Source organism: Kineococcus sp. GCM10028916, from assembly GCF_042674865.1.
Classification (GTDB): Bacteria; Actinomycetota; Actinomycetes; order Actinomycetales; family Kineococcaceae; genus Kineococcus.
The window spans coordinates 168,261-265,042 of record NZ_JBHTFM010000020.1; the positions used below are offsets into that span (position 1 = coordinate 168,261).

Sequence of the window (96,782 nt, forward strand, 5' to 3'; positions counted from 1 at the left end):
GACGTGGCTGCGTCCCCAGTAGCGACGACGGGCCTCGGCGGAACCCGTGAACTCCTGGTAGGTCATCGGCGTGTGCCGGGTCAGCGACCCGTTGGGGCCGCGGTAGTCGGGGATCCCGGAGCCGGTGGACATCCCGGCCCCCTCGAGGACGAGGACCCGCCCGTCGGCGAGCAGGTCGGCGAGCGGGGCGAGGTCGGTCACGCGACCATGCTGCCGCGCGTGTCCTCAGCGCGCAGGGTGAGGGTCGCCAGCAGCGCCGCGGCGACGACCAGCGCCACCACCACCCCGACCACGACGCCCCAGCCGCCGTCGGCGAACGCGAACCCGCCGAGCCAGCCGACGACGCTCGACCCGGCGTAGTAGGCGAAGGTGTAGAGCGCGGAGGCCTGGGCCCGGAACCGCGGGCGGGCACGCGCCCCGACCCAGCCGCTGGCGACGGCGTGCGCGGCGAAGAACCCGGCCGTGAGCAGCACCAGCCCCGCGACGACCACGACGATCGAGCTCGACAGCGTCAGCAGCGCCCCGAGCACGAACACGGCGGCAGAGCCGACGAGGACGCGCAACCGGCCCCGCCCCGCGAGGCGACCGGCGAGCGAGGAACTGGCCGTGCCGGCCAGGTAGACGACGAACAACAACCCGACGACGGCCTGGGACAGCGAGAACGGCGGTTCCAGCAGGCGGAAGCCGAGGTAGTTGTAGACCGTGACGAACGCCCCCATCAGCAGCAGGGCCTGGGCGTAGAGGACGAGCAGTCCCCGGTCGGAGAGCGCACCCCGCACCCGGACGGCCAGCGAGGGACCGGCCACGCGGGCGGTGCGCACGAAACCCCGCGAGCGCGGGACGACGAGGCAGAACAGGACCGTCGCGGCGACCCCGACGAACGCGACGGCGGCCACGCCCCACCGCCACCCGAGCACGTCGGCGACGCTGGAGGAGACGATCCGGCCGGTCAGCCCGCCGACGGAGTTCCCCGAGACGTAGGCCCCCGCGGCGAGCGCGACCTCACGGGCGTGGACCTCCTCGGCCAGGTAGGCCATGGCCACGGCGGGCAGTCCCCCGAGCGCGGCCCCCTGCAGCGCGCGCAGCACCAGCAGCGGAGCGAGACCGCCGGCCAGCGGGACGGCGAGCCCGAACAGGGTCGCGGCCACGATCGAGACGACCATGGCCGGCACCCGCCCGAGCCGGTCGGCGACGGCGCTCCAGCCGAGCACCGAGACCGCGAGCGCCCCCGTCGCGACGGAGACGCCGAGGGCGGAGCGGGACGCGTCGAGGTGGAGCCCGGTGGCCAGGGCGGGGAGGACGGCCTGCACGGAGTAGAGCTGGGCGAAGGTGGCGACCCCCGCGGCGAAGAGGGCGACGACGACGCGGCGGTACCCGGGGGTCCCGCGTTCGTGACCGGCCCACGGTTGCGTGTCGGGGCGGGTGCGGTCGTCGAGGCTCACCCCTCGACGGTAGGAACACGGCACCGATGCGTCCAATGCATGAAGCGGTGCGGACTCATGCACACTTCATGGGTGAAGGACGCACTCCACGAGCTGGTGGGCCCGCTGCAGGTGCTGGTGGCCGTCGCCGAGCACGAGCACGTCACCCGCGCCGCGCACGCCCTGGGCCTGCAGCAGCCGACCGTCAGCCGGACCCTCGCGCGGGTCCAGGACGCGGTCGGGGTCCCGCTCCTCGTGCCGGACGGGCGCGGGGTCCGCCTCACCGCCGCAGGTCGTGCACTGGCCGACGTGGCGGCGCGGGCGCTCGCCGACCTCGACCGCGGGATCCGGGCCGTCCGCGACGACGACTCCCCCACCACGGGCCGGATCGCGCTCGGCTTCCTGCACACCCTGGGGGCGGCCGCGGTCCCGGCGCTGGTGCGGGCGTTCCGCCAGGACCACCCCGGCGTCCGCTTCCAGCTGCACCAGGGTGCGGCGGGCGCGGTGCTCGACCAGCTCACGGTCGGCGAGGTCGACCTGGTGCTGACGTCACCGGTGCCGCGGCGACCCGGGTTGGCCTGCGCGGCCCTGGTGGACCAGCCGTTGGTCCTCGCGGTGCCGGGGGACCACCCGCTCGGGGTGCCCGGGCCGATCGCGCTGACCGCCGTGGCCGACGAGGAGTTCGTGCTCTTCGAACCGGGCTACGGCCTGCGCGAGACGGTGGAGGCGATGTTCGCGCAGGCCGGGATCGTGCCCCGGATCGCGTTCGAGGGCCAGGACGCGCACACCCTCCGGGGTCTGGTCGCCGCGGGACTGGGCGTCGCGGTGGTCCCGGCCGCCCACCCGGGAACCTCCGAGGCCTTCGTCGGGGTGGTGGAACGACCGCTGCAGGGACCGTCGTCGACCCGGACGCTGGGTCTGGTGTGGCGCGACGAACCCCTGCCGCGGGTGACGGCGGCGTTCCGCGACAGCGTGCTCGCGCGGCCGCACCTGCTCCTGCCCTAGCGGTCCCGACCCTCCCGGCGTCGGGACTGCGCGATGGTGATGACGCCCCCGCCGGCGGCACCGAAGGCGCCCCAGGCCCACAGGTCCTGTCCGCGGGCGAGCAGGACCAGCCCGACGACGACGAGGACCAGCAGCACGAGGTACTGGCCGAGGCGACGGCGGAAGCGTCGGTCCTGGTTCACGGGGATCTCCTGGCTGGGGAAGCGGTCCGACCGGGTGGTCGTGCTGCCAGTGTCCCAGCCGCGACGGGCCCGCTCAGCGACCGCCGCTGACGTCGATGGTCGTCCCGGTCACGTAGCTCGCGGCGTCGGAGAGCAACCAGACGACGGCCTCGGCGACCTCGCCCGGTTCCCCTCCCCGGCCGAGGGGGACGTTCTTCTGCAGCCGTTCGACGCGGCCGGGTTCGCCGGAACCGGCGTGGATGTCGGTGCGGATCAGTCCGGGCCGCACCCCGACGACGCGGATCCCGTCCTCGGCGACCTCCTGGGCGAGGCCGACGGTCAGGGTGTCGACGGCGCCCTTGGAGGCGGCGTAGTCGACGTACTCCCCGGCGCTGCCGAGGACCGCCGCGCGGGAGGAGACGTTGACGATGGTGCCGCCGCCGGTTCTGCTCATGCGTCGCACGGCCTCGCGGGCGCAGAGGAAGGCACCGACGACGTTAACCTCGAGCACCCGCCGGATCCGGTCCACGTCCATGTCGACGACCCGCGACTGCCGGCCGGTGATGCCGGCGTTGTTGACCAGACCGACGACGGGGCCGAGTTCCTCGGCCCGGTTGAACAGCCGCCGCACGTCGGACTCGATCGACACGTCGGCCTGCACCGCGAGGCTCTCGGTCCCGAGGTCGGCGGCGGAGGCGGCGATGACGTCCGCGGCCTCTCGGTGCGTGGAGTAGCTGAAGCACGTCCGGATCCCGCGGGCGGCGAGCGCCTGCACGACCGCCGCACCGATCCCGCGACTACCGCCTGTGACCACCACGGTTCCGTTCACGGACGCACCGTAGTGGGAACACCGCCGGTGTGGCGATCTTGTGAGGGTCAGGGAGCGAAGACCTCCGCCGTCCACAGGTGCAGCAGGGCGTAGCCCCGCCACGGCCGCCACGGCTCCGCCCGCGCCACGGCCGCCTTCGCGCTCATCCCGCCGAGCGCCCGCCGGAGCACGAGGTCACCGGAGAGGAAGGCGTCGGAGTCGCCGAAGACGCGCAGCGCGACGTAGTCCGCCGTCCACGGCCCGATGCCGGGCAGGGCGAGGAGTTCGGCGTGGGCCGCCGCCGCCCGGACCGGGTCGTGGGCCGCGGCCTCGAGGTCGAGACCGTCCGCGATCGCCGTCGCGAGGGCGTGCAGGGTGCGGGCCCGGGCGCCGGTGATCCCGGTGACGGCCTGGATCCCCTCGGCACCGGCCGCGGCCAGCGCCTGCGGTCCGGGGAAGGCGACCAGGGTGTCCACCGGTGTCCCGTACGCCGCGACGAGGCGCCCGGCGAACGTGCAGGCCGCGGCGAGGGAGACCTGCTGGCCGAGGACGGTGAGCACGGCCGTCTCGGCGCCGACGACGGCGCGCGGGAACCGCAGCCCGGGGCGGGCCGCGACGAGGGGCGCGAGGAGCGGGTCCGCGCCCAGCCACGCCTCGGCGCTGACGTGGTCCGCGTCGAGGTCCAGCCAGCGGCGGACGAGGGGGATCACCTCGTCGACGACGTCACCCGGAGCGTCCAGGACGACCGTCGCGCACCGCGGCGACGTGCCGAGGTCGATCCGGACCTCCACCGGACCGCGACGGGTCGGGACCACCCGTTCGTGCACCCCGTCGAGGTGCCGCTCGGCCCCGGGGACGACGTGGGCGCGCAGGAACCGGCGCAGCGGATCGGCCGCCAGGCCGCCGGGGACCTCCAGGAGCCGCTGGACGACCGCAGGTCTCACGTCGGTTCCGGGGTGAACACGGGCGGGTCGGCGGGGGCCAGGTCGGGGTCGTCGTCGCGGAACGTCCGGATCCGCCCGACCGGGGTGTGCGGGCCCTCGAACCGGACGGTCACCCGGCCCGCGCCGGAACCCTGCACCCAGCCGGCGCCGAACCCGGTGTGCGTCACGTCCTGCCCAGGGCGCCACCCCGTCGCGGCGGGCGGGCCGTAGGGGTGCGCCGAACCGCCCTCCGCGACGCCCTCCGCGACGCCCTCCGCGACGCCCTCCGGCTCGTCCTCGTCGGGCAGGGTTTCCGGGTCCTCCTCGATCTCGGCGAGCAGGTCGATCTGGCTGTACTCGGAGAGCCCCGAGACCCCCACGCCCAGCAGGCGCACCCCGTCGGCGACGTCGATCGCGTCGAGGAGTTCGGTGGCGTGGTGGCTGATCTCCTTCGCGGAACTGCTCGCGTGCGGCAGGGTCCGGGAGCGGTTCAGGGTGCTGAAGTCGTAGCGGCGGACCTTGATCGTGATGGTCCGCCCCGACACCCCCGACGTCGCCAGCCGGGCCGCGACCCGGTCGGCCATCCGCCGGATCCGCTCGTCGAGGTCCGCCCGGTCGGTGAGGTCGACCGCGAACGTCTCCTCCGCCGAGACCGACTTCGCCTCGCGTTCGGAGACCACGGGCCGAGGGTCGATGCCGCGGGCGAAGGCGAGCAACCCGCTGCCGTGCGCCTTCCCCAGCATCCGGACCAGTTCCCCCTCGTCCGCGGCGGCGAGGTCCCCGATGGTCTTCAACCCCGACCGGATCAGCCGGTCCCCCGTCACCGCACCGACGCCGGGGATCTTCCGCACGCTCATCGGCGCCAGCAGCGCCTCCTGCTCGGCCGGCGGCACGACGACGAGGGCGTCGGGTTTGCGCAGGTCCGAGGCGATCTTGGCCACGAGCTTGCTGGCCCCCACCCCGACCGAGACGGTCAGGCCGGTGCGGTGGCGGACGTCGGCCCGGAAACGTTCCGCGATGTCGGTGACCGCGGCGACGTCGAGGCCCTCGTGGACGGCCGAGAGGTCGACGAACGCCTCGTCGAAGGACAACGGCTCGACGAGCGGGGACAGCGCGTGCGCGAGCTCCATGACCTGGTGCGAGACCGTCCTGTACGCCTCGAAGCGACCCGCGAGGTAGGCGGCGTTCGGGCAGAGCCGCCGTGCGCGCGCCGTCGGCATCGCCGACCCGATCCCGAAGACCCGGGCCTCGTAGCTGGCCGTGGCCACGACACCGCGGCCACCGGTGCCACCCACGACGACGGGCTTGCCGCGCAGCGAGGGCTTGTCGCGCTGCTCGACGGCGGCGAAGAACGCGTCGAGGTCGAGGTGCATGACGCCGGGCCGGGTCGGGTCGGGACGGCCACCCCGCAGCGGTACCCGCTCCCCCACCTCCGCACTCACCCCCCGAGTCTGCCTCCTGGTTCCGACACCGCCCTCCGGAACGGCCGGGGAGGACCGTAGGCTCCGACGGTGCTGGACCTGTCGACGCCGCAGTTGATCCCCCTCTACCTGGCGGCCCTGGTGATCGGGATCTCGAAGACCTCCATCGGGGGTGCGGGCACCATCGCGGTGGCGATCTTCGCCGCGGTCCTCCCGGCGAAGGAGTCGACCGGGATCATCCTGCCGCTGCTGATCCTCGGCGACGTGTTCGCCATCTCGATCTACCGCCGGCACGCCGACTGGGGGTTGCTGGTCCGCCTCTTCCCCTACGTCGCGCTCGGCGTCGTCGCCGGGGCGGGTTTCGTCCGCGTGGTCGACGACACGGTCATGCGCCGTTCGATCGGCGTGCTGCTGATCCTCCTTGTCGCGATCCACCTGCTGCGCCAGCACCGGTTGCGCAAGCAGGAGGCGGTCGTGCCGATGACCGTCCGCGGCCGCCGGCTCACGTCCCTGGGTTTCGGTTTCCTCGCGGGGTTCACCACGATGGTCGCCAACGCCGGCGGTCCACCGATGTCGATCTACCTGTTCACCATGGGGCTCGGTGTGATGTCGTTCCTCGGCACCGGCGCCTGGTTCTTCTTCATCGTGAACTGCTTCAAGGTGCCGTTCAGCATCGGCCTGGGCCTGCTCAGCCTGGACTCGTTGCAGCTCGACCTCCGCCTCGCGCCCGCCGTGGTGGTGGGGACGCTGATCGGCTGGTGGATCGCGAAGCGGCTGGACCAGAAGAAGTTCGAGAGCTGGGTGCTCGGCGCCTCGGTCGTCTCGGGTCTCAACCTGTTGCGCTGAGCTCACGATGTGACGCGTGACTGCGGCAGTTGCCCACGCTTCGTGATGGACACCCCGGCCCAGGTCGGGTGAGTTTCGGTGCACCGGCGGGATTGACGAGCACACGGTGCAGGTCGCGAAACCCTCGTCGGACTCGGGCGGAGGTTCAACGGGTGAGCGATCGCACCTCCTTCCGCCACGGGCATAGCACCCACCTCACCCCCGCGGCGATCTCGCACCGGTGTGACGGGAGCGGTCCGGTACGAGATCGCGGAGGGGATGGTCGCCGAGGCCGGGGGCGGTCGTCAGTGCTCGCCCGCCGGGCCGGTGGGCAGCGCGGCGCCCCGGGCGAGGGTGAGGGTGGTGGACCGGCCCGCGAGGTACGGCAGCAGGACGACGCGTCCGCCCCAGCTCCGCACCAGCGGCGCCTCGAGCAGTTCCGCCCCGCCGTAGTCACCGCCCTTGGCCCACACGTCGGGCTGCAGCGCGGCGAGGGCCTCCCTGGGGTCGTCCTCGTCGAAGACCACCACGGCGTCGACGCAGTCCAGCGCCGCGATGACCCGGGCACGGTCGACCTGGTCGTTGACCGGGCGCCCGGGGCCCTTGAGTCGCCGCACGGAGGCGTCGGAGTTCAGCAGGACGACGAGGGTGTCGCCGAGCCGCCGGGCCGCCTCCAGGCAGGCGACGTGCCCGGCGTGCAGGACGTCGAAGCACCCGCCGGTGGCCACGACGGTCCCGCCCGCGGCCCTCACCCGCGCGACGGCGTCCGCCGACCCACCCGCCACGGGCGCCGGGTCGGCGGGGGGCTGGTGCTGGGCGGCCCGCCAGCCGGCGGCGCCCCCTGCCGCGACCCACGCCGAGGCGTCCTGGACCGCCGTGACCACGGCCTCCGACGGCAACCGCCCCGCGGCCAGCGACAGGGCCGCCGAGGCCGCGAACCGGTCGCCGGCGCCACAGGGATCACCGACGGCGACGACGGGCGCGGGGACGAACATCGCCTCGGTGCCCGGCGCCGCGAGCCACGCACCCTGCGCACCCGTGGTGACGACGACGCCCTGCACACCCCACCGGGTGGCGAGGTGCTCGGCCAGCCCGTCGGGCGCGGTCGGGGCGGGCGACCCGGCTGCGGCCTTCGCCTCGGAGAGGTTCGGGGAGACGAGCGCGCAGCCCGGGACGGGGTTGCCGCCGCGGGGGTGCGGGTCCCAGACCACCGGCACCCGGCGGGCGGCCTCGGTGAGGGCCGCGCGGACGGCGGGGTCGTGGGTCGTGCCGGCGCCGTAGTCGCTGACCAGCACGACGTCCGCGGTCGCGAGCACGGCGGCCAGGGCGCCGGCGTCGACCGCCTCGGGGGTACCCGGACCGCCCTCGTCGAGGCGGACGAGGGACTGCCCCGCGACCCGCACACGGGTCTTGGTGCGGGTTCCACCGCGGTGACCGAGCCCGACGACGGTGACGGGGTGCGCTGCGTCCTCCAGACCGGCTCGCAGGCGTCGGCCGGCGTCGTCGTCGGACAGCGGGGTCACCAGCGTCGTGGTGGTCCCGGCGACGCCGGCGCCCCCCGCGGCCACGAGCAGGGCCGTCAACCCGGCCCCGCCGGGGCTCTCCTGACGGTCGGTGAGGTCGACGACGGGGACGGGGGCGTCGGGGGCGATGCGGTCGCTGTGGCCCAGGAGGTCGACGTCGAGCACGCTGTCGCCGACGACGACCACGTGCCGGGTTCCCGAACCCCGGGCCTTTTCGTGCCGGACCCCCTCGTGCCGAAGCGAGGAGACGGCCGCCTCGACGGTGCGGGCCGCGGACGAGGCGTTCGAGGACGGGGCCGGGCTCGACACGGCGGTGCCGGAGGTGGGGAGCGCGAGGGCCGTCTCCCCCCGCAGGTGCGCGTCCACGGCGGCGCACAGCGCGTGCAGGGCGATGAGGTGACCCTCCTGGACGGCCGAGGTGGACGAGCCCTCGACCCCGACGAACACCGTCTCGTCGGCCACCTCGGACAGCGCGCTGCGACCGGGGCCGGTCATGGCCAGGACGAGCAGTCCGCACCGGCGTCCCCGCTCGGCGGCGGCGACGACGTTGGCGCTCCTGCCGGAGGTCGACAGCAGCACCAGGACGTCACCGGGGCGGCCGTGGGCCTCGACCTGGCGGGCGAAGACCTCCTCGCCGCCGTAGTCGTTGCCGATGGCGGTGGTGCTGGAGGTGTCGGCGTGCAGGGCGATCGCCGACAGCGGTCGCCGCTCGCCCTCGAAGCGGCCCACGAGTTCGGCGGTGAGGTGCTGGGCTTCGGCGGCGCTGCCGCCGTTGCCGGCGGCGAGCAGGCGGCCGCCGCGGGCGTAGACGTCGACGAGCCGCGCCGCCCAGCCGTCGAGGACCTCACCCTGGGCGACGAGGCTGGTCATGGCCTCGGCGACCTGCGGTCGGTGCCGGGCGAGCCACTGCACCGCGGGACGGTCCTGCGTCGGGTCGGTCATCGGTGCTCCTGGGTGCTCGAGGAAGGGGGCTGCTGCTCGTGCGCTCGTCTCACAGCGCCTGCTCCGCACCGGGCCGGACGTCGCCCTGCGGGGGCAGCGGTGCCGACGGCGGAGGAACGGGGACCTTGCCGGTGGCCAGGGCCTCGACGGCGTCGAGCACCTCCTGGGGGGCGACGTCGAGGCACGGGTGCCCGGCGACGGGACAGACCTGTGCCCGGGTGAGGCGGCAGGGGGCGGAGAGGTCACCGAGCACGACCACGGGGACCCCGAACGGCACCCAGCGCTCCACCGGCATCACGGCGGAGAACCAGCTCGCGACGGGAGTCCCGACGGCGGCGGCGAGGTGCGCGGGGCCGGTGTTGCCGACGAGGACGACGGCGGCGGCCTCCAGGAGCGTCGCGAGCTGCCCGAACGAGGTCCGCCCGGCGGCGTCGACGACCCGGGGGCGTCCGGCGCTGACCCGGGCGGCGAGGTCCACCTCGCCGGGCCCACCGGTGACCACGACCCGCCAGCCCGCGGCGTCCAGGGCCGCCACGGCGGCGGCGGCGACCGCCGGGTCGGGGGCCCGGGCCGGCACGGACGCGCCGGGGTGGACGACGACGACGCGGCCGGCGGCGAGGTCGTCACCGAGTTCGGCGAGCAGGTCCGCCGGCAGCTCCGGCAGCGGGTGCCGCAGCGCCATCCGGGGGTCGGCGGGGATGGCCCGCCCGGAGGTGACGACCAGGCCCAGGCTCGCGACGACCTCGTGCTCCCCGCCGGTCCCGTCGGGGTTGCCGGGACGGCGGTGCCGGACGTCGAGGAGGCTGCCCGGGTAGTCGTCGGTGGCCGCGACCACCCGGGGGACCCCCGCGAGGCGGGCGATCAGGGCCATCGGCATCGCGCTCTGGTGGTACGAGGTGAAGACGACCACCTCGTCGTAGCGCCCGGCCCGGACGGTCTCGACGAGCGCGAGCAGCGGCTCGGCGTCCGGGGCGGGCGGGTGGTAACCGGACCACGGGACGTCGGCGACGAGGACCTCGTCCACCCCCGGCAGCAGCCGGGCCGCGCCCGCTCCGGGGGGCGCGGCGAGCAGGTCGACGCGCGAGGCCTCGACCCCGTCCGGTCCGTACCGCAGGGCGGCGATCGCCGGCCCCGTCATCAGCACGTCGCCGTCGCTGTCGAGCCGCGTGGCGAGGATCCGCGGGCCGGTCACCCGGCGGCCAGCGGGTTCGCGAGCACGGGGTTCGCGAGCACGGGGTTGAGCAGGAGGTCGAGCGCGGCGGTGAGGTCGGCGGCCTGCGGGCCCGGGACCAGCACGGACCGGGCCCCGGCGGCCTCGGCGGCCTCGGCGTCGGTGGGCGAGTCACCGACGACGGCGACCTCGTCGGGCCGCAGGCCGAGCGCGGCGGCGGCGTCCAGGACGAGACCGGGCGCGGGTTTGCGGCAACGGCAGGCGTCGGTGGGGGTGTGCGGGCAGGTGCGGACGACGTCGACCCCGCCGATCTGGCGCACCACCTCTGCGGTGACGGCGTCGGCCTGTTCGCGGGTGATGAACCCGCGGCCGACCCCGGACTGGTTGGTGACGATTCCGGTGCGCAGTCCCGTTGAACGCAGCCGGGCGAAGACCTCGACCGCCCCGTCGACGAGGCGGACCTGCTGGGGATCACCGTTGTACGGGACGTCGTGGACGACGGTCCCGTCTCGGTCGAAGAGGACGGCGCGCAGACCGGCCCTGCCGTCGGGGTTCATCACATGGAGTTTGTAGTCGAGAGGAGCGACGAATGCACGGCGGGCGGGCAGGGTGGAGTGAGACGTGTGCCACCTTCGGCGTCCTCGCCGAGCCGCTCCGGCCCGCGGGGGGTTAGGTTCCCCGAGCCACCCGGGCCGATCGTCCGCCCGGTCGAAGTCCGCACACGTCAGGAGTCGTCGATGAACGTCCCCTTGGCTCTCTACCCCCGTCGCAGCACTTCAACCGACGACGGGACGGAAATCTGGAACTGGGCCCGCAACGCCACCATCGCGCCGTCGACGGCCGTCGTGTCGCCGACCACCGAGGCCGAACTCCGCGAGGCGATCACCTCGAGCGCGGGCCGGTTGAGGTTGACCGGGTCCCGGATGTCCGCCGGCCGGATGCTGGAACTCGCCGCGAGCGGCGACCGGCTCATCGACACCAGCGGCCTGCGCGGCCTGCTGGGCACCGACGAGGACAGCGCCACGTTCGCCGGCGGGACGTCGCTGCAGGAGATCTACGGCGTGCTGACGTCGATGGGCCGGATGCTGCCCTCCTCCCCCGGCGTCATCGCCTCCCAGACCCTGGCGGGCGCCCTGGCGACGGGGACGCACGGGCAGGGCCTGCGCCAGTCGTCCATCGGTGACGCGGTGCTGAGCGTGCGGATGGTGCTCGCCGACGGCTCCGTCGCCGAGTTCGACCGCGACCACCCCTCGTTCCCCGCCGTCCAGCTCGGCCTCGGGGTCCTCGGCGCGGTCAGCGCGGTCACGCTGCGCACCGTTCCGTCGCTCGTCTACACCTGCGTCAAGGACGCGGTCAGCGCCGACGGCCTGGAGACGCAGCTGCTGACGTGGAACCGCGACCACGCCATGAGCAAGGCGTGGTGGTTCCCGGACGAGAACCTCGTCCACGTGTGGACGGCGCAGGAGGCCGACGAGGAGGAGCTGCGCGAGTACCACGCGGGCGGTGGGCGCCTCATCGAGCGCGAGACGACCAGCGACGCCATGAACCGGACGATCGACGCGGCCCTGTCGACCATGCGCGGCGACACCGGCCTGGCCGACGCCGACAGCAAGCCGTACCGCACGGTGAACCGCTTCAAGGACTTCTCCGACGTGACCGGTGACGTGTACCAGGTGTTCTGCCGGGGCATCGCGACCCCGCAGATCAACGTGGAGATCGGTGTTCCGCTGCACCGTGCCGGTGAGGTCATCGCCGTTCTGAAGGAGTGGCACGCGCGGACCCGTCCGCACATGCACTACCCGATCATCCTGCGCTGCACCGGACCCTCGACCGCGTGGCTCAGCCCGTCGCAGGGGCAGGAGACGGTGTACTTCGGTTTCGTCGTCTACTACGCCGAGGACGGAACCCTGTCCGAGGGGGGCATGGACTTCCTCCGCGCGGTGGAGGAGGTGCTGGCCACCGAGGGTGGGCGTCCGCACTGGGGCAAGTACTTCGAGCAGCCGCTCTACGACTGGCGTTCGCTGTACCCACGGTGGGACGACTTCCGCCAGGTGCGCGACGAGCTCGACCCGAAGCACCGCTTCGCCAACGCGTTCGCCGACGGCCTGCTCGACTGACCTGCGCTCGACCCGGGTCCGACCGAGGGCTCCTCGACCACGTCCCGACCAGGACCGACCGATCCAGCACCACACAGATCCCGCACCACACAGATCCAGCACCGAACAGGGAGTGCATCGATGAAGGCGTGGGCCACGCTGCTGACGCAGCCGGAGTACCTGGTGGGCGTGCAGGTCCTGCACGCCTCGTTGCGACGTTCGGGAACCCGGTACCCGCTCGTGGTGATGGTGACCCCGAACATCGACGACCCCAGTCGGCAACGACTCGTCGACGACGGTTGCCTCGTCCGTGAACTCCCGCCGTTGCGGCCCGACAGCCGCCTCGAGGCGCGCTACGCCAACGCCCGGTTCGCGGAGGTGTGGACGAAGCTCGGCGCCTGGGACCTGGTCGAGTTCGAGCGCCTCGTCGTGCTGGACGCCGACATGCTCGTCGTGGCCGGCATGGACGAACTCTTCGACCTCGACCTCCCCGACGGCGGGGTCGCCGCCTGCCACGCCTGCCGGTGCAACCCCAACCGGATCGCCAGCTACCCCGCGTCGTGGACCCCGCAGAACTGCTTCTACACGCACTGCCGCGGCATCGACCACACCGAGGAACCCGACGAGGTCGACAACTACTTCAACGGCGGGTTCCTCGTCATCGAACCCGACCACGAGGCGTTCACGTCGATGCTGACCCGCCTCAGCGGGCTGACGGACCTCACGCAGTACCAGTTCGCCGAGCAGGACTTCCTCAACGAGTTCTTCGCCGGCCGTTGGCGCCCCATGCCCTACGTCTACAACGCCCTCAAGACCCTCCCCCACCAGCACCCCACGCTGTGGAACCTCGACGAGGTGAAGAACATCCACTACATCATCGACAAGCCGTGGGAGGGCCGGACGGAACCCGGCAGCCGCTACCACGAGCTGCACGAGATGTGGTGGACGGTGGCCGAGCAGGACGTGCTGGTCAGCCCACCGAAACCCTGACCCGAGCCGGGCTCCTCGCCCGAGGAGGAGACCGGGATCGCCGCGGGTTGGTGGTCGGTGGGTCGGGGGCAGGTGCGCAGGTAGTTTGTCCGGGTGACACGACTGGCGGCGCGCGACGTCGGGACCTGGCGGCTGGTGGCGCAACGGGTCGTCCCGGTGCTCGCGTCGGCGACCGCCGTGGTCGAGCACCTGGCCGCCGTCCAGGCCCAGGACCTGCGCGGCGCCGCGACCGCCGTCGCGATTCGGACGCCGGCCAGGACCACGGCCGACCTGGCGCGGGCGCTGGACGCGGGCGAGGTCGTGCGGTCCTGGCCGATGCGCGGCACCCTGCACCTGATCGCCGCGGCGGACCTGTTCTGGGTCCTCGAGCTGTGCGCGGCTCGGACGGTCACCGCGACGAGACGTCGTCGCGCGGACCTGGGGATCGCCGACGCCGACCTCGAGACCGCGCACCGCGTGGCCGCGGAGTTCCTGGCGGGAACGGGCCGGTCCACCCGGGCCGACCTCCTCACCGAGTTCGCACAGCACGGCCAGGCGACGACGGGCGGTCGCGGCTACCACCTGCTCCTCCACCTCTGCCTGCTCGGCGTCCTCTGCCAGGGACCGCTGGCCGGTCGTGAACAGACGTTCGTGCTCGCCGGGGACTGGGTGCGGGCTCGGCGGACGCCGGAGGACCCGCTGGCGGAGTGGACGCGTCGCTACCTGCGTTCCCACGGGCCCGCGACCCCGGCGGACCTGGCCGCCTGGACGGGACTGCCGCTCGGCACCGCCCGGCGGGGTTTCGCCGCCGTCCACGACGAGTTCGAGGCGGTCCTGGTCGACGACGTCGAGCACCTCGTCCACCCCGAGGTCCCGGAACTGCTCACCACCCACCGCCGGGCCGTGCGCGACCTGCACCTGCTGCCCGGGTTCGACGAGTTCCTGCTCGGCTACGCCGACCGCTCGCACGTCCTGGCCCCCCGGCACGCCGAGCGGGTGACCCCCGGCGGGAACGGGATCTTCCGCGGGACGGTGGTCGTGGCGGGGAACGTCGTCGGGACCTTCACCCGGGCCGGGACGGAGCTCGACGTGGAACTGTTCGCCGAGCTCGCCGCGTCCCCCGCGAAGGTCCTGGCCCGACGTCGCGCGAGGTTCCCGTCGGGCCGGCTGGACTCCGCCACGCCCTGACGACGCGCGAGGAAGCGGTGAGCGGGGCAGCTTCCGCCCCGCTCACCGCTTCCGGTGGCTGTCCGCTCCAGAGGTGCTCACCCGCCCGAGCGCCACCCGGACCGGTCGGTCCAGGTGGATCCAGTCACATCGGGTGACTGGTGGCCACGGGCTACTACATCGGCACCTTCCACTGATTTCTGAGCCGTCTTCGGAACCGGGTGCCGCAGTCGTCCTGGACGGCGGTACCTCGTTTCGGGGACGCGGTTCCCTAGGAGCGGGGCAGGGTGAAGGTCCCGACCAGGTCGTTCAGTTCGACCGCGGCGCGCGAGACCTCACCCGCCGTGGTGGCGGTGTGCGAGGCCCCCGACGTGGTCTGGTCGGAGGCGGCCGCGATCCCGGAGATGTTGCGGGAGATCTCCTGGGTGCCGGAGGACACCTCGGTGACGTTGCGGACCATCTCCGAGGTGGTGGCCGACTGCTCCTCCACCGCCGCCGCGATCGTGGACTGCAACCCGTCGATGCGGGCGATGACCTCGGTGATCTCGCTGATCGCCGCGGCCGCCGCGGCCGCGTCGGACTGGGTGGAACCCACCTTGGCCACGATCTCCTCCGTCGCCCGGGCCGTCTGCTGCGCGAGTTCCTTGACCTCGCCGGCGACGACGGCGAAACCCTTGCCCATCTCCCCCGCGCGAGCCGCTTCGATCGTCGCGTTCAGGGCCAGCAGGTTCGTCTGCTCGGCGATGGAGGTGATGAGCTTCACGACCTCCCCGATCTCGCGGGAGGAGGCGGAGAGGCGGTCCAGGGTGTCCCCGGCCGCCCCCGCCGCCGCGACCGCGGACGCCGCGGTCATGGAGGCTTCGGCGGTCGAGGTCGCGATCTCGCGGATGGCGGCGGACATCTCGTCCCCGGCGGCGGCGACGGTCCCGATGTTGGCCGAGATCTCCTCGGTGGCGGCGGAGACGACCTGGGCCTGGCTGGAGGACTCCTCGGCCCCGGAGGAGAGCTGGGTGGCGACGCTGGTGAGCTCCTCGCTGGAGGCGGCCAGCGTGGTGGCGTTGCCGGCGATGCGGCGCACGGTGTCGGTGAGACGGTCCATGGTCGCGTCGAGGGCGCTGGCGAGCTGACCGACCTCGTCGCGGGTGGTGATGCCGACGCGCTGGTCGAGGCGACCGGTGGCCAGGCCCTGCACCACGCTCAGGGTGGCGGCCAGGGGGCGGGCGATGCTGCGGGCCACGACGACGGCCACCACGACGGCCACCACGAGGGCGGCGGCGCCGATGGTCAGCAGGAGGGTGACGGCGCCGTGGTAGTCCGAGGAGCCCTTCGTGGCCATGTCCTTGGCGGCCTGCTTCTCCAGGCCGCTGACCTTGTCGAGCTGAGCGAACGCCTCCTTGGTGATGGGGGTGGTCGTGCTCGCGCGGTAGGTGATGAAGGAGGCGACGTCACCGGCCTTGGCGTAGGTGATCAGCTGCTGGCGCGCGTCCCGGTACTTGGCCACGAGGGCCTCGATCTGGGCCCGCTCGGTGGCGGGGGCAGCCGGCGAGGACGCCAGGTAGGCCTTCCACGCCTCGTCGTAGACGGCGTCGTCCGCGGTGAGCTGCTGCAACTGCTTGTCGACGTCGGCGGGGTTCTGGGCCAGGGCGGCGTTGGCGAGGTCCTGGCGCAGCGTCGCGTAGGAGAACTTGACCGTGGCGATGGTGTCGACCGAGGCGATGCCGCTGCTCGACATCGTGGCGAGGTTGGCCTGGGAGGTGCCTAGGCGGGAGATGCCGAGGGCGACCACGGCAGCGAGGAGGAGGCAGACGACGCCGAACCCGGCGAAGAGCTTGGGGGCGACTCTCAGGTCGCGCAGGTGGGTGAGCACTCTCACCCCATCGACGGTTTTGTAGAAACTCTTGACCTGTGGTGTAGAAGTCCGGCGACCCCGCTCGGGCGATCGTCGTCAGCTCACGACCGCGGGAGCTCACGACCCGCGGCACGAGGCGCCCGTGGGCTCGCGTCGGCGCGCAGGACGTCGATCAGCGCCGCTTCCGGTCGCGGCGGGCTGTAGAGGTAGCCCTGGACGGTGTCGCACCCGTAGCGACGCAGCAGGTCGGCCTGCTGGGGAGTCTCCACTCCCTCGGCGACCACGGTCAGGCCCAGCGCCGCGCCGATGCTCAGGACCGCGCGCACGACCGCGTCGCAGCTGGGGTCACGGCCCAGTCCGGCGACGAAGGTCAGGTCGACCTTCAGGACGTCGACCGGCAGTTCGGTCAGGCGCGCCAGGCTGGAGTACCCGGTCCCGAGGTCGTCGATGGCGATGCGCACCCCCTCGGCACGCAGGGCCTGCAGGTCCTTGAGCAGGGAGTGGGTGATCGTGGGCATGGTGGTCTCGGTGAGTTCCAGGACCAGGCGGTGGGCCGGCAGGCCGTGGCGGGTCAGCGCGTTGCGGACGTCGGAGCTGAAGGTGGCCGCTTCCAGCTGACGACCGGAGACGTTGACGTGCACCGCGGGTGCGGCGGGGCCCAGGAGCTCGTTCCAGGCGGCGGCCATCCGGCAGGACTCCTCCAGCACCCGCTGGCCCAGGGTCAGCATCAGCGGGCTGGCTTCGGCGACGTCGAGGAACTCCGCGGGGGAGAGCAGACCGCGGGTGGGGTGCCGCCAGCGCAGCAGGGTCTCCACCGCCACCGGGTAGCCGGTGGCGAGGTCGAGGACCGGCTGACCGTGCAGGACGAACTCGTCACGCTCCAGCCCGGAACGCAGCTGGGGCAGCAGACGAGCGGCCCGACTGCCGGCGGCCTCGGCGTCCTCGCGGTGGGTGTAGGCGCGGTTCTTGCCGGCGCGCTTGGCCTCGTACATGGCGGTGTCGGCGAGGGCCAGGGCCTGCTCCGCCGCGCTCCACGCCTCGTTGACGCTGCTGCCCGTCCCCGCGGTTCCGATGCGCGTTCCGGTGCCGGTGAGGGTGGCCAGGTGGGTGCCGATGCTGACCCCGACGGTGAAGGTGCCGGCGGTGACGGTGACCGGTTCGCGCAGGGAGGCCAGCAGCCGCTGGGCGACGACGTCCAGGTCGGCGACCTCGCTGATGTCGGCGCAGACGACGGCGAACTCGTCCCCGCCCAGGCGGGCGAGGGTGTCACCGGGACGCAGGCAGTCGGTGAAGCGCTCGGCGACGACGCGCAGGAGGTCGTCACCGGCGGCGTGCCCGGCGGAGTCGTTGACGGCCTTGAACCCGTCGAGGTCGCAGAAGAAGACACCGACCCCCATCCGGCGGCGCCCGGCCGCGGCCAGGGCGTGCTCGAGGCGGTCGTGCAGCAGGGTGCGGTTGGGCAACCCGGTCAGCCCGTCGTGCAGCGCCTGGTGGCGCAGCTCCTGCTCGGCGGCCTTGCGGGCGGTGACGTCCTCGATGAGACACAGCAGCTGCGGTTCGGCGTCGGCGGCTCGACCCGGGCCGTCGGTCGACTGGACGCTCATGGCGGTGGTGCTCATGGCGGTGGCGGTGAGCAGTCCCCAGCGGGTGCTCCCGTCGGCGTGGCGGTAGCGCTGTTCCACCTGCCCGTGGGTGAGCTCACCCAGGAGGAAGGGGGCGAAGCCCAGCAGGCTCTCCTCACGCTCCTCCGGGTGGACCAGGTCGTGGACATCGCGGGTCAGCAGCTGCGCGGCGCTCAGGCCGGTGAAGTCGCTCAGGGTGGCGTTGACCTGCAGGATGCGCCCGGCGTCGGTCTCGCCGAGGCCGACGATCACCATGCCGATGGGCGCGGTGTCGAACGCGAGCCGGAAGCGCTGCTCGGACTCCGCCAGACGCCGGCGGTCGGTGCGCTGAGCGGTGATGTCCTCGACGTGGGTGACGAAGTAGAGGGGCTCGTCGTCGATCCCGCGGATCAGGGAGATGTCCACCGCTCCCCACACCGTGGACCCGTCGGCGCGCACGTAGCGCTTCTCGAAGTGCGCGCTGGGGATGACGCCGTCGCGGACCTGCTGCAGCCACCGCCGGGAGACGGCCAGGTCCTCGGGGTGGGTGACGTCGGCGGAGGTCAGGTGCTGCAACTCCTTGGCGGAGTAGCCGAGCATCGTGCAGGCCGCGGGGTTGGCGCTGAGCAGGTAGCCCGCCTCCTCCCCGGTCAGAGCGGTGATCAGCACCCCGGTGGGGGCGTGGGTGAAGGCCAGGCTGAAGCGCTGCTCCGCCTCGCGCAGCGCCGCTTCCGCCCGACGGCGCTCGGAGACGTCGCGCGCGGCGACGGAGGCGCCGACGACCGTGCCGCCGGCGTCGAGCACGGGGGAGACGGTGATGGAGACGTCGAGGGTGTGGCCCTCGCGGTGGTGCCCGACCGCGTCGGCGGGGGCGGTGGAACCGACGCGCTGACCCGCGGCGACCTGAGCGAGCCAGCCCGCCAGCCGGGTCACGTCGGCGGGGGCGGCGATGGGGTGCAGGTCGCCGCCGATCACCTGCTCGGCGGTGTAGCCGTAGAGGGCTTCCGCGGCGGCGTTCCAGGACGTGATGCGCCCGCTCAGGTCCAGGGAGACGATCGCGTCGCGGGCGCCGGCGACGATCCCGGCCAGGGAACGGGTTTCCTGCTCCAGGCGGCGTCGTTCGGTCACGTCGCGCAGCGCGGCGTACATGCGGCGCTGACCTCCGACCTCGATCGGGGTCAGGGTGAGCTCCACGATCAGCGCAGCGCCGTCGCGGCGGTGGGCGGGCACCTCCACGCTGGCCCCCAGGGTCTGGGTCCCGGTGCGCAGGAAGCGCTCGAACCCGGCGTGGTGGGCCGCAGCCATCGCCGGCGGCAGGATCGTCTCCGCCAGGGTCCGCCCGAGGGCTTCGTGGGCCGGCCAGCCGAACAGGGTCTCCGCGGCGGCGTTCCAGGAGGTGATCCGCTGGTCCTCGTCCACGGCGAGAAAGGCGTCGCTGGTCGCGGCCAGGACCAGGCGCAGTTCGGCGTCGCGGGCGGCGAGGTGCTGGATCTGGGCGGCGTGCCGACGTGCGTCCACCGCCTGCTGACGTGCCTCCTCGGCGTAGCCCTCGGCGAGGCGGGCCTGGCGGCGGCGCTCGAAGAGAGCCACCACGACCTCCCCCAGCCCCGCCAACGCCTCCAGCTGCGCCGGGGTGAGTTCCCCGGGCTGGTCGTCGAAGACGCAGAGGGTGCCCAGGGGGTGGCCGGTGGGGGTGATCAGGGGGGCGGCGGCGTAGTGGCGGATCCAGGACAGGCGCCCGTCGACGTGGGGGTTGGCGCGGTAGCGCTCGTCGAGACGGGCGTCGGGCAGGTGCACGACCTCACCGGCCAGGAAGTGCTGCGCGCACATCGAGGCCTCGCGCGGGGCGTCGGCGGCCTCGAACCCGACCGTGGTGAGCTGGTGCTGGCGGTGGTCGTCGATGAGGTTGAGGGTGGCGTTGGGCAGCCCGGTCACCATCGCCGCGGCGCGCACGACGTGGTCGAGCTCGACGTCGGAGGGAGCGTCCAGGACGTCGTAGCCGAACAGTGCGGCCAGGCGCTGGGCCTCACCCGCGTGCCCGCCCGGTCGAGGCGGACCGGCCGGACTCGTCGGGGGCGTCACCGCGCCGGTATCGGCAGGAACGTGCCCCACCTTGAGGCCTGGTGCCGGCCCTCTCGCACCGGGGAGCAGGTCCCGGATCCGGTGCCGACGCCGGAACCACGGGTGCCCGTGTGCTCGGGGTCACCGGCCGTCGATCGAACGCCGCGGTTCCGGACGCCGTTCCGAACAGCATGAGAACCCTTCGCACAGCACTGTTCACCACGGGTGCCGCGATCGCTGTGCTGATCTCAGGGTGCAGCTCCACCGACGCACCGGCGGCTCAGCCGTCCTCCACCACCACGTCCTCGACGCCCACCGCCGACCAGCCGGACCGGGCCGACCGGGCGACGGAGGACACCGACCTGGCCGTCGTGAAGCAGATCTTCGCGACCGCCCCGCCCGGTCTGCAGCCCGGTCAGCAGGCCGTCATCGCCCGGACGGCCGCCGACGGCGACCTGGTGGCGGTCCACTGGCACGAGACCGCCGACCCGGCACAGTCCTGGACCGGGCGCGCGCACATCGACCTCTACCGTCTCGCCGGCGGGAAGGTCACCTCCCACTGGGCCCTGGCCCAGGACGTTCCCGCGGCCGGGGCCAGCGGCCACACCATGTTCGACGACGCCTACCCGGCGACGGGCGCGCCGCCCGGCGAGGAGGGCGAGGAGACGCAGCGCGCGTTCGTCGTCGGCGCCTACGACACGCTGTTCCGCGACCAGGACCCCAGCGTCCTCGACCGCTCCTTCGACCCGGGCTACCTCCAGCACAACCCGCTGGTGCCCGACGGGACCGCGTCTCTCCGGCAGTTCTTCGCCGGCGCCGCCTTCCCCCCGCAGGAATCGGCGGTGTCCCTCTCGGACGGCGATCTCGTCTGGACCTTCTCCCGGCCCGTGGGGTCGCCGAACCCGCAGGACATCGCCGCGGGTGACGTGTTCCGGGTCGCCGACGGGAAGATCGTCGAGCACTGGGACGTCGTGCCCACGGCCGCCGTCGCGCCGACGACCGACTGAGGCTGCGACACCGAGGCGGTAGCGGGCCGTCGTCAGCTGCGGCCGAGCACCTCCGCCGTCAGGACGTTCCCGCCGAGACCCCAGCCGCCGTCGGCGACCTCCTCGACGAGGACGAGGGTGGTCGCGCGGGCGCGTTCGCCGTACACGTCGGCGTAGGCGTCGGTGACGGCGTCGATGAGCTTCTTCTTCGACTCCGGGGTGAGGGTCTCGGCGGGGACCTTGAGGTTGGCGAAGGGCATGGTGTTCTCCTGGTTCTTCGTGGTGAGGGTCTTCAGAGGGGGATGTGGGGGGACGTCAGACGATCCCGCCGTTGGCGCGCACGACCTGGCCGTTCACCCACCGCCCCGGTCCGGCGAGGAAGGCCACGACCTCGGCGATGTCCGCCGGCTGCCCCAGGCGCTCCAACGGGGGTTGCGCGGCCATCCGCGCGACGGTGGCGTCGTCCTTGCCGTCGAGGAACAGTTCGGTCGCCGTCGGGCCGGGTGCGACCGCGTTGACGGTGATGTCCCGCCCGCGCAGTTCCCGCGCGAGGATCATGGTCATCCCCTCGACGGCGCTCTTGCTGGCGACGTAGGCGCCGTAGGTGGGCAGCTGCAGACCGACGACGGAGGTCGAGAGGCCGATGATCGCGCCCCCGTCGCGGACGCGGCGGGCGGCCTCGCGGGCGACGACGAAACTGCCCCGGACGTTGGTGCGGTGCAGGGCGTCGAGGTCGTCGAGGTCGAGGTCGGCGATGGTGGACAGCGACAACCGTCCGGCCGAGTTCACGACGACGTCGATCCCGCCGAACGTCTCCTGCGCGGTGTCGAACATCGCCGCGACGGCGTGCTCGTCGGCGACGTCGGCCTGGGCCGCGACGGCCTTCCCGCCGGCCGCGGTGATCTCCTCGACGACCTGGGCCGCGGCCCGCGCGGAACCCGCGTAGCCGACGACGACGGCCTGCCCGCGGGCGGCGAGGGTGGTGGCGATGCCGCGGCCGATGCCGCGGGATCCCCCGGTGACGATGGCCACGCGCTGGTCGGTCATCTCGACAACCTCCTCATAGCGTCGATACGCCTTGTACGTATCGTCGGTACGCCGACCGTAGCACGCGCACTGGAGCATCGCTACCCTTGTCGCATACCATCGATACATGAGCAGCGAAGCCCGCGCGGCGATCCTGGAGGCGGCCGAGCGCCTCCTCGTGGCCTCCGAGGACCACGACATCGCCACCCGTGCCGTGTGCGAGGCCGCGGGCGTGACCCAGCCGGTCCTCTACCGCCAGTTCGGCGACAAGAAGGGACTGCTGGACGCCCTCGCCGACACCGGTTTCGAGCGCTACGCGGCCCGCAAGGCGGAGCTCCCGGAATCGGCCGACCCGGTGGCCGACCTGCGCCTGGGGTGGGACGACCACATGGACTGGGCCTCGGCCAACCCGGCGCTCTACCAGTTGATGTTCGTCCCGCGTCCCCGCTCCCGGTCGGTCGCGCGCCGACGGGTCTTCGACCTCCTCACGAAGGCCCTCACCCGCGTCGCGGCCACCGGTGGGCTCCGCGCGGAACCGCGCGACGCCGCCCAGGTGGTCCTCTCGGCCAACGTGGGAGCCGCCCTGAACCGGATCGCCCAACCGGAACTGTTCGACGCGGAGCTCTCGCACCGGATGCGCGACACCGTGTTCGCGTCGTTGCTGGAGGAACCCGCGGCCGCCGGCGAGGGGGGCACCTCGGCCGCCGCCCGGCAACTGCGCGCCGCCCTCGAGGTCACGCCGACGGAGGCACTGGAACCCGAGGAGAGCGCCCTGCTGCGACGCTGGCTGGAACGTCTCGGCCGACGGTGACCGGGGGCGAGGTGACCTGGGAACGATCGCAGCGGCCCCTGTCGCGCACCACGCCGCCCGCGTAGGGTTCCGGCATGGAGTACCGACACCTCGGACGCACAGGGCTGCGCGTCTCGCCGCTGTGCCTCGGAACGATGAACTTCGGCCCACGCACGAGCGAGGCCGACAGTCACACCGTCATGGACGCCGCGCACGAGCACGGCATCAACTTCTTCGACAGCGCCAACGGCTACGGCAGCCACAAGGGAGAGACGGAGGAGATCGTCGGGCGCTGGTTCGCCCAGGGCGGCGGACGCCGCGAGAAGACCGTCCTCGCCACCAAGTTGTACGGCGACATGACCGACTGGCCCAACGACGGCAAGCTCTCCGCCTACAACATCCGCCAGGCCTGCGACGCCTCGCTGAAGCGGCTGCAGACCGACCACATCGACCTCTACCAGATGCACCACGTCGACCGCGCGACGCCGTGGGAGGAGATCTGGGAGGGCATGAGCGTCCTGCGCCAGCAGGGCAAGATCCTCTACGCGGGTTCCTCGAACTTCGCGGGCTGGCACCTCGCCGCCGCGCAGGCCAGCGCCGCCGAGCGCAAGGTCGTCGGCCTGGTCAGCGAGCAGTCGCTCTACAACCTCATGTCGCGCTGGGTGGAACTCGAGGTGCTGCCCGCCGCGGAGCACTACGGCCTCGGCGTCATCCCCTGGTCGCCGCTCGCCGGCGGCCTGCTGGGCGGGGTCCTCGCCAAGCAGGCGAAGGGCGACGAAGGCCGGGGCACCTCGAACACCGAGGGCATCGAGAAGAACCGCGCGACGCTCGAGGCGTACGAGGGGTTCTGCCGCGAACTGGGTGAGGACCCGGCGGACGTCGGGATCGCCTGGCTGTTGACGCGGCCCGCGGTGACCGCCCCCATCATCGGGCCCCGCACGGTCGAGCAACTCACGAAGTCCCTGCGCAGCATCGACCTCGTCCTCGACGAGAAGGCGCTCGCGCGCCTCGACGAGCTGTTCCCGGCGCCGTTCCCGAACGGCAGCAAGCCCGCGCCGGAGGCCTACGCCTGGTGAGGAACGGGACCGGCCGGGGGGGTCACTCCCCCGGCCGGTCCCGACCGGACCAGGAAGGGTCCGGGAGCCGGGAGAGCCCGGTCACGACGTCGTCGCGGGTCCCGGCCAGCGACACCCGGATCCACCCCTCACCCTGGGAACCGAACGCCGGCCCGGGCGCGACGGCCACCTTGTGCTCCACCAGGAACCGTTCGCACCAGGTCGAGACGTCGCCGCCGCTGGCGTGCGCGACCTCGATCCAGAGGTAGAACGCCCCCGCCGGACGCTGGAACCGGATCCCCTTGCGCGAGAGCAGGTCGCACGCGGCCTCGAGGTTCCCGCGGTAGTGCTCGCGGGCGTCGGCGACGACCTGCTGGTCCCCCTCCAGCGCCGCGAGCGCGGCGAACTGGGCGGGCGCGTTGACGCAGCTGACCGTCGCCTCCTGCGCGGTGCGCAGCAACGCGTCCCACTGCGGCGGCGCCACCAGCCAGCCCACCCGGGCCCCGGTGAGGGCGTAGGTCTTGGAGAACGAGAACACGCTGAGCACGCGTCCGTCGGTGTCCAGCGACGCGGTGCTGACGTGCGGGGTTCCGTAGGTGAACTGCTCGTACACCTCGTCGCTGATCACCCACAGGTCGTGCTCCGCGGCGACGTCGAGCAGCTGCCGCAGGACTTCCGCCTCGTAGACGGTGCCCAACGGGTTCGACGGGGAGTTCACCAGCAGCACCCGGGTGCGTGGGGTGATCGCCGCCCGCAACGACGCCAGGTCCGGGCGGAAACCCCGTGCGGGGTCGAGGCGGTAGGGCACCGGGACCGCGCCGACGTGGCGCGCCGTCATGGCGAAGTTCACGTACCCGGGGTCGGGGACCAGGACCTCCTCCCCCGCGTCCAGCGTCAGCGACATCGCCTGGTGCAGGGCCTGCATCCCGCCGGCCGTGACCCACACCTGGTCGGGCGTGACGTCGAGGTCGTTGTCCCGCTTCAGCTTCGCCGCGATCGCCGTTCGCAACGGGGCGACCCCGCCGTTGGGCGTGTAGTTCGTGACGTCCTGCTCCCACGCCCGGGCCCCGGCGGCGAGGACGTGCGGGGCGACGGGGAGGTCGGGTTCCCCGACGTTGAGGAAGACGACGTCGTCGATCCCCTGCGCCAGGTCGTAGATCCGGCGGATCGCGGAGGCGGGGATGCGGAGGGCGTGCGGGGCGACGGAGGGCACGCCCCGATGCTCCCACGCGGACTCCTCCCGGACGGGGCGGCGTCGCTCACCGGACCGGGGCCGGGGTCCCGGTGGTCCCGGCGGCGAGGACCTCGAGGTAGTGCGCGTTGTGCATCAACCCCAGGACGTTGCCGAACGGGTCCACGACGGAGGCCCCGGTGAAACCCTCCCCGAACTCGCGGGCGGGCTGGAACACCGTGGCCCCGAGCTCCAGGGTGCGGACGATCGCCGCGTCGAGGTCGTCGACCTGCCAGTAGAGGACGACGCCACCGGGCCGGTCGGTGGCCGGCACCCCGCCGAGCTGCCCGGCGAACTCCCCGTTGAGGATGCCCAGCTCGTGCTGGTAGTCGCCGATGCGGAACTCGGCGTACCAGGGCTGGTCGAAGTACGGCGCGACGCCCAGCAGTTCGGTGTACCAGCGCTTGGCACCCTCGAAGTCGTTCGCCAGCAGCGCCACGGTCGACATCCCTCGCAACATCGGGTCCTCCATCGGTTCGGGTGGTTCGTGGTCTCCACCCTGGCGCCTGAAGTGCTCACCTCCTGAGCACTTTCCAGGGCAGACTCCTGAGGTGCGCGCAGACCGGCTCGTGGCCGTCCTCCTGCTCCTGCAGTCGCGGGGGCGGGTGACGGCCGCGGAGGTGGCCGCCGAGCTCCGGACCTCGCTGGCCACCGCCCGCCGCGACCTCGAGGCGCTGTCCACCGCGGGGATCCCGGTCTACCCGCAGCCCGGGCGGGGTGGCGGTTGGTCGCTGGTCGGCGGCGCCCGCACCGACCTCTCGGGCCTCACCGGCGACGAGGCCCGCGCCCTCTTCCTCACCGTCGGACCGACCGCGACCGACCCGGCCGCAAAGGCGGCGCTGCGCAAGCTCGTCCGCGCGTTGCCCGCGACCTTCCGCGCCGCCGCCGAGGCCGCCGGTGAGGCGGTCGTCGTCGACCCGGCCCGCTGGGGAGCCGCCGAACGCACCCGCCCCGCCCTGGTGGAACGGTTGCAGCGGCACGTGGTCGCCCGCACCCGGGTCCGCCTCACCTACACGAACCGGCGCGGCACGAGCGAACGACTCCTCGAGCCGCTCGGCCTCGTCGACAAGGACGACGTCTGGTACCTGGTGGCCGACGGCGGGTCGGGTCGGCGGACGTTCCGGGTGGACCGGATCAGGGGTGTCGAGGCCACCGGGGAACGCTTCGAGCACCCCACCGACTTCGACCTCGCCCGCGAGTGGCAGCGCGTCGTCGACGAGGTCGAGCGGCGCCGGGCGCTGAGCGCCGCCACCGTCGTGGTGCCGAACCGGTTCCTCCCCGTGCTGCGCGAACAGTTCGGCCGGCACTGCACCGACGAGGAGGACCTGGGGGACGGACGCACCCGGTGCCGGCTCGCGGCACCCACCCCGCTGGACCTGGCCCGTCACCTCGCCGGCTGGGGATCCGGCCTCGACGTGGAGGGTCCGGGGTCGGTGCGCCGGGAGCTGGGGCGGATCGGGCGGGAGTTGTCCGAGCGCTACCGGCACGACGCCTGAGGGGAACCGCAGACCCCGGGTCAGCCGGGTGCGCGCACCGTCGGCGGATCAGTGAGGCGTGCGATCCGTCGGGCGCACCCGTCGCTCCCCGGCCCGGACGGCTACCGGGAGCCTGTTCTGCGGGGGCGGAACGGGGCAGGAGTACGCGTCCGAGAACGCACAGGGCGGTAGGAAGGCACGGTTGAGGTCGAGTTCGAAGGAGACCGGAACCGGGCCGGGGGTGACGTCGAGCACGAGGAAGCGCCCCGGCCGGTACGACTCCGTCCCGGTCGTGGCGTCGGCGAAGACGAGCACGGGGGTGGTCCCGTCCAGGAAGACGGTGAGTCGGTGCCGCATCCCGTCCAGGTCGAGGTCGACCGTGCCCGGAACGCGCTTCCGGTGACCGTCGTCGACGACGCGGGTGAAACCCCAGGGGACCTCGTCGACCGCGGGGGCGGGAGTGAAGACGGCAGGCAGCACCCAGCGCTCGTCGAAGTCCCAGCGCTCGATGCCACCGAAGGCCGCCAGGGCCGGCGCCGACTCGTCGTAGACGCGCAGTTCCACGTCCCGGCCGTCGAGCGAGAACGCCTCGAACCACCAGCGCTCCCGGTGGATCCGGCGCGCCTGCTGCCCGCTGCCGGCCAGCCGCACGGACGTCCCGTCGGCCGTCGTCCACACCAGCGCTCCGTCCCCCGCGTTCCGCACGGTGACACCGGGCGTCTGGTCCACCGGGACGGGTTCCGCACCTACCGGGAGGAACGTCACGAGGGCCAGGTTCCCCGGTACCCCGGTGACGTCGCGATCCCGCTCCTCGCACCAGTCCTGCCACGCGTCAGCTCCCACAGCGGTGAGTCTCCCGGCCCGCAGCGGAGGGGGCGAGACGTTGGGGCTGTGCACTTCGCCCAGGTGGAACCGCTCCGGTGTGCAGGGAGCCTACTGACAGTCGGGAGCACGCCCCCTAGCGTTCGGCGCACCCCGACCGCCGACCGAGGAGTTCACGATGGCCACTGCTTCCGCCGTCGACGACCACGCCCTGGGGCGTGTGCCCGACACCGCCCGGTACTCGTGGTGGTCCGTCGCCGTGCAGCGCTTCGGACAGATGTCGGCGCTGAGTCAGTTCCTGCTGGGCGCCACCCTGGGTTTCGGCATGACGTTCTGGAACGCGTTCCTGGCCTTCACCCTCGGCGCCGTGATCCTCGAGGTCGTCGCCGTCTTCGTGGGAATCATCGGGGCGCGCGAGGGGATGTCGACCTCGATGGTGGCGCGCTGGCTCGGTTTCGGCCGCGGTGGCTCCGCCCTCATCGGGCTCGCCATCGGCATCAGCCTGATCGGCTGGTTCGGCATCCAGTCCGCCGTCTCGGCCCAGGGTCTCGCCGCGACGTTGGGCGTCCTGCCGGCGTGGGGCTGGTCGCTGCTGTTCGGTCTCGTCGTCACCGCGATCTGCGTCGCCGGTTTCGACAAGATGGCCTGGACCGCCTACGTCACCGTCCCCCTGTTCCTGGTCCTCGTCGGCTGGGCGATCATCGGTGAACTCCTCAGCCACGACGTCGGCACCCTGATCTCGCAGGCCGCCCCCGGACCGCAGATCAGCGTCGCGGCGGGTACGACCATCGTCGCCGGCGGTTTCATCGTGGGTGCCGTCGTGACCCCCGACATGACGCGGTTCAACCGCAGCACCGCGGACGTCGTCAAGCAGACCCTCGTCGGTGTGACCCTGGGTGAGTACGTCATCGGGATGGCCGGGGTCCTGCTCGCCCACGCCGTCGGCAGCGACCAGATCACGACCATCCTGACGTCCTCCGTCGGCTGGGTCGGCGTCCTCATCGTCGTCCTCGGCACCGTGAAGATCAACGACTGGAACCTCTACTCCTCGGGTCTGGGCGTCGTGAACTTCATCGGGACGCTGACCGGGAGGCCCGTCAACCGCGCGCTCACCACGGCCGTCCTCGGGGTCGTCGGATCGCTGCTCGCGGCCGGCGGCATCCTCGGTCGCCTCACCGACTTCCTGACGATCCTCGGCGTCGTCTTCCCGCCCATCGCGGGGATCATGGTCGCGGAGTACTTCGTCGTGAAGCGCTGGCGGGGGGTCCTCGAGTCCTCCCGCGCCGACGGTGGTGCGGTGCCGTCCACGTCGCCGACCTGGGTCCCGGCCACCCTCGCCGTGTGGCTGGTCGCCTCGTTGGTCGGACACTTCGTCACCGTCGGCCTGGGCAGCGTGAACTCGCTCGTCGTCGGTTTCGTCCTCTACGTCGTCGCCGGGAAGACCGGGTTGCTGCGCGAGGTCGGCAGCAGCCGCACCACCGACGGCGAGTCGACCGCCGCCGTCGAGAACACCCACGCCACGGCCTGATCCGAAGATCCACCAGAGAGGCAGTTCCATGCGCATCGGCATCGACGTCGGCGGCACGAACACCGACGCGGTCCTGCTCGGCGACGCGGGCGAGGTCCTCGCCGCCGTGAAGACGGCCACCACCTCCGACGTCTCCGGCGGCATCGTCGCGGCTCTCGCGGCGCTGCAGGGGAAGCACGCCTTCGACCCGATCGGCGTCCGGGCGGTGATGATCGGCACGACGCACTTCATCAACGCCCTCGTCGAAGCCCGGCGACTGGCCCCCACCGCCGCCCTGCGGCTCGGACTACCGGCGACGGCCTCGCTGCCGCCGATGGTCGACTGGCCGGAACGGCTCGTCGAGGCCGTCCACGGTCGCGCCTACCTCGCCCACGGCGGGCACGAGTTCGACGGCCGGAAGATCTCCGACCTCGACGAGGACGAACTGCGTCGGCACGCCGCCGACATGGCCGCCCACGGGGTGCGCAGCCTCGCGATCACCTCGGTGTTCTCCCCCGTCAGCGCCGAGTTCGAACTCCGCGCCGCCGAGGTCATCGCCGCGGAACTCCCGGAGATGGCGATCTCGCTCTCGCACGAGATCGGCCGCATCGGCCTGCTCGAACGGGAGAACGCGACCGTGGTCAACGCCGCCCTGCGCGAGCTCGCGGCCGGGATCGTCGACGGCCTGACGGCGTCCGTCCTCGGCGCGGGCATCCTCGCCCCGATCTACCTCAGCCAGAACGACGGCACGCTCATGGACGTCGAGCACGCCCGCCGCTACCCCGTCTCGACGTTCGCCTCCGGGCCGACGAACTCGATGCGCGGGGCCGCGGTCCTCAGCGGGGTCGGGAACTGCGCCGTGATCGACGTCGGGGGCACGACGTCCGACGTCGGCGTGCTCACCCGGGGTTTCCCGCGGGAGGCCACCACCGAGGTGAGCGTGGCCGGCATCCGGACGAACTTCCGGATGCCCGACGTCCTCTCCATCGGGATCGGCGGCGGCAGCCTGGTCACCGGCACCGCGGACTCCGCCGCGGTCGGGCCACGGTCCGTCGGGTACCGGCTGACCGAGGAGGCGCTCGTCTTCGGCGGGTCCACCCTCACCGCGACCGACATCGCCGTGGCCGCCGGGCGCGCCGACATCGGCGACGCGTCTCTCGTGGCGCACCTCGACCGTTCCCTCGTGCGGGCCGCGCTCGAGCGCATCGCGGCCGACGTGGCCGACGCGGTGGACCGGATGCGCACGTCGTCCGCTCCCCTGCCCGTCGTGGCGGTGGGAGGCGGTTCCGTCCTGCTCCCCGATGTGCTGGCCGGCAGCGGTGAGGTCCTGCGACCGGAGAACTTCGCGGTCGCGAACGCCATCGGCGCCGCGATCGCCCAGGTGGGCGGTGAGGTGGACCGCGTGTTCACGATCGAACCCGGCCGTCGCCACGAGGTCCTCGACGCCGCCCGCGCCGAGGCCGTCGAACGGGCCGTGGCCGCCGGGGCCACCCCGAACTCCGTCGAGGTGCTGGAGGTCGACGAGGTGCCGTTGCCGTACCTGCCCGGCGGGGCCACCCGCATCCGGGTCAAGGCCGTCGGCGACCTGCAGCTGCACGGGGCGCGGACTGGAGCGCCGGAGGTGGCCGGTGTCTGATCCGACGGGGGGACACCGGTTGCAGCGGCTGAGGATCGAGGACCTGGCCGACGTCGCGCGCGGCGCCGCCGTCCTCGGGACCGGTGGCGGCGGTGATCCGCACATCGGGGAACTGCTGGCCCGGTCCGCCGTGCGCAGGCACGGCCCGGTCGAACTCACCGCCCTGGCGGAACTGCCCGACGACGCGGTGGTGCTGCCGGTCGCGATGATGGGCGCACCGACGGTCATGGTCGAGAAGCTCCCCTCCACCGAGCAGGTGGGCCGGGCCGTCGAGGTCCTCACCCGCCACCTCGGACTGCACGTCACCCACATCGCCTGCGACGAGGCCGGTGGCGTGAACTCGCTGATCCCCGTCGTCGCCGCGGCGGAACTCGGTCTCCCCCTGGTCGACGCCGACGGCATGGGCCGGGCGTTCCCGGAACTCCAGATGACCCTGCCGACGCTCTACGGGATCAAGGGGAGCCCGATGTCCATCGTGGACGAGAAGGGCAACGCCGGGATCTTCGAGACGATCGACAACACCTGGGCCGAACGCCTGGCCCGGACCGCGACGGTCGAGATGGGGTGCTCGGCGATGATCAGCAACTACGCCATGTCCGGCGCGGAGGCCCGGCGGTCGCTGGTGCCCGGAACCCTGTCTCTGGCCGCCGCCATCGGCCGGACCATCACAGCGGCCAAGGGGTCCGACGACCCCGTCACCCCCGTCGTGGACCACCTGGGCGGCCGCCTGCTGTTCACCGGCAAGGTGGTCGACGTGGCGCGGCGGACCACCACGGGCTTCGCCCGCGGCGAGGCGCGGCTGGAGGGGACGGCGGAGTTCGCCGGCTCGACCCTGCTGGTGCGGTTCCAGAACGAGAACCTGGTGGCCGAACTGGACGGCGAGCTCGTCGCGACCGTCCCCGACCTCATCAGCACCCTCGACCTCGCGAGCGGGGAGGCGGTCACCACCGAGACGTTGCGCTTCGGGCACCGGGTCGCCGTCATCGCCTCACCCTGCGACCCGCGCTGGCGCAGCGACGCCGGACTGGCCCTGGCCGGGCCGCGGGTGTTCGGCTACGACGTGGAACCCGTCCTGATCGACCTGACGGCGGGGGTGCCGGCGTGAACTGGATCCTCGACGAGTCGCACCTGCCCGACCTCGCGCGCGGGGCGGCCCTGCTCGGCACCGGCGGCGGTGGCGACCCCTACATCGGACGCCTGCTCGTCCAGGAGGCGATCCGCGAGCACGGGCCGATCACCGTCCTCGACCCCGACGGCCTCGACGACGACCTGTTCATCGTGCCCACCGCGATGATGGGCGCCCCGACGGTCATGGTCGAGAAGGTGCCCCGCGGCAGCGAACCCGTCGTGGCGTTGCGCCGCCTCGAGAAGCACCTGGGCCGCACCGCGGGTGCCACGATGCCGATCGAGTGCGGCGGGCTGAACTCGATGATCCCGCTGCTCGTCGCGGCCCGCACCGGCCTGCCCGTCGTCGACGCCGACGGCATGGGCCGCGCGTTCCCGGAACTGCAGATGGAGACGTTCAGCGTCTACGGCGTGCACGGTTCCCCCATGGTCGTCGCCAGCGACCGGGAGGAGACGGTGCTCATCGAGACCGGCGCCGACGACGTGCGCATGGAACGGCTGTCCCGGGCCGTCACGATCCAGTTCGGTGGGGCCGCGCTGATCGCCGAGTACCCGATGAGCGGGGCCGACGCGAAGCGCACGGCGGTGCCGAGGACGCTCTCCCTGGCGCTCGGGGCCGGACGGACCATCCGCGAGGCCCGCGAGCGCCACGCGGATCCGGTGCAGGCCCTGCAGGAGTTCTTCGCGACGACGATCTACCGTCACCTGCGTGTCCTGTTCCGCGGGAAGGTGAGCGACGTCGAGCGGCGCACGACGGGAGGTTTCGCCCGGGGTTCGACCCGGATGACAGGTTTCGACGGCGGGACGCTGGAACTGCAGTTCCAGAACGAGCACCTCATCGCCCGCCGGGACGGCGAGGTCGTCTGCGTGGTGCCGGACCTCATCTGCGTCCTCGACGACTCCACGGGGGAACCCATCACCACGGAGGGTCTGCGCTACGGACAGCGGGTCGTGGTGGTCGGGATCTCGACGCCGGACCTGATGCGCACCCCGGCGGCGCTCGCGACGTTCGGACCGGCGGCGTTCGGGCTGGACCTGGCGTTCACGCCGGTCGAGGAACTGTCCGCCGTTCCCGTCGGCTGAACCGGTTGCACGGGTGGACGCGGTCCGTGGCACGCTGCCGCCGTGCTGCTGACCGCGTCCGACGTGCCTGCGCTGGTCCGCGGCGCAGCCCTGTTCGGTTCGGGCGGCGGTGGTGACACGCGGGACACCGCGATCCTGCTGAGCCGCTCGATGGGCCAGGGGGTGGAACTCCTCGATCCCGAGCGAGCGCCGGACGACATGGTCGTGGTCCCGGTCGGGCTGGTCGGGGCGACGAGCGTGCTGGCCGAGGAACTGCCCGGCGGCGCGGAGTTCACGACGGCCCTGCGCGCCGTGGAGCGCTGGACGGGAACGCGCGCGCAGGCCCTCGCGAGCATCGAGGCGGCAGGGGCGAACGCGCTGACGGCCCTGCTGGTCGCGACGGACGTGGGGCTCCCCGTCGTCGACGTGGACCTCTGCGGCCGGGCGCTGCCCCGGCTGGACCAGTTCTCGATCGCGGTGGACGGCCTGCCGTTGACGCCGTTGGTGCTGTGCCCGCCGGGTGGCTCGCTCGTCGTGCTCGACCACGCCCGACCGGTCCAGGTCGAGCGGACGGTCCGCAGCGTCCTGGGGTCCAGTGGTGGCTGGGCGGCGGTGGCCTTCCCGCCGATGCCCCTGGAGGTGCTGCGTCGCAGCGGGACACCGACGACGACCCGGCGCTGCCTCGACGTGGGACGGCGACTGCTGGACCTTCCGGAGGCCGCTGCACCCGCACGGCTGGAGGCGGCGACGGGAGGGCGCGTGCTGGGCGCGGGACGGGTGGTCGAGGTGGTACGCAGTTCCGCCCGGGGTTTCGGCCGCGGCAGCCTGACGTTGCGCGACCGACGGACGAGCGGGTTGCTGCGGTTGGAGATGGAGAACGAGTACCTCGTGGCCTTCGAGGACGGTACCCCGGTGGCCACGACCCCGGACGTCATCGCCGTGCTGGAACGGCGCAGTCTGCAGGCGATCTCGTGCGACCGGGCGACCCGTGGGTCGGAGGTCATCGCCCTGCACCTGCCCGGTCCCGCGTTCTGGCGGGACGCACCGCGGTTGGACGCGGTGGCTCCCCGGGCGTTCGGCATCGACGTCGATCCCGTCCTCCTCCCCGCGGCGGTGTCGCCGTGATGCTCCCGCTGGCCTCGCTGCTGGACCTGCCGGGCTGGCGTGGCCGGGTCCGTGTCCTCGGCGGTAGTCCGACCGGGCGACGGGTCGGGTCGGTCGTGCTGGTGACCGATCGGGTCGAGCCGCGGGTGGGGGTCCTGGTGGCGACCGCGTCCGACCCGGCCGCGGAAGGCAGCGCCTGGCGGCTGGACGCCCTGCTGCGACGGGCGGCCGACGCCGGAGCCGGCGCGGTGCTGCTGCCCACGACGACGGACCTGCCGGCGCCGACGCGGTTGCTGTGCTCACGACTGGAGGTCTGCGTCCTCGGGTCGGAGGGGTCCTTCCTGGAGCTGCTGACGGAGGCCGCGGTCGCGCTGGCCGCCCCCGAGGTGGTCCGGGCGCGCACGGTGCTCCGGGTCCACACCGGGCTGGCCTCGGGCCGCGGGGACGGACCCGCCCGGCTCGTCACCCTGATCGCGGAGGCCCTCGGGGTCCCGGTGGCCGTGCTGGACCGGGGCGGTCAGCACCTCGAGGGTTCTCCGCAGGAAGCCGGACTGGCGGTCCCCCGTCCCGGTGAGGCGGTGCCCCAGCGGGCGGTCCTGGCCAACGGCACCACCCTCGCGCAACCGGTGCTGCTGCCCGGCATCCCGGGGGTGCAGCGGTGGCTGGTGGCCTGGGTGCCGAACGAGCGGGACGACGTCGTCGAGACCACGGCCGACTGCCTCGTCGCCGGCGCGGTCGCCCTGGCCGGTCGGCTCGCGATGGACCGGCTGGTCCTCGAACGCGACGCCCGCGCCCGGACGGCCCTCCTCGCCGACGTCCTGCGGGGCGGGGACGACGCCTCGGCACTCCTGCGTCGTCGTGCGGCGGCCACCGGGTGGCCGCTGGACGGCTGGCACGTCGGCGTCCACGTCAGCACGGGTGACGGCGTCGACAACGCCGGGCTGCGGGCGGACGCGCTGGCGGCGTTCGCGGCGGCGGGGACGGAACTCGTGCTCGTGGAACAGGACTCGGGCTGGACGGGGTGGTGGACGGCGCCCCGGGAACCGAGCGCGGAACAGGTCCGGACGTTGGCCGCGTCGTTGCGGGCCGGGCACCGCGAGCTGCAGGGGTCCACGGGTTGCGCGACCGGGGTGGGCCGCCCGCACCCCGGGCCGGGTGGGATCGCAGCGACCCTGGCCGAGGCCTCGGACGCGGCGCGCCTGGCCGGGAACCGCCCGGAACGGGGGCGGTTCCTGCACGTCGACCAGCTGGGCGTGGCCCAGACGTTGCTCGCCTGGACCCGGACGAGCACCTTCGAACCCGCGGCGCAGAGCCTGCTGGCGCCCCTCGGGGCCCCGGACGGCGAACTCGTGCGGACGCTCGCGGCCTACCTCGACGCGGAGTCGTCGGTGACGGAGACGGCGGCCGTCCTGGGCGTGCACCGCAACACCGTCGCGGCGCGGACCGCGCGCGTCGAGCAGTTGCTGCACGTGGACCTCGGCGACCCCGACCAGCGGTTGGCGCTGCACCTCGCCTGCCGCGCGCTCACCACCTGACTCCGCGCACCTCCCAGGGGGTCACACGCCGACGGGCTGCAACGCCTCCGCGGTCAGCTGCACCGACCGCAAGCGCGCCTGCGTGGACAGCGCCTGGTGGGCGACGATGAGTTCGTCGGCGCCGGTGGAGGCGGCGAACTCCTCGAGGTAGCTGCGCACCTCGGTGGGAGTGCCGACCGCGGCGTAGGCCTGCATCTGGCGGACGTGCTGGCCGGCGGCGGTCTCCATGAGGATGTCGACCTCGGCCTCGCTGAACGTGCGACCGCGGCCGAAGAGGGACGTCGCGAACCGGCGCTGCACCCCGGCGAAGGACTCGCGGGCCGCGTCGGTGGTGTCGGCGGCCACGACGTTCACGCCGGCGATGACGTGCGGTTCGGCGAGCTGCTCGGAGGGGCGGAACTCGTTGCGGTAGGCCGCGACCGCCGCACCGAGCTGCTGCGGCGCGAAGTGCGACGCGAAGGCGTAGGGCAGACCCAGCGCGGCGGCCAGGTGCGCGCCGAACGTCGAGGAGCCCAGGACGTAGAGGGGGACCTTCAGCCCCGTCCCGGGGACCGCGTCGACCCCGGGGACGCGCGACTGGCCCGCGAAGTAGGCGCGCAGTTCGGCGACGTCCTCGGGGAACTGCGCGGAGGCTGCCGGGTCTCGGCGCAGCGCGTAGGTCGTCGCCTCGTCGGAACCGGGCGCGCGACCGAGACCGAGGTCGATGCGCCCCGGGTACATCGCCTCGAGGGTGCCGAACTGCTCGGCGATGGCCAGCGGCGAGTGGTTGGGGAGCATGACCCCACCGGCGCCGAGGCGGATCGACGTCGTCTTCGCACCGATGTGCGAGATCATCACCGCGGGGGCGGACGACGCGATGGACGGCATGTTGTGGTGCTCGGCGTACCAGACCCGTCGGTAGCCGTGGGCCTCCGCCGTCTGGGCGAGCGCGACGCTCGCGGCGATGCTGTCGCCCGCCGACTCCCCGGGTGCGATGGGGGCGAGGTCCAGGACCGAGAGCACGAGCGACGACATGGTGCGACCTTTCGAACGGGACTGGTTCCTCCTGGGCCCAACCTCCGGAGCGGCCCGGGGATTCCGAGCGTCCTGCGGCTGCGCCGTACGTGCGCCCGACCACCCCCTTCGGGTGGTGCCAGACTCCGGTGGTGACCGCGGAGCTGGAGGACGTCGTCGCCCGGCTGCGGGCCGCGGGGTGCGTGTTCGCCGAGCGCGAGGCGGAGCTGCTCCTGGCGACGAAGGATCCCGAACCGCTCGTGCTCCGGCGCATCGCCGGCGAACGCCTCGAGGACGTCCTGGGGTGGGCGGAGTTCGACGGCCTGCGTTTCAAGGTCGCCCCCGGCGTCTTCGTCCCCCGGCACCGCACACGGTTCCTCGTGGAGGTCGCCGTGGGCAGGACCCGTCCCGGCGACGTCGTGCTCGACCTCGGGTGCGGTACGGGAGCCCTGGGCGGCGCGTTGCGCGCCCGCGTCCCAGGGGTCGAACTGCACGCCACCGACGTCGACCCCGCGGCCGTCGCCTGCGCCCGGGAGAACCTGCCGGGTGCCGACGTCTTCCCCGGCGACCTCTTCGGCGGAGTTCCCGAGGGCCTGAAGGTGGACGTCCTGCTCGCCAACGTCCCCTACGTCCCCAGCTCAGAGATCGCCCACCTGCCGCCGGAGATGCGGGAGGGCGAACTGCGTTCTGCCCTGGACGGGGGCACCGACGGCCTCGACGTGCTGCGGCGGGTCCTCTCCGATCTCGACGGGGTCCTGTCCGAGCGCGGGATCTCGTTGAGCGAACTCGACGAGGACCAGGTCCCGCTCGCGGTGGAACTCACCCCCGCGGGGTTCTCGGCCGAGGTGTTCGCCGACACGTCGGACGAGGACGACGGGTCGCGCGTCGTGCTCTGGAGCCGCGCACCGGCCGGCGCGTCGCACCGGCGCTGACCGCCCCTCCTCGACTGGAGCGTTTCGCGCCCGATCCGGCTCCGGAGGACGCGAAACGCACCAGTCGATCAGGTGGCCATGTCCACGAAGCGCGAGTAGTGCCCCTGGAAGGCAACGGTGATGGTGTCCGTCGGGCCGTTGCGGTGCTTGGCGACGATGAAGTCGGCCTCCCCCGCCCGCGGGGACTCCTTCTCGTACATGTCCTCGCGGTGCAACAGGATGACCATGTCCGCATCCTGTTCGATCGAGCCACTTTCGCGGAGGTCGGAGACCATCGGCCGCTTGTCGGTGCGCTGCTCGGGCCCACGGTTCAGCTGCGAGAGCGCGATGACCGGGACCTCGATCTCCTTGGCCAGCAGCTTCAGCGCACGGGAGAACTCCGAGACCTCCTGCTGGCGACTCTCGACCTTCTTGCCCGACGTCATCAGCTGGAGGTAGTCGACGATGACGAGCTTCAGGTCCGCGCGCTGCTTCAACCGGCGGCACTTGGAGCGGATCTCCATGAGCGACATGTTCGGCGAGTCGTCGATGTAGAGCGGCGCCTCGTTGATGGCGCCCATCGTCCGCGCGAACCGCGTCCAGTCCGCGTCGTCCATGTTCCCCTTGCGCATCTTCTGCAGGGGGACCCGCGCCTCCGCGGAGAGCAGTCGCATCGCGATCTCGTTGCGCCCCATCTCGAGGGAGAAGATGACGGAAGCGAGACCGTGCTTGATCGACGCCGCCCGCGCGATGTCCAGGCCGAGGGTGGAGTTGTGCGTCGGGATCATCGAGCGGCCGGCGAGGTAGAGGTGGTCGTCGTTCGACACTTCGACGCAACGGACGGGGACCGAGGCGACGGGGCGGACCTCGGAGACCTTGTGGAACTCGACATCGCCCTGGACCGGCGCGATCTGCACCACGTCCGACTGCAGGTCGGCACGCAGTTCTTCGGTCGTGCGGATCGCCGAACCGACGCTCCGGTGCACGGCCCACTGGTGCTGCGCGTCCGCGACGATCACGCTGCCGTCGGAGAAGTGCACCTCGTAACAGGGGCGCCCCTCCATCACCTCGGTCGCGGCGACCACGCGCGTGGGCCGACCGTCGGCGCCGATCAGGTCGTCGCCGACCGCGACCGACCCCATCGTCGTCCAACCCGTGGGCGTCGACAGGGGGGTGTCGAGGGCCAGGGCCTTCCCCACCGCCGGTCGAGCCGCGATGACGATCATCTGACCGGGGTGCAGGCCGTTGGTCAGGCTGTCGAGGTCGGCGAAGCCGGTGGGGACGCCGACCATGCCCTCGCCGCGGTGGGAGCTGGCCTCGATCTCGTCGATGGTGCCCTCGATGACGTCACCGAGGACGGCGTAGTCCTCCTTGGTGCGCTTCTCGGTGACGGCGTACATCTCGGCCTGCGCGGAGTTCACGACGGACTCGACGTCCATGCCCTCGGAGCCGTAGCCCATCTGGACGATCCGGGTGCCGGCCTCGACGAGGCGGCGCAGGACGGCGCGCTCGCCGACGATCCGCGCGTAGAACGCGGCGTTGGCGGCGGTGGGGACGGTCGAGATGAGGTCGTGCAGGTAGGGGGTGCCGCCGACGCGGGTGAGCTCGCCCTTGTTGGTGAGCTCGGCCGACACCGTCACCGGGTCGGCGGGTTCGCCGCGCGAGTAGAGGTCGAGGATCGCCTCGTAGATGAGCTCGTGGGCGGGACGGTAGAAGTCCTGGCTCTTGATGACCTCGACGACGTCGGCGATGGCGTCCTTGGACAGCATCATCCCGCCGAGCACGCCCTGTTCGGCGGCGATGTCCTGGGGCGGCATCCGGTCGAAGGACTCACCGCCGCGTCCGCTGTCGCCGCCCTTGCGGCCACCCCGACCACCGTTGCGGCGCCCTCCGGACGACCCCTCGTCGGGGAAGTCGAAGTCCGCGGGGGGCTCGTCGTACGTGGTCACAGAAGCCAGCTCCAAGTCCCCGGGATCCCCGGATACGTCCCCGCGACGAATCGCTCGCCGTAGTCCTACGGCACGCCTCCGACACGCCCTCCGACCCACTCCCTGGCACAGTGACTGACCGTCCCCCGGCTGGTCAAACGGCCCTGTGCACAGGGCGGTGGACAGCCTGTGGATGACGTGGGGACCGTTGTGCACAGGGGGTGGACAACCCTGTGGACAAACCCGGCCGAAGCGGTGGACAACTTCATGGCCACCCCGCTGACCTGGGACGATGCTGTCCACCGCGTGTGGAGACGAAAAGAACCGTTCGGGGGAAGGGAAGTCGGTCACGTTGCAGTTCGGTAACGCTCTGTCAAGTCGGCTCAAGGTGACGCAGCGTGATGCCGAGATCCTCCGGTTGTCTGTCCCCGCCCTGGGGGCCCTCGTCGCGGAGCCCCTGTTCCTGCTCGCCGACTCCGCCATCGTCGGCCGTCTCGGCACCCTCCCGCTGGCCGGGCTGGGCATCGCCGGCGCGGTCCTCGGGACCGCCGTCAGCGTCTTCGTCTTCCTCGCCTACGGCACCACCGCGAGCGTCGCCCGCCGCCTCGGCGCCGGGGACGCGAAGGGCGCGCTGAGCCAGGGGGTCGACGGGATGTGGCTCGCTCTCGGGCTCGGCGTCGTCACGGCCGTCGTCACCCGCCTCCTCTCCGGTCCGCTCGTCGACCTCCTCGGCGTCTCCGCGGCGGCGCGTCCCTCCGCGCTGACCTACCTGCACTGGAGCCTCCTGGGGCTGCCCGGGATGCTCCTGGTCCTGGCCGCCACCGGGGTCCTGCGCGGCCTGCAGGACACCCGCACCCCGCTGGTCGTCGCGAGCGCCGGCGCCCTCCTCAACGTGGCCCTGAACCTGCTGCTGGTGAACGGCGTCGGCTGGGGCATCGCAGGGTCGGCGATCGGGACGGCGACGACGCAGGTGCTGATGGCGATCGCCCTCGCGGCGGTCGTCGCGCGCGGGGTCCTGCGGACCGGGGCGCGCGTGCGTCCGCACCCGCTGGGGGTGCTGCGCAACGCCGTCGACGGGATCCCGCTGCTCGTCCGGACGGTCACGCTGCGCGTCGCGGCGCTGCTCACGACGTTCGTCGCGGCGGCCCAGGGTGACGCCGGGATCGCGGCGCACCAGGTCGCGAACACCGTCTGGACGACGACGGCCCTGGCCCTCGACGCCCTGGCGATCGCCGCGCAGGCCCTCGTCGGTCGCGCGCTGGGGGCCGCGGACGTCGACGGGGTCCGGGCGACGATCCGCCGGATGACGCAGTGGGGCGTCGGCGTGGGCGTGCTGCTGGGGGTCCTGCTGATCGTCACGCGTTCCCCCGTCGCCGGGTTCTTCGCCCCGGAACCCGAGGTCCGCAGCTACCTGAGCGCAGCGCTGGTGGTCCTCGGGGTCTGCCTGCCCGCGGCGGGCTGGGTGTTCGTCCTGGACGGGGTGCTCATCGGCGCCGGTGACGGTCGCTACCTCGCCCGCGCCGGGATCGTCACCCTCGCCTGCTACGTCCCCGCGGCGCTGGCCGTGCTGTGGCTGGTGCCGACCGGACGGGCCGGGCTCGTCTGGCTGTGGGTCGGGTTCGCCGGTGTCTACACGCTGGCCCGGTTGCTGACCCTCGTCCGCCGCGAACGTGGGGGCGCCTGGATGGTCACCGGCACGTGAGGGCCTCGCGGTCGAGCAGCGCGGTCTTCAGCGGGGTTCCGTAGCGGAAACCCCCGAGGGCGCCGCCGGACCGCAGCACCCGGTGGCACGGGACGAACAGGGCCGCGGCGTTCCTGGCGCACGCCCCGGCGACCGCCCGCACGGCCGCGGGCCGACCCGAGCGTTCCGCGAACTCGGTGTAGGAGATCCGCTCCCCCGGTTCGACCTCGCGCAGGACCTTCCAGGCGTGCTCGCGGAACTCCCCCGACCGCTGCCGGACGGGTACCGCGGCCGGTGCGTCCAGGTCGCCGTCGTAGTAGGCCCGGACCGCTTCCTGCGCGGCCCGCAGCACCGCGGGGGAACCCGTCGCCGTGCGCAACTGCGGGTGCACCAGGGCCACCAGTTCCTCGATCGAGTCCGTCCACCCGGCGGCGAGGACGGCGTCGTCGGCGACGACCACCGAGAAGGGGCCGTCGGGCGTCGTCAGGGTTTCGGCAGTGGTCATCGTGGCGGCCTTCCATCGGTGGTCCAGCGGTCGGTGGTCCAGAGGTGCATGGCGGCGTAGGAACGCCAGGGCGCCCAGCGGGCCGCGTGCTCGGTCAGCCGTCGGTGGGCGGTGGCGCTGGGGAGACCGGGGTCGAGGAGTCCCAGCGAGCGGGCTCCCGCGGCGAGGGCGACGTCGCCGGTCGACCAGCTGTCAGGGTCACCGAGCACCCGCATCGCGACGTGCGCAGCCGTCCACGGTCCGATGCCGACGCGGGCCGAGAGGTTCTCGCGCAGGACGTCCGGATCGACCCCGACGTCCACGACGAGGTCCCCCGAGGCGAGGTCGCGCGCCGCCGAGACCACCGTGCGGACCGACCGGGCGGGCAGGCGCAACGCACGGTCGGCCCCTGTCTCGACGACCCCCGCCGCGATCTGCTCCGGGGTCGGGAACAGGAGGTCCAGCCCGGGGAACCTCGACGGGTGCGGGGTTCCGAGGGCCCGCGCGAGCCGACCGAGGTGGGTGCGGGCGGCGGCCACCGGGATCTGCTGCCCCACGACGCTGCGGACGAGGAGTTCGTGCGCGTCCACCGCCCCGGGCACCCGGATCCCAGGCGTCGAGGCGACCGCGCGTGCGAGGGCGGGATCAGCCGCCAGCCCCACGTCCACGGCGACCGGGTCGGCGTCGAGGTCGAGGAGGCGGCGGACCCGCGCGACGGCGGTCGCGACGTCGGAGAGCGAACCGAGTTCGAGTTCGGCGCGCACCTGCCAGGACCCCGGCGCGGTCCGCGACGCCGTGACCTGCACCGCCCCCGGACCGGCCGGCAACGACAGGGTCCGCGCGTAGCGCAACCGGTCCCCGTCGGAGACGTCGGCGGTCTCCACCCCCTCGACGGCCCGCACGGCCAGGAAGCCGAACACCCCCGGTGCGTCGAAGGGGTGCCGGACGGGCAGCGCGAGGTCGAGCCGGACCGCCTTCCCGGCCGCCGCGCCGGTCGAGGCGGGACGGCGCGCCCGCAACTCCCCGGGCGTCACGGCGAACACCTCACGAACGGTGTCGTTGAACTGCCGCACCGAACCGAACCCGCTGGCGAAGGCGACGTCGGCGATCCGCAGGTCACTGCCCACCAGCAGCGACCTCGCCGTCTGGGCCCGTCGTGCCCGGGCCAGCGCCTGCGGACCGGCCCCGAGTTCCGCGACGAGCATCCGCTGCACGTGCCGGGAGGTGTACCCCAGACGCGACGCGAGCCCGTCGACACCCTCGCGGTCGACGACCCCATCGCCGATGAGCCGCATCGCGCGGGCCGCCAGGTCGCGACGCAGGTCCCACTCGGGGGTTCCCGGGGTCGCCTCCGGCAGGCACCGCTTGCACGCCCGGAAACCGGCCGCGTGAGCGGAGGCCGAGGTCAGGTGGAAGGTGACGTTCTCGGGTCTCGGGGTGCGGGCGGGGCACGACGGCCGGCAGTAGATCCCGGTCGTGGAGACGGCCGTGAAGAACTGACCGTCGAAGCGGACGTCGCGGGCGGCGATGGCGCGGTAGCGCTCGGCGAAGGCGAGGTCACCCTCGACGCCGGGCGTCGCGGTGTCCCGGGCCCTCCCCGGTGCGATGTCCACACGTCGATGGAACCCCGCCGGACCCCCTCTGGTCTAGCGGGGATCGGACACCGCCCTCGGGAGGGGAGGAGGAGGACGACCCCTCACCCGTACGCGCAGGTCGGGTGGGGGACGACCACCAGGTCGTGACGACGTGCGTACCCGGCGGCGGCGGGGAGCTGGACGGTGTCGCAGCGCCGGCGCGAGGCCGTCGGTGATCTCCGCGATCTGCAGCCGGGTCGGCGGGGTGCAGAGCAGGAAGCCGTCGCCGCCGACCTCCTCCGTGATCTCGCCCACCTTCCCGGCCACGGTGTCGGGCGACCCGACGAGGCCGAAGTCGGTGATCTGGAACGACTCCGCGGCCTTGTCTCGCAACGTCTTGCCCTCCTGCCCCTGGAACAGGTTGGCCAGGGAGGACCGTTCGCCGTTGCCCTCCGAGGTGTCGATCGCCTCCACGGGGTGTCCAGCGGGATCTCACCGAAGTCGATGCGGCCCCGGAGGTGCAGGACATGTTCCAGAGGTCGTACTCGACCGCCGCGTCGGAGTACCTCGCCAACCGGGCCGCCTCGGCCTGGGCTCGTGCTCGAGACGACGAACGAGGAGGGTTCCGCAGGAGTTCACGTTCGCGCACTACCGCGCCGACCGCGTCTCGTTCTCCTCCAACAGTTCCACGCTCGCCGTGGCCGACGTGACCCAGGTACGGTCGGAGTTCCGGTGAGGGCGTCCCTGGTCCGCGCGAGACCCGCAGCGGTCGCGAGCTCCCGTCGTGACCCCGCCGCTGCCGGAAGGCCTCAGAGGTCCCCGAGGCCTTCCAGCAGCGGGACGAGCGCGTCGAGGGCGTGCTGCAGGGAGAGGACGGAGCCGAGGGCGTACGCGCGCGCGACGTCGGGGTCGAGGACCAGTGCGCGGCCGTCCGCCACCGTCGACAGCGCCTGCCACACGGGATCGCCGGTGATCTCCCCTGCGGTGACGGAGATGGGGAACAGGACGATCACGTCGGCGGCGAGCGCCGTGAGGTTCTCCGGGCTGACGTCGACGCTGAACCCGCCGCCGTTGACGGGCAGGGCGGCGATCTGCGGGTTCTGGACGAAACCCAGCTCCTCGAGGAACTCCAGGCGGGAACTGCCGTCGATGTAGGCGCCCCAGCCCTTGCCCGATCGCGCGGCGGCGGTGACGGTGCGACCGGCCCACTGCGGGTGGCCGCCGGCCACCTCTGCGAACGCGGTGTCCACCCCGGCCAGGAGGGCCTGGCCCGCACCCTCTTCGCCGAGGGCACGGGCGATCATCGAGACCTGGTCCTCGAGGGTCGTCAGGTAGCTGTCTCCCCCCTCGGGGACGCCGAGGGTCGGGGCGATCGCGGAGAGGGTGCGGTAGCGGTCCTCGTCGCCGGAGCTCTTGACGTCGAGGATCAGGTCAGGGGCCAGCGCGGCGATCGCCTCGTAGGAGGGTTCCCGCGTCCCGATGATCTCGGGCGCGGTGTCGTAACGCCCAGCGGCCCACGACCCGACCCCCTCGCCTCCGAAGGCGACCCAGTCGGACGCCCCGACCGGCTGGACCCCGAGCGCGAGCGCCGTCTCGGCGTCACCCCACCCGAGGGCGACGACACGTCGGGGCGCAGCGGTGATCGTGACGTCGCCGAACTTCGTCGCGAGGGTGACGGGGAACCCTGCACCGGCCGTCGCGACCGGCGGCGCCGCACCGGTGGACTCCCCCGCGCTGCAGGCGGTGAGGACGACGAACGAGGCCGTGGCCGCGAGGGCAGCTCGACGGGAGGGGAGCACGGGGCGACCTTTCGAGAGCGATCAAGGGCGAGGTGAGCCTACCCTCACCGGTCGGACGTGACTCGGGCCACACCTCGGCCCGTCGGGGAACCCGATCGAGCGCTCGTGCGTGTGATCTTCCGCGACACGGATCGTCATGATTCGTCGCAGCAAGTAACCGAGCTGTCGACCGAGAGAGATTCAGAACCCGACCGAGAAGACCACGAGACGCCGAAACGTCACGCGCCCCGAGGAGTTCCCGTGCACGACCTGATGACCGCCGCCCGTCGCTTCCCCGAGACCATCAGCGCCGACCCGCAGCGCTACGCGAAGCTCGCCACCCCGCAGGAACCCGAGGTCCTGCTCATCACCTGCTCCGACTCCCGCGTCACCCCCGAGGCCCTGCTCGACGCCGCCCCCGGACACGTCTTCGAACTGCGCAACGCCGGTGGGATCGTCCCCCGCTACCGCGCCGGCGACCCCGGGGCGGAACAGGCGACCCTCGAGTACGCCGTCCAGGTGCTCGGCATCCGCGACGTCGTCCTCGTCGGGCACTCCGGCTGCGGCGCCGTCGGCGCGCTCGTCGGGCGCGACGTCCCCACCGCTCCCGTCCCCGAGGTGCAGGGGTGGCTCGCGCCGCTGCCCGTCCCCGAGGACGACGACACCCCCGAACGCCACGACGGCGCACCACCCCTCACCGTCGCCGTCCAGCAGCACGTCCTGAACCAGGTCGAGGCGCTGCGCACCCACCCGGTGCTCGACGACTCCGTGACCCTCCACCCGTGGTTCCTGGACCTCACCCGCGGGCAGGTCCTGCGCCACGACGCCGCCGCCGACGCGTTCGTGCCGCTGTGAGGGTCTGGTCGGCCTGGCGTCCACACGCCGGGGCCGACGTCCGCGCCTCGGTCGTGGTGTTCCTCGTCGCGCTGCCGCTGTGTGCCGGCGTCGCCGTCGCCTCCGGGGTCCCCGTCGAGCTCGGCCTCGTCACCGGGATCGTCGGCGGGATCCTCGTCGGCGCCCTCCCCGGCAGCAGCCTGCAGGTCTCCGGACCCGCCGCGGGTCTCACCGTCCTGGTCGCCGACATCGTCGGGTCCCAGGGGTTGCGGGCGCTGGGTGCGGTCGTCCTGCTCGCCGGGCTGATCCAGATCGCGCTGGGCCTGGCCCGGCTCGGCCGCTGGTTCCGCGCCGTCTCGACCGCCGTCGTGCAGGGGATGCTCGCCGGCATCGGCCTCACCCTGGTGCTCGGGCAGGTGTACCTGCTGGCCGACCGCCCGCAGGAGGGGAACCCGCTGGCCAACGTCGCCGGGTTCCCCAGCACGCTGGCGGGCCTGTCCGGTGACTCCGGGGCCCTCACCGCGCTGGGGGTCGGGATCGGCGCGCTGCTCGTGCTGAGGCTGTGGAAGCACGCCCCGGCGAGGGTGCGGGTCGTGCCCGCCCCGCTGGCGGCGGTCCTGCTCGCCACGGTCGTGACCGCGGTCGCGGGCCTCGACGTCGACCGTGTCCAGGTGCAGGCCCTGCTCGACGTCGTCTCCCCGCTCACCCCCTCCGGGTTGGGCGACCTCTCCCCGGTGGCCGTCCTCGGGGCGGCCGTCACCGTCGCGCTCATCGCCAGCGCCGAGAGCATGTTCTCGGCCGCCGCGATCGACCGGATGCACACCGGTCCCCGCACGCACTACGACCGCGAGCTGGTCGCCCAGGGCATCGGGAACGGCGTGTGCGGGATGCTCGGCGCGCTCCCGATGACCGCCGTCATCGTGCGCAGTTCCGCCAACGTCGCCGCCGGGGCCCGCACCAAGGCCTCGGGCGTCCTGCACGGGGTCTGGCTCGGGATCTTCGCCATCGCCGCCCCGGCGCTGCTGGGGACGGTCCCGATGGCGGCGCTCGCAGCCGTGCTGGTGCAGGCGGGCTGGAAGCTCGTCGCCGGGATCCCGGTGCGGACGCTGTGGGCCTCGTCACGCAGCGAGGTCGCGATCACCGTCGTGACCGTCGTCGCGGTGCTGTGCCTCAACCTGCTCGAGGGCGTCGCGATCGGCCTGGTCCTGGCGCTGGTGAAGGCCGCCGTGCAGGCCACGAGCCTGCACACCCGGGTGCGCGAGGAAGAAGACCACGTCCACCTGGAAGTGTCCGGTTCGGCCACGTTCGTGCGGCTGCCGCAGCTCGCGGACACCCTCGACGCGGTGCCGGCGGACCGACCGCTGACCCTGCACCTGCCGGAACCGGAGCGTCTCGACCGGGCCTGCCGGGAAGCGCTGGACACCTTCGTGGAGCAGCGCCAGGCCCGGGGCGGACAGGTCGAGGTGCGGACTCCGGCGTGATCCGCGACCCCGACGGGACGACGCCCTCAGCGAACGTCGCCCCGTCGGGCTTGCCACCCCCGCCAACGGCACGCATGCTCGGGACTGTGTCCTCGGGCTGAAGGCAGGGGACGGTGAGCCGAGGAGATCGTCGTGTTCGAGAGGTTCACCGACCGCGCCCGCCGGGTCGTCGTCCTGGCCCAAGAAGAAGCGCGGATGCTCAACCACAACTACATCGGGACCGAGCACGTGCTGCTCGGCCTGATCCACGAGGGTGAGGGCGTCGCCGCCAAGGCCCTCGAGTCGCTCGGGGTGTCGCAGGACGCCGTCCGGGCGCAGGTGCAGGAGATCATCGGCCAGGGCCAGCAGGCCCCGTCCGGTCACATCCCCTTCACCCCCCGGGCGAAGAAGGTCCTGGAACTGTCGTTGCGCGAAGCGCTGCAGCTGGGCCACAACTACATCGGCACCGAGCACATCCTGCTCGGCCTCATCCGCGAGGGTGAGGGCGTCGCCGCCCAGGTGCTGGTGAAGCTGGGCGCCGACCTCAACCGGGTCCGCCAGCAGGTCATCCAGCTGCTCTCGGGCTCCGAGGGCAAGGAGCCCATGAGCGCCGGCGGCGGCGACCAGCAGCGCGAAGGAGTCCCCGCGGGCTCGCTCGTGCTCGACCAGTTCGGGCGCAACCTGACCCAGGCTGCCCGCGAGGGCAAGCTCGACCCGGTCATCGGTCGCGACCAGCAGACGGAACGCGTCATGCAGGTCCTGTCGCGGCGCACCAAGAACAACCCGATGCTCATCGGCGAGGCCGGGGTCGGGAAGACCGCCGTCGTCGAAGGGCTCGCCCAGGAGATCGCCCGCGGACAGGTCCCCGAGACCCTGCGCGACAAGCAGATCTACACCCTCGACCTCGGTGCGCTCGTGGCCGGCTCGCGCTACCGCGGTGACTTCGAGGAGCGCCTCAAGAAGGTGCTCAAGGAGATCGGGACCCGCGGCGACATCATCCTGTTCATCGACGAGATCCACACCCTCGTCGGGGCCGGTGCCGCCGAGGGCGCGATCGACGCCGCCAGCATCCTCAAGCCGATGCTCGCCCGCGGTGAGCTCCAGACCGTCGGCGCCACCACGATGGACGAGTTCAAGAAGTACATCGAGAAGGACCCGGCGCTGGAGCGGCGCTTCCAGCCGATCCAGGTCCCGGAGCCGACCCTGGCCCACGCCATCGAGATCCTCAAGGGTCTGCGCGACCGCTACGAGGCCCACCACCGGGTGACCATCACCGACGCGGCGCTCGTCGCCGCGGCCACCCTCTCCGACCGCTACGTCAACGACCGCTACCTGCCCGACAAGGCGATCGACCTGATCGACGAAGCCGGGGCCCGGTTGCGCATCCGCCGCATGACCGCACCGCCGGACCTGCGCGAGTTCGACGAGCGCATCGCCGACGTCCGCCGCGAGAAGGAGAGCGCGATCGACGCGCAGGACTTCGAGAAGGCCGCGTCGCTGCGGGACCGGGAGAAGACGGTCATCGCGCAGCGCAAGGAGCGCGAGAAGCAGTGGAAGGCCGGTGACATGGACGTCGTCGCCGAGGTCGACGAGGAACTGATCGCCGAGGTCCTCGCCACCGCGACCGGCATCCCCGTCGTGCGGCTCACGGAGGAGGAGTCGACCCGCCTGCTGAACATGGAGGCGGAGCTCCACCAACGCGTCATCGGCCAGGACGACGCCATCAAGGCGCTGTCCCAGGCGATCCGGCGCACCCGCGCGGGGTTGAAGGACCCCAAGCGTCCCGGTGGTTCCTTCATCTTCGCCGGCCCCACCGGTGTGGGTAAGACGGAGCTGGCGAAGGCGTTGGCGGAGTTCCTCTTCGGTGAGGAGGACGCCCTCATCCAGCTGGACATGTCGGAGTTCTCCGAGAAGCACACCGTCTCGCGCCTCTTCGGCTCGCCTCCCGGCTACGTCGGCTACGAAGAGGGCGGTCAGCTGACGGAGAAGGTGCGGCGCAAGCCGTTCTCGGTGGTCCTCTTCGACGAGGTCGAGAAGGCGCACCCGGACATCTTCAACTCGTTGCTGCAGATCCTGGAGGACGGTCGCCTGACCGACTCCCAGGGCCGCATGGTCGACTTCAAGAACACCGTGATCATCATGACGACGAACCTGGGGACGCGGGACATCTCCAAGGGCGTCGGCACCGGGTTCGCCGCGGGGTCGCAGACGACGCAGACGAACTACGACCGGATGAAGTCGAAGGTCAACGAGGAGCTCAAGCAGCACTTCCGGCCCGAGTTCCTCAACCGCGTCGACGACATCGTCGTGTTCCCGCAGCTGACGCAGGAGGAGATCGTCCAGATCGTGGACCTCATGCTGGCCGGCGTGGAGGACCGCCTGAAGGACCGCGACATGGGTCTCGAGCTCACGCCGTCGGCGAAGGTCCTGCTGGCGACGAAGGGCTACGACCCGGTCCTGGGGGCTCGTCCGTTGCGCCGCACCATCCAGCGCGACATCGAGGACGTCCTGTCCGAGAAGATCCTCTTCGGGGAGTTCCGGGCCGGGCACGTCGTCGCCGTCGACACCGAGGGCGAGGGCAAGGAGCAGACCTTCACCTACGCCGCCCACGACCGCACGGTGGTCGAGGACCTGCCGGTGACGGTCCCGTTCGGTGAGGTTCCCGAGGACTGAGTCCTCGCGACGACGGCCCGGTCCCCTCAGGGGGCCGGGCCGTCGTGCGTCCAGCCGGTGGTGCGACCTCGGTGGGACGTCCTGGTGAGGACGACGAAGGCCGGCCGCGCAGCGCGCGACCGGCCTTCGTCCAGTGCTGGACCGCTCTCAGGCGGTGGCCTCGACGACGTCGATGGTCACCGTCGCGGAGACGTCCGCGTGCAGACGGACGAGAGCCTTGTGCTGACCAGTCGTCTTGATCGGCTGCAGGATCTCGACCTTGCGCTTGTCGATCGACGGCCCACCGGCGGCGCTCACAGCGTTCGCGACGTCGGACGGGGTCACCGCACCGAACAGGCGGCCACCGCGACCGGTACGAGCGGCGAACGCCACCGTACGAGCCTCGAGCGACTGCTTGACGGACTTGGCCTCGTCGAGGCTGGCGATCGCACGGGCCTTGCGGGCCTTGCTGATCGTCTCGACCTGCTTCTCGCCACCCTTGGTCCACGGAGTGGCCAGGTTGCGGGGAAGCAGGAAGTTGCGGCCGTAGCCGTCCTTGACCTCGACGATGTCGCCGGGGGTCCCGAGGCCGGAGACCTCGTGGGTGAGGATGAGCTTCATCTCGTTCCCCCTTCTCAGCGCGCGGAGCTGCTGTAGGGCAGCAGCGCCATCTCACGAGCGTTCTTGATCGCCTTGGCGATCTGACGCTGCTCCTGGACGGACACACCGGTCACCCGACGAGCGCGGATCTTGCCGCGGTCGGAGATGAACTTGCGCAGCAGCGCAGTGTCCTTGTAGTCGACCGCCTCGATCTTGGCGGCCTTGAGCGGGTTCTGCTTCTTCTTGGGCTTGCGCACGGGCACCTTGGCCATCGTGGTGCTCCCCTCTCGTGAGAGCCCAGGGGTTCAGACCTGGGATGACGTCTTGTGTGCGACCTGGCGGACGGCGACGGGGTCGCTGTCGTGAGGTCGATGAGGCGCGGGTCGCGGAGGACTGACCTCCGGGTCACCGGTCTCTCTGAATGCCGCAGTCCAGTCGCTCAGAACGGCGGGTCGTCGTTGGACGCGCCGCCCCAGCCACCGCCGCCACCGGAAGCGTTTCCGCCGCCGGACGGGCCGGTCGCCCAGGGGTCGTCCTGCTGCTGCGGGGCGCTGCCGCCGGAACCGCCGCCCCAGCCGCCGCCACCGCCGCCGGAGTTGCCCCCGCCGGAGTTGCCGCCACCGGAGCCGGAACCGCCACCGAAACCGCCGCCACCACCACTACCGCCGCGGGAGGTCTTGTTGACCTTCGCGGTGGCGTAGCGCAGCGAGGGGCCGACCTCGTCGACCTGCATCTCGATGACGGTCCGCTTCTCGCCTTCCTTCGTGTCGAAGGTCCGCGACTGCAACCGACCGGTCACCACGACCCGCGTGCCGCGCGTGAGCGACTCGGCGACGTTCTCCGCCGCTTCGCGCCAGATCGCGCAACGCATGAACAGCGTCTCGCCGTCCTTCCACTCGTTCGACTGACGGTCGAACGTGCGGGGCGTCGAGGCGACCGTGAAGTTGGCCACCGCGGCACCCGACGGGGTGAAGCGCAGTTCGGGGTCGTTCGTGAGGTTCCCGATCAGCGTGATGACGGTTTCACCCGCCATCAGGCAGCCTCGGCTCGCAGAAGCTTGGTGCGCAGCACACCCTCGTTGAGGTTCAGCTGGCGGTCGAGCTCCTGCGCGACGGCGGGCTCGGTGGTGAGCTCGACGACGGCGTAGATGCCCTCGGACTTCTTCTTGATGTCGTAAGCGAGCCGACGGCGGCCCCAGATGTCGACCTTGCCGACCTCGCCACCGCCCTGACGAACGACGTTGAGGAAGCGGTCGAGGGACGGGGCGACCGTCCGTTCTTCCAGTTCCGCGTCGAGGATCACCATGAGCTCGTACTGACGCGCGCTCATTCCCCACCTCCTTCGGTCTCATGCGGCCACGGTCTCTCCGTGGCAGGAGGGTCTCGGTGCGTGTCTTCCCCCACCCGCTCACCAGGTGCGAACGGACGGGGAACCACACGAGTCTACCGGCCCCAGGACGCACACCCTGCCGCACCGGTGCGACGGCCCCCGCCGACCGTCCACAGGCGGGAATGCGGACGGGCCTGTGCACGCGCGGACGACGCGGACGACGGGCGGACGGCGCCTCAGGCGACGCGCACGACCAGCGCGTCGGGCGCCCCGTCGAAGTCGCCACCGGTCGGGTCGTCCGGGCCGCGGGTCGCGCGGACGGCGTCGGTCGACGGCGTCCGCACCTCGCGCACGACGCAGACCACCAGCCAGGCGATCGCGGCCAGCCGCACGAGGAGGACCATCGCGTACAGCTCGGGCGGCAACGCCCGGTTGGTGTTGGTCTGACCGGCGATGTAGAGCCAGACGGCCCCGAAGTAGGCCCCTTCGGCCACCCACCAGATCACCTGGTCGCGCCAGCGGGGGACCGCCAGGGCGGCCAGCGGTAGCAGCCACAACGCGGCCTGCGGGGGGAACGACACCCCGAGCGCGCAGTAGCCGGCGACCAGCAGGAACGCGACCTGCGCCAGCCGGGGGCGCCGCGGGGCCCACAGCACGAACACCCCGACCAGGACGGTCCAGACGATCCACGCACCGATGGTCAGGACCACGACGGCGGGGCCCGGCAGACCGGAGGTGTTCGTGGCGTCGACGGCCTGCTGGGCCAGTTGCGGCAGGACCCAGAGCGATCCGTACCCGGCGCGCTGGTCGAAGAACGCCCGCAGGTAGGCGCTCCAGGCGTCGACGTTCGTCACGACGAACGGCAGGTCGACGGCGAGCCACGCCGCGACCGCGGCCCCCACCGTCGTGGCCGCCCCGCGGAACCGGCCGGTGCGCACCGCGAGCAGCACGATCGCGAGGAGGATCAGCACCGGGTAGGTGCGGGTCGCGACGGCGAGACCCAGCAGGATCCCCGCCGGCACCGGACGCCGGCGGGCCCAGCAGGCCATCCCGGCGGTGGCCAGCGCGACGCCGGCGAGGTCGAAGGACAGCAGGGCCGAGAGCGCCAGCACGGGACTGACGGCCACGAGCAGCGCGTCCCAGCCGCGACGGCGACCGGCCATCGTCCAGACCGCGATCGTCACGACCAGGGCCGCGACGAGCAGCAGGACCGTCGAGAGGTCGAAGTAGACCCGCTGCGCGGTGACCGTCACCTCGTACGGCGCGAACCGGGCGACGAGCCAGGCCAGCGCGGAGGTCACCGGCGGCTGGTTCAGCGAGACACCGTCGGCGTAGGGGCCGAGGCCCTTCGCCAGTCCCGAGGACGTGTAGACGACCGGCAGGTCGGTGTAGCAGGCGTGGACGAACTGGTCCGGGGTGTTCCAGCCGAGGGTGCGGCAGTGGTGCTTGCCGACGGCGCCCAGCGCGACGGCGACCGCCGTCAGCGACACCGCGACGGGGAGCGCTCGCGCCCACCACGGGCCGTCACCGGCGAGGCGACGGCCGGCCGGACCGCCGAGGACCTCGCTGCCCGCACGGGCCAGGGCGTCCACCGCGGTCGGCGGGACCGAGGGGACCTGCGGAGACTCCGCCGGGGTGGCAGGACCGGTGTGACCGGGGGACTCGGTGCTCACCCCCTCAGCTTCCCCTACCCGACGCTCGCGGCGCTCGCGGCACCGGTGGCGGCCGCGGCGTCCTGGGTCGCGGCCGCAGCGCCCTGGCCACCGGGGTTGCCGCCGTCACCGCTGCCCCCGGACGAGGACGAGCTGCTGCTCGACGAGGACGAGGAGGAAGAGGAGGAAGAGGAGGAGGAAGAGCTCGAGGAGCTGCTGGGGGAACCGGACGGCGTCCCGGTCGGGCTGCCGGTGGGGTCACCCGTCGGGGAGTCCGTCGGGGTCTGCGTCGCGGTGTCCGTCGCGGTGTCCGTCGCGGTGTCCGTCGGGGAGTCCGTCGGGGACTGCGAGGTGGTCGAGGACGACGACCTCGAGGAGGACGAGCCGCTGGACGTCGACCCCTTCGAGACGCCGACGTTCGCGCGCGCCGGGAAGTCCTCCTCGTCGATGCCCTGCAGCGCTGCCTTCATGAAGGCGGTCCAGATCCGGACCGGGTAGGAACCACCGGTGACCTCACCGCCACCGAGGTCGAGGGAGACGTTCTTCGTGCCGTCGGGACTGGTCTGGAACAGCGCGACGGAGGCGGCCAGGTTCGGCGTGAACCCCGCGAACCAGGCCGCCAGGTTGTCGTTCGTGGTGCCCGTCTTGCCCGCGGCGGGACGGTTGACGCGCCGGGCGTAGGAACCCGTCCCGGACTGCACGACCTGCTCCATGGCGTAGGTGGCGTCGGCGGCCACGTCGGCGGGGAACGCCTGCGACGTCGTGGGCGACGCGGTGTAGGTCCGGGTGCCCGAGGTGTCGTCGATGCTGGCGATGGTGTGCCACTGGGTGCGGGTGCCCTGCGCGGCGAACGTCGCGTAGGCCTGGGTCACGTCGATCGGGTGTGGCGAGGACGTACCCAGCACGTTGGAGATGTACTGCTGGCCCTGGAGACCGGGGGTGCTCTCGGGGTAGCCCGCCGCGACCGCCACGTCGCGGGTGGCGTTCGGGGTGACCTCCTCGTTCAGCTGCCCGTAGACGGTGTTGACCGAGTGCTCGGTGGCGGTGACGAGGTCGATGGTGCCGAACTGCTCGCGCCCGAAGTTCTTGGCGTCCCAGCCGTCGATGGTCCGTGGGCTCGCCCCGCTGAACGTCGTCTTCAGGGAGATCCCCTGTTCCAACCCGGCGACGAGGGCGAAGGGCTTGAACGTCGAACCCGGTTGCGCGACGGCCTGGGTGACGTCGTTGTACTGGGTCGTGAGGTAGTCCGCGCCGCCGTACATCGCGGTCACCCCACCGGTCTTCGGGTCGATCGCGGACAGCGCGACGTGGAAACCCTCGGGTCGCTGCGCCGGCAACTGGTCCGCGACGGCGGCCTCGGCCGCCTTCTGGGAGTTCACGTCGAACGTCGTGACGATCTTCAGCCCGCCGCGTTCGATGTCCTCCTCGGACAGCCCCACGGTTCCGGAGAGTTCGTTCTCGACGGTCTTCAGCAGGTACCCGTTCGTGCCGGACCACTGCGTGTTCGGCCGCTGCTCGATGGTGTCCGGCAGACCGGCGGTCGCGCGGTCGGCCGCCGACAACCAGCCCTCGGTGACCATCCCGTCAAGGACGTACTCGACGCGCGCCTTCGCGGCCGCGGCCTGCGTCTCGCCCTTGCGCGGGTCGTAGTTGCCGGGGCCCTTCAGGAGGGCGGCGAGCAGCGCGCCCTGCGACACGTTCAACTGCGCGGCGTCGACCCCGAAGTAGGCCTGCGACGCGGCCTGGATCCCCCACGCGCCACGACCGAAGTAGACGGTGTTCAGGTAGTTCTCGAGGGTCTCGTCCTTCGTCTGCTGCTGGTCGATCTTCAGCGAGATGAAGAACTCCTCGAACTTCCGCTTGTAGGACTGCTCGGCGGAGAGGTAGTAGTTCTTGACGTACTGCTGGGTGAGCGTCGAGCCACCCTGGCTCGTCCCGTCGCTCACGTTGGTCCACACCGCCCGCGCGATGCCCGTCGGTGACACACCGCGGTTGTCGTAGAAGCTGCGGTCCTCGGCGGCGAGGACGGCCTTCTGGACGCTGTCCGGCACCTGGTCCAGCGACACGTTCTCGCGGTTGCGGGCCGCGAACGTGCCGATGACGGTGGTGCCGTCGGAGTAGTAGACGGTGCTGGTCTGGGCGTCGGCGAGCTTGTTCGGGTCGGGGACCTTCACCAGCGCGTAGGCGGCGGCGAACCCGCCGACGGCGAGCGCGACGCCGGTGAGGAAGAGCCCGAGGAGCCAGCCGAGGATCGTGCGACGGCGTGGACGACGCTTCGGAGCGCCCCGACGGGGGGTCGGCGAGCTGGATGCGGGTCGTCGTGCGGCCACGTGTGTCTGGTCCTCCGGCGGTCGTGCGCGTCGGTGCGGGGACTCTCTCCCGCGCCGGTCGCGTCCTGGGTGCTGCCGATCCATCGGCTGCGCGCGGCGCGGCCTTCGGCACCACGCCCTGGGTGCTCAACCCTCCCAGTATGCGTCGAGCCGCGGGTGCCGCCCGCCGTCGGTGCTGGGCCGACCGGGTGTGCACCACACCTCCACAGCCCTCTCGGCAACCCTCCCGAGGTCGCCCGGTGATCGCTACGGTGTGGCGCGTGCCGACCGCGGAGACCACGTCGCAGAGCGGGGTGCTGCGCGAGCTGGGCGGGCTGCTGCACACCGGCCGCTACCGCCACCTCATGGGGGTGCGCCTCACGGGACAGGCCTGTGACGGGATCTTCCAGGCCGGGTTGGCGTCGCTGTTCTTCTTCTCCCCCGAGCGGCAGGCGACGCCGGCGGGGGTCGCGTTCGCGGCGGCCGTGCTGCTGCTGCCGTTCACCGTCGTCGGTCCGTGGGCGGGGGTGCTGCTGGACCGCACGTCCCGCCGCTCGGTCCTGGGGTACGGGAACCTGCTGCGGGGCGGGTTGGCCCTCGTCGCGGCCGGGGTCCTGTTCGCGGGGGCCGGCGACGTGGCCGTGGGGGTGCTGGCCCTCGCGGTGCTGTCGGTGAACCGTGCCCTGCTGGCGGGGTTGTCGGCGGCGTTGCCGCACGTGGTGGCGCCGGAGCGCTTCGTCCTGGCGAACTCGGTGACCCCGACGGCGGGGACCGTCGCGGCCGGGGCCGGCGCCGTCGCCGCGGTCGGGGTGACGGCCGTGGTCGGGCCGGGTGGCGGGGCGGACGTCGCGGCGCTGCTGGTCGCCGCGATCGGCTACGTCGTCGCCGGTGGCCTGGCGCTGCTCTTCCCCCGGGAGCTGCTGGGGCCACCACCGGGTTCCGCGGTGACGTCTGCGCGGGGGTTCCGCGCCAGCGTCGCGGACGTCGTGGCGGGGGTGGCGCACCTGCGCGACCGGCTGCCCGCGGCGGGTGCCCTGGGGTTGATCGCGTGGCACCGCTGGTCCTTCGGGCTGACGACGGTGGCGATGGTCGTGCTGTGCCGCACCACGTTGGCCGACGTCGACGACCCGGCGGCCGGGTTGGCCGCGTTGGGGCTGCTGCTGGGGGCGGTCGCGGCGGGGTCGGGGGCCGCGGCGGTCCTGGCGCCGTGGGGGGCCCGGCGCGGACGGGTCCACGCCTGGATCCGGGTCTGCCTGCTCGTGGCGGGTGCGGCCCAGGTCGCGATCGGGCTGACGCAGTCGCCGGTCGCGTTGGCGGTGGCGGCCGGCTTCCTCGGGCTCGGGGGTCAGGGCGCGAAGATCGGCGTCGACACCGTCGTCCAGCGCACGGTCGACGACGCCTTCCGGGGGCGGGTCTTCACGGCCTACGACCTGGTGTTCAACGTGAGCTACTGCCTGGCGTGCGCCGCGGCCGTCGTGCTCGTGCCCGCCGACGGCCGACTCGGCTGGGTCGCCGTGGTCCTGGGCGTCGGCTACGGCGTCTGCGCGCTGACGCAGGGCCGCGGCCGGGCCCGGGTCGCGGACTGAGGGTCGACCGAGAGGTCGGCTAGGGGGTCGGTTCGCCGACGGGGGTCGGCAGGCTGCCCAGGGTCATCGTCGGTCTGCCCGGCGGGGACGCCGGCCCGCCCGGTGCGGTGCTGCTCGGCGGGAGCGACCCGGTGCCGCCCGGCGAGGTCGGAGGGGTCGTCGGAGCGGTCGTCGTGGGAGGGGTGGACGTCGGCGCGGTGGACGTCGGTGGGGTGCCGGAGGGTCCACCCGGGGTGCGGGTCCCCTGCGGCAGCGGCGGTGCGCCGAGGCCGGCGCCGAGCCCACCCGAGGCCGGCGGGATCACCGAGGTCGTCGGCGTCGCGGCGGGCGGGACGACGGGCGCGGTCGTCTGCGCGAGCGCGGGCGGTGCGGCCGCGGGGGGGAGCGAGGGCGGCGGCACGAGGGCGGGGTCGGTCGGGGGGACCGAGGCCCCCGTCGTGGCGGAGGTGGACGACGACGACCGCCGGGTCGAGGGGGCCTGCGCACCGGAGGGCGTGTTCGAGGACCCGTCGGTGGACGCGGGAGCCGCCGGCGCCGACGACGTCGGCGGGGAGTCCGCCGTCCGGGGCGGCTGGACGATCGCGACCGGGTTGGGGACGTCCTTCAACCGGCCCTGCTGCACGGCCGCGATCGCGACGGCCGTTCCCGCGGTGGCCAGCAGCAACGCGCCGACCACGACGACGACCGGCCGCTTGGGCAGTGACCGTGCCTCGCGCGCGACCGGGCCCGCGGGGACCGCGGGCGGGAAGTCGGCGCCGTCGTAGGGGTCCAGCGAAGGACGCGGTTCGACGAAGGCGCGCATCCCGTTCACCCACGCGGGCAGGCGGTCGGGACGCTGGGCGGGGTCGGCGGACAGCGCCTGCAGCAGGAGGTGGCCGAGCCCCGGGTGCTGGGCCGTCAGCGTCGCCGCGGCGAGCTGCCGCTTCACCAGGGCGGGGTCGAGGACACCGTCCGGGGACGTCGAGGGTGGCATGCCGGTGAGGATCAGGACGGCGGTCGCACCGAAGCCGAAGACGTCGCTGGCGGCCGAGGGCAGCGCCCCCTCGCGGACCTCCGGGGCGGTGTAGGCGCCGACGGAGCGCTGCGCGACGGGACCGCGGCGCAGGCCGCCGAGGCTCGCGCCCGAGAGCCGGACCCCGTCCGCGGGCCAGAACCCGCCGAGGCGGACCGAACGCGGGGTGATGTCGCCGTGCACGACGGGCGGGGCGACCTCGGAACCGCGGTGCAGTTCCTGCAGGACGCCGGCGGCGGTCGCGAGGACGGTGAAGCGTTCCTCGACGCTGGCGCCCGGGTCGTCGCGCAGCCAGTCGGCGACGGAGCGCCCCGCGGCCTGCTCGAGGACGGCGTAGTTCCACTCCCGGGCGTCGGGGTCGGCCCTGCCCGGCCGGTGCGGGGCGGGACCCGCGAACGTGGAGACGACACCGGCCAGACGGGCGTGGCGGACCCGGGCGAGACCGGCGGCGCGTTCGCGCCACAGCACCTCGGGCGAGGTCGTGACCGCGTCGCCACCGTTGTCGTCGTCGGTGTGCACGACCTCGAGGCCGTCGGTGACCGTCGGGCGCAACGCGGCCAGGGTGAACAGCGCCTCACCCGTCGCGGCACGGTGGTCGATCACGTGCCACGCCTCGTCGGCGCCTTCGGCCTCACCGAGCAGCTCGTACCGGTCCGGATCGTCAGCGGGTCCCGCGTGGTGACGGACGAGCGAAGGAGCGTCGGATGAGGTCAGCCTGTCGTCGGGCCAGCCCTCGGTCGTCACCTGCGGCACCTCCGCACCTCGGCGGTGCCGCGCCTCAGGACGAGGGCGCACCGTGTTCGGGGCTCCATGATGCCCCACGTGGAGCAGCGCTCGGACCCGAACGCAGCACTCCCGGGACGAATCCTTGAAGTTCACCGGCCGGCGCGCTATGGGACACCCGGGACGAGCGCCGCGCGGGCGGCTTCCACGCCCTGCAGGCGCACCTGGCGGCGGGGTCCGGCCGCCCAGTCGGCGACGTCGAGGCGCAGGCGCTGCTGCACCGCGACGCCTCCCCCGCGCACGCTCCGGTGCTGTCCGTCCTCCCGGTAGCCGAGCCGGCGCGAGACCCCGAGCGAGCGCGGGTTGTCGAGGTACGCCTCACTGCGGGCGCAGACCGCGCCGAACCCCTCGAACGCCAGGTGCAGGACGGCCGCCCGCATGAGCGGCCCGGTCCCGCGGCCCTGGTGCTCCAGGCCGAGCCAGGACCCGGTGACCACCTCGCGCAGGACGGGGAACCCGTTCGCCTCCAGGGACTGCGTCCCGACGACGACCCCACCCCGACGGACGACGAAGTCGAGGCGCCACGCCTCGGGTGACCAGCCGCTCCACCCGCTGAGCTGCCGGCGCAGGGTCCGGCGGGCGCGTTCGGCCGGTTCGCCGTCGGTCCAGGGGTTCGCGAAGGGCATGGCGTCGGGGGCGTGGACGCCGCGGGCCGCGACCGCGGCGAGTTCCACGACCCCGTCGAGGTCCCCGGTGCGCAGTTCGACGTCACCCTCGGGGTCCGGCACGACGAGGCGGAGGTCGGCGAAGGGGTGCAGGTCGACGGGGAGCACGTCGCGAGCCTGCCGGGTTCCGCGACCCCGGGGCCAGCCGTTTCCGCCGCTACGGCTGGTCGAAGATCGTCACCCGCGGCGGAACTCCGTCGAACGCGCTGACCTGGACCGTCGCGTGCTGACCGGTGCAGGCCTGCGCGAGCCGGGAGGAACCGACGTCGCGGGTGAGGACGTTGACGTTGCCGTACCCGCAGGTGACCCCGGCCGCGGCCCCTGCGACGGGGTCGAACCAGGAACCGGTGGACATCTGCACGACGCCCTCCCGGACGGCGTCGGAGACGACGAGTCCCCCCAGGCAACTGCCACGGCGGCTGCGCAGCACGACGACCTGACCGTCGTGCAGTCCCCGGGCGGCGGCGTCGCGGGCGTGCATGCGGACGGGTTCGCGGCCGGCGACCTTGCCCGCCTGCGACGTCGCGCCGTGGTCGAGCTGGCTGTGCAGCCGCGTCGCGGGGTTGTTCGCCACCAACCGCAGCGGGAACTCCCCGTCGGGTTCCTCCTCGGGCGCCAGCCAGACGGGGTGGCCGGGGCAGTCGTCGTAGCCGAAACCCGCGATGGTGCTCGAGTGCAGTTCGATCCGGCCGCTGGGGGTGCGCAACGGGAACGTCTCCGGGTCCGCCCGGAAGGAGGCGAACATGACCTTCTCGCCGGGTTCGGCGGGCAGCGCGAACTCCCCCGCGGCGACGAACTCGGCGTAGGTCGGGGCGAGGATCCCGGCCCGGGACGCCGGGCCGGAACGCCACTCCTCGTAGAGGTGCTCGACCCACTCCTGCGCGGTGCGCCCCTCGGTGAACCGGTCACCGACGCCGAGGCGCCCCGCGAGGTCGGCGAGGACGGCGTGGTCGTCGCGGGCCTCGCCGAGGGGGGCGTGCACCCGGCCCATCGCGATGAGCCGGTCGTCGTAGCGGGCGGCGCCGATGTCGTCGCGTTCCAGGGTCGTCGTCGCGGCGAACACGACGTCGGCGTGGCGGGCGGTGGAGGTCCAGAACGGGTCGTGGACGATGACCGTCTCGGCCGCGCGGAACGCGCGCTGCAGGCGCTGCAGGTCCTGGTGGTGGTGGAAGGGGTTGCCCCCCGCCCAGTGCACGATCCGCAGGTGCGGGTAGTTCTCGTGCCGACCGTCGACCTCGTACGGTTCGCCGGGGTGCAGCAGGGCGTCGGAGATGCGGGCGACGGGGATGCGGACCCGCAACGGGTCGGCGAACTGCGGGAACGTCGGCAGCGGGTAGCTGCCGGCGCGTTTCCCGACGCCTCCGGTGGAGGCGTAGCCGTGCCCGAAACCGCCCCCGGGCAGGCCGATCTGGCCGATCATCGCGGCGAACGCGACGGCGGCCCACAGGGGTTGCTCCCCGAACCGGGCGCGGGCCACGGACCAGCTGACCATGACCATGGTCCGGCCGCGGACGGCACGGCGGGCGAGGTCGCGGATGCGCCCGGCGGGGATCCCGCAGATCTCCGCCGCCCACTCCGGGGTCTTCTCGATCCCGTCGTCGCCCCCGCGCAGGGAGTGCAGGAACTCCTGCGACCCCGCGGTGTGCGTGGTGAGGAAGTCCGCGTCGCAGGTGCCGTCGGTGAGCAGGACGTGGCACATCGCCAGCAGCAGCGCCGTGTCGGTCCCCGGGACGACGTCGAGCCAGTCGGCGTCGAGCTCGGTGGCGAGGTCGTCGCGCAGCGGGGACACCAGGACGAACTCGGCGCCGCGGGCCTTCGCCGACCGCAGCCGCCCGGCCACCTCGTGCCGGCTGATGCCGCCGCTGGCGACCTCGGAGTTCTTCGCGGGCAACCCGCCGAAGGCGATGACGAGGTCGGTGTGGGCCTCGACGCTGCTCCACGCGGTGGGCGAGATCAGCGGTTCCTGGCTGCCGACGATCCGCGGCATCAGCACCTCACCGACACCGTGGCTGTACGTCCACGTGGAGCGGACGGCACCGCCCAGGACGTTGGAGAACCGGTGCAGCTGGCTCTGGGAGTGGTGGAAGCGTCCGGCACTGGCCCAGCCGTAGGACCCGGCGTAGACGGCCCGCGGGCCGTGCTCCGCGAGCACCCGGGCGTAGTCGGCCGCGACCCGGTCGAGCAGTTCGTCCCACCCGACGGCGAGGAACTCGTCGCGGCCCCGGCGCTCGTCGGGTCCGGGTCCGTCCTCCCACCAGCCGCGGCGCACGTGCGGTCGCAGCACCCGCGCCGTGGGGGTGGCCGCGACCGGCACGTTCTGCAGCAACGACGACGGCGCCGGGTCGTCGGGGTGGGGGGTGACCCGCAGCCCCTCGCCGTCGGGGGTGGCGTGGAAGGCCCCCCAGTGGGAGGAGTGCGGGATCCCGGAGCTGCTCACCGCCCCAGGATCGCCGATGCGGCGGGTCGCTCGGAGCACGCGTCGCTCCCCGCCGCGGGAGCGGGCGGGCGACGGTCCGGTACCGGCGTGGTCACGATTCGGATTCACCCGGACGGAGCACTCAAGTCCGCGGCCGGACCTGCCGAGGAGGGGGTCATGATCGCGAGAGTCCACGACCTCCGGACGGGTGGCCACACCGTCGACCGTTCGGAGCAACGGACGGAGCAGCCGCAGCGCCTGCGTGGCGGCGGCGTCCGGCTCGGGGTCACGACCGCCGTCGTCGTGGCGGTCCTGTCGGTGGTGGCGCCGTCCCTGATCCGGGCCGATCACGTGGCCGACGTCGTCTGGTGGCCGGCCGCGGGGGCGGCGCTGGCCCTGGCGGTGCGCCGACCGGCCCGGCGGTGGTGGTGCGTCGCCGGGACGCTCGTCGGGGCCGTGGCCGCGAACGAGCTCCCCGGCGGGGTCGGGGACGGGTCGACGGTGATCGCGAGCGCGCAGGCGCTGCAGTGCGGGGTCGGCGCTGCCGTCGTCTCCGTGCTCGGCCGAGGGGAGTCTGCGAGCTCGCGCACCGGTCTGCGACTGCGACGGGGTCGCGACGCGTGGCGCCTGACCGCCGGCGCGCTGGCCGGGGTGGCCGCGGCCGCGCTGCTGCTGCAGACCTCGGGGTACGGCAGCACGGTGGCCTACGCCCTCAGCCAGCTGCTGGGCATCCTGCTCGTCGCACCGCTGATGCTGATGCCGCGCCCGCCGCGGGCCGGCACCGGGGACCACCGCGCCCGGGCCGCGATCTCGGAGTGGGTGCTCGTCCTGATCCTCTCCGCCGTCGTCTCCGCCGCGGTCCTCCACCGCGGCGCCGTCGGGCCCTGGTCGTTCCTCGTCGTGCTGCCGATCCTCTGGGGCGCAGCCCGTCTCGGGGTCGGCCGCGCGCTCTCCTGCCAGCTCGTCGTCGCGGTGATCGCGACCGCCGGGGCCGGCGCGGACCCTGCCGGGGGGCAGGGGCCGGTGGCGCTGCAGGCGCTGCTCTTCACCTCCGGTGCCGTCGCGCTGGTCATGTCGCTGGTCGTCCGCTCCCGCGAACGGGCCGTCGTCACCGCCTCCCGCCGCGAGGAGGTGTTCCGCCGGACCTTCGACGACGCCCTCCTCGGGGTCGCGCTGCTGCGGCTGCGCCCGGACGGTTCGGCCGTCGTCGCCCGCGTCAACGACCGTCTGCAGTCGATGCTCGGGGTCGAGGTGGAGGTCGGCTCCGACTGGTCCGAGCAGGTCCACCCCGACCAGCGCGGGACCTTCGTCGCGGCCGTCGCCGAGATGGCCGACGAGGTCGTCGCCGGTCGCAACGCCCACTGGCACGCCGAACTCCAGCACGGTGACGGGGAGGTCTGGCTGGAACTGGCGGCAGCGGCCTGGCCGACCCCGGGTGAGAACGGTCCGGGCGAGGTCGGCGCCGTCGTCCAGGTCGCCGACGTCACCCAGCGTCGCCTGGTCCAGCGCCGCCTGCGCGAGGCCGCGCTGCACGACCCGCTGACCGGCCTGCCCAACCGCACCCTCCTCGAGGACCGGCTGCGGCACGCGCTGTCCGCCGCGCACCGCAGCGGCAACCACGTCGCGCTGCTCTACTGCGACCTCGACGACTTCAAGCCCGTCAACGACACCGGCGGCCACGCCGCCGGCGACCACGTCCTCATCGGCGTCGCCGAACGCCTCGCCGCGGCCGTCCGTCCCGGCGACACCGTGGCCCGCCTCGGGGGCGACGAGTTCGCCGTCGTCTGCCCCGACCTGCCCGACGAGGCCGCCGCGGCCGCCGTCGCCGAACGCGTCGTCGCCGCGATGACCGACCCCTTCCCCGTCGCCGGCTGGGAGTTCAAGGTCGGCATCAGCGTCGGGCTCGCGATGGCGGACCTCGACCAGGACGCCGCGCGCGTCCTGCAACAGGCCGACGCCGCGATGTACGAGGCGAAGGGTTCCGGCAAGGGCCGGGTCCGCAGCGCCGGCCCCGCCCCCCGCACCATCGACCTGCGCCACGCGGGCGCCTGAACCTCAGCCCGGGTAGCGCTCGAACGGGCCGACCGTCTCGGCGCTCGCGATGCCGTCCAGCACCGCGTCCCGCACGACGTCGGCGGTGACCCGCTGCAGGTCCACGAGTTCGCGGACCCGGGCGGCCCGCTCCACCGCGAGCGGGACCGTCCCCGTCGCGAGCGCGAAGACGGTGTCCCCGTCGGCGAGGGTGTGGACGGGGTTCAACGCCCGGGCCAGGCCGTCGTGGGCGACCGTCGCGGTCCGCGACGTCTCCGCCGGGTCGAGCAGCGCGTTCGTGGCGACCACGACGAGCGTGGTGTTCAGCGGCCCCGGTTCGACGGGTCCCGCCACGGGCAGCCCCACTGCGTTGACGACCGCGAGCGCCGCCACGACCACCTCGCCCGAACGCGCCGAGGCGGACCCCACCCCGCCCTTGAACCGGCCCCCGACGACCGCACCGGTCCCGGCGCCCACGACCCCGCGCTCGACGGGGCCGGGGTGGGCGGAAGCGGCTGCGTCGTAGCCCATCTGCTCGGTGGGGTGGTGGCCGAAGACCCCACCGCGACCGAGGTCGAAGACCGCCGCGGCGGGCACGATCGGGACGACCTCGCCCGGGCCGGGACCGACGGGGAACCCGCGGCCCCGCTCGGCGAGCCACCGCTGCACGCCGTGGGCGGTGACGAGGCCGTAGGCGGAACCTCCGGCGAGCACGACGGCGTCGACCGTCGGCACCAGGGTCCGCGGGTCGAGGGCGTCGGTCTCGTGGGTCCCGGGCCCGCCGCCGCGCACGTCGACCCCGCCGACCGTGCCCGGGGGGACGAGGACGGCGGTGACGCCGGTGAGCCAGCCGTCGCCCCGGCGGGTGACGTGGCCGACCTCGAGGCCGGGGACGTCGGTGAGGGAACCGTTCACCGCGCCCACGCTAGTTCCGCCGCGCGGGGACGGGCGCCGGGGGTGAACGTGGCGTCATGACGAACGCGCCCTCCGCCCGCCCGACGGGCATCCACCACGTCCGGCTCACCGTCACCGACATCGCCCGCTCGAAGTCGTTCTACGAGGACGTCTTCGGGGTCCACCCCGTCGTCGACTTCAGCGACCGCGTCGACGAGACCGGAGTTCGCGAGGACCCGGAGAAGATGTTCGGCGGGTGCGCCTTCGCGGTGGGCGACCAGATCCTCGGCCTGCGCCCGGTCGCCCCGGCCGGCGACACCTTCGCCTCCACCCGGGTGGGCCTCGACCACCTCAGCCTCGCCGTGGCCACGACGGCGGACCTCGCCGCGGCGGCCGAACGGTTGGCCGAACGCGGTGTCGCGCACGGCGAGATCGTCGAACTCACCGACATGGGCATCGCGATCCTGTCCCTGCAGGACCCCGACGACATCAACCTGGAACTGACCGCGCCCCTCTGAGTCAGGGGAACCGCACGGCGAGGAGGGCGCAGTCGTCCTCGCCGCGCGTCCCGACGAGTTCGGCGAGCAGTTCGTCGAGGAGCGCGTCCAGGCCCGCGCCGACGTGGCGGGTCAGGGAGGACCGGACGCGTTCGATCCCGCCGGTGAGGCTGTGCCCGCGGTGCTCGATGAGCCCGTCGCTGTAGAGCAGGAGCGTCGCCCCCCGCGGGACGTCGACGACGTGCTCGTGGCGCTCGACCTCGGGCAGCAACCCGACGAGCAGGTCGGCGGGGCGGTGGAGCAGTTCGGTCGTCCCGTCGGGGTGCAGCAGCACCGGCGGCGGGTGTCCCGCGTTCGTCCACCGCAACCGGTACCCCGCACCGGAGGCCTCGACCCGCGCGAGGACCAGCGTCGCCAACCCGTCCACCCCGAGACCGGACATCCCCCGGTCCAGGCGCGACACCAGCTCCGCGGGTGTTCCTCCCCGGTCCCACACGAAGGCCCGCAGCAGTCCCCGGACCTGGCCCATCGTGGCCGCGGCCACCATGTCGTGGCCCGTGACGTCGCCCAGGACGAGGGTCGTGTCCCCCGTGGGCCCGACGACGACGTCGTACCAGTCGCCGCCGATCTCCTCCTCACGGCTGGCCGGGACGTAACGCCCCCGCACCGCGAGCTCACCCGTGGACGCCGGCAACCGCGGCAGCAACGACCGCTGCAGCACCTCCGCCCGGGAACGCCGCTCGGCGTCCAGGGTCGCGCGGTCCAGGGCCTGGGCGGTGAACCGGGCCAACGCGCTCCACACGTCGGCCTCGTCCGAGAGCGTGAGGCGCTCGGAGTCCCAGAGCAGGCACAGCACGCCGATCAGCCGGTCCTGCACCAGCAGGGGCAGGTACGCCGACGCCGCGAAGACGGGCAGCGCTGCCTGCGCCTCGACGTCGGGGAAGGCGGCGCGCAGCTCGTCGACGTCGGCGAAGAGCAGCGGACGGCGCTCGCGGGCGGCGCAGGCGACGGGCACCGGTGCGTCGAGGTCGACGAGCTCCCACCCGCCCCCGGTGCCGGGTGGCAGGGTCGTGAGGTCGGCGAAGCGCAGCCGCCGGTTCCCCGCCTCGGGCAGCAGCAGTCCGCTCCAGGCCCCGCCCAGCCAGGACCGGGTGACGCTGGCGACGGTCGCGCTGACCTCCGCGACGGTCCGGGCTCCCACGAGGGCGTCGGCGAGGTTGAGCAGCAGCCGGTTGCGTTCCTCGAGGACGCGCAGGCCCAGCTCGGCGGAACAGGCGGCGGCGAGGTCCTCGAGCACCTCGATCTGCTCGGCGGTCCACCGCCGCGGTGCCCTGTCGATGGCGCAGAGGACCCCCACGACGGGTGAGGTCGGGTCCGCGACCCCGGTCCGGGGGTCGGGCAGGCGCAGCGGCGCGCCCGCGTAGGCCACGACGCCGAGGTCGGGGATGGCGAGGGAGTCGGCGGTCAGCGGGTCGAGCCGGGCGTCCTCGACGGCGAAGACCTTGCCGGAGGTGACGACGTGCTGGCACAACGAGTGGGTCAGCGGGGTCTGGCGCCGGGTCTGCCACGGTTCGGGCAGTCCGACCGCCCCGGGGAAGACCTGGCCGTCGCGGCTGACCATCGACACCAGCGCCACGGGTGTGCCGAGGGCGAGGGTCCCCAGCCGGGCGAACCGGTCGAAGTCCGCGTCCGGGTGCGCGGGCAGCAGGGTGGTGCTGCTCAGTCCGCGAACCCGTTCCTCCACCGGAGCATCATGCCCGGTGCGTGCGCTCCCCAGCGCCGGTCGGGCGATCGGGGGGAGTCCCGGTTGCCGACGTGGGACCGGGTGCCAGAGTTGGCTCCACACGAGTGGGAACGAACGGGAGTGGCATGACGCGTCTGGAGCTGCGGGCTGACCCGTCGGCTGCTCGGCGTGCCCGGTCCTGGCTGCGCGAGGAGTTCGCCGCCGTGGACCTCCCGACCCGCGTCCGGCAGACGCTGGAGCTGCTCACCACGGAACTGGTCACCAACGCCGTGCGCTACGGCGGGGAGCCCATCGAGGTGCGCCTGCGCCGCGCGGTCGGGTCCGTGCGGGTCTCGGTCAGCGACGGCGGGCCGGGGACGCCGGAGGTGCACCACGTTCCCCCGACCGCCACCGGAGGGCGGGGTGTCGCGCTCGTCGACACCCTCGCCCTGCGGTGGGGTTCGGACGCTGCGGGGGCGGGCAAGACCGTCTGGTTCGAGCTCGCCCTGCAGTGACCGGGGAGCGGTCCTCAGCCGAAGACGTCCGGGTCCGGCCCGGTCCGCTCGGCCCGGTCGAGCCCGCTGATCGCCGCGACCTGGTCACCGCTCAGCTCGAAGCCGACGACGTCGAAGTTCGAGACGATGCGTTCCGGCGTCACGGACTTGGGGATGACGATGTTGCCCTGCTGCAGGTGCCAGCGGATGACGACCTGGGCCGGGGTGCGACCGAGTTCCGTCGCGATGCCGGTGACGACCGGGTCGGCGACGAGGTCGAGGCGCTGGGCCAGGGGGCTCCACGCCTCGGTCGCGATGCCGTGCTCGGCATGGAAGGCCCGCAGGTCGTCCTGGACGAGGTAGGGGTGGACCTCGACCTGGTTGACCGTGGGGACGGTGCCGGTCTCGTCGAGGAGCTTGCGCAGGTGGGTCTTCTGGAAGTTCGAGACGCCGATGGTGCGGACGCGTCCCGACGCCTTGATCTCCTCGAACGCCTTCCAGGTCTCGACGTAGTCGTCGGCCTGCGTCGGCCAGTGGATGAGGTAGAGGTCGAGGTAGTCGAGCGCCAGCTTGGACATCGAGGCGTCGAAGGCCGCGAGGGTCTTGTCCCGGCCGTGCTCCTCGTTGGTGAGCTTGGTGGTGATGAACACGTCCTCGCGGGGGATCCCGCTGGCGTGCAGGGCGTCACCGACACCGGCCTCGTTGCCGTACCCGGCGGCGGTGTCGATGTGGCGGTAGCCGGCCTGCAGGGCCTGCAGCACGACCTCCGCGGTCTGCTCCGGCGGAACCTGCCAGACGCCGAACCCCAGCTGGGGGATCTCGACGCCGTCGTGCAACTTCACGAGAGGTACCTGGGTCATGCCGAAACCCTAGGGGGCACTCCCCACCCCGGCGAGGCGGACCGTCAGCCAGTCGCGGAACGCCGCGGCCGACAGGGGTTCGGCGTGCAGGAACCCCTGCGTCGTGTCGCAGCCCATCTCGCGCAGGACCTCCAGCGTCGCCAGGTCCTCGACCCCCTCCCCCACGATCCGCACCCCGAGCTCGTGCCCGAGCCAGATGGTGGAGGCGACGATCGCGGCCGAGCGCGGGTCGCGGGCGATGTCGGCGACGAAACCCCGGTCGAGCTTCACCTCGGCCACCGGGAGTTCCTTGAGGTAGGCCAGTGAGGAGTACCCCGTCCCGAAGTCGTCGATCGACAACGCGACCCCGAGTTCCCGCAGACCGTCCAGGACGGAGCGGGTCCGGGGGGACCGGCTCATGAGGACCGTCTCGGTGATCTCCAGACCGAGCCCGGCGGGTTCCACCGCGTGCCGACCCAGGAGTTCCGCGACCCGGGTGGGCAGGTCGACGTCGAGCAGGTTCGTCGCCGAGAGGTTCACCGCCAGCCGCAACCGCGACCCGGGGAACTCGACGCGCCAGGACGCCGCCGCGGCGAGCGCGTCGTCGAGGACCCGGTGGGTGAGGTGGCCCATCAGCCCGTGCCGTTCGGCCTCGTCGAGGAACTCCACGGGGCTGAGCAGGCCCAGGTCGGGATGGTCCCAGCGGACCAGGGCCTCGGCTCCGACGACGGCGCCGTCGGCGACGTCGAGCTGCGGCTGGAAGAGCACGCGCAGGTGCCCGCAGGCCCCGGGCACCTCACCGGGGTCGGCGAGGCCCAGGGCGGAGCGCAGCTGGGTCATGAGGGTCAGGCTGCCCCGGCCGCGGGCGGTCCCCCCGGGTTCACCCGACCCGAACGCGCACACCCGCCCGCCCAGCGTCTTCGCCTCGTACATGGCGATGTCCGCGCAGCGCAGCAGGTCGGAGGGCCGCTGGGCGTCGTGCGGGTAGCCCGCGACCCCGATGCTCGCGGCGACGTGGACGCGGTGCCCGAGCAGGTCGTAGGAACGGACCATCGCGGTGTGCAGGGCGACGGCGTCGGCGACGGCGCTCGCCGGGTCGGCGTCGGGGATCAGCAGGGCGATCTCGTCCCCGCCCAACCGGGCGACCAGGACGGCTGCCGGGGCCGCCTGGACGAGCTGACGGACCACCTGGCGCAGGAGCTCGTCACCGGCGGCGTGCCCGAGGCCGTCGTTGACCTCCTTGAACCGGTCGAGGTCGACGAGCGCGAGACCGAAGGGCTGGTCGCTCGCGCACCGCCGTTCCAGGTCGGCGAGCAGCGCCCGGCGGTTCGCGATGCCCGTCAGGTCATCGGTGAGGGCCTCGCGGCGCAGGGTCGCGAGTTCCAGGAGTTCCTGCTGCGAGAGGACCATCCGCACGACGGCGGCGGCCGCGGCCCCCGCGGCCAGCCAGATCGCCGAGCCCGTCAACGGGTGCACGTGGTCCACGACGAGCAACGCGAAGCAGGCGGGCAGCACGACCGCGGGCGTGATCACGATGGAGATCCGGGAACGGGTGCGCGGGCCGACGGCCGTCCGGACCTGCAGGGCGGAGACCCCGAGCAGGGCGATCCCGACGACGGCGATCCCGTCGACGCCGCTGCCCGGGGCGTAGCGGCCGGCGATCGAGACGACGGCGAACGTGGTGTCCGACGCGACCAACGCGGCGAAGGCCGCGGCGGGCAACCACCAGCGCCCGCCCGTGCGCAGGGCGGTGAGGACGCTGCCCACCAGCAGGAGCGCGTCGACCACGACGAGCATCACCCACGTCGTGACCGCTGCGGACGGCAGCCCGCTGGCACCGACGAGGGGCCGCACCAGGAACTCCTGGGCGAGGGCCGCGACGAGCAGGACGATCCCGAGGGCCTCGGCGACGTACCCGACGCGCCAGCGCTTCGCCCCCACCCAGACCAGCCGGACGATCGCGACGAGCATGGCCCCGTAGCCGACCACGTAGCCGGCTTCCAGCCCGGTGATCCCGCGCACCCCGCGACCGAGGACCGCCTCGGCGACGTCGAAGGCGATCTCGGAGGCGCAGTACGCCCCCACCCCGAGCGCCAGCACGGCCCAGAACGGGCTGATCCGCCGGCAGTGCCAGGCCCGCCACCCCAGGGCCACGAGGGCCGCGACCTCGACGCCGTTGCCCAAGGTCGCGTCCGCGAAGCGGCCGCTGCCCGAGGGGAGCAGTCCGAGGGCCACGCCGAGGCACACCACCCCGTAGGCCAGGGCCGCGAAGAGCAGGACCCAGCTCGCCCGGTTGGCCCGTCGCAGGGTCACGGCGTCGACCGGGAACTCCTGCGCCACGCGTCAGCCCTCCCCGGTGACCGGGTGCCGGACGTCCGCAGCGCGCGGCTGCGGGACCCGCAGCACGGCACCTGACGAGACGACCCTCACGTAGAGAGATGTTGCCCTACTCTGCGTCGCCGTGGGGCCGTTCCGCCGGTCCGTCGGCCTCCGCCCGGTTCACCTGCCCGCCGCCGGCCCCCCACCTGCGGGGACCCCCGTCGTGGGCAGGGTGACGGCCCGGTCGCGCAGGTCGACGACCCGTGGTCCCGCGGGCGGACGGCGGTCGAGGGTGGCGGCCAGGTGGTCCGTCGCCGCCCGCACCGCACCGGCGGCGCTCACCAGGCCCGGTACCGCGACGAAACCGTGCGGCACCCCCTCGACGAGCACGCGACGGACGTCCACCCCCGCCGCGAGCAGCCGCTCGGCGTACTCGCACGCCTCGTCGCGCAACGGGTCCGCACCCGCGACGACGACCGTCGCCGGGGCCAGGCCGCTCGCGTCGGGGATCCGCAGCGGCGAGACGTCCGGACGGCGACGCGTCGCGCGGTCCGGCACGTACATCCGCCAGAACCACGCCAGGTCCTCCAGGGAGAGTCCCAGGCCCTGGCCGAACTCCCGGTGGGACGGCCGGTCGAGGTCGCAGTCCAGGACGGGGCAGAACAACGACTGGTGGACGATCGGCGGGACGAAACCCGACCGCGAGCGCAACGCCAGGACGGCCGCGAGCTGGCCTCCCGCGCCGAGACCCGCCACGACGAGCGGCCCCCCGAACCCTTCGACGTCCCCGTCGGCCAGCGCACCCAGCAGGGTCGCGGAGTCCTCGAGCGCCGCCGGGTAGGGGTGCTCCGGCGCGAGCCGGTACCCCAGGCTCAGCACCGCCACCCCGGCGCCCGTCGCGATCGCGCGGCAGAGCGAGTCGTCGACGTCGCGCTCCCCCAGCGCCCACCCCCCACCGTGCAGGTAGAGCACGCTGGCCCGGCTCCCGGTGCGCGGCAGGTAGGTGCGCGCCGGCAGCGGACCGGCCGCCCCGCGGACGGTGACGTCACGCACCACGAGCGCGGCGTCCTCCACCGGTCCCGGCGCGTCCTGCCGGGCCCGGGCCCGGGCCACCGCGATGCCGGCCAGGTGGCGCGGCACCAGCCGACCCGTCTCCCGCTCGCGGCGGGCGACCAGCCGGGCCGCCTGGGGATCGCTCAGCCGAGGATCGAGCTCGACGTCCGCCGGACCGCCCGGGGTCGGGTGGAGCGCGGACGTCACCGACGCCGACGCCGACGCCGCCACCGACCGGATCCCACGGGAGGAGGGGCCCGCCATCAGGAACGCCCCGGGAGCGCGCGGTCCTGCGCCCGCCGGCGGACGACGGCCTCGACGGCGTCCCACGTGGGACGCCGGTGGGCCAGGCAGGCGCTCGCGAGCGCCTCGGCGTCGTGCGCCGCGAGGGCCGCCAGGACGGGGCGGTGCTCCGCGACGGCCTCCTCGACGCGGTGCGGGACGGCGTCGAGGGCCGCGGCGACGGCCAGGTGCCAGGACCCGTTGAGCGACTCCACCAGCGCCTGCAGCCGCGGGGACCGGGTCGCCGCCGTGAGGAGGTCGTGGAAGGCGGCGTCCAGGGGGGCGTGCTCCTCGGGGGTCCGGACCTGCTCCAGGCGCTCCTGCACCGAACGCATCCGGGCGAGTTCCTCGGGCGTGACGCGTTCCGCGGCCAACCGGGCCACCAGCGGTTCCACCGCCTCGAGGAGCATCCGGATCTCGAGGAGCTCCGTGAGGTCCACCAACCGCACCGTCGCGCCGCGACGCGGGTCGAAGCGGACGTAGCCCTCCGCCGCGAGGTCGCGCAGCGCCTCCCGCACCGGGGCGACGCTCACCTGGAGGTCGGCGGCGAGGGCGCTCTGCCGCAGGTGCTCCCCCGGCTTCCGGACGCCGGAGAGGATGTCGTCGCGCAGCGAGCGGCGGACGCGTTCGTGGACCGTCGTCCGCGGGGGCCCGGTCTCCACGAGTGCCCCGCTCATGCGGGGTGACCGCCGGCAGGACCCGGCAGGACGCCGCGGCGGGGGCGGGGCTGGGTCATCGAAGGCCTCTCGGTCGCGGGGTGGAGGACGGACGTCGGGGCTCCGATCCTCGGTGCCGCGATCGCTCCGCGCGTTGCCGTCGTGTTGCGTTCGTGTTGCGCGGAGCCGGGACCGGCGGGCGCGCCGGGGGTCGGGCCAGCGGGCAGGATGACGGCCATGAACGACGTCGCGGACCACGCCGCCTTCACCGCCCGACTCCCCAAGGTCGAGCTGCACCTGCACCTCGAGGGGACGCTGGAACCCGACCTCAAGCTCGAACTCGCCCGTCGCAACGGGATCGACATCGGGCAGCAGAGCGTGGAGGAGGTCCGCGCGACCTACGTCTTCGACTCCCTCGCCTCGTTCCTCGGCGTGTACTACCCGGCGATGGACGTCCTGGTGACCCGGGCCGACTTCCGCGACCTGGCGATGGCGTACTTCCGCAAGGCGGCCTCGCAGAACGTCCGGCACGCGGAGGTGTTCTTCGACCCGCAGGTGCACGTGGCCCGTGGGGTGGCCTTCGAGGACGTCGTCCTCGGCTACCACGACGCCGTGCTCGAGGCGGAGCGCGAGTTCGGGCTCAGTGCGGGCCTGATCCTCTGCATCGTGCGGGACCTGCCGCTGGAGAGCGCGGAGGCCACGATCGAGGCGGCGATGGGTTTCCGTGGGCAGATCGTCGGGATCGGTCTGGACTCCGACGAACGCGGCAACCCGCCCGCGAAGTTCGCGGACCTCTTCGCGAAGGCCCGCGCGGCCGGGTTCAGGCTCACCGCGCACTGCGACATCGACCAGGAGAACACCACGGAGCACCTGCGCCAGGTGATCGAGGACATCGGGGTCGACCGCATCGACCACGGCACGAACGTCGTCGAGGACCCGCGCCTGCTCGCCCTGGTGACCGAGCGCGGGATCGGGTTGACCTGCTGCCCGATCTCGAACTCGTTCGTCACCGACGACTCCAAGGCCCCCGTCATCGCCGACCTGCTGCGCCGCGGGGTGAAGGTGACGGTGAACTCCGACGACCCCGCCTACTTCGGCGGCTACGTCACCGAGAACCTCATCGCCCTCACCCGCGCGGCGGCCCTCGACTTCGACGACCTCATCCAGCTGCAGCGCAACGCGATCGAGGTCTCCTGGGCGAGCGACGAGGTCCGCGAGGGGTTCCTGGCGGAACTCGACGCCTACGAGGTCCTCGCCGCCCCCGACCTCTGAGCGCGCGCACCGCTCAGCCCGCGGCCCCGGGGGCGCCCAGGAGGCCGCGGGCGGCCAGGTTGTGCATGAGCTCACGGATGCCGAAGGTCCAGTCGGGGGCGTTCTCCGCGGTGTCCACCGTGTTGACCAGGGTGCCGAGGGCGGGCGAGCTGATCGTCACGACGTCGCCCGGAGCGTGCGTGAACCCCTGGCCCGGTGCGTCCCGGTCCTCGGTGGGAGCGAACATCGTCCCGGTGAAGAGGACGAACCCGTCGGGGTAGCGGTGGTGGGGGCCCCAGGCGTGGGCGAGCAGTTCCTCCGGTGCCCGGCTGATCTCGCTCACGGAGTTGACGCCGTTCAGGGTGTAGCCGTCCCGCCCGCGCACGGTGAGCTGCACGTCCTGGGCGACGGCGTCGGCCAGGGTGAAGTCCTCGTCGAAGAGCCGCAGGAACGGCCCGATCGCGCACGAGGCGTTGTTGTCCTTGGCCTCGGTCAGGAGCAGGGCGCTGCGGCCCTCGAAGTCCCGGAGGTTGACGTCGTTGCCGAGGGTGGCGGCGACGGCCCGCCCCCGCGAGGACGCGACCAGGACGAGTTCCGGCTCCGGGTTGTTCCAGGTCGAGCGGGCCAGCACGCCGATCGTCGCCCCGGTGCCGACGGCGGAGAGGACCGGTGCCTTGGTGAAGATCTCCGGGTCCGGCCCGATCCCGACCTCCAGGTACTGCGACCAGAGGCCCTCCGCGCGGAGCACCTGCTTCACCCGCTCGGCTTCGGGGGATCCCGGCCGCACCGAGGAGATCGCCCCGCCGATGACCTCGGCGAGGCGGTCACGCACCTCGCGGGCCAGGGTGGCGTCGCCGGCCGCCCGCTCCTCGACGACCCGTTCGAGCATGCTCGAGACGAAGGTCACCCCGGCCGCCTTGAGGACCTGGAGGTCCACCGGGGCCAGCAGGTGCGGTCGGTCGCGGTGGCCGGCCGTGGTCGCGGCCAGCAGGTCGTCGACGGGCCAGCTCCGTCCCGCCGGTGCCGCCCGGACGAGCTCGACGACGTCCTCGCGGTCGAGCAGTTCGCTGACCGTGCTCACGACCGCGGTGATGTCGTGGGCCCGACCGCCGCGCACGACGACCACGCACGGGCCGGCCACGTCCGGGTCGTGGAGGCGTCCGACGAGGACGGCGCGATCGGCGTCGGCGGGCAGGACGGCTCCGGCGGCCGGGAGGTCGGGGGTGGGACGTGACACGGGGACAGCTCCTCGTCGGGCGACGGTGCGGGAACACGGGGGCCCCAGGGTCGCGCGCGGACTCCGGGGCGCGTCCAGCGGGCCTGCCCGGGGCGCCCGACGAGGAGGTCCCGCTCAGAGCACCAGGGCGGCCGGATCGCCGGACAACAGGCTCTTCACCTGCCGCGACACTTCGTCGGCCAGGACCTCGGTCGCGTCGCGCTCGATCCCGTCGAGCGCGGCGCGGGCGACGTCGCGCGGGTCGTTCTTGGGGACGTCGAGGTGGGCGGTCATGTCCGTGTCGGTGTAGCCCAGGTGCAACCCGGTCACCAGGGTCCCCTGCGGAGCGAGCAGCGCCCGCAGCCCGTTGGTCACCCCCCAGGCGGCGGCCTTGCTGGCCTCGTAACCCGAACCGGTCGTGGCCCAGGACAGCACCGAGTGCACGTCCAGCAGGGCGCCGCCACCGTTCGCGGCGAGGACGGGGGCGAACGCGCGGGCCACGTGGAGCACCCCGAAGACGTTCGTCTCGAACTCCCGGCGGATGTCCGCCAGGGGTGAGGTGAGCAGGTCCGAGCCGGTCGCGAGCCCCGCGTTGTTCACCACCAGGTCGACGTCGGTCGCGGTCCGGGCGAACGCGGCCACGGCGTCGGCGTCGTCCACGTCGAGCGCGACGGTCTCGACCCGGGGGTCGTCGTGCGAGGCGCTGCCGCGCGAGGTGGCGTACACCTTCCGCGCACCGCGGGCGAGGAGTTCGGCGGTGAACGCGGCGCCGAGGCCACGCAGTCCGCCGGTGACGAGTGCGGTGGTTCCGTCGATCTTCACGCTGGGATCCCTTCGGGGGTTTCGATCGCTGTGGTGGTCGAGGCCCGCGGTGCGCGCAACAGCACCGCGGTGGCGAGGAGGGTCAGGAGGAGGACGCCTGCGGCGACGAGCAACCCGTCGTGCACGGCGGAGGTGAGGGCGAGCGGCGCGGCGTCACCGTCGGCGAGGTGGCCGGCGAGGCGGTTCGTGACGACGGTCCCGAGGACGCTCCCCCCGAGGGCGCCGCCGACCTGGCGGACGGTGGTCACGGCGGACCCCGCCATCCCGGTCCGCTCGGCCGGGACGCTGCCGACGACGAGCGCCGTGGTCGGGGCGATGAGCAGGCCGAGGCCGGAACCGACGAGGACGAACCCGACGGCGGTCGACGCGTAGGCGCTCCCCGGTCCGGTCTGGTGCAGGACGAGGGTCCCGACGACCGTGGCGAACAGTCCGAGGAGGACGACCGGCCGGATCCCGGCACGCCGGACGGCGAGCGCCGCCAGCGAGCTGGCCACGACGTAGGCGGCCATCAGCGGGAGCAGTCGGACCCCGGAGGCGAGGGCGGACAGCCCTTGCGCCCGTTGCATCTCCAGCGTCGTCAGCAACCCCAGCCCGGTGAAGGTGAAGAGGGCCACGGCCGAGACGAGCAGGGCTCCGACGGTGCGCGGCGCGGCGAAGGCCGCCAGGTCCACGACCGGTCGGGCGACGACCCGTTCGACGAGGACGAAACCCGCCCCGGCCGCGACGGCCAGGACGAACCCGAGGACGGGCACCGGGGACCCGAACCCGGAGCGGCCACCTTCGACGACGCCGACGACGAGGGCCGCCACGGCGAGGGTCGCGAGCGCGGTCCCCGGGAGGTCGATCCCGCGACCGGCCACCCGGGTGTTCGGGACGACGAAGGGGGCGGCGGCGAGGACGAGCACCGCCACGACGACGTCGACGAGGAACACGGCGTGCCAGCTGAACGCGGACAGCAGGAGGCCGGCGGCGATCGGCCCGACGGCCAGGCCGATCCCGGAGCAGGCGGCCCAGACCCCCACGGCCGAGGCGCGGCGGCGCGGGTCGGTGAAGGCACCGGAGACGATCGCGAGGCTGTTGGGGACGATCAGCGCGGCCCCCGCCCCCATGACCACCTCGCCGACGATGAGCACCGTGGCACTGCCGGCCGAGGCGGTGAGGACGGCTCCTGCCCCGAGCACCGCGGTCCCGGCGAGGAGGACGGTCCGGCGCCCGAAGAGGTCGCCGAGCGCGCCCGAGGACAGCACGAACGCGGCGAGGGCCAGGGCGTAGGCGCTGCTGGTCCACACGAGTTCCACCGGCCCGAGCCCCAGGTCGGAGGTGATCGAGGAGAGCGCGGTGAGGGTGGCCGTGATGGTCAGGAAGCTCATCGTCATGCCGAGGCAGGCGACCGCCACCGTCCACCACGGATTGCGGTCCCTCGCGCTATGACGACTGTCATATCTCATGGGGACGTTGTAGCATGACGACTGTCATGGACACAACGACGAAGACCGCCACGGCGCGGGAGCGGATGGTCGCCAGCGCCCGCGAACTCATCCAGGAACGCGGCGTGCACGGCGTCGGGCTGCGCGACGTCGTCGCCCACGCCGGCGCCCCCCGCGGTTCCCTGCAGCACTACTTCCCCGGCGGCAAGGACCAGCTGGTCGCCGAGGCGCTGACCCAGGCCGACTCCGCGAGCCGGCGCACCGTCCGCGCCGCCCGCGCGGAAGGCGCCGACCCGGTCACGACGGTGCGCAGGATCCTCGCGAGCTGGCGCGACCTGCTGGTGGCGGAGGACTTCCGGCGCGGCTGCCCGTTCGCCGCGACGACCGTCGACACCTCGGTCGCGAACCCCGCGCTGCGGGCCGTGGTCTCGGAGTACGCGGGCGCCTGGCACGACGACCTCGCCGCCGTCCTCGAGAACGGCGGCCTGGCCGCCGCCCGTGCCGCCACCCTGGCCACCCTCGTCCAGGCCTCCCTGCAGGGGGCGCTGATCCTGGCCCGCGGCCACCGCTCGACGGCTCCGCTCGACGAGGTGGAGACCGAACTCACGAGCCTGCTGGAGGCGCTGCTCCCCGGCTGAGCGGCAGGATGGGCCGGGTGACGTCCTCCGCGACCTGGCCGCTGACCGTCCCCGCCGCCGACCTGACCGCCTGGGTGCACGGGCACCGCGACGAGATGCTGGCGGAACTGCGCGCCTACGTGGAGATCGAGACCCCCTCCGACGACCGGTCCGCCCTCGAGCGCGGGCTCGCCTTCGTCGAGGCGTGGATCACCGGCCACCTCGGTGAACCCTCCGCCCGGACCGTGCAGGACGGCGGGGAGCACGGCGACACCGTCGTGCTGGACCTGCCCGGCGACCTACCCGGCGCGCCCGTCGCGGTGCTGGCCCACTACGACACGGTCTGGCCGGTCGGAACCCTGGCGGGGATGCCGTTCTCCGTCGAGGACGACGTCCTGCGCGGCCCCGGGGTGTTCGACATGAAGTCCGGTCTCGTGCAGCTCGTCTGGGGGCTGAAGGCGTTGCAGCACTTCGGGGTTCCGCGACGCACCGTGCGCCTGCTGCTCAACGGCGACGAGGAGGTCGGTTCGCCGGTGGCCCGCACGGTCATCGAGGACGTCGCCCGTTCCGCCGCCGAGGTCCTGGTCCTCGAGGCCAGCGGGCCGGGGGGTGCCGTGAAGACGGCCCGCAAGGGGGTCGGCCTCTTCCAGGTCCACCTCACCGGCGTCGAGGCGCACGCCGGCCTCGACCCGACCGCCGGGGCGAGCGCGGTCCTGGCGTTGGCCCGGATCGTCCCGCAGGTCCACGCCGCGACCGACCTCGACGCCGGGACCTCGCTCAACGTCGGGGTCGTCACGGGGGGCAGCCGCCCCAACGTCACCCCCGGCACGGCCTGGGCGAGCCTCGACGTCCGGGTCACCGACCCGGCAGAGCAGACGCGCGTCGACGGCGTCCTCGCGAACCTCGACACCGGTGACGAGCGGGTGAGCTACGAACTGACCGGGAGGTGGAACCGTCCCGTGATGGTCCGCACGGAGGGGACCGCCGCGCTCTACGAACGCGCCCGCGACGTGGCCGCCGGGTTCGGGATCGACCTCGCCGAGATCGCGGTCGGTGGGGCCAGCGACGGCAACTTCGCCTCTGCCGCAGGGGCTGCCGTGCTCGACGGCCTCGGCGCGGTCGGCGGTGGTGCGCACGCCCGGTCCGAGCACGCCACGGTGTCGGGGTTGCTGGAACGCACGGCGCTGCTCGCCGCCGTTATCGCCACCGCCTGACCGCTGGTTCCTCTCCCCGAGGCGACGGGTAGCTTCGCGGCGTGGACTTCCGCCCGCACGTGCACTTCACCGCCGAGGACACGTGGCTGAACGACCCGAACGGGCTGCTCTTCCACGACGGCCGCTGGCACCTGTTCTTCCAGAACAACCCCGAGGGGCCGGACTGGGGGAACATGTCCTGGGGTCACGCCTCCTCCGCGGACCTCGTGCACTGGGACCGGCTGCCGCTGGCGATCCCGCACGAGGGTCCCGAGGCGATCTTCTCGGGCAGCGCGGTGGTCGACGGGTCGCGGATCGCGGCGATCTACACCAGCGCCCACGACGACGGGAGGCAGGCGCAGTCGCTCGCCTGGAGCAGCGACGGCGTGACGTTCGCGAAGGACCCGTGCAACCCCGTCCTGGACCGCGCGTCGACGGGTTTCCGCGACCCCAAGGTGTTCCGGTACGACGACCACTGGGTGATGGTCGCCGTCGAGGCGGACGAACGCGTCGTCGTGCTGTACCGCTCCGAGGACCTCCTCGACTGGGAGTTCCTGAGCAGTTTCGACGACGGCACGACCACCGGGATCTGGGAGTGCCCCGACCTGTTCCCGCTCCCCCTGGACGGTGACGACTCCGAGGCCCCGGACGACGTCCGCTGGGTGCTGCTGCTCAGCGTCAACGGCCCCGACGGGCCGGACGTCGTGTACCGCGTCGGTTCCTTCGACGGGGTCCACCTCGACGTCGGCCCACCGCGGAGCCTGGACGCCGGCCCGGACGTCTACGCCGCCGCGACCTGGACCGACGCACCCGACGGCCGCCGGGTCCTGCTCGGCTGGATGGCCAATCCCGACTACGCGGGCTCGACCCCCACCACCCCGTGGCGGGGCGCGATGACGCTGCCCCGTGAACTGTCGCTGCGCACCGTCGACGGATCGCCGACCCTGTGGCAACGGGTTCCGGAGGAGGTCACCGGACGACTCGTCCACGAGGTCGGGGAACTCCCCGGCACCGACTGCGTCGTGGTCTGCCGGTTCGCGGGCGACGCCTCCTGGGAGTTCAGCGCGGGCGAGAACGTCCTCCGCGTCGCCGTCGAGGGGCACGAACTCGTGGTGGACCGGCGGACCTCCGGGCTCGTCGACTTCCACCCGTTCTTCCCCCGCGTCACCCGCTCCCCGCTGCCGCCGGGCACCGAGGCGCTCGAGGTCCACCTCGACCGCTGTTCGGTCGAGGTGTTCGCCGGTGGCACCTCGAGCACCCACCTGGTCTTCCCGACGGAGCCCTACCGCACGGTCACGGGCACCGCCGGGTTCCACGTCCTCGCCCCCACCCCTCAGGAGGAAACACCGTGAGCACGCTCCACCTGGTCGACCCCGAACTCCGCGACATCCTCGACCTGCTGCCGGCCCGGAACTTCACCGTCGAGGAACTCCCCGCGGTGCGCGCCGCGGCGGCGCAGCTGCCCCTGCCGGAGCTCCCGCCGGGACTCACCGTCGACGAGGTCCGGGTCCCGCGCGACGGCGCCCCCGACGTCCGGGTCCTGGTGACCCGGCCCACCGCACTACCCGCGGGCGCCCCGGCGTTGGTGTGGATCCACGGCGGTGGCTACGTCGTGGGCAGCGCCGACGCCGACCAGCTGAACGCCGCCCAGCTCGCCCTCGGCGTCGGGATGGTCGTCGTCTCGGTCGACTACGGACTGGCCCCGGAGAACCCGCACCCCGGGCCGGTCGAGGACTGCTACGCCGCGCTGCGCTGGCTGCACGAGAACGCCGACGACCTCGGGGTCGACCGCAGCCGGATCGCCATCGGGGGCGGCAGCGCCGGCGGCGGGCTGGCCGCGGCGCTCGGCCTGCTCGCGCGCGACCGGGGCGAGGTTCCCGTCGCGTTCCAGTACCTCGTCTTCCCCATGATCGACGACCGGACGGTCACCCGGGAGGCGAACCCGACCACGGGGGAGTTCGTCTGGACCCGCGCCTCGAACGCGTTCGGCTGGCGCGCACTGCTGGGCGCGGAACCCGGCAGCGACGGGGTCTCCCCCTATGCGGCGGCCGCCCGCGCCGAGGAACTGACCGGGCTCCCACCGACGTTCCTCGAGGTCGGCAGCCTCGACCTCTTCCTCGACGAGGACGTCGAGTTCGCGCTGCGCCTCGTCCGGGCCGGGGTCCCGACGGAACTCCACGTCTACCCCGGCGCGTTCCACGGCTACCAGATGGTGGCGACCTCGACCGTCGCCCGGACCTCCGCAGAACTCGGCGTCAACGCCCTGCGCCGGGCCCTGGGCTGAGTTCCCGGTCGACGTAGGCGATCCGCACCACGCCGTCGCTGGCGTCCACCCGAGGCCCCTCCGGGCGCAGCCCGAGGCGGTGCGCGACCCGGCGCGAGGGTTCGTTGGTCTCCAGGACCCAGGCCACGACGACGGTCTCGGGTTCGGCGGCGTGGGCGGCGTCCAGCCCGGCCCGGCCCAGCGCCACGGCGAAACCCCTCCGCTGGTGGGGGACGGCGATGCGGTACGACAGGTTCCACATCCCGGTCCGGTGCTTCTGGACCCCGCCGACGCCGACGAGTTCCCCCGTGGCGTCCAGGCGCACCGACCAGTAGCTCAACCCGTCGCTGGACCACCGGGCCGCCGCCCGCTCCAGCCAGGAGCGGGTCGTCGCGGGTTCGACGTGGCGACCCGACGGGTCGAACCACCAGCCCGCGGGGTCGGACATGATCGGGAACAGCTCGTCCGCGTCGGCGGGGTCCGCCGGGTCGAAGCGCAGCACCGGAAACCCCTCGACGTCCACCACCACATCGTGGCACCCTCGGACTCGTGAAGTTCAGTCCGTCCGACACGACGACGCCGGTGCACCTCCGGCGTCGCGGACAGCGCTGAGCTGATCCGACTTTCCGAGCCCCGGGGGACCTCCCCGGGGCTCTCCTCGTGCCACCGGCAGGTTCCCCTCCACCCTGAGGAGAACCCCTTGTCCCGTGACCACTCGGTCCTCGGCCGCGAACTCGACCTCTTCGACACCTCCCCCCTCGTCGGGCCCGGCCTGCCGCTGTGGCTGCCCGACGGCGGTGTCGTCCGCGGAGAACTCGAACGCTTCGCCCTGGAACTCTCGCTGCGCAGCGGCTGCCGGCGGGTCCACACCCCCGTCCTCGCGAAGCGCGCACTCTTCGAACGCTCGGGGCACTGGCAGAAGTTCGCCGCCGACATGTTCCCGCCGGTGCGGGTCGGCGACGAGGACTTCGTCCTGCGACCGGCGAACTGCCCGCACCACACCCAGGTCTACGCCGCCCGCCCGCACAGCTACCGCGACCTGCCGGTCCGCTACGCCGAGCTCGGGTCGATGTTCCGCAGCGAACTCTCCGGCGTCCTCGTCGGGCTGCGCCGCGTGCGCCAGATCAGCCTCGACGACGCCCACGTCTTCTGCCGACCCGACCAGGTCGTCGCCGAGGTGCGGACCGCCCTGGACGCGATCCAGGAGGCCTACGCCGTGCTGGGTCTGGAGATCCGCCGGCTGCGCCTGTCCGTGCGCGGGCCCGGTAGCGGCCACCTCGGCGACGACGGTCTGTGGCAGCGGGCCGAGGACCAACTGCGCGAGGCCCTCGGCGACGCCGAGTACGAGATCGGCGTCGGCGAGGCCGCGTTCTACGGCCCGAAGATCGACGTGCAGGTCGCCGACGCGGCCGGTCGCGAGGAGACCCTCTCGACCGTCCAGGTCGACCACGTCCAGCCGGAGCGGTTCGACCTGCACTACGTCGGCGAGGACGGCCGGAAGCACCGTCCCGTGATGGTTCACCGCGCTCTGCTGAGCTCCATGGAGCGCCTCGTGGCGATGCTGCTCGAACGTGACGAGGGCCGGCTCCCGTTCTGGCTCGCACCCGTCCAGCTCCGGCTGCTGCCCGTCAGCGGTGACCGGCACGGCGAGCACGCCCGCGCCCTGGCCGCCCGGTTCGCGGGGGTGCGGGTCGACGTGGTCGACGAGGGCCCGCTGCCCCGCCGGATCCGGGACGCCCGCGCCCGGCGCGTGCCCGTCGTCGCGGTCGTCGGCGACGCCGAGGTCGCGGCGGACACCCTCGCCATCGGCCGTCCGGCCGTCCGGGTGCCGCTCGCGCGGGTGCAGGCCCGGCTGGCGGAGGCGGTGCGGCACCGGGAGGCCGGGCGGATCCGGTTCGACTAGGGCCGGGGGTCCAGGGTGACCTGCGCGCGGCGCTCGTCGCACCACCGCTCGAACTGGGCGGCCGGGACGGCGGGACTGTGCAGGTAGCCCTGCACGAGGTCGCAGCCGAGGCGCGCGAGTTCGCGGAGGGTGTCGACGTCCTCCACACCCTCCGCGACGACCCGCGCCCCGAGCCGGTGCGCGAGCTCGATGGTCGAGACGATGACGGCCTCGGCGCGCGGGTCGGTGCCGATCCCCGTCACGAAGCTGCGGTCGAGCTTGACCTCGTCGAACTCGCGCTGGCGGAAGTACCCGAGCGAGGAGTAGCCCGTCCCGAAGTCGTCGATGCTCAGCGACAACCCCATCTCGGAGAACTCCCGCAGCACCGCGAGGCTCACCCCGGAACCCTCCATCGCGACCGTCTCGGTGATCTCGAGCGCCAGGGCCGTGGTCGGCGCGCCGTGGGCCTGCAGGACCCGGGCGACCCGGGCGGGCAGGTCGACGTCCCCGAGGTTCGTGGCGGAGAGGTTGACGGCGACCCGCACCGCACGGCCGTCGCGGTGCCAGGTCGCCGCGACGCGGACGGCCTCGTCGATGACCCAGGCGGTGAGGGCGTGCATGAGCCCGTGCCGTTCCACCAGACCGAGGAACGTCAGCGGAGGCAGGAGTCCGTGGTCGGGGTGCTGCCAGCGCACGAGGGCCTCGGCCCCCTCGACCTCGCCGTCGTCGGTGCGCACCTGCGGCTGGAAGTGCAGCAGCAGCGCCCCGGCCCGCAGCCGGTCGTCCGCGTCGGCCTCGGTGTCGAGGTCGAGGCAGATCCGCAGCTGCTCGACGAGGAGCAGTTCTCCGGAGAGTCCGCCGGAGGTCGCGGCGGAGTGGACCTCCACCCGGTCACCGTGCCGCTTGGCGGCGATGAGCACGAGGTCGGCGACGTGCAGGAGTTCGGCCGCGGTCCCGGCGTGACCGGGGTGGGCGGCGACCCCCACGCTGCACCCGACGTGGATGCGCTGACCGTCGAAGGAGTACGTGCCGCTGACGCGGGAGTGCGCGGCCCGGACCGCTTCCGTGGCGGTCGCGAGGTCACAGGGCAGCAGGACGGCGAGCTCGTCGCCACCCAGCCGGGCGACCACCGCCTCGGACGGCAGCGCGGAACGCAACCGGGCGACGACCTGGCACAGCAGGTCGTCGCCGGCCGCGTGACCCAGCGACTCGTTGACGGCCTTGAACCGGTCGAGGTCGAAGAGGGCGAGGACGAGGTCCCCGCCCTCCCCGACCCGCCGGTCGGCCTCCTCCAGCAGCGCCCGCCGGTTCGGGGCACCGGTGAGGTCGTCGACGAGCGCGGCGCGTCGGAAGCGCTCCAGGTCCAGCAGGTCCCGCTGCCCGGCGACGAAGAGCCCGATGCCGCCGGCGAGCGCCACGAGGGCGAGGCCGGCGGTGAGGGGGTCGGGACGGCCGATCGCGACGGCGAAGAGCAGCAGCGCGGCCCCGGGGACCGTGACGAGCGGGACGACCTGCAGGGTCCGGCCGTCGCGGTGGGTGGTGCGGACGGGGCGCGCCGGCATCCAGGCGGTGATCGCGACGGCGAGGAGACCACCGACCCAGGCGACGTCGAACCCGATCCCGAAGGTCGGGGCGGTTCCGCCGCTGGCCAGCAGCACGGCGGAGTAGCCGATGTCGCCGGCGTCGAAGACGGCGAGCCCGCCGGCCAGGACCCACCAGCGGCGGTCGCTGCCGCTGGTGGCGGCGACGACGACGGCGCAGACGGCGAGGATCAGGTCCCCCGACGGCAGGTACAGCCACCACCCGGCGTCGAAGGCGGGGATCCCGGTGAGGGCGGCGAGCGGGGCGGCGACGAAGCGGGTCACCAGACCGGCGAGCAGGACGAGCACGGTCACGACCTCGAGGGCGTACCCGCGACGCTGCACCCGGTGCGGCCAGAGCAGCCGCCCGACGGCCCGCAGCCAGAACACGTACCCGACGACGTAGCCGGCCTCGAGGGCGGTGAGGGCGACGTCGCTGCCGTTGACGGTGTCGAGGACGTCGACGGCGATCTCGGTGGCGGTGTAGATCGACCAGCCGACGGCGAACTCCCGCCAGGCCCGTGCCTCGCCGTCGGCGATCCGGGTCCGCATCCACATCCCGGCGACGGCGAGGAGTTCGACCGCGGACCCGAGCCAGGTGTCCAGGGCTCGTCCGGCGTCGTGGACGAGCAGGGTCAGCAGCGCGTAGGCGATCCAGCCGAGCACCGCGACGGTGAGGACGCACCGGGGCGCACTCCACCTCGAGATCGGCGTGGAGCGGAGCGACACCCTGGGTGTATCGGGATCTTCGTGGCCGCCTTGAGCGCGGGGACGGTCTTCCGCTGCACTCGCACGACCACCACGGCGGAAGGCCCGCCCGGGGTCACCCGGCGAGCGCCGCCGCGGACTCCCGACGACGGGCGAGGACGGGCTGCGCGGCCAGGACACCGGCCATCGCGACGGCGACGGCCAGCGGGACGAGTCCGCAGACGGCCATCCCGGCGCGGACCCCGACGTGCTCGGTGATCCAGCCGACGATCGGTCCGCCGATGGGGGTGCCGCCCATGAAGACGAGGACGTAGAGACCCATGACGCGGCCGCGGTACTCCTGGTCGACCCAGAGCTGGACGGAGGAGTTCGCGATGGCCTGGAAGGCGAGGTTGGTGACGCCCATGACGACGAGCACCACCATGAACGTCGCGAGGTTCGGGGCGAACGCGGCGAGGGTCTGGGCGGCGCCGAACGCCGCTCCGAGCAGGAGGATCAACCGCAGCCGGGAGTGGCTGCGTCCGCCGGCGATCAGCGCTCCGGCGATGGATCCCACGGCCAGGACGATGTTGAAGGTGCCGTAGAGCCCGGCGCCGGCGTGGAAGGTCTCCGAGGCCATCGCGGTGAGGACGACCGGGAAGTTCAGGCCGAAGGTGCCGAAGACGCCGACGAGGGCGATGGTCCAGCCGACGTGCGGTCGGTCGGCGACGTAGCGCAGGGCCGAGCGCAGCTGCCCCTTGGCGCGCGGCAGTGCGATGACCGGGCGCAGCTCGGCGGTGTTCATGCTGGCGAGGGTGATCGTCGGGCCGACGTAGAGCAGGGCGTTGACGGCGAAGGCCCAGCCGGATCCGACGGTGCCGATGAGGACGCTCGACACGGCGGGGCCGACGAGGCGGGTCGTCTGGAAGACCGCCGCGTTGAGCGCGACCGCGTTGCGGATGTGCTCCGCGGGAACGACTTCGCCGACGAAGGCCTGCCGGGTGGGGTTGTCGAGGGCGATGACGAACCCGGTGACGACGGCCAGGGCGTAGATGGCCCCGACGGTGATGTTCCCGCTGATCGTGAGCACGGCCAGCGTGGTCGCGATGCTCGCGCTGCACAGCTGGGTGATGAGCAGGATGTTCCGCTTGGGGTAGCGGTCGGCGATCATCCCGCCGTACATCCCGAAGACGAGGATGGGCAGGAAGGTCAGCGCCATCGTGATGCCGACGGCGGCCGGGGAGTGCGTGAGTTCCAGCGTGAGCCAGTCGAGGGCGATGTTCTGGACCCAGACGCCGGTGTTGGCGAAGGCCTGCCCCGTGGCGTAGATCCGGAAGTTGCGGACGCGCAGGGCGGCGAACGTCGCTCGGCCCCTGGACTCTCGTGCGGTGGTTCCGGTGGGATCTGCAGTTGCCTCGGCGGCTGCCGGTGTCACGACCTGAGTACCTCTCGAACTGACCATCTGGTTCCGACCACTGTGCGTCACCATCATCGGCCGACACAGCGCTATGCTGCAGCCCGGTTGACGGCTTATCAGTCATCACGTGTCGTGATGACCCGCGACGGGGCGGAGGACCATGACCGCAGGCCAGGTGCCCACGGGGACGTTCGAGCCGGTTCAGCTGCGCACGTTCCTCGCTGTGGCGCAGACGCACTCGTTCACCCAGGCCGCGGCCCGGCTGGGGGTCCGCCAGTCGACGGTCAGCCAGCACGTCCGCAAGCTGGAGGACTCCGTCGGCCGTCACCTCGTCCACCGCGACACCCACTCCGTCACGCTGACCCCCGACGGTGAGGCGATGATCGGGTTCGCCCGCTCCATCCTGGCCTCCCACGAACAGGCCGCGGCGTACTTCACGGGGGCCCGGCCGGTGGGTCGGCTGCGGATCGGGATGTCCGACGACCTCGCCCTGACCCGGTTGCCGCACATCCTGCGCGACTTCCGGACGGAGAACCCGCGCGTCGACCTGGAACTCACCGTCGACCAGTCCGGAACCCTGCACCGCCGCCTCGAGAACGACCGGCTCGACATCTTCATCGGCAAGCGACCACCCCGTTCCGGGGAGGGGAAGCTCGTCCGGCGCGAGCGGCTGGTCTGGGTCGGCAACCCCCAGACCCGCCTCGACCTGAGCCAGCCGGTGCCCCTGGCGGTCTACCCCTCCCCCTCGCTGAGCGGCGCCGCGATGCACGAGGCGCTGGACCGCGTCGGCATCGGCTACCGCTCGGCCTGCGTCTGCCGCGGGGTCAACGGCCTCATCGCGGCCGTGGCCGCCGGCATCGGGGTCTCCTGCCTGGCCAGTTCGCTGGTGCCCGTGCAGCTCGTGACCCTCGGCCCCCAGCACAAGCTGCCGGAACTGGGCCAGATCGACCTCGTGCTGCTCACGAACCCCAAGACCCAGGACCGTCCCGCCTCACGGGCGCTGGCGGCCGCCGTCCTCTCCGGCGGACCCTCCAGCCTCGCCCCTCCCGCCTGACCCCCCGACACGATCGCCACCGACCGACGCGAGAAGCACAGCCGGGGTGGGTACGGTGCCGAGGTGCTCCACGGCCTGCACGCCTACCTCCGGGCGATCAACGCTCACGAGACGGCGGGCGATCTGCGCGGCCTGCTGCGCACCGCGTCGCGGGCGGGGCGCCAGGCCCTGAGCGCCGACCACTGCGTCGTCTGGTTCGCGGGGGCGTCCCCCCACCCTCCGCTCTACCTCGTCGACGGTGACGCCTTCCTCGAGGTCGCCGACCCGCCCTTCGCGGCCGAGGCGGCGGCCGCGTCCGTCGCCCGGTGCGACGGCACCACGCTGCCGGGCATCGCCGAGGTCCCTGCGCACGTCGTCGTCGCGCCGCTCTCGACGTCCTCGACCCGGGGCGCGGTCGTCCTCACCCGCACCGACCCGTTCACCGCGGACGAGGAAGCGGCCGCGGGCATCGTCGCGTCGGCACTGGGGATGGCGCTGGAGGCGACGCTGCTCCGCGCCGCGGAACGGTTCGCCGCCGCCACCGCCACCCGCTCGACCCTGCTGGAACGCGTCACCGGGTTGCTGCAGACGAGCGCGACGGCCGTGGAGATCACCCAGCGCATCCCGGCCGCGGTCATCGAGGTCCTCGACTGCCGCTCCTCCTGGGTCTACGTGCTCGAGGGCGAGGAACTGCGCGGTGACGGCATGCCGCCGCTGCCGCCGGAGCACGACCGGCTCCGCCGGGTGCCGCGCTCGTCGGACAACCCGATCTCCGAAGCCGTCCGCACGGGCGCACCGGTCGTCGTGAGCGGGGACGACATCGCTCGCTACCGGGACCTGGCCGGGGTCGAGCCGGAGCAGATCGGCGTCACGCTCGTCGTCCCGCTGGCGGGGCGGGAGAAGGTCCTGGGCGCGTTGAGCGTCGGCTGGGGCGACCGCTCCCCCCTCGAGCACGCCGACCTCGAGCTGTTCGCCGCCGTCGCCTCCCAGGTGGCGGTGGCCCTGGAGCGGGCGCAGCTGCTCGACGCGGAACGGTCCTCGCGCGCGCAGTTGGCGACGTCGCACGAGGCGCTCGCCACCCTGGCCCGTGACCTGCAACGCGGTCTGCTGCCGACGTGGTTGCCCCAGCAGGAGGGCCTGCAGGTCGCGGCGCGCTACGCCCCGGCGCTGGCCGGCTCCGAGATCGGCGGCGACTGGTACGACGCCGTGCAGACCGGCCACGACGTCGCCCTCATCATCGGCGACGTGCAGGGGCACAGCACCCGCGCGGCCGGGCTCATGGGTCAGGTGCGGACGGCGGTGCGCGCCTACGTCAGCGAGGGCCACGACCCCTCGACGGTCCTGCGACGCACGAACCGGCTGCTGCTGGAACTCGGCGCGGAACTGTTCGCGACGTGCTGCCTGGCGCGCCTGGACACGTCGACGGGCCTCCTCTCCGTCGCGACGGCGGGCCACCCACCGCCCCTCGTCGTCGACGAGTCCGGGTACCGCGAGATCGACGTCGACCCCGGTCCCCCGCTCGGGGTCCTGGCAGATGCGGAGTACCCGGTGACCCGGTACCGCCTGCTGGGCCGCAGCGCTCTGGTGATGCACACCGACGGGGTGGTGGAGGTCCTCGGCGAGGGTTCCGAGGTCGGCGAGGCGACCCTGCGGGACACGCTGCGCACGACGTTGCGGGAGGAGCCCGACCAACCCGCGGAACGGCTCGCCTCCACCATCATGGCCGCGATCCCGCACGCCCTGACGGACGACGCCGCCATGCTGGTCGCGACGTTCACGGGCACGGACTCGGGCCGGCTCGACGCCTCCCTCTGGTTGCCCCCGGACATCCGCGCGGTCGCCTCGGCGCGGGAGTTCCTCCGCGACCGGCTCCTCGCCTGGTCCACCGACGAACTCCTCGACGAGGCGGAACTCGTGCTCTCCGAACTCGTCACCAACGCCCTCGTGCACACCGGCGGCGGTGCCGGTCTCTCGTTGCGCTTCGACGGTGCCGCACGCCGGCTCACGATCTCGGTGCACGACTCCTCGCCCCGCCACCCCCAGGAACGCACGGCCGGGCCGGACGCCCTGGGCGGCAGGGGACTCGGGATCGTGGAAGCCGTCGCCGACGCCTGGGGAGTTCTCGTCGGGGACGACGGGAAGACCATCTGGGCCGAACTCGCCGTCGAGGCGGACTGAACCGCGACCCCGGCGACTACCGTCCGCCGAGGATGTTCCGGATCTGCTGCACCTGGTCGTCGCCGACCCCGAGCTGACCCATGACGTTCTCGAGCCAGTGCGGTTCCCCGTCGCCGAACAGGTCGCCGAGCGGGTCCTCGTCGCCGTCCTCCTCGGCTGCGGCGGCCGCGAGGGCCGGCCAGTACCCGCGGGCGACGGTCCAGGGGGCGGACTCGCTGAGGATGCCGAACACGGCGAGGTCGGAGAGGCGTTCCCGCAGTTCCTCCACCGCGACCCCCGCGGCGGGCCCCAGCACGTCGGCGTTGACGACGAGCTCGTCGAGGGCCGCGTCGTCGAAGGGGTTCCCGGCCACGGCCGAGGCGAGCACCGTCGGCATCACGGCCTCGGTGATCGAGAACCCGCCGTCGAGGGTTCCGGGGTCGTCCAGGACGAACCGGCCCACCAGCAGGCGGCGGAGTTCACGCGGTTCCGGCGTCGGGTCGAGCCACTCCTGCGCCTCCGCCCCGGGGACGAGCAGCGTCTCGTCGTCGCCGTCGAGCAGGTCCAGGTCGATCATCGTGAGGACGACCTGGCGCAACCACGGGACGTCCTCGAGGTCCTGCGGTTCACCGTCCTGGTCGGCGGTGATGGGGATGGGGTTCTCGAAGAGGGCCAGGACCGCCGTGACGGAGTCCGGCGCGAGTTCCGCGTCGTCGGGCACGACGAGGCCCTCACCGACGTGGGCCAGGACGGCCTGCGCCGCGCGGACCGGGAAGGAGGCCAGGACCGTCGCGTCCTCCTCGCCCTCGTCGACGCCCTCCGCCGCCGCCGCGAACACCTCCGCCAGCTCCGGCGGTTCACCGGCCAGCAGGGTCAGGCTGGTCTCGAGGTCGCCCTGGGACCCGGTCCAGCGCCCGGTCTCGCCGAGGAAGGCGAGGAACTGGTACCAGATGGCCTCCAGGTCCTCCTGCATCTCCGCGGGTTCCGGGGTGCCGCTGTCGGAGACCATCGCTGGGATCACCTGGGCGGTGAGGGCCTCGACGTCGACGGGGGTGAGCCGGGAGATCACGGCCCCGGACCGGACGGTCAACAGACCACCCGCCCCGACGGTCAGCGCCTCGGCGACGGCCGCGGCGCCCACCTCCTCGTCGACCTCGACGTTCTCCTCGAGCCACGCGACGAAGTCGCCGCGCAGGTCGCCCAGCGCGCGCTGGCCGAGCTCGTAGGACTCACTGACGGGGGGCCGGTCTGCAGCTGCCACCGCACCAGGGTGTCATCCCGCGCGGGTGCGGACCACCACCGAGGTCACCCCGCCGCCGCCAGCACGGGCCGCCGCAGCTCCCCGTCGAGCACTCCCTCGTCCACGAGCCGGGACAGCGCGACGTGCACGGCGTGCTGCAACCCTCGGGCGATGCGCCACGGCCGGGCGGCAGGCACGACGCCGGCCCGCACGAGCCCGGCCAGAGCTCCCGCCGACACGGCGGCCTCCAGCCGTCGGCCGCCCTCGGCGACGTCCGCCGGGCTCTCCGACGTCGCCAGGGCGAGCGTCCGCGCATGGTCGTCGTCCAGGGTCCGCACCACGCGCACGACCTCGGCCACCACCAGTCGCCGCCGCGCGCAGGCGGCGTCCACCTCCTGCGGGGAGTCCCAGGACGGCCACCGCGGACCGCGACGACCGTCCTCCCGCACGAAGCCCAGGTCCTCGAGCTGGGCCCGCAGCCGGGGTGTGCCCGGTGTGCGTCGCCGCAGGACGTCCTCGGCCTCCCGGACCAGCCGGGTCCGCTGCAGCTGCGCCAGTTCCACCGGGAACGAGGTCCGCACCGTGTGGCCTCCGGTCGCGAGCAGCTCACCCCGTTCCGTGCGCAGCCGGCGCAGCAGTGCGTCGTGGACCGTCGCCGCAGTCCCCCGATCGCCCTCCCACAGCCCGGACTCGACGAGGAACCGCAGGTAGTCCAGCCACGACCGGCACGTCGCCCGCACCTCGGCCACCGACTCGAGCCCCCACCACTCGGCCGCACGACGGGACTGCGCGACGAGCAGTTCGACGTCGCCCGGGACGAGCGTCGTCAGCACCCGGTCCGGATGCCGGTCACCCCGTCGGCGCGCCAGGTCGCGACGGGAGGTGCGCAGCACCTGCAGACGCACCGCGAGGTCCCCGACCCCGACGTGCTGCGACGTCCCGTGCGTCGTCAGCCACTCCGCGAACGCCCGCTCCACCCGGTGGACCGCGTGGTCCCCGGACGGGCTCGGGGTCGGCCCCAGGTGTCTGCTCACGGTGCTCCTCCGTTCGACGGAGACTCACGTTAGGCGAACACCGGGACCGACCCCGAGAGTTGTCCACAGGCCACTCAGGCCGGACGGACCCGGTCCTGACCGGGTACCCGGTCGGAGAACGCGGAGTCGGCCCGCGACTGAGACGCGCTGCAGACCCTCCTGTGAAAGGGTTTACCAGTGAGCGGCACCTTCATCATCGGCGTGAAGACACTGGCCCGGGGCGTCCGGGAAGAGCCGCGACCCTTCCGCATCGCCATCGTCGGCTCGCTCATCTACGGCATCGGCAACGCGGCCTCGGGATGGATGATCGGGCGCGTCACCAACCGGATCGTCGTCCCCGCCCTCACCGGGAGCGCCTCGATCAGCGCCGGTGACGTGTGGTTGGCCGGCGCGACCCTGATGGCGATCACGGTGGTGCTGGTCGGCGGCGTCCTGCTGCGCCGCATCTTCGGTGGTGCCTTCACCTACGCCCTGCAGGCCCGCTACCGACGCCTGCTGTCCCGTCGCTACCTCGACCTCCCGCTGGCCTGGCACCACGCCCACCCCGCCGGACGACTGCTCGCAACCGCCGGTTCGGACGTCGAGGCCATGTGGCAGGCGACCCTCGTGCTGCCCTTCGCCCTGGGGACCGCCGTCCTCATCCTCTTCGCGGGGATCGCGATGGTCTCGGCCGACCCCGTTCTCGCGGCGGTGGGTCTCATCGTGGTTCCGGCGCTGGTGATCGCGAACATCGCCTACCAGCGCCGGATGTCCCCGCTCGTCGTCCGGGTGCAGCACCTGCGGGGTGAGGTGTCGACGACCGCCCACGAAAGTTTCGAGGGCGCCCTCGTCGTGAAGACCCTCGGCCTGGCCGACGACGAGGTCGACCGCTTCCGCGTGGACGCCGAACGCCTGCGCGACGCCAACGTCGCCGCCGGCCGGACCCGAGGCGCCTTCGACCCCATCATCGAAGCCCTCCCCTCGCTCGGGACCCTGATGGTCCTGGTGCTGGGAACGGTGCGGGTAGCGGCTGGAACCACGACCGTCGGCGACCTGGTCCAGATCGCCTACCTGCTGGGCCTGCTCGCCTTCCCTGTCCGCTCCTTCGGTTGGCTGCTCGCCGACCTCCCCCGCACGGTCGCCGGCGACGCGCGGGTGCAGGACGTCCTCCAGTCGGACGAGACGACCCCGTGGGGTTCTCAACCCGTCGACGCGGGTGGCCCGTTGACCGTCTCAACGACGGACCTCTCCTACCGCCACCCCGCGCCGGCGGTGGACCCGCTCGCCGAGGAACCCGCGAAACCCCACCCGGCCCCCGTGCCCGTCCTCTCGGACGTGACCCTCGACGTCACCGCGGGCACGACGGTCGCGATCGTCGGCGGCACGGGCGCGGGGAAGTCGACGCTGGCTGGTCTCCTCGTGCGGCTGGTCGACCCGACGACCGGTCACGTGCTGCTCGACGGGGTCGACGTGCGCGAGCTCGCCGAGGGTGCGATCGCCGGGGCCGCCTCGCTCGTCCCCCAGTCGACGTTCGTCTTCGACGACACCATCCGCGGCAACGTGGCCCTCGGCCTCGACGTCACCGACGACGAGGTGTGGCAGGCCCTGGAACTCGCGCAGGCCGAGGGCTTCGTGAAGTCGTTGCCGCTGGGCCTGGACGAACTCGTCGGCGAACGAGGCTCGACGTTGTCCGGTGGCCAGCGCCAACGACTCGCCCTCGCGCGCGCTCTGGTGCGGCGCCCCCGGCTCCTCGTCCTCGACGACGCGACCAGCGCCCTCGACCCGACCGTGGAGCGAGCCGTGCTCGACGGTCTGGAACGGACAGGGATCGGGACGACGGTCGTCGTCGTGGCCTACCGCCCCGCGACGATCGCTCTGGCCGACGAGGTGGTGCACCTGGAACACGGCCGGGTCGTCGACCGAGGGCCCGCCGCCGAGGTGGAGGCTCGCGACGCGGGCTACCGGGAACTGGTGACGGCCTACGCACGAGCAGCCGCGGCGCGCGCCGCCGCTGAGGAGGAGGTCGCGTGAGCACCGCAACGACCGTCGAGCGCGGGGTCATCGCCCGGGCGAAGGAACTCACGCCGGAGTTCGCGGAGGGCCTCGGGGTGACCCTCGCGATCGCCGCGGCGACCACGCTGGGGAAGCTGACCGTCCCCATCGCGGTGCAACAGACGATCGACACCGGCGTCGAGGCCGGCGGTGGCCCGGACGTCGGGCACGTCGTCCTCCTCTGCGCGCTGGCGGCGCTCGTGCTGCTGGTGACCTCGGGAACCGCGTGGCTCGTCAACGTCCGGTTGTTCCAGGCCACCGAGGCCGGCCTCGCGAGCCTGCGGGTGCGGGCCTTCCGCCACGTCCACGACCTCGCCGTCCTGACCCAGAGCGGCGAACGACGCGGGTCCCTGGTGAGCCGCGTGACCAGCGACGTCGACACCATCTCGACATTCCTGCAGACGGGCATGCTCGTCCTCGTGCTGTCCGCCGGCCAGGTGCTGCTCGCGACGGCGCTGATGTTCTTCTACTCGTGGCAGTTGGCGCTGGTGGTCATCGGCTGCTTCGTCCCGCTCGTCCTGGCCCGGCAACGACTGCAGCGCCCTGTGTCCCGCGCCTACCAGGCGGTTCGGGCCCGCATGGGCGAACTGCTCGCCGCCATCTCGGAGACCGTCGTAGGCGCCGACGTGATCCGCGCCCACGCGGCGTCGGACCGTTCGTGGCGCCGCATCGACGGCGCGATCGAAGCCCACCGCCAGCAGGCGGTGAAGGCTCAGACCGCGACGGCGGTGACGTTCACCGCAGGTGTCTTCGTGTCCGGTCTCGTCAGCGCCCTCGTCATCGTCCTCGGAACTCTGCTCGGGCTGGCCGGGAACATCACCCTCGGCAAGATGCTGGCGTTCCTGTTCCTGGCCCAGTTGTGGGTGGGCCCCGTCCAGGCCGCGACGGAGGTTCTCAACGAGCTCCAGAACGCGCTCGCCGGCTGGCGTCGCGTGGTCGACCTCATCGACACCCCAGTGACCGTGCCGGAGCCCGCGACACCGCGGACGCTGCCCACCGGCCCCGTCGACGTGCGCGTGGACGACGTCGCCTACTCCTACCCGGGGACCGACAAGGTCGTCCTCGCCGGGGTGTCCCTGCACTTCCCCGCCGGGTCCCGGACCGCGATCGTCGGCGAGACCGGTTCCGGCAAGACGACGCTGTCACGCCTCATCACCCGGTTGGTCGACCCCACGTCCGGGACGGTGCTGCTGAACGGCGTCGACGCCCGGGACCTACCGTCGCGGGAGCTGCACCACCGCGTGGTGGCCGTCCCGCAGGAAGGTTTCCTCTTCGACGCGACCGTCGGCGAGAACGTGCGTCGCGGACGCCCCGGCTCCACCGAGGACGACGTGCGTGCTGCGTTCGTCGACCTGGGCCTCGGCGGCTGGCTCGACGGCCTACCCGAAGGTCTCGACACCCCCGTCGGCCAACGGGGAGAACGACTCTCGGCCGGGGAACGTCAGCTCGTCGCCCTCGCCCGCGCCCACCTCGCCGACCCCGACCTGCTCGTGCTGGACGAGGCCACGTCGTCGGTGGACCCCGCGACGGAGGTCCGGCTGCAGCGGGCTCTCGAAGGAGTTCTCAGTGGCCGGACGTCCGTCGCCATCGCCCACCGGCTGTCGACGGCGGAAGCCGCGGACACCGTGGTGGTCGTCGACGCCGGTCGTGTCGTCGAGGTCGGCTCAGCGGCAGAGCTCGCCCACGCCGGCGGTCCCTACTCGCGTCTGCACGCCTCGTGGACCTCACAGAACGCCTGATCACGCGACCACGGCGCCGTCGTCAGCGGTCAGGATTGGGGATGCGGTGGTTCGCCGACGTCGCGGAACCCATGGGTGGCGATGTCTTTCGATGATGAACGTGACGGGTTCGGGGGCCTACGTCGCTGATGTTGACCAGGAGGGCTCATCGTCCAAGTAAGCGCAGCACCTCAAACCGCCACAACCGCGACGTCCGCCCAAGCGTGCCGCCTCCAGCATGGAGCCACATTAGAAGGTGCTGCGCACCCATCGCGCGACGGTGCAACCTGCCGCCGACTGTCGCCGATCCAAGGTGTGGGACATCGAGCGCAGGTCTTGCTAGGCAAGCCAGGATTCGAGGTTGACTGGCGTGCTGAACGCTCCCCGCCGCGACGTTGTGGAAGGGGCAACCCACTGAACCGGGCCCGGAAATACGTGTGGGGAGCAGCCCCCCGAAAAGGGCTACTCCCCACACGATCCCA

79 protein-coding genes (1 of these 79 only partly in view) are annotated in these 96,782 nt (G+C 73.2%); 34 read left to right on the forward strand and 45 right to left on the reverse strand.

Going from position 1 to position 96,782, the window contains the following annotated elements; all coding sequences use genetic code 11:
• Together ACFQ46_RS21420 and ACFQ46_RS21425 are read right to left on the reverse strand one after the other, a co-directional pair.
• Positions 1-201: the start of an NAD-dependent protein deacetylase gene (locus tag ACFQ46_RS21420; RefSeq protein WP_380261875.1), read on the reverse strand. Its footprint begins 645 nt before the window's first position; 201 of the gene's 846 nt are visible here — the first part of the coding sequence; it begins with the start codon at positions 199-201; its stop codon lies beyond the left edge, outside the window.
• Complete coding sequence (locus tag ACFQ46_RS21425) at positions 198-1,442, reverse strand: MFS transporter (RefSeq protein ID WP_380261877.1); 1,245 nt, start codon at positions 1,440-1,442, stop codon at positions 198-200. Before ACFQ46_RS21425 ends, ACFQ46_RS21420 begins: the two co-directional genes overlap by 4 nt.
• Positions 1,443-1,514: 72 nt before the next feature.
• Between ACFQ46_RS21425 and ACFQ46_RS21430 the strand changes: the two genes are divergently transcribed.
• Positions 1,515-2,426, forward strand: a complete 912-nt coding sequence (locus ACFQ46_RS21430) for a LysR family transcriptional regulator (protein WP_380261879.1) — start codon at positions 1,515-1,517, stop codon at positions 2,424-2,426.
• Here the strand turns inward: ACFQ46_RS21430 and ACFQ46_RS21435 are convergent.
• The 4 genes from ACFQ46_RS21435 to ACFQ46_RS21450 form a co-directional block, all read right to left on the reverse strand.
• Positions 2,423-2,608, reverse strand: a complete 186-nt coding sequence (locus ACFQ46_RS21435) for a hypothetical protein (RefSeq protein ID WP_380261881.1) — start codon at positions 2,606-2,608, stop codon at positions 2,423-2,425. The two genes, ACFQ46_RS21430 and ACFQ46_RS21435, sit on opposite strands and share 4 nt — an antisense overlap.
• Before the next feature lie 73 nt (positions 2,609-2,681).
• Positions 2,682-3,416: an SDR family oxidoreductase gene (locus tag ACFQ46_RS21440; protein WP_328293462.1), complete on the reverse strand. Its 735-nt coding sequence runs from the start codon at positions 3,414-3,416 to the stop codon at positions 2,682-2,684.
• 47 nt (positions 3,417-3,463) lie between these two features.
• Positions 3,464-4,339, reverse strand: coding sequence for an AlkA N-terminal domain-containing protein (locus tag ACFQ46_RS21445; RefSeq protein ID WP_380261883.1), 876 nt, complete (start codon positions 4,337-4,339; stop codon positions 3,464-3,466).
• Positions 4,336-5,760 carry a DNA polymerase IV gene (locus ACFQ46_RS21450; protein ID WP_380261885.1) on the reverse strand — a complete coding sequence of 475 codons (1,425 nt, stop codon included), beginning with the start codon at positions 5,758-5,760 and terminating at the stop codon, positions 4,336-4,338. Before ACFQ46_RS21450 ends, ACFQ46_RS21445 begins: the two co-directional genes overlap by 4 nt.
• Before the next feature lie 72 nt (positions 5,761-5,832).
• Here ACFQ46_RS21450 and ACFQ46_RS21455 point away from each other — a divergent pair, with 72 nt between their 5' ends.
• On the forward strand, positions 5,833-6,585 hold the full coding sequence (locus tag ACFQ46_RS21455; RefSeq protein ID WP_380262025.1) for a sulfite exporter TauE/SafE family protein: 753 nt from the start codon (positions 5,833-5,835) through the stop codon (positions 6,583-6,585).
• 284 nt (positions 6,586-6,869) lie between these two features.
• Here the strand turns inward: ACFQ46_RS21455 and ACFQ46_RS21460 are convergent, their stop codons facing one another.
• The 3 genes from ACFQ46_RS21460 to ACFQ46_RS21470 are packed head-to-tail and all read right to left on the reverse strand — an operon-like array spanning position 6,870 to position 10,757.
• Positions 6,870-9,029, reverse strand: a complete 2,160-nt coding sequence (locus tag ACFQ46_RS21460) for a PfkB family carbohydrate kinase (protein WP_380261887.1) — start codon at positions 9,027-9,029, stop codon at positions 6,870-6,872.
• Between the two features lie 49 nt (positions 9,030-9,078).
• A complete protein-coding gene (locus ACFQ46_RS21465; RefSeq protein WP_380261889.1) occupies positions 9,079-10,221 on the reverse strand; it encodes a glycosyltransferase family 9 protein in 1,143 nt (380 codons plus the stop codon).
• Complete coding sequence (locus ACFQ46_RS21470; RefSeq protein ID WP_380261891.1) at positions 10,218-10,757, reverse strand: D-glycero-alpha-D-manno-heptose-1,7-bisphosphate 7-phosphatase; 540 nt, start codon at positions 10,755-10,757, stop codon at positions 10,218-10,220. Before ACFQ46_RS21470 ends, ACFQ46_RS21465 begins: the two co-directional genes overlap by 4 nt.
• A 180-nt stretch (positions 10,758-10,937) precedes the next feature.
• Between ACFQ46_RS21470 and ACFQ46_RS21475 the strand changes: the two genes are divergently transcribed.
• From ACFQ46_RS21475 to ACFQ46_RS21485, 3 genes are all read left to right on the forward strand, one after another.
• Complete coding sequence (locus ACFQ46_RS21475; RefSeq protein ID WP_380261893.1) at positions 10,938-12,317, forward strand: D-arabinono-1,4-lactone oxidase; 1,380 nt, start codon at positions 10,938-10,940, stop codon at positions 12,315-12,317.
• Positions 12,318-12,437: 120 nt separating this feature from the next.
• Entirely contained in the window at positions 12,438-13,286 is an 849-nt protein-coding gene (locus ACFQ46_RS21480; protein ID WP_380261895.1) for a glycosyltransferase family 8 protein, read from the forward strand.
• Positions 13,287-13,379: 93 nt separating this feature from the next.
• Positions 13,380-14,453: a winged helix DNA-binding domain-containing protein gene (locus ACFQ46_RS21485; RefSeq protein WP_380261897.1), complete on the forward strand. Its 1,074-nt coding sequence runs from the start codon at positions 13,380-13,382 to the stop codon at positions 14,451-14,453.
• Between the two features lie 250 nt (positions 14,454-14,703).
• Here ACFQ46_RS21485 and ACFQ46_RS21490 read toward each other — a convergent pair whose 3' ends face one another.
• Positions 14,704-16,305, reverse strand: coding sequence for a methyl-accepting chemotaxis protein (locus ACFQ46_RS21490; RefSeq protein WP_380261899.1), 1,602 nt, complete (start codon positions 16,303-16,305; stop codon positions 14,704-14,706).
• A 77-nt stretch (positions 16,306-16,382) separates the two neighbouring features.
• Positions 16,383-19,964, reverse strand: coding sequence for a PAS domain S-box protein (locus ACFQ46_RS21495; RefSeq protein ID WP_380261901.1), 3,582 nt, complete (start codon positions 19,962-19,964; stop codon positions 16,383-16,385).
• A gap of 218 nt (positions 19,965-20,182) precedes the next feature.
• Between ACFQ46_RS21495 and ACFQ46_RS21500 the strand changes: the two genes are divergently transcribed.
• Complete coding sequence (locus ACFQ46_RS21500; protein ID WP_380261903.1) at positions 20,183-20,950, forward strand: nuclear transport factor 2 family protein; 768 nt, start codon at positions 20,183-20,185, stop codon at positions 20,948-20,950.
• 32 nt (positions 20,951-20,982) lie between these two features.
• Here the strand turns inward: ACFQ46_RS21500 and ACFQ46_RS21505 are convergent, their stop codons facing one another.
• Together ACFQ46_RS21505 and ACFQ46_RS21510 are read right to left on the reverse strand one after the other, a co-directional pair.
• Positions 20,983-21,189 carry a 4-oxalocrotonate tautomerase family protein gene (locus ACFQ46_RS21505; protein ID WP_380261905.1) on the reverse strand — a complete coding sequence of 69 codons (207 nt, stop codon included), beginning with the start codon at positions 21,187-21,189 and terminating at the stop codon, positions 20,983-20,985.
• A 55-nt stretch (positions 21,190-21,244) separates the two neighbouring features.
• Entirely contained in the window at positions 21,245-21,976 is a 732-nt protein-coding gene (locus ACFQ46_RS21510; RefSeq protein WP_380261907.1) for an SDR family oxidoreductase, read from the reverse strand.
• 106 nt (positions 21,977-22,082) lie between these two features.
• Here ACFQ46_RS21510 and ACFQ46_RS21515 point away from each other — a divergent pair, with 106 nt between their 5' ends.
• Together ACFQ46_RS21515 and ACFQ46_RS21520 are read left to right on the forward strand one after the other, a co-directional pair.
• Positions 22,083-22,766 carry a TetR/AcrR family transcriptional regulator gene (locus tag ACFQ46_RS21515; protein WP_380261909.1) on the forward strand — a complete coding sequence of 228 codons (684 nt, stop codon included), beginning with the start codon at positions 22,083-22,085 and terminating at the stop codon, positions 22,764-22,766.
• 74 nt (positions 22,767-22,840) lie between these two features.
• On the forward strand, positions 22,841-23,821 hold the full coding sequence (locus tag ACFQ46_RS21520; protein ID WP_380261911.1) for an aldo/keto reductase: 981 nt from the start codon (positions 22,841-22,843) through the stop codon (positions 23,819-23,821).
• A 22-nt stretch (positions 23,822-23,843) separates the two neighbouring features.
• Here the strand turns inward: ACFQ46_RS21520 and ACFQ46_RS21525 are convergent, their stop codons facing one another.
• On the reverse strand, positions 23,844-25,013 hold the full coding sequence (locus tag ACFQ46_RS21525; protein WP_380261913.1) for a pyridoxal phosphate-dependent aminotransferase: 1,170 nt from the start codon (positions 25,011-25,013) through the stop codon (positions 23,844-23,846).
• 46 nt (positions 25,014-25,059) lie between these two features.
• Complete coding sequence (locus ACFQ46_RS21530; RefSeq protein ID WP_380261915.1) at positions 25,060-25,491, reverse strand: VOC family protein; 432 nt, start codon at positions 25,489-25,491, stop codon at positions 25,060-25,062.
• Positions 25,492-25,582: 91 nt separating this feature from the next.
• Between ACFQ46_RS21530 and ACFQ46_RS21535 the strand changes: the two genes are divergently transcribed.
• The gene (locus tag ACFQ46_RS21535) at positions 25,583-26,527 is read left to right on the forward strand and encodes a helix-turn-helix transcriptional regulator (protein ID WP_380261917.1); all 945 of its coding nucleotides are present in this window, start codon (positions 25,583-25,585) and stop codon (positions 26,525-26,527) included.
• Positions 26,528-26,575: 48 nt separating this feature from the next.
• Here ACFQ46_RS21535 and ACFQ46_RS21540 read toward each other — a convergent pair whose 3' ends face one another.
• Positions 26,576-27,349 carry a DUF1684 domain-containing protein gene (locus ACFQ46_RS21540; RefSeq protein ID WP_380261919.1) on the reverse strand — a complete coding sequence of 258 codons (774 nt, stop codon included), beginning with the start codon at positions 27,347-27,349 and terminating at the stop codon, positions 26,576-26,578.
• Between the two features lie 157 nt (positions 27,350-27,506).
• Here ACFQ46_RS21540 and ACFQ46_RS21545 point away from each other — a divergent pair, with 157 nt between their 5' ends.
• The 6 genes from ACFQ46_RS21545 to ACFQ46_RS21570 are packed head-to-tail and all read left to right on the forward strand — an operon-like array spanning position 27,507 to position 35,297.
• A complete protein-coding gene (locus ACFQ46_RS21545) occupies positions 27,507-28,856 on the forward strand; it encodes a purine-cytosine permease family protein (protein ID WP_380261921.1) in 1,350 nt (449 codons plus the stop codon).
• Positions 28,857-28,884: 28 nt separating this feature from the next.
• Entirely contained in the window at positions 28,885-30,471 is a 1,587-nt protein-coding gene (locus ACFQ46_RS21550) for a hydantoinase/oxoprolinase N-terminal domain-containing protein (RefSeq protein ID WP_380261923.1), read from the forward strand.
• Positions 30,464-31,576: a DUF917 domain-containing protein gene (locus tag ACFQ46_RS21555; protein WP_380261925.1), complete on the forward strand. Its 1,113-nt coding sequence runs from the start codon at positions 30,464-30,466 to the stop codon at positions 31,574-31,576. Before ACFQ46_RS21550 ends, ACFQ46_RS21555 begins: the two co-directional genes overlap by 8 nt.
• Positions 31,573-32,679, forward strand: coding sequence for a DUF917 domain-containing protein (locus tag ACFQ46_RS21560; protein ID WP_380261927.1), 1,107 nt, complete (start codon positions 31,573-31,575; stop codon positions 32,677-32,679). Before ACFQ46_RS21555 ends, ACFQ46_RS21560 begins: the two co-directional genes overlap by 4 nt.
• A gap of 42 nt (positions 32,680-32,721) precedes the next feature.
• Positions 32,722-33,783, forward strand: coding sequence for a DUF917 domain-containing protein (locus ACFQ46_RS21565; RefSeq protein WP_380261929.1), 1,062 nt, complete (start codon positions 32,722-32,724; stop codon positions 33,781-33,783).
• Entirely contained in the window at positions 33,783-35,297 is a 1,515-nt protein-coding gene (locus tag ACFQ46_RS21570; RefSeq protein WP_380262027.1) for a PucR family transcriptional regulator, read from the forward strand. The genes ACFQ46_RS21565 and ACFQ46_RS21570 overlap by 1 nt, the downstream gene beginning before the upstream one ends.
• Before the next feature lie 21 nt (positions 35,298-35,318).
• On the opposite strand, the gene ACFQ46_RS21575 is transcribed toward ACFQ46_RS21570, so the two are convergent.
• Positions 35,319-36,311 carry an LLM class flavin-dependent oxidoreductase gene (locus ACFQ46_RS21575; protein WP_380261931.1) on the reverse strand — a complete coding sequence of 331 codons (993 nt, stop codon included), beginning with the start codon at positions 36,309-36,311 and terminating at the stop codon, positions 35,319-35,321.
• Between the two features lie 131 nt (positions 36,312-36,442).
• On the opposite strand from ACFQ46_RS21575, the gene ACFQ46_RS21580 reads away from it, so the two are divergent.
• Complete coding sequence (locus ACFQ46_RS21580; protein ID WP_380261933.1) at positions 36,443-37,222, forward strand: putative protein N(5)-glutamine methyltransferase; 780 nt, start codon at positions 36,443-36,445, stop codon at positions 37,220-37,222.
• A gap of 68 nt (positions 37,223-37,290) precedes the next feature.
• On the opposite strand, the gene dnaB is transcribed toward ACFQ46_RS21580, so the two are convergent.
• Positions 37,291-39,018 carry a replicative DNA helicase gene (gene dnaB, locus ACFQ46_RS21585; protein WP_380262029.1) on the reverse strand — a complete coding sequence of 576 codons (1,728 nt, stop codon included), beginning with the start codon at positions 39,016-39,018 and terminating at the stop codon, positions 37,291-37,293.
• 529 nt (positions 39,019-39,547) lie between these two features.
• On the opposite strand from dnaB, the gene ACFQ46_RS21590 reads away from it, so the two are divergent.
• On the forward strand, positions 39,548-40,831 hold the full coding sequence (locus tag ACFQ46_RS21590; RefSeq protein ID WP_380261935.1) for an MATE family efflux transporter: 1,284 nt from the start codon (positions 39,548-39,550) through the stop codon (positions 40,829-40,831).
• Here the strand turns inward: ACFQ46_RS21590 and ACFQ46_RS21595 are convergent.
• The 4 genes from ACFQ46_RS21595 to ACFQ46_RS21610 all read right to left on the reverse strand — a co-directional run bounded on the left by ACFQ46_RS21595 (position 40,818) and on the right by ACFQ46_RS21610 (position 44,667).
• Positions 40,818-41,315: a methylated-DNA--[protein]-cysteine S-methyltransferase gene (locus tag ACFQ46_RS21595; RefSeq protein WP_380261937.1), complete on the reverse strand. Its 498-nt coding sequence runs from the start codon at positions 41,313-41,315 to the stop codon at positions 40,818-40,820. The genes ACFQ46_RS21590 and ACFQ46_RS21595 overlap by 14 nt on opposite strands.
• Positions 41,312-42,901, reverse strand: a complete 1,590-nt coding sequence (locus ACFQ46_RS21600) for an AlkA N-terminal domain-containing protein (protein WP_380262031.1) — start codon at positions 42,899-42,901, stop codon at positions 41,312-41,314. The genes ACFQ46_RS21595 and ACFQ46_RS21600 overlap by 4 nt, the downstream gene beginning before the upstream one ends.
• A gap of 39 nt (positions 42,902-42,940) precedes the next feature.
• On the reverse strand, positions 42,941-43,342 hold the full coding sequence (locus ACFQ46_RS21605; RefSeq protein ID WP_380261939.1) for a hypothetical protein: 402 nt from the start codon (positions 43,340-43,342) through the stop codon (positions 42,941-42,943).
• Positions 43,343-43,677: 335 nt separating this feature from the next.
• Positions 43,678-44,667, reverse strand: a complete 990-nt coding sequence (locus ACFQ46_RS21610; RefSeq protein ID WP_380261941.1) for an ABC transporter substrate-binding protein — start codon at positions 44,665-44,667, stop codon at positions 43,678-43,680.
• Positions 44,668-44,907: 240 nt separating this feature from the next.
• On the opposite strand from ACFQ46_RS21610, the gene ACFQ46_RS21615 reads away from it, so the two are divergent.
• The 3 genes from ACFQ46_RS21615 to ACFQ46_RS21625 all read left to right on the forward strand — a co-directional run bounded on the left by ACFQ46_RS21615 (position 44,908) and on the right by ACFQ46_RS21625 (position 49,613).
• Positions 44,908-45,501 carry a carbonic anhydrase gene (locus tag ACFQ46_RS21615; protein WP_380261943.1) on the forward strand — a complete coding sequence of 198 codons (594 nt, stop codon included), beginning with the start codon at positions 44,908-44,910 and terminating at the stop codon, positions 45,499-45,501.
• A complete protein-coding gene (locus tag ACFQ46_RS21620; RefSeq protein ID WP_380261945.1) occupies positions 45,498-46,961 on the forward strand; it encodes a SulP family inorganic anion transporter in 1,464 nt (487 codons plus the stop codon). The genes ACFQ46_RS21615 and ACFQ46_RS21620 overlap by 4 nt, the downstream gene beginning before the upstream one ends.
• Before the next feature lie 132 nt (positions 46,962-47,093).
• Positions 47,094-49,613: an ATP-dependent Clp protease ATP-binding subunit gene (locus tag ACFQ46_RS21625; RefSeq protein ID WP_380261947.1), complete on the forward strand. Its 2,520-nt coding sequence runs from the start codon at positions 47,094-47,096 to the stop codon at positions 49,611-49,613.
• Positions 49,614-49,760: 147 nt separating this feature from the next.
• Here ACFQ46_RS21625 and rplI read toward each other — a convergent pair whose 3' ends face one another.
• The 6 genes from rplI to ACFQ46_RS21655 form a co-directional block, all read right to left on the reverse strand.
• The gene (gene rplI, locus ACFQ46_RS21630; protein ID WP_328293495.1) at positions 49,761-50,213 is read right to left on the reverse strand and encodes a 50S ribosomal protein L9; all 453 of its coding nucleotides are present in this window, start codon (positions 50,211-50,213) and stop codon (positions 49,761-49,763) included.
• Between the two features lie 14 nt (positions 50,214-50,227).
• Positions 50,228-50,464, reverse strand: coding sequence for a 30S ribosomal protein S18 (gene rpsR, locus ACFQ46_RS21635; RefSeq protein ID WP_012085900.1), 237 nt, complete (start codon positions 50,462-50,464; stop codon positions 50,228-50,230).
• 167 nt (positions 50,465-50,631) lie between these two features.
• Positions 50,632-51,225 carry a single-stranded DNA-binding protein gene (locus ACFQ46_RS21640; RefSeq protein ID WP_380261949.1) on the reverse strand — a complete coding sequence of 198 codons (594 nt, stop codon included), beginning with the start codon at positions 51,223-51,225 and terminating at the stop codon, positions 50,632-50,634.
• Positions 51,225-51,521, reverse strand: coding sequence for a 30S ribosomal protein S6 (gene rpsF / locus ACFQ46_RS21645; RefSeq protein WP_328293497.1), 297 nt, complete (start codon positions 51,519-51,521; stop codon positions 51,225-51,227). The genes ACFQ46_RS21640 and rpsF overlap by 1 nt, the downstream gene beginning before the upstream one ends.
• A 236-nt stretch (positions 51,522-51,757) precedes the next feature.
• The gene (locus ACFQ46_RS21650; protein ID WP_380261951.1) at positions 51,758-53,194 is read right to left on the reverse strand and encodes a glycosyltransferase family 87 protein; all 1,437 of its coding nucleotides are present in this window, start codon (positions 53,192-53,194) and stop codon (positions 51,758-51,760) included.
• Positions 53,195-53,208: 14 nt separating this feature from the next.
• A complete protein-coding gene (locus ACFQ46_RS21655) occupies positions 53,209-55,503 on the reverse strand; it encodes a transglycosylase domain-containing protein (RefSeq protein ID WP_380261953.1) in 2,295 nt (764 codons plus the stop codon).
• A gap of 260 nt (positions 55,504-55,763) precedes the next feature.
• On the opposite strand from ACFQ46_RS21655, the gene ACFQ46_RS21660 reads away from it, so the two are divergent.
• Complete coding sequence (locus tag ACFQ46_RS21660; RefSeq protein ID WP_380261955.1) at positions 55,764-57,068, forward strand: MFS transporter; 1,305 nt, start codon at positions 55,764-55,766, stop codon at positions 57,066-57,068.
• A gap of 19 nt (positions 57,069-57,087) precedes the next feature.
• Here the strand turns inward: ACFQ46_RS21660 and ACFQ46_RS21665 are convergent, their stop codons facing one another.
• The 3 genes from ACFQ46_RS21665 to ACFQ46_RS21675 all read right to left on the reverse strand — a co-directional run bounded on the left by ACFQ46_RS21665 (position 57,088) and on the right by ACFQ46_RS21675 (position 61,965).
• Complete coding sequence (locus tag ACFQ46_RS21665; RefSeq protein ID WP_380261957.1) at positions 57,088-58,833, reverse strand: hypothetical protein; 1,746 nt, start codon at positions 58,831-58,833, stop codon at positions 57,088-57,090.
• A gap of 137 nt (positions 58,834-58,970) precedes the next feature.
• Positions 58,971-59,636 (reverse strand): GNAT family N-acetyltransferase, encoded by a 666-nt coding sequence (locus ACFQ46_RS21670; RefSeq protein WP_380261959.1) that lies wholly within the window; start codon positions 59,634-59,636, stop codon positions 58,971-58,973.
• A gap of 49 nt (positions 59,637-59,685) precedes the next feature.
• A complete protein-coding gene (locus ACFQ46_RS21675; protein WP_380261961.1) occupies positions 59,686-61,965 on the reverse strand; it encodes a molybdopterin-dependent oxidoreductase in 2,280 nt (759 codons plus the stop codon).
• Positions 61,966-62,121: 156 nt separating this feature from the next.
• Here ACFQ46_RS21675 and ACFQ46_RS21680 point away from each other — a divergent pair, with 156 nt between their 5' ends.
• Complete coding sequence (locus tag ACFQ46_RS21680) at positions 62,122-63,996, forward strand: diguanylate cyclase domain-containing protein (RefSeq protein ID WP_380261963.1); 1,875 nt, start codon at positions 62,122-62,124, stop codon at positions 63,994-63,996.
• Between the two features lie 3 nt (positions 63,997-63,999).
• On the opposite strand, the gene ACFQ46_RS21685 is transcribed toward ACFQ46_RS21680, so the two are convergent.
• A complete protein-coding gene (locus ACFQ46_RS21685; protein ID WP_380261965.1) occupies positions 64,000-64,890 on the reverse strand; it encodes a P1 family peptidase in 891 nt (296 codons plus the stop codon).
• Positions 64,891-64,946: 56 nt separating this feature from the next.
• Here ACFQ46_RS21685 and ACFQ46_RS21690 point away from each other — a divergent pair, with 56 nt between their 5' ends.
• Entirely contained in the window at positions 64,947-65,387 is a 441-nt protein-coding gene (locus tag ACFQ46_RS21690) for a VOC family protein (protein ID WP_380160085.1), read from the forward strand.
• A gap of 1 nt (position 65,388) precedes the next feature.
• Here ACFQ46_RS21690 and ACFQ46_RS21695 read toward each other — a convergent pair whose 3' ends face one another.
• Positions 65,389-67,110: a GAF domain-containing SpoIIE family protein phosphatase gene (locus ACFQ46_RS21695; RefSeq protein WP_380261967.1), complete on the reverse strand. Its 1,722-nt coding sequence runs from the start codon at positions 67,108-67,110 to the stop codon at positions 65,389-65,391.
• Between the two features lie 125 nt (positions 67,111-67,235).
• Between ACFQ46_RS21695 and ACFQ46_RS21700 the strand changes: the two genes are divergently transcribed.
• Positions 67,236-67,604, forward strand: a complete 369-nt coding sequence (locus ACFQ46_RS21700; protein WP_380261969.1) for an ATP-binding protein — start codon at positions 67,236-67,238, stop codon at positions 67,602-67,604.
• A 14-nt stretch (positions 67,605-67,618) separates the two neighbouring features.
• Here ACFQ46_RS21700 and ACFQ46_RS21705 read toward each other — a convergent pair whose 3' ends face one another.
• The 4 genes from ACFQ46_RS21705 to ACFQ46_RS21720 all read right to left on the reverse strand — a co-directional run bounded on the left by ACFQ46_RS21705 (position 67,619) and on the right by ACFQ46_RS21720 (position 72,753).
• Positions 67,619-68,443 (reverse strand): aldo/keto reductase, encoded by an 825-nt coding sequence (locus tag ACFQ46_RS21705; protein WP_380261971.1) that lies wholly within the window; start codon positions 68,441-68,443, stop codon positions 67,619-67,621.
• A 9-nt stretch (positions 68,444-68,452) separates the two neighbouring features.
• Positions 68,453-70,762 (reverse strand): putative bifunctional diguanylate cyclase/phosphodiesterase, encoded by a 2,310-nt coding sequence (locus ACFQ46_RS21710; RefSeq protein WP_380261973.1) that lies wholly within the window; start codon positions 70,760-70,762, stop codon positions 68,453-68,455.
• A gap of 159 nt (positions 70,763-70,921) precedes the next feature.
• Complete coding sequence (locus ACFQ46_RS21715) at positions 70,922-72,001, reverse strand: alpha/beta hydrolase (RefSeq protein ID WP_380261975.1); 1,080 nt, start codon at positions 71,999-72,001, stop codon at positions 70,922-70,924.
• A 56-nt stretch (positions 72,002-72,057) separates the two neighbouring features.
• Positions 72,058-72,753, reverse strand: coding sequence for a GntR family transcriptional regulator (locus ACFQ46_RS21720; RefSeq protein WP_380261977.1), 696 nt, complete (start codon positions 72,751-72,753; stop codon positions 72,058-72,060).
• Positions 72,754-72,969: 216 nt separating this feature from the next.
• Between ACFQ46_RS21720 and add the strand changes: the two genes are divergently transcribed.
• Positions 72,970-74,004 (forward strand): adenosine deaminase, encoded by a 1,035-nt coding sequence (gene add, locus ACFQ46_RS21725; RefSeq protein WP_380261979.1) that lies wholly within the window; start codon positions 72,970-72,972, stop codon positions 74,002-74,004.
• 13 nt (positions 74,005-74,017) lie between these two features.
• Here the strand turns inward: add and ACFQ46_RS21730 are convergent, their stop codons facing one another.
• The 3 genes from ACFQ46_RS21730 to ACFQ46_RS21740 all read right to left on the reverse strand — a co-directional run bounded on the left by ACFQ46_RS21730 (position 74,018) and on the right by ACFQ46_RS21740 (position 77,418).
• The gene (locus ACFQ46_RS21730) at positions 74,018-75,220 is read right to left on the reverse strand and encodes a fumarylacetoacetate hydrolase family protein (RefSeq protein ID WP_380261981.1); all 1,203 of its coding nucleotides are present in this window, start codon (positions 75,218-75,220) and stop codon (positions 74,018-74,020) included.
• Positions 75,221-75,334: 114 nt separating this feature from the next.
• A complete protein-coding gene (locus ACFQ46_RS21735; RefSeq protein ID WP_380261983.1) occupies positions 75,335-76,021 on the reverse strand; it encodes an SDR family oxidoreductase in 687 nt (228 codons plus the stop codon).
• Positions 76,018-77,418, reverse strand: a complete 1,401-nt coding sequence (locus ACFQ46_RS21740; protein ID WP_380261985.1) for an MFS transporter — start codon at positions 77,416-77,418, stop codon at positions 76,018-76,020. Before ACFQ46_RS21740 ends, ACFQ46_RS21735 begins: the two co-directional genes overlap by 4 nt.
• A gap of 77 nt (positions 77,419-77,495) precedes the next feature.
• On the opposite strand from ACFQ46_RS21740, the gene ACFQ46_RS21745 reads away from it, so the two are divergent.
• Genes ACFQ46_RS21745 through ACFQ46_RS21760 form a run of 4 tightly spaced genes read left to right on the forward strand, consistent with a single transcriptional unit; the run spans position 77,496 to position 81,542 of the window.
• On the forward strand, positions 77,496-78,086 hold the full coding sequence (locus ACFQ46_RS21745) for a TetR/AcrR family transcriptional regulator (protein WP_380261987.1): 591 nt from the start codon (positions 77,496-77,498) through the stop codon (positions 78,084-78,086).
• A 17-nt stretch (positions 78,087-78,103) separates the two neighbouring features.
• On the forward strand, positions 78,104-79,279 hold the full coding sequence (locus tag ACFQ46_RS21750) for a M20 family metallopeptidase (RefSeq protein WP_380261989.1): 1,176 nt from the start codon (positions 78,104-78,106) through the stop codon (positions 79,277-79,279).
• A 41-nt stretch (positions 79,280-79,320) separates the two neighbouring features.
• Complete coding sequence (locus ACFQ46_RS21755) at positions 79,321-80,610, forward strand: glycoside hydrolase family 32 protein (protein ID WP_380261991.1); 1,290 nt, start codon at positions 79,321-79,323, stop codon at positions 80,608-80,610.
• The gene (locus ACFQ46_RS21760; protein ID WP_380261993.1) at positions 80,607-81,542 is read left to right on the forward strand and encodes an alpha/beta hydrolase; all 936 of its coding nucleotides are present in this window, start codon (positions 80,607-80,609) and stop codon (positions 81,540-81,542) included. The genes ACFQ46_RS21755 and ACFQ46_RS21760 overlap by 4 nt, the downstream gene beginning before the upstream one ends.
• On the opposite strand, the gene ACFQ46_RS21765 is transcribed toward ACFQ46_RS21760, so the two are convergent.
• On the reverse strand, positions 81,514-82,044 hold the full coding sequence (locus ACFQ46_RS21765; protein WP_380261995.1) for a GNAT family N-acetyltransferase: 531 nt from the start codon (positions 82,042-82,044) through the stop codon (positions 81,514-81,516). The genes ACFQ46_RS21760 and ACFQ46_RS21765 overlap by 29 nt on opposite strands.
• 177 nt (positions 82,045-82,221) lie before the next feature.
• Here ACFQ46_RS21765 and thrS point away from each other — a divergent pair, with 177 nt between their 5' ends.
• Complete coding sequence (gene thrS / locus ACFQ46_RS21770; protein WP_380261997.1) at positions 82,222-83,424, forward strand: threonine--tRNA ligase; 1,203 nt, start codon at positions 82,222-82,224, stop codon at positions 83,422-83,424.
• On the opposite strand, the gene ACFQ46_RS21775 is transcribed toward thrS, so the two are convergent.
• Together ACFQ46_RS21775 and ACFQ46_RS21780 are read right to left on the reverse strand one after the other, a co-directional pair.
• Positions 83,421-85,712: a putative bifunctional diguanylate cyclase/phosphodiesterase gene (locus ACFQ46_RS21775; protein ID WP_380261999.1), complete on the reverse strand. Its 2,292-nt coding sequence runs from the start codon at positions 85,710-85,712 to the stop codon at positions 83,421-83,423. The two genes, thrS and ACFQ46_RS21775, sit on opposite strands and share 4 nt — an antisense overlap.
• Before the next feature lie 94 nt (positions 85,713-85,806).
• Complete coding sequence (locus ACFQ46_RS21780; protein WP_380262001.1) at positions 85,807-87,105, reverse strand: MFS transporter; 1,299 nt, start codon at positions 87,103-87,105, stop codon at positions 85,807-85,809.
• 142 nt (positions 87,106-87,247) lie between these two features.
• Here ACFQ46_RS21780 and ACFQ46_RS21785 point away from each other — a divergent pair, with 142 nt between their 5' ends.
• Positions 87,248-88,141 (forward strand): LysR family transcriptional regulator, encoded by an 894-nt coding sequence (locus tag ACFQ46_RS21785; protein ID WP_380262003.1) that lies wholly within the window; start codon positions 87,248-87,250, stop codon positions 88,139-88,141.
• Positions 88,142-88,204: 63 nt separating this feature from the next.
• Positions 88,205-90,298 carry a SpoIIE family protein phosphatase gene (locus ACFQ46_RS21790; protein ID WP_380262005.1) on the forward strand — a complete coding sequence of 698 codons (2,094 nt, stop codon included), beginning with the start codon at positions 88,205-88,207 and terminating at the stop codon, positions 90,296-90,298.
• 16 nt (positions 90,299-90,314) lie between these two features.
• Here ACFQ46_RS21790 and ACFQ46_RS21795 read toward each other — a convergent pair whose 3' ends face one another.
• Both ACFQ46_RS21795 and ACFQ46_RS21800 read right to left on the reverse strand, forming a co-directional pair.
• Positions 90,315-91,538 (reverse strand): hypothetical protein, encoded by a 1,224-nt coding sequence (locus ACFQ46_RS21795; RefSeq protein ID WP_380262007.1) that lies wholly within the window; start codon positions 91,536-91,538, stop codon positions 90,315-90,317.
• 44 nt (positions 91,539-91,582) lie between these two features.
• Complete coding sequence (locus tag ACFQ46_RS21800) at positions 91,583-92,551, reverse strand: hypothetical protein (RefSeq protein WP_380262009.1); 969 nt, start codon at positions 92,549-92,551, stop codon at positions 91,583-91,585.
• A gap of 177 nt (positions 92,552-92,728) precedes the next feature.
• On the opposite strand from ACFQ46_RS21800, the gene ACFQ46_RS21805 reads away from it, so the two are divergent.
• Positions 92,729-94,561 (forward strand): ABC transporter ATP-binding protein, encoded by a 1,833-nt coding sequence (locus tag ACFQ46_RS21805; protein ID WP_380262011.1) that lies wholly within the window; start codon positions 92,729-92,731, stop codon positions 94,559-94,561.
• Entirely contained in the window at positions 94,558-96,321 is a 1,764-nt protein-coding gene (locus ACFQ46_RS21810; protein WP_380262013.1) for an ABC transporter ATP-binding protein, read from the forward strand. Before ACFQ46_RS21805 ends, ACFQ46_RS21810 begins: the two co-directional genes overlap by 4 nt.
• Positions 96,322-96,782 lie beyond the last annotated feature (461 nt).

Excerpts from the sequence above, each read along its gene's own strand:
- ACFQ46_RS21515 (WP_380261909.1), top strand. The coding sequence starts at position 22,083 with ATGAGCAGCGAAGCCCGCGCGGCGATCCTGGAGGCGGCCGAGCGCCTC.
- ACFQ46_RS21550 (WP_380261923.1), top strand. The coding sequence starts at position 28,885 with ATGCGCATCGGCATCGACGTCGGCGGCACGAACACCGACGCGGTCCTG.
- ACFQ46_RS21480 (WP_380261895.1), top strand. The coding sequence starts at position 12,438 with ATGAAGGCGTGGGCCACGCTGCTGACGCAGCCGGAGTACCTGGTGGGC.
- add (WP_380261979.1), top strand. The coding sequence starts at position 72,970 with ATGAACGACGTCGCGGACCACGCCGCCTTCACCGCCCGACTCCCCAAG.
- dnaB (WP_380262029.1), bottom strand. The coding sequence starts at position 39,018 with ATGCCGCCCCAGGACATCGCCGCCGAACAGGGCGTGCTCGGCGGGATG.
- ACFQ46_RS21745 (WP_380261987.1), top strand. The coding sequence starts at position 77,496 with ATGGACACAACGACGAAGACCGCCACGGCGCGGGAGCGGATGGTCGCC.
- ACFQ46_RS21640 (WP_380261949.1), bottom strand. The coding sequence starts at position 51,225 with ATGGCGGGTGAAACCGTCATCACGCTGATCGGGAACCTCACGAACGAC.
- ACFQ46_RS21595 (WP_380261937.1), bottom strand. The coding sequence starts at position 41,315 with ATGACCACTGCCGAAACCCTGACGACGCCCGACGGCCCCTTCTCGGTG.
- ACFQ46_RS21720 (WP_380261977.1), bottom strand. The coding sequence starts at position 72,753 with ATGAGCGGGGCACTCGTGGAGACCGGGCCCCCGCGGACGACGGTCCAC.
- ACFQ46_RS21785 (WP_380262003.1), top strand. The coding sequence starts at position 87,248 with ATGACCGCAGGCCAGGTGCCCACGGGGACGTTCGAGCCGGTTCAGCTG.
- ACFQ46_RS21705 (WP_380261971.1), bottom strand. The coding sequence starts at position 68,443 with ATGACCCAGGTACCTCTCGTGAAGTTGCACGACGGCGTCGAGATCCCC.
- ACFQ46_RS21460 (WP_380261887.1), bottom strand. The coding sequence starts at position 9,029 with ATGACCGACCCGACGCAGGACCGTCCCGCGGTGCAGTGGCTCGCCCGG.
- rplI (WP_328293495.1), bottom strand. The coding sequence starts at position 50,213 with ATGAAGCTCATCCTCACCCACGAGGTCTCCGGCCTCGGGACCCCCGGC.
- ACFQ46_RS21510 (WP_380261907.1), bottom strand. The coding sequence starts at position 21,976 with ATGACCGACCAGCGCGTGGCCATCGTCACCGGGGGATCCCGCGGCATC.
- ACFQ46_RS21475 (WP_380261893.1), top strand. The coding sequence starts at position 10,938 with ATGAACGTCCCCTTGGCTCTCTACCCCCGTCGCAGCACTTCAACCGAC.
- ACFQ46_RS21680 (WP_380261963.1), top strand. The coding sequence starts at position 62,122 with ATGATCGCGAGAGTCCACGACCTCCGGACGGGTGGCCACACCGTCGAC.
- rpsF (WP_328293497.1), bottom strand. The coding sequence starts at position 51,521 with ATGAGCGCGCGTCAGTACGAGCTCATGGTGATCCTCGACGCGGAACTG.
- ACFQ46_RS21690 (WP_380160085.1), top strand. The coding sequence starts at position 64,947 with ATGACGAACGCGCCCTCCGCCCGCCCGACGGGCATCCACCACGTCCGG.
- ACFQ46_RS21520 (WP_380261911.1), top strand. The coding sequence starts at position 22,841 with ATGGAGTACCGACACCTCGGACGCACAGGGCTGCGCGTCTCGCCGCTG.
- ACFQ46_RS21545 (WP_380261921.1), top strand. The coding sequence starts at position 27,507 with ATGGCCACTGCTTCCGCCGTCGACGACCACGCCCTGGGGCGTGTGCCC.
- ACFQ46_RS21700 (WP_380261969.1), top strand. The coding sequence starts at position 67,236 with ATGACGCGTCTGGAGCTGCGGGCTGACCCGTCGGCTGCTCGGCGTGCC.
- ACFQ46_RS21505 (WP_380261905.1), bottom strand. The coding sequence starts at position 21,189 with ATGCCCTTCGCCAACCTCAAGGTCCCCGCCGAGACCCTCACCCCGGAG.
- ACFQ46_RS21570 (WP_380262027.1), top strand. The coding sequence starts at position 33,783 with ATGCTCCCGCTGGCCTCGCTGCTGGACCTGCCGGGCTGGCGTGGCCGG.
- rpsR (WP_012085900.1), bottom strand. The coding sequence starts at position 50,464 with ATGGCCAAGGTGCCCGTGCGCAAGCCCAAGAAGAAGCAGAACCCGCTC.
- ACFQ46_RS21470 (WP_380261891.1), bottom strand. The coding sequence starts at position 10,757 with ATGAACCCCGACGGCAGGGCCGGTCTGCGCGCCGTCCTCTTCGACCGA.
- ACFQ46_RS21575 (WP_380261931.1), bottom strand. The coding sequence starts at position 36,311 with ATGTCGTCGCTCGTGCTCTCGGTCCTGGACCTCGCCCCCATCGCACCC.
- ACFQ46_RS21530 (WP_380261915.1), bottom strand. The coding sequence starts at position 25,491 with ATGTTGCGAGGGATGTCGACCGTGGCGCTGCTGGCGAACGACTTCGAG.